The organism is Roseovarius sp. BRH_c41, assembly GCF_000961715.1.
Lineage (GTDB): Bacteria > Pseudomonadota > Alphaproteobacteria > Rhodobacterales > Rhodobacteraceae > Roseovarius.
In genome coordinates, this window is record NZ_LADY01000036.1 from 1 (window position 1) to 108,178 (window position 108,178).

The window sequence follows — 108,178 nt, forward strand, 5'->3', positions numbered from 1 at the left end:
GGCCCAAGCGAATTGTCCGCCTCGATCAAGGTCAGATAGCTGCGGTGGGTATGGGCCAGAAAGATCATCTGGCGGGTCACATAGGTGCCCGGATCATGGGTGTCAGAAGTGTTGCCATCATGCACACCCCAACGGAACGTGCCGCCCGGCGTCGGGTTCGCAGCAGCGGACGTGCCCCATAGACCAGTGGCAGCCGAGGCCGTTATACCTGCAGCTGCGGCGAAATGCATGAAGGAGCGACGCGAGATATCGCCGGTGCGCGCTGCCTGTGCGAGCCGGTCCAAAAGGACCTGATCGGTTTTCTTTTTCATTTGGTTTCCCTGTCTTGTTTTGAATCTGTCATTGGTGAGGCCGCAGCATCAGCCCACACTGAAAGCTTCCTTTTCAGTGGGGCTGCAAGGATGCTCAAATACGACATGTTTCTAACAGAACACGAAATGCCCCTTGTTTCCAGTGCTTAATCCAGCAAAGGAGAAGCTTTAAAAGGTCATAAATGCTGAGGTTTTCTGAGATTTCGCCGAGTTTTCTAACTGCGACGCATCCGTAGCTTGGCAAAGTAATCGAGACGTTTCTTGAGCTCACGCTCGAACCCTCTCTCGACCGGCTGATACAGAACCGGGCGTTTCATGGTCTCCGGAAAGTAGTTTTGTCCCGAGAATCCATCCTCTGCGTCATGGTCATAAGCGTAGCCTTCGCCGTAGCCCTGCTCCTTCATCAGACGGGTTGGAGCGTTGAGGATATGTTTGGGCGGAGGCTCGCTTCCGGTTTTCTTTGCCTCGCGCAGCGCCGCCTTGTAGGCCGTATATCCAGCGTTGGATTTCGGCGCGAGGGCCAGATAGGCCACAGCCTGAGCCAGCGCCAATTCGCCCTCGGGGCTGCCGATCCGCTCATAGGTTTCCCACGCATGCAGGCAGATCGATTGCGCCTGTGGATCAGCGAGGCCGATATCCTCGATCGCCATGCGCAGGATGCGTCGTGCGAGATATCGTGGGTCTTCACCACCCGTCAGCATCCGGGCCAGCCAATAGAGCGCGGCATCAGGATCTGAGCCGCGCACGGATTTATGCAATGCCGAGATGAGGTTGTAATGCTCGTCACCCGACTTGTCGTATTTTGCCGCGCGTTTCATCAGGCGGGTGGCAAGGGCGCTGCTATCCAGTTTTCCCTCGACCTTCCACGCCGCCACCTGTTCGATCAAGTTCAAGAGCGCGCGGCCGTCGCCGTCAGCCATTTCAAGCAAGGCCTCGCGCGCCGGACCATCGAGCGGCAAGGCGCGGCTCAACTCTTGTTCGGCACGTTGCGCGAGGCGTTCGAGATCAGCGAGCACTAAGCGCGTCAGAACCAAGACCTGTGCCCGGCTGAGAAGGGCGGCGTTCAACTCGAAACTCGGGTTTTCCGTGGTCGCACCAACCAAGAGGATCGTGCCATCTTCCATATGCGGCAGAAACCCATCCTGCTGTGCCTTGTTGAACCTGTGGATTTCGTCAACGAAAAGCAGGGTGCCGCGGCCCTGAGTGCGGCGGTGCTTGGCCTCTTCGAACACTTTGCGCAGTTCCGGCACGCCGGTAAAAATCGCACTGATCTGGATGAAATGCAGATCGGTTTCGTCAGCCAACAGTCGGGCAATGGTGGTCTTGCCCACGCCGGGCGGGCCCCAGAAGACCAGCGAGGAGAGGCTGCCGGAGGCAAGCATCACGCCGAGCGGGGCTTCGGGGCCAAGCACCTGATCCTGTCCGATGACATCAGTGAGACGACGCGGTCTGAGCCTGTCGGCCAAGGGGCGAGGGCCCGTGTCGGGACGCGGCGTGTCGCCTGTATCAAAGAGATCCGCCACCGCTCAGATCCGGAACCGCAGCGCCATGCGCCGGCCACCACGCTGCACCTCAAGGGCCAAGGTCGTCTCGGCGCGCTCCAACGCCTCGGCGGCACTTGCACTATCAGGTGTGGTGCGACCATTGACGGACCGCAAGATATCGCCGGCGCGTAACCCGGCACGCGCACCGTAGGGGCCGGGATCATCCACAATCACCCCCTCCGACAGAAGTGGAAGGCGGTAGTCCTCGATCACGGCGGGGTTGATTGTCGACAAGAACATTTGAGGGATTGCAGCACGCGGGCTGGTCTCCAATTGGTTGCGCGGTGGGGTGTCGGGGGCGGCGATCATGTCCACCTCGATCTCTTGCTCAACGCCATCGCGCAGGCGGGTGATTGTGGTCTTGGACCCGATTCCGGCCAGAGACATGCGATAGATCATCTCTGCGGGGCTGTTGACGGGCTGACCGCCGACCATCGTGATCACGTCGCCGGGGCGGATGTCGCGGACAAAGCTGCTGAGGGGATGCACCTCGGAAATCACGATGCCGTCGGGGCGGGCGATGCCAAGCCCCTCGGCCATATCCGGGGTTACAGGCTGACCACCCAAACCCGCCCAAGGGCGTTCAAATGTCGTTTTTCCATCCCGTGCCTGTGCCACGAACTGTGCCACCAAGGCCGAGGGAATGGCAAAGCCGATACCGTTCGATCCGCCCGAACGCGACAGGATTGCTGTATTGATTCCAATAAGATGGCCGTTCACATCGACCAAAGCACCGCCCGAATTTCCGGGGTTGATCGGTGCGTCGGTCTGGATGAAATAGCCACGTGCGTTGCCGGTGGCCGTGCCAGAGCGGGCGAGGCCGGAGACGATTCCGCTGCTGACGGTTTGGCCCACGCCAAAGGGGTTGCCGATGGCCAGCACCAATTCGCCGACCTGCACGGTGTCGCTGTCGCGCAGGGTGAGGGCGGGCAGGACCGGTGCATCCTCGATCTGGAGGACGGCCAAATCCGCCTCTTCATCGCCCAAGAGGACGCGGGCGGCGTATTCGCGGCGGTCATTGAGGACCACGCGGATATCTGTAGCCTCACCCACGACATGATAATTCGACACGACGATACCATCCTCCGAGAGGACCACGCCGGACCCAAGAGAGTTTTGAACGCGCGGGCGCGTTGCGCCGAAGTCATTGAAAAATCTCTCGAAAAACGGGTCTCCCCGGAATGGGCTGGCGCGGGTGGCGACGACGCGGCTGGCGTAGATATTCACCACTGCCGGAGCGGCCTGTTGGACGACCGGGGCAAAGCCCAACTGAATTTCGGCCGGCGTGACCGGCACGCGGGTTTCGGCGTGCGGCAGGCCGGGAAGGGCCAATAAAACAAGGCAGAGAAGGCGGACCATGACAGGCTCCCCAAGGGTGATCTTGGCCTTTGAGATATGCTGGGAGTGGCGCGGCAATGCAAGGCTTTGCGGCCTCTTGCGGTGGCATATCCCCGAGGGCCAACATGCAAAACCCCCGCCGGTGAGGGCGGGGGCGTATCTGTAACCACTTGAAATGGTTATAATCTTATTCGTCGTCAGACATTTCAAACGCTGCGACGCGGGCCTTGTCGGCGGCGCCTTTGGCGTCGACGTCACGGTCCACGAACTCGATGATGGCCATGGGTGCCATGTCACCATAGCGGAACCCGGCCTTGAGAACGCGGACGTAACCGCCCTGACGCTCTGCATAGCGCGGTCCGAGAATGTCGAACAGTTTGGCCACATAGGCATCCTGCTTGAGCTGGCTCGCAGCCTGACGGCGCGCATGCAAATCCCCACGTTTTCCGAGGGTTATCAGCTTTTCGATGATCGGACGCAGTTCTTTTGCCTTGGGCAATGTGGTCTTGATCTGCTCATGTTCGATGAGCGAGCCGGCCATGTTCGCCCACAGCGCCTTGCGGTGCTCGTGGGTGCGGTTGAGGCGGCGGTATCCTCTTGCGTGACGCATTTTCTATCTCCTAAGCGTTTTTGCTTTGTCCGGCGGTCTGATGCGTGTCAGCCGCTCTCCTTGGGGCGGGATTGCCCGGGTCGTGATGCGTACATGGCGTACCATGTGTACGCGGGTTTTGTACACTGGGTTGAACGGTGCGCGGAGGCTGCGCACCGCCCAAAATCTTAGAACGCGTCTTCGAACTTTTTGGCGAGGTCTTCGATGTTGTCTGGCGGCCAATCCTCGACATCCATGCCAAGGTGCAGACCCATGCCCGAGAGAACCTCTTTGATCTCGTTGAGCGACTTGCGGCCAAAGTTCGGGGTGCGGAGCATCTCGGCTTCGGTCTTTTGGATGAGATCGCCGATATAGACGATGTTGTCGTTCTTGAGGCAGTTCGCGGAGCGGACCGACAATTCCAACTCGTCCACTTTCTTGAGCAGGAGCGGGTTGAATTCGAGACCGTCGTCGTCGTCCTGACGGCTGGCCGATTCGGGTTCGTCGAAGTTCACGAAGATCGACAGTTGATCCTGAAGGATACGCGCGGCGTAGGCCACGGCGTCATCCGGGGTGATCGAGCCGTCGGTTTCGATCTTCATGGTCAGTTTGTCGTAATCGAGAACCTGACCTTCGCGGGTCGGCTGGACCTCGTAGCTGACCTTGGAGATCGGCGAGTAGATGGCGTCAATCGGAATGAGACCGATGGGTGCGTCCTCGGGCTTGTTCTTGTCAGCCGAGACATAGCCCTTGCCCTGATTCACGGTCAGTTCCATGAACAGGTCAGCACCTTCGTCGAGGTGACAGATCACATGGTCCTTGTTGAGGATCTCGATGCCTGCGCTGTCGGAGATGTCACCGGCGGTGACGACGCCCGGACCCTTGGCATTGACCGAAAGACGCTTGGGCCCTTCGACTTCCATGCGGATGGCCACGCCCTTGAGGTTGAGAACGATGTCGGTCACGTCTTCGCGGACACCGGCCACCGAGGAGAACTCGTGCAACACGTTGTCGATCTGCACGGCGGTGATGGCCGCCCCTTGCAGCGAGGACAGAAGAACGCGGCGCAGCGCGTTGCCCAGCGTGAGACCAAAGCCGCGCTCGAGCGGCTCGGCGATCAGAACCGCCTGACGCAGCGGGTCATTGCCCGGTTTCACGTCAAGCTGTGTCGGCTTGATCAGTTCAGCCCAATTCTTGTGGATCATGCGTCCCTCCATTCTTGCTCTGTTCCCATGTCCAAAGGTCCAGAACGCCCGAGGATGTAAAATGACGAAAAGGGGACCGCGCCATAGCGCGGCCCCACCTGGATAGATGTTGTATCAGACCCGGCGGCGTTTCGGCGGGCGGCAGCCATTGTGAGCCATCGGGGTCACATCACGGATCGAGGTGATGTTGAAGCCAACGGCGGCCAGCGCGCGCAGCGCCGACTCACGACCCGAACCCGGACCCTGAACTTCGACGTCGAGCGACCGCATGCCATGTTCCTGCGCCTTTTTGCCTGCATCTTCGGCAGCCATCTGAGCGGCGTAGGGCGTGGATTTACGCGAGCCTTTGAAACCCATGGTCCCGGCAGAGGACCATGCGATTGCATTGCCCTGCACATCCGAGATCAGGATCTTGGTGTTGTTGAAAGACGAGTTCACATGAGCAACGCCGGTGGCGATGTTCTTGGAGACCTTTTTCTTGGTGCGTTTGGTATCGCGTGCCATATTGAATGCCCTCCCTTATTTCTTCTTGCCGGCAATGGCTTTTGCCGGGCCCTTGCGGGTGCGAGCATTGGTGTGGGTCCGCTGACCACGCACCGGCAGATTGCGACGGTGACGCAGGCCACGGTAGCAGCCCAGATCCATCAGGCGCTTGATGTTCATCTGGGTTTCACGGCGCAGGTCACCTTCGACGGTGAAATTCGCGTCGATGTGTTCGCGCAGGGCCAGAGCCTCGGCATCCGACAGCTCGTTCACGCGACGCGAGGTGTCGATGTTGAGGGCTTCGCAGATGGATTTAGCCGAGGAATGGCCGATTCCGGTGATATAGGTGAGGGCGATTGGAACCCGTTTGTTGGTCGGGATATTGACGCCGGCGATACGTGCCAAGTGCAGTTTCCTTTTTCGTTGCGGTTCCGTAGCACCAGAACCTTTTTTCACAACGTAAGCCCGAGGCGATCACGCACCGGGCCGCGGCTGATTTCAGATGAGCGATTCGCAATTCGGGGGCGACCCGGAAATAGAATCAATCTCGCGTTCGAGATAGGGCTGGTTAGGGGGAAATGAACGGAGCGTCAAGGCCCCGCCCCCCGGCATTGCCCTATTTGTCAAGTGCTTTGGCAATCTCGGCCTGAACGACATTGATTTCCGCGAGACCGTCGACCGAGGTCAGTTGGCCATGAGCGTAGTAATAGCCGATGAGCGGGGAGGTTTTCTTGTAATATTCCATCAGGCGGTTGCGCAGCGCGTCTTCGTTGTCGTCGGCGCGGCGCCTGACATCTGTCGAGCCGCATTTGGCGCATTTGCCATCGGTGGGCCAGGGTTTGGTGATGTCGTTATAGACCTCGCCGCAGTTGCCGCAGGTCGAACGGGCCGTGATGCGCTGAACGAGTGCTTCGTCATCGACACGCAATTCGATCACGGCCTCCAACGTCTCGCCCATCTCTTCGAGCAGGTCGGCGAGGGCATCGGCCTGTGCCAGCGTGCGGGGGAAGCCATCAAAAATGAAGCCGCCCTTTCGCTCCGCCTGCAATTGTTCACGGATGAGGCCGATCACGATCTCATCGGTCACAAGATCGCCGCGCGCCATGACATCGGCGACGATCCGCCCCATGTCCGAGCCGCTGTCCTTGGCGGCGCGCAGCATGTCGCCGGTGGAGAGCTGGATCATGTCGCGGCTCTCGACCAGGTAATGCGCCTGTGTGCCCTTGCCCGCGCCCGGCGGTCCGAGAAGGATGATATTCATCTGCGCGCCGGTGCTTTTCTGCGGGAGCGTTTCTTGCCCTTGCCGCTGAGCTGGGATTTCTCGATCAGCCCTTCGTATTGATGGGCGAGGAGGTGCGATTGCACCTGCTGGATCGTGTCCATGGTGACAGAGACCACGATCAGCACGGATGTGCCGCCGAAGTAGAAGGGGATCGCGAATTGATTGCGCAGCACCTCGGGCAGAAGGCAGACCGCCGCGAGATAGGCAGAGCCCAGAACCAGCACGCGGGCAACGACATAGTCGAGATATTCCGCTGTCCGCTTGCCCGGACGGATGCCGGGAATGAAGCCGTTCTGGTTCTTGAGGTTGTCGGCCACTTCATCGGTCTTGAACGCGACGTTGAAGGTGTAGAAATAGGCGAAGAACACGATCATGATCGTGAAGAACAGCAGATAGAGCGGCTGGCCGGGGCCGAAATAGGCCATCACGGTCGAGAGGACCGGATTGGTCGTACTGCCCGAGAAGGTGGTGATCGTCGCAGGCAGCAGGAGCAGCGAGGAGGCAAAGATTGCCGGGATCACGCCTGCCGGGTTGACCTTGACCGGCAGGTGCGAGGAGCCGCCGTCATAGATCTTCATGCCCACCTGACGGCGGGGATATTGAATGTGGATCTTGCGCAGGGACCGCTCCATGAAGACCACGAAGGCGATCACGGCGACGACCATCACCATCACGCCGACGATCACGGCGGGGCTGACAGCGCCCGAGCGGCCAGAGGCGAAGAACTGCGCCAGAGCGGCGGGAACCTCGGCGATGATGCCGACAAAGATGATCAGCGAGATGCCGTTGCCAACGCCGCGCGCGGTGATCTGTTCGCCCAGCCACATCAGGAACATGGTGCCGCCGACCAGCGTGATCATGCAGGAGACGATAAAGAACATGCCCGGATTCGTGACCATTTCGCCGGATTGCAGGCTGACGGCCAGACCGTAGGATTGCAGCGTGGCGAGGACGACCGTGCCGTAGCGGGTGTATTGGTTGATCTTCTTGCGACCCTGCTCGCCCTCTTTCTTGAGTTGCTCAAGAGCGGGCACCATGGCGGTCATCAACTGAACGATGATCGACGCCGAGATATAGGGCATGATCCCCAGAGCAAAGATGCCCATGCGCCCGAGTGCGCCGCCGGTGAACATCGACAGCATGCCGCCAATGGACGCCTGCGCGCCTTCCATGAATTCACGCAGCGCGATCCCATCAATCCCCGGCACGGGGATGAAGGTGCCCAGCCGGTAGACAATCAGCAGGCCGAGGGTGAACAGGATGCGTTTGCGCAGTTCGGTGGCCTTGCCAAGCGCGGACCAGCTAGTGTTGGCCGCCATTTGCTCTGCTGCAGATACCATTCGCGGGTCTCTTTCATGTGACAACGCCGCCTTGGGCTGTTTTCCAGCTCAGGCGGCGTCAAAGGAAAACTTGGGCCATATGTAAGCGGCACGGGTGCCGCTCACAACCTCTTATTCAGCCGCTTGCGCGGTTGTGACCGAGAGGGAGCCGCCGGCCTTTTCGACCGCTTCGATCGCAGAGCGCGAGGCGCCTGTAACCTGAATGGTCAGCTTGAGGGTCACGTCACCCTTGTTCAGGACGCGGATGCCATCGAGTTTGCGGCGCACCAGACCGGAGGCGACGAGCGCATCCTCGGTGATCGGGGCGGTTGCGTCGATCTTGCCGGCTTCGACGAATTTCTGGATCAGACCCAGATTGATGACGGCAAAGGATTTGCGGTTCGGCTTGGTAAAGCCGCGCTTGGGCAGACGCTGATAGAGCGGCATCTGGCCACCCTCGTAGCCACCGATCGAAACACCCGAACGGGATTTCTGACCTTTGATACCCCGGCCACCGGTTTTGCCCATGCCGGAACCCGGACCACGACCAATGCGCTTGCGCTTTTTGGTGGCACCGGGATTGTCGTGCAGTTCATGCAGTTTCATTGTCGCTATCTCCTTGCCGGATGCGGCCCCCAGCGACGGGAGCGGCCGAACGCGGCGTGTGTGGGTTGAGTCGGACCCCAAGACGGGGCCACCGGGGGCGTATAGACGCAGGGCGCGTCGGGATCAAGGGCTGAGAATGCGTTGGGTGTCGTGGTTTGCGCGCGCAGACCTCAGGGGATCTTGGCGACACTGGCCGGTGACCGGTGACGAAGGAATCTGCCACAACTTTTCAAGCACTGCGCCAGTCGGTAAGTCTAGGGACAGTTCACAACCAGATTTGACGTCTGATGGTTAAAGGTTCCTAGATGATGCGGTTTTTCAGCAAGTCCCCTCGGCCCGGTCCGGTTTCGGAACAGAAGCAAGAGGTGCGGTTTACCGCAGCGGATGCGGCCTTGGCGCTGGAGCAGAGAGGACCGCGCCTCTTGGAGTTTGTGGCGAATTGCGTCGAGCCTCAGGCTCTGGGGGTGGAGATTGGCCCCTTTGACCGCCCACTTTTGACCCGCCCGGAGTGGAATGTGCGCTATGCGGACGTCAATACGACGGACGACCTCAAATATCTCGCGGGTCGCAGCCCGCTGCGGCATGTCGAGAAGGTTGTCGAGGTGGATTACGTGCTGAAGTCCGTGTCCCTGCCGCGCGCGATTTCCGGGCATGGGGTCAAATTCGTCTTTGGATCGCATGTTTACGAGCATATTCCGAACCTTTTGGGATTTCTGCGCGACATCGCGACGGAACTGGGCCGCGGGGGCACAGTCATCGGTGCCTTTCCGGATCGGCGTTACACCTATGATATCGACCGCCCAAGAACGACATTGGGCCAGTTTCTGGACCGCGATGCGCGGGATATTTCCCAGCCGGACCCGCAGACCGTGTTCGATCATTTCTATCACAACAGAGAGGTCAAAGCGGGTCAGATCTGGACCAAGGGTGCGGATCACGGTGCGCCTCGGAGATTTTCCCTCGGCCATGCGCAAGAGATGATGCAGCAGGCCCAGACGCGCTATGTCGATGTGCATTGCAACGTGCTCACGGATCAGGAGTTTGTCGACCTGACGGAGGTCTTTCCAGAGCTTGGGATCAACCTGGGTCTGCATGCTTTGGTCAAGACCTATCGCCCGCTGCACGAATTCCACTTTTGCCTGAAGGTGTTGTGACGACGCGCCGCAAGGGGGCATGACCCCTCAACGCATGCGTCCTCTCTGGACATGTGGCGGGATCGCGATAGGCTGGGAGAACTGCCGTGACCGGAGGCCCGCGATGCGCGCTCTGACGCTCTGCCTTGCCCTGACGATCCTGCCGGGACCTGCGTCCATGGCGGCGACGGGATGCGCCACCGATGCGATGCTGGTGTTCGACGGGTCGGGGTCCATGGCGGAGGTGGGACATGATCCGACCGCCCCGACCCGGATTATCGAGGCGCGCGTGGCTCTGCGGCGGGTGATGCCCGAGATTGCGCCCTATCGGCGGATTGGCCTGTTGAGCTATGGCGCGGGGGGCAGTCATCCCTGTTCCGGGATCACACGCCACTTTGGCCCGATGCCGGATGCCGGGGCTGCGGTGGTGGCGGGGATCGAGGCGTTGACGCCCGGTGGCCTGACCCCGATTGCCGCCTCAGTCGCGGCGGCGGCGGAGGTCTTGGGCTATCGCACGCAGACGGGCATCGTGGTCTTGGTCACGGATGGCAATGAGACCTGCGGCGGCACGCCCTGTGCGCTCGGGACGGCGCTCGCGGCGGAGGCGCGCGACCTCACGGTGCATGTGATCGGATTTCGCGTGGTGCATGACCCGTTTTCGTGGAACAGCCCCGAGGCGAAGGGCTATGACGGGCAGACGGTTGCGAAATGTCTGGCGGATGCGACGGGAGGATTGTTCGTCTCGACCGAAACGGTGGACGAGTTGGCGGCAGCCCTGCGCGAGACGCTGGGCTGTCCGCTGATCGGCAGGCTGTGGGTGGAAGCCCCGCCGCGTCGGCGGGGCTGAGCGTTCAGGCCGTGAGGCCCTCGGGCTCTGTCAGACCATTTGCGCGGCAGCAGGCGGTGAGGGTATTGGCCAAGAGGCAGGCGATGGTCATCGGACCGACGCCACCCGGCACCGGGGTGATCGCCCCGGCAACAGCGGCAACCGAGGCGTAATCGACGTCGCCGACGAGGACGGTCTTGCCGTCCCGCTCGATCCGGTTGATGCCCACGTCGATCACAGTGGCCCCCGGCTTGATCCAGTCGCCCGGCACCATTTCGGGGCGACCGACGGCGGCCACAACGATATCGGCGCGGCGGCAGACATCGGCGATGTCCTTGGTCCGGCTATGGGCAATCGTGACGGTGCAGCTATCGCCCAAGAGAAGCTGTGCCATGGGTTTCCCGACGATGTTCGAGCGGCCAAGCACCACGGCATCCATGCCCGCAAGCGAGCCGTGATGGTCGCGCAGCATCATCAGGCAGCCCAAGGGCGTGCACGGCACCATGGATTTCTGGCCGGTGCCCAAGAGGCCCACGTTGGAAATGTGAAAGCCGTCGACATCCTTGGCCGGATCAATCGAATTGATCACCAGATCGGAATCGAGATGTTTCGGGAGCGGCAATTGCACGAGGATGCCATGCACGGTGGCGTCCTTGTTGAGCTGGTCGATCAGCGCCAGAAGATCGGCCTCGGACGTGTCTACGTCAAGTTTGTGTTCATAGGAGTTCATGCCCACCTCGACGGTCTGCTTGCCCTTGGAGCGGACATAGACCTGGCTGGCCGGATCTTCGCCCACAAGCACCACCGCGAGACCCGGCGTGATGCCGTTTTCCTCTTTCAGGCGCGTCACATGCGACGCCACCTTGGCGCGCACCTCTGCGGCAAAGGCCTTGCCGTCGATCACTTTAGCCGTCATTCGCAGCCCTTTCCTCATTCTTGAACTATTCACGCCCAACGCGTAGCGCCGCCCGAGGCACTATACCCCGGGCGGCGCTGTTCGGTTTGGCTTAAAAGAGACCTTCGATCTGACCACCCGCATTGAGACGGATCGTCTCGGCGGCAGGTTTGCTGGGCAGGCCCGGCATGGTCATGATCTCGCCGCAGACCACCACGACAAAGCCAGCACCGGCCGAGAGCCGCACTTCGCGGACCGGCACGGAGTGGCCGGTGGGCGCGCCGCGGCGGTTCGGGTCGGTGGTAAAGCTGTACTGCGTCTTGGCCATGCAGACCGGCAGGTTGCCATAGCCCTGCGATTCCCATTCCTTGAGCTGATTGCGGATTTTCTGATCCGCGAGCACCTCGTCGGCACGGTAGATGCGCTTGGCGATGGTCTCGATCTTGTGGAAGAGCGACATATCATCGGGGTAGAGCGGTGCAAAGTTGGCTTTGCCGGACTCGGCCAGTTCGACCACCTTGCGTGCCAGCGGCTCCGAGCCTTCGGAACCGAGTTCCCAGTGACGTGACAGCACCGCCTCGGCGCCGTGGCCCGCGACATACTCTTTCACGGCTGCAACCTCGGCGTCGGTGTCGGTGACGAAATGGTTGATCGCAACCACAACCGGCACACCAAAGGATTTGACGTTCTCGATGTGACGCCCAAGGTTGGGGCAACCGGACTTGACCGCGTCGACATTCTCTGCACCCAGATCGGCCTTGGCCACGCCGCCGTTCATCTTCATCGCGCGGACCGTGGCCACGATCACCACGCAATCGGGGGCAAGACCCGCCTTGCGGCATTTGATGTTCATGAACTTTTCAGCGCCAAGGTCGGCACCAAAGCCCGCTTCGGTCACAACGTAATCGCTGATCTTGAGGGCGGTGGTGGTGGCGATGACCGAGTTGCAGCCATGCGCGATATTGGCGAAGGGGCCGCCATGCACGAAGGCGGGGTTGTTTTCCAACGTCTGCACCAGGTTCGGCTGCATCGCGTCCTTGAGGAGCACGGTCATTGCGCCCTCGGCCTTGATGTCACGGCAGAAGACGGGTGTCTTGTCGCGGCGGTAGGCCACGATCATCGAGCCGAGACGGTCTTCGAGATCCTTGAGGTTCTTGGCGAGGCAGAGGATCGCCATGACTTCGGAGGCCACGGTGATGTCAAACCCGTCTTCACGGGCAAAGCCGTTGGACACACCGCCCAGCGAGGATGTGATCTGGCGCAGGGAGCGGTCATTCATGTCCACCACGCGACGCCAGACGACGCGGCGGGTGTCGATGTCAAGCTCGTTGCCCCAATAGATGTGGTTGTCGATCATCGCGCTGAGCAGCGAATGCGCCGAGGTGATGGCATGGAAATCGCCGGTGAAATGGAGGTTCATGTCTTCCATCGGCACGACCTGCGCATAGCCACCGCCAGCGGCCCCACCCTTCATGCCGAAGTTCGGCCCGAGGGAGGCCTCGCGGATGCAGACAGTCGCCTTTTTGCCGATCCGGTTCAGGCCATCGCCGAGACCGACGGTGGTCGTGGTCTTGCCTTCGCCAGCCGGCGTCGGGTTGATGGCGGTCACGAGGATGAGTCGACCGTTCTTGTTGCCCTGCACCGAATCGATGAACTTCTGGCTCACCTTGGCCTTGTCATGTCCGTAGGGCAGCAGATCTTCGTTGGAGATGCCGCGCTTTTCGCCGATCTCTTGGATCGGACGCTTCTTTGCCTCGCGTGCAATCTCGATATCGCTCTTGTAACCCATAGTCGTTTCCTTCCCTTGTCTGTTGAGCCTGGTCTGACCACGGTCATAGCCAATCCCCGGCATCCCACAGCATGCGAATCCGACACATGGACCCGTGGTTGCGGCGGGCTGTCGCAGTCTGTGTCGGATCGGAAACGATTTTGGGGACTTTCAGAGCAGGCTGCCACGGGCACGCGACAGCTCGGACCAGATCGGTTGATCGGGAATATGCAGGCGCAGGGTATCGCCGCGGCTGAGCCGTCCCTCACGCTCGACCCAAGCGGTGACGCCGCGCCGCCCCGAGGCCGCGCGCTTGAACCGCGCCCCAAAGCCCGGCGCGTATCCCTCGATCACCTTGGCGGGCAATTGGCAGGGGCGGTTTTCCATATCCACCACCAAAGTCACCCCATCCGGCCCTTGCAGGCGCGACGAAGGCGGCAGGTGGCTGAGATCGGGAATACCCTCGATCACCAACGACGCCCCGAGCCATGCCGGGTCGAGCCGCGCGATGCCCATGGTCGCGGCGATGGCTGTGAGCTCTTCGACCGAGAGCACCGAGAATTGCCGCACATTGCGGATCTCGGTGTTGCGGGGATGTTGTGACAGCACGCGACTACAGGAGGGACGCGTCAAGCCCGCGTGGTCCTCGCCTGCGATGCCGGCGAAGGTCACGTCCACGGCGTCGAGCGGTTCCGCTTCGAGCGTGGTGTCGCGCTGGGCAACCCGGCCCAACCATGTGAGTCGAGCCTCATACTCGGTTGGGATCAATGCAGGCATTGGTGCGCGCCCCGTTTTTTCTTGGTGACAAATACTCGCCCCGCAGGGTCGCTCGCCCTGCGGCTCAGACTGTGAGCGTAAAGAACAGGCGGCGGAAGGGAAAGAGCACGGTGCCATCGGCGCGGACCGGATAGGCGGTGTGCATCACCTCTTCGTAGCGGCGGATGAGATCGGCCTTTTCCTCCGGCTCGAGGGCGGCCAGCACTGGGCGGGCATAGGTGCTCTCGGTGTAGCGGCGCACCGGATGGCTGCCGGGTTCTGCGGTGAGGCGTTGGTAATAGTCGGTTTCCCAGAGGCGGAATTGACCGAGGGGGGCCAACAGTTCCTCGTATCTGATTGGGGTCATCACGCCGGGAGTGCCCATTTTCTCGACTCGGCCGTCAAACAGTTCTTCGGCGAGCGAGAGCCAGACGCGGTGGGACGGTGCCTTGTTCTGATGCGGCATCTGCACGGCGAGCGTGCCCCCCTTGCCCAGCATGCGCACCAGCCGGGGCATCAGCGCCTCGTGATTGCCAACCCAATGCAGGGCCGCATTGGAATAGATCAGACCCGGCGCGCGGCGCGGGTGCCAATCGGCGATGTCGCCCTGTTGCAGCGCGTCATAGCCCCCGGCCGCGCGGGCCTTTTCGAGCATCGCCGGGCTGGCATCGACACCGACCACCGTTCGATTGCCCGCACGGGCGCGCAGCGCCTCGGCCATCACGCCATTGCCACAGCCGAGATCGACCACATCGCCCGCACCCATTTGCCCGACCGCGTTCAAGAGATCGAGGGCGGGGCGCAGACGTTGATCCCGGAACCTTGCATAGGCTCCGGGATTCCAGTCTTGTTTCGCGGGAGTCGTGCTCACGTCGAGGGCTCTGGCTCCAGCCCGCCGTCACCGGTGCCAGGCGTGGATTTGGGCTTGGTCTTGGGGATGGCGGTGACAGAGGGTTTGGTGGCCTCTGCCGTGCCATCATCGTCATCATCCGCCGCGGGCGGCTCGCCGCGCATGACGCGCTTGATTTCCTCGCCGGTCAGGGTTTCGTATTCCAAAAGGCCCTGTGCCAGACGCTCCCAATCCTCTTGACGGTCGGTTAGGATCTTCTTGGCGCGGATATAGGCCTCGTCGATCAGGCGTTTGACCTCTTCCTCGATCAGCTCTTTGGTATGAGCGGAAATCGAGAAGCCACCCGCGCCGTTGCCCATGTAGCCTTCGTGCGCCTGTTCATAGTCGATATTGCCGACCTTGTCGGACATGCCCCAGCGCATCACCATGGCGCGCGCCAGGCCGCTGGCCTGCTGAATGTCGCCTGCGGGACCGTTGGACACGTTATCCTCGCCGTATTTGAGGATTTCGGCAGCCTTGCCCGCCATGGTCATGGCGAGTTTCTCTTCGCATTCCGAGCGGTGCCAGTTGAGGCGGTCGATCTCGGGCAGGCTGACCACCATGCCGAGGGCGCCACCGCGCGGGATGATCGTGGCCTTATACACAGGATCGCATTTCGGCAGGGCGAGGCCCACGACGGCATGCCCGGCCTCGTGATAGGCGGTTTTTTCCTTTTGGTCGTCGGTCAGGACCATCGAGCGGCGCTCGGCCCCCATCATCACCTTGTCCTTGGCGTTCTCGAAATCGACCATGGTGACAAAGCGGCGGCCCACACGCGCGGCAGTCAGCGCCGCCTCGTTGACGAGATTGGCAAGGTCCGCCCCCGAGAAGCCCGGCGTGCCGCGTGCAATCAGGCGCAGGTCCACATCGGGGCCAAGCGGCGTCTTGCGGGCATGCACGTTGAGGATTTTCTCGCGGCCCTTGATGTCGGGGTTGGGCACGGTGACCTGACGGTCAAAGCGACCGGGACGCAGGAGCGCGGGATCAAGCACGTCCTTGCGGTTGGTGGCCGCGATGATGATCACGCCTTCGTTGGCCTCGAACCCGTCCATCTCGACAAGGAGCTGGTTCAGCGTCTGTTCCCGCTCATCGTTGCCGCCGCCATAACCCGCACCGCGGTGGCGACCGACGGCGTCAATCTCGTCGATAAAGACGATACAGGGCGCGTTCTTCTTGGCCTGCTCGAACATGTCGCGCACACGGGATGCCCCGACGCCGACGAACATTTCCACAAAGTCAGAGCCTGAGATGGTGAAGAACGGCACGCCCGCCTCGCCTGCAATCGCGCGTGCCAGCAGGGTTTTACCGGTGCCCGGCGGGCCAACAAGCAGCGCGCCCTTGGGGATCTTGCCGCCGAGGCGCGAGAATTTCTGCGGGTTGCGCAGGAATTCAACGATTTCCTCAAGCTCTTCCTTGGCCTCGTCAATGCCGGCCACATCGTCAAAGGTCACGCGGCCATGCTTTTCGGTCAGCATCTTGGCCTTGGATTTGCCAAAGCCCATCGCGCCGCCCTTGCCGCCGCCCTGCATGCGGTTCATGAAATAGATCCAGACGCCGATCAACAGGAGGAAAGGCAGGAGCGAGACCAGGAAGGTCTGAAAGCCGGATTGCTGCTGGCTCTCGGCCTTGACCGGGATACCTGCGTCGATCAGGCGTTGGGTGATTTCTGCATCCTCGGGCTTGATCGTGGCGTAGTCCTGACCATCCGCGCCGCGATAGCGGACGGTTTCGCCATCCAGTGTCACCTGGCTCACGGCACCGCTGTCAACTGCCTCGACAAAATCGGAATATGGCACCGCGCGGCTCTGGAGTGTGTTGCCCGAGCCACTGAACAGGTTGAACAGCGCGAGGATCAACAGGAACAGCACCAGCCAGAAGGCGATATTTCTTGCGTTACCCAAGGGTTCTCTCCCAAAATTCGTATTCCCGTGCGTCTAGCACAGGGTGCGTGGATCATAAATAGAGATCACGGGCCTATCTTCAATGAGATAATAGCGCCATCAGCAGATTGTCCCGGTCGCGGCGCAGGGTTAAGGCCCAGCCGTTCGGCCAGCCCATGAGGGGTGCGGCAATCAGGGAATCGCCCTGCCAGAGACCGGGTGTTGCCAAGGCAGACGCATGCGGCAGGCCGCTGAGACGCCAATCGGGGCAGGCGCTCAGGCCCGCAGGACCGAGGGCCGCAATCTCGATATCGGCAGGATCTGACGGGCCGATTGCCTGCCAGCGAGTGTCCCACAGGGCGGTTGCGGGCGTGCGCAGATCCTTGACCGCGTCATATTCGCGCGTGAGGCGCAGGTGACCGGATTTGGCAGGCAAAAGCAGGCCGCCCTGCAGGGTCATGGTCTGGCCTGCGCGCGCCGCTGCGAGCAGGGCGGACAGGGCCGCGCCACGCGGCGGATACTCCGCCCCGGTCAGCCACTGGAGCGCGCCATGCAGCAGGCGGCGGGCGATCTCATCGGGCAGATTGGCAAAGCCCGCGTGATCAATGAGCAGGTCGCCTGCCTCACCACGGGTGAGCGTGCGGGCAGCGGCGTGGGTGGTGTGAGAGAGCGCAGTGCGCGCGTCCGACAGATTGTACGCCACTTCGGCAAGGGTTGCGGCATCCAGGCCCAGAGGGGCCAGAGCCGCGAGGATTTCGCGCGCGCGCGGGCGAAGATAAGACGTGTCCACATTTGTAGGGTCGTCAATCCACGTCTGCCTCAGCCCGCGAAGATGGTCGCGCAGGGCTTCGCGGGCAAGACCCAGGAGCGGGCGATGAAAGGTCACGCCCTCTTGGGTCCAGCGCGGGCGCATGGCGGCGAGACCGTCCACCCCCGCGCCGCGCGCCAGCCGCATCAGGAAGGTTTCGGCAAGATCGTCCTGAGTATGGCCGATGGCGATGTCGGTCAGGCCCTGCGCTGCGGCCCAGTCCGACATGAGCGTGTAGCGGGCGCGGCGCGCGCGGTCGGGCAGATTGCCGGACCCGCCGCAGCCCTGCCAATGCAGAGTGTGGTGCGGCACATTGAGGCGGGCGCAGATATGCGCCACCTCTGCGGCCTCGGCCCCCGCCTCGGGGCGCAGGCCGTGATCGACGGTGACAGCGGCAAGGGCCGGGCCGCCTGCGCGCTGCCAGTCATGGAGGAGATGGAGGAGCGCCAGCGAATCGCTTCCGCCGGAGACCGCCACCCCGAGCCGGGGCGGCGGATGCCCTGCAAAACAGGCCGCGACACGGTCGCGGAGCCGCGCATCGGGCGGTGTCACGAACAGCCCAGGCGGCTCATCTCGGTTTGCGCGGAGGCAACGGCCGCCGCCGTGGGATAGCGCGCCGCCACTTGGGCGAGGGTCACGCAGGCCTCTTGGGTCTGGCCCAGACGGCCAAGCGCGCGGCCCAGACGAAAGAGGGATTCCGGGGCCTCTGCGCCGTCGGGGGCAGCGCTGAAGCTGTCGAGATAGGCGCGCGCGGCCTCGCTTTGTTGGCCCGATGCCTCAAGCGCCTCGCCGCGCAGAAGACCGGCCCGGCCCGACAGCGGGCTGCCCGGATAGGTGGAGAGGAAGGTGGCAAACCCTGCCGCCGCCTCATCGTGGTTGCCGGCCTGCAAGGCGGCCTCGGCGCGCTCGAAATCGTCCTTTTCGCCGATTGCAAGTTGGGGGGCATTGTCAGTGGGCGTGGGGGTCGACGGTGATGGCAGAGCGGCGGTGCCGCCGCCCGCTGTCACCGGATCAACCCCGCCCAGAGTGCTGCCCGGCTCCAGCGTGGCGATGTCGCAGGCCGGTTCCAGTTCGCAGAGGCGGAATTCCAGATCGCCCACGCGATTGGTGCCGTCAGACACCACGCGGTCGATGCGGAATTCCAGCTCTTCGGTCTTGGAGGTGAGGCGCTGTACCTCGCTTTCGATGGCATTCACGCGGTCCACGAGCGAGCCACCGCCGCCGAGTTGCCCCGCGCCGCCGGTGGTGCTGAGTTCGCGCTTGAGATGCTGCAAGGTCACGTAAAGGACCGACAGTTCCTGTCGGATATCGGCCAAGGTCTGATCCGATTGCGCGACAGCCCCATAGGGCGCGACAAAGAGGCCAGCGGCCAGAAGAAACGCGAAACGGCGCATGGTTCTGCCCTCTCTCAGTTCGTTCAGCTGCCCAGACCCGCGGCGAGCACGGTGACCGCGCGGCGGTTCTTGGTGTAGCAGGCCTCGTTGCTGCAAATCTCGATCGGGCGTTCCTTGCCAAAGCTGACGACGCGCAGACGGTTGGAGGCGACGCCCTGGCTGATGAGATATTCCTGCACGGCGTTGGCGCGGCGCGCACCCAGCGCGAGGTTGTATTCGCGGGTGCCCTGCTCGTCGGCGTGGCCTTCGATCACGGCGGTGAAATCGCGATTGGTCATCAGCCAGTTGGCCTGACCGGCAAGCGTGGATTGTGCCGTTGCATTGAGGGTGGATTGGTCCACCTCAAACAGCACGCGGTCGCCAACGGCCTGCTGGAAATAGGCGGCCGAAGTCGGGTCCTGCGCCGACCCTGCAAGGCCAGCCCCGGCGCCGGCGCCGTTATTGAGATCGACGGAATTGCCGTTGTCGAAGCGATCGGGATTGGTACAGGCGGCCAGTGCCAGCCCTGCACAGAAGATCAGTGTCTTGCTCAGATAGGTCATTTTAGCCCCATTCGGTTTCTGCCTTGGCCGTTAATATCACAGCCCGCGCCCCAAGGAAACGCAGGCCTTGTCTGTTCAATTCTGGAGCGGCGACCACGACGGGTCGCTCGCCCCGGTGTTGGTGGGCACGGCCTTGAGGTTGCGCCCGGTGATGTCCACCGAATAGAGGCTGGCCTGACCCTGCGCGCCTTGGGTCTCGCGGGTGAACATGATCACGCGGCCATTGGGCGCCCATGTCGGGCCTTCGTCGAGGAAAGAGGCGGTGAGCAGGCGTTCTTCGCTGCCATCGGTGCGCATGACGCCGATGTGGAACCGGCCCTTGGATTGCTTGGTGAAGGCCACGAGATCGCCTCGCGGCGACCAGACGGGCGTGCCGTAGCGCCCCTCGCCAAAGCTGATGCGCCGGGCCTCGCCGCCGCCTGCGGCCATGACATAGAGCTGCGGTGTGCCGGAGCGGTCGCTCTCGAACACGATCTGGCTGCCGTCCGGGTTATAGCTGGGCGCGGTTTCGATCGAGGGGGCGGTGGTCAGCCGGGTGCTGGCCCCGCTTCCGATGTCCATGGTGTAGAGATCGGTGTTGCCGCCCTGGGTCAAGGAATAGACCACGGTGCGCCCATTGGGGGCAAAGCGGGGGGCGAAGCTCATCGTGCCATCGAGGGTGGGCAATTCACGGCGGCCAACATTGGCGACGTCAAGGACATAGATCCGCGGAAAGCCGGTCTCGTAGCTGGTATAGAGCACCCGGTCGCCAGTGGGTGAAAAGCGGGGTGCCAGAACGATGCTGGCACTATCCGTCAGATATTGCGTGTTGGCCCCGTCATAATCCATGATCGCCAGTCGCTTGGCGCGCTGGTCCTTGGGGCCGCTTTCGGCGACAAACACAACGCGGCTGTCGAAATAGCCGCCCTCGCCGGTGATCCGGCTGTAGACCTGATCGGCAACCTTGTGGGCGATGCGCCGCCAACCGTCCTGTGTGCCGACCAATTGCTGTCCGGAGCCCAGTTCCTGACCGGAATAGACATCATAGATGCGGAATTTCGCCACGATGCGCCCGGCCCCATCGGTGCTGACAGCGCCCGTGATCAGCGCCTGCGCGTTGACCGCGCGCCAGTCGGCATATTGCACCGGGCTTTCGAAGCTGGTGATCCGGCTGATATGCGCCTCGGAGGGGATCTGGCGAAAGAGGCCGGTGCCCGAAAGGTCGGCGGCGATCACGCTGGCGATGTTACGGCCGAGTTCCTGACCAGCCGCGCTGTCCGACACGAAATCGGGCACGGCAAAGGGCATCGGTTCGATCACACCTTCTGTGATCTCGATCCGAAGTGGGCCGTTGCCCTGCGCCAGTGCGGGCATGGCCCAAAGCGTGAGGGCTGCAAGGAGGGTCATCATAAAGCGCATCATTTGATCCTCATACTCTCCGGATTGAATGTCATTTCGATGTCACGCCACTGATCGTATTTGTCAGCAGGTAGGTTAAATCCATTGGCACCGCAACGAATGATGGCGCGGCGGGCGGCCTCGAAGGCCTGACGGGCCGCAGCGTCAGCGCCACCCGAGAAACTGTCCATGCGGATCGAGCCATTGTCTGGCCTGCCATCCTCGCCCATTCGGACCGAAACCACAACCGTTGTGCCCAGCGCCTCGGTGCTGAGAGAGCCCACGTTCCAGCATTGCTGCACGGCGACGCGGAGGGCGTCCTTTTCGCCCGATGTCAGAGGCGGGCCGCTGGGGGCGGTGTCGGTCTGCTGGCTGGCGCCAAGGGCGGCGGCAAGCGCGTCATTGACGGCGCTCTGATCGGTGGCGGGCGCGGTGGGGGTGGGTTTCGGTGTCTCTGTCGCGGTGGGTTCCGGGGTCTCGGCGGGGGCCGGGGTTTCGGCCTGCTCGACGGGGCGCGCGGGGCGTGGTTTGGGGCGCAGCGAGGAGGTGGGCGCGGATTGCTCCGGCTCTTCGGCCTCGGTCACGATCTCGGTTGCGGCCTCTTCGGGGGCGGTGGCCTCGGACGGTTCTTCCTGAACTTCGGCCCCTTCGTCGGGGGTGACGTCGGGTTGCGCCACATCGTCGATGCGCACATCCGGCTCTGGCGGTGCCACGGCCTCGGGGGCGACGCGGGGGACGGGGCGCGGCTTGGGGCGGGGCGAGACCTCGGGCACCACGACGGCCACGTCCTCTTGCGGCACGTCCATCACAGGAGCAGTGTCTTCAACCTCGGCGGGCGCGGGTGGGGTGATCTCGGACACATCCGGCGCGGGATCGGGCGGCGCGCTTTCCTGAACCTCGGGCGGCGTGCTCTCGGGAGCGGCATCCGGCGTAGAGGCAAGCGGCGGGGCGGCATCGCCCGGCGCGGGGGGCTCTGGGGTGTCGACATTGGCGACGGCCTCGGGCGAGGTCGAGCGCTCGACGAGGGCGGCAAAGTCTTCGGTGGAAATGGTCGTGGCTTCGACCACCTCGAAGGGTGGTGGATCAGAGCGGAACACGCCCCCGAACAGGGCCCAGCTGATCAATGCCAGATGGCCCACGCCCGATATGATCTGTCCGGTGTTCACCAGATGCGCCCCTAGCCGCCCTGCCCGTCAAGCGCCGGGCCGCCAGCATCTGTGACCAGCCCGATATTGCCAAAGCCGCCGCGATTGAGCGCGCCCATGACCTGCATCACTTCGAGGTAGGGCACAGCCCCGTCTGCGCGCAGGAAAACCCGCGTGCTGTCGCGCTCGGTGGCGATGGCGCGCAGGCGGGCGATCAACTCGTCACGCGGCACCTCTGTGGTCTGGATCATCACGACACCGTCGGCGGTGACGGTGACGGTCAACGGCTCTTCTTCCTCGCTTGGGAGGGAATTCGCGGCGGTCTTGGGCAATTCCACGGGCACGCCCACCACCATGAGCGGCGCGGCGACCATGAAGATGATCAAAAGCACCAACATCACGTCCACAAAGGGCGTGACGTTGATTTCTGCCATCGGACGCGAGCGGCCGCGCCCGCGCCTGCGACGCCCTTGATCGCCCGATTTCTGAACGACACCCGCGCCCATGCTCTAGCTGTCCAACTGTCGGCTGAGGATGGTGGCGAATTCGTCGGCAAAGGCCTCGTATCCCGCAACGATGCGGTCGGCATCGGCACTCAGCTTGTTGTAGAAGATCACCGCCGGAATGGCCGCAATGAGGCCAAGGCCGGTGGCCAAGAGCGCCTCTGCGATGCCCGGTGCGACGACGGCAAGGTTGGTATTCTGCTGCTCGGCAATCTCGATGAAGGCGTGCATGATGCCCCAGACCGTGCCGAACAGGCCGATGAAGGGTGCGGTGGAGCCGACTGTCGCCAGCACCTGAAGCCCGCTCTGGAGCCCTTCGGATTCCTTGGCGATGGCCACATCCATGCTGCGGTCGATCCGCGCCGTGGCCCCGGCGATCAGATTGCCGTCATTGCGGTGACTACGCCGCCATTCCATCATCCCGGCGGCGAAAATCCTCTCGGATTGTCCGGCGGGATCGGGGCCGATTTCGTCGAAGAGGCCATCGAGCGGCTCTCCGGACCAGAAGCGGCGGTCGAAGATTTCGGCTTCGAGCCGGGCCTTGCGGTAGACGATGATCTTTTGAATGATGATCGACCACGACCAGAATGAGGCCACGATCAACATGAACATCACAAGTTTGACGATGAAGGTGGCGCGCGCAAAAAGCGCCCACATGGAGAAATCCATCTCCTGTGCCAATGCCAGGGTTTCTGCTTCCATTTGCCTGCTCTTTATGTGTCTGGCCGTTTTCCGGCCTTATTGCGAGGCAAACTATCCTATTTGTATGGGGAAAGCCAACACCATCCGATGGTTCACGCGGGTTTGAGGCGAATTTCGCGCAAGGATCAGGCGGATAATTGCCGGATCATGCCGCGCGGCTCAGGCTTTGCCTTCCGATTGTGCTTCGAGCAGCATGTAGCCGCGACCGTGCACCGTCTTGATGCGGCGGTTGCCCTCATCACTATCAAAGAGTTTGCGGCGAAGGCGGCTGATAATCCCGTCCACCGACCGGTGGCTGATCGACCAGTCGCTGCCATGCACGGAGTTGATGATCTTGTCGCGGGACAAGATGGCATTCGTATGGGACGCGAGCACCATCAGGACGTCGAACTCGAGCGTGGTCAGGTCGACAAGACGGCCTGAAACATTGACACTGCGGACCACACCGCAGATTTCCATGTCGTCGACACGGCGTAAATAGCGATCAGGCAGGGGCCGCGCGCCGCCCTCTTGCAGCGGTGTGATCACGGTCCGACGCAACACCGAGCGGACCCGCGCGCAGAGTTCTCTGGGGCGAATCGGTTTGGCGAGGTAATCGTCGGCCCCCATTTCAAGCGCCATGACCGTGTCGATCTCGTCATTGGAGTTGCCCATCACGATCACGCCCGCTGCGGATCTGTGACGCAGGTCGCGCGCTATTTCATAACCATCAAGTCCACGGTAACGGGTCGCCACCAGACAGATGTGAACCTGATGCAGCTCGACGGTTGCCAGAACGCTGTCATCCGGGCCGCATGAAACGGTCTCGAAGCCCTCATCCGCAAGCCGGTCTGTCACGAGCGAATGAGTCGTGCGGTCCTCATCCAGAACCAGAGCCCTGAGTGGCATTCTTGTCTCGCTTTGAGTCTGCCCGCACCTCTCCGGCGCGCGTGCCGATGGCGAAATGGGGGGGGGTAAAACGGAAAGCCGGAGGACAAAAGAACATGCCGCGGCGCTCTGGGATCAGACCGGTTGGTCCCGATACTCACAAAATCGTGAAGAGGCATATAGAAGTAATCTTTGGAGCACAACCCACACTAGAAAACATTTGGTAATCCTAGGAAACATAACCTTAAACGGCTTCGCCCGATTGTGGACACAATCGAACATGATCCTCTCTGTGTTGCAGATCGCAACGGGATACAATCATAAGACTATGGGGGTGCATGTTATGACTATTCAGTTCTTTACCCCGCGCGGACCGGGGAACGAGGTTCTCAGACTGCCGAGTTCTTTGCGGCGCTCCGTTAAATGGTTGCCGCAGATTGGTGACACATTTCCTGATTTCACTGTGGATACGACCCAGGGTCCGTTGCGGTTTTGGGACTGGGCCGAGGGGAGTTGGGTCCATCTGTTCAGCCATCCCGGCGCCTATACGTCGGTTTGTACGACCGAGCTTGCCGCCCTTGCCGATTGTTCGTCGGAGTGTCAGGCGATCAATCTCAAGAATCTGGCGCTGACCGGGGCCACGGTCGAAGACCAACGCGCTTGGCACGAGGATATCCACAAGCTATTTGGCTGTGTCGTCGATTTTCCCGGCGCGAGCGATCTAAACCTGAAACTTTCCCAGCTGTTCGGGATGGTTCATGACAAGCAGGAGGTGTCACGACCAATCCGCAAGAGCTTTCTCATTGATCCGGCCTTGCAGGTGCGGCTGATCTTTGAGTATCCGACCTATATCGGGCGCAACATTGATGAGGTTTTGCGCGTGACCAAGGCGATACAGCTACACGATAGAACCGGCGCGTACACGCCCGCTGACTGGGATCATGGGGATCTCGTGATCGTCCCTGACACGCTCCCGGACTCCGAGGTCAGACGGCATTTCGCCTCTGACTCGGTAAGACTCACACCCTATTTGCGGGTGGTCGAACCGAAAAGCCACCTCAGGCTGGTGTCAGGGACGCAGAAGCAAGGGTAAGCGCACAGGCTGACCAGAAGGCCCCACGCACACCACCGTCACCACGGCCTGCAAGAGCCGCTCTGTCCCGCGCGTCACGGTCTGTTCCATCACCAGACGTGCGGCGGTGACAGTGATGGTGCGGGTCTCGACCTCGAGCACATCGTCGAAGCGCGCGGGGGCGAGAAAATCCATCTCGACCCGGCGGACCACAAAAATCGTGCCCGCCGCGCGCATGGCGTTCTGATCAATGCCAAGGTCGCGCACCCATGCGCTGCGGGCGCGTTCGATGAACTTCAGGTAATTGGCGTGATAGACGATCCCGCCCATGTCGGTATCCTCGTAATAGACGCGGATTGGAAAGACATGTGGCGGGCGGGTCACGGGCTCTGTCCTGTTTGGGATGCAGGTGCAGCAAAGCACCCTCCGGGGCTGCGCGCAAGAGCCGCGGTTTCACGACGTGGAAAATCGTCACAAGCTGGGTTGTGGCGCGCGGAGGTGGCCGTATATTACGCGAGATCAACTGAAACGGCGCAAAAATTGCACCCGCCACGTGGTGCTGTAGCCGAGGCAGATAACAGGGACAGGGGGGCAGGACACGCATGGAGAACGCCGGAGGCTTTTTGCCGATCATCGCGGCGCTGCCCTTTTTGGGTGCGCTTTTTCCGGGGTTGATGATTCAGGCAGGGCGAAACACCTGCGCTGCCTTTACCGCCGCTCCGACGATCCTTGCGCTCATCTTGCTGTTGCTTTCAGCCCCGGCGGTGATGCGTGGCGAAGTGCTGACGTTTGGCATCGACTGGCTGCCGTCCTTGGGTCTGAACGTGAATTTCATGCTGGACGGGCTTGGGCTGCTGTTTGCCGGCATGATCCTTGGCATCGGCCTGCTCATCATCCTCTATGCCCGGTTCTATCTGTCGCGCGAAGATCCGATGGGGCAGTTTTACACCTATCTGCTGCTGTTTCAGGGCGCGATGGTGGGGATTGTCCTGAGCGACAATATCCTGTTGCTGCTGGTGTTCTGGGAACTGACCTCGCTGTCGTCGTTTTTGCTGATCGGCTATTGGAAACATCTGCCCGAGGGGCGGCAGGGCGCGCGGATGGCGCTGACGGTGACGGGTCTGGGCGGTCTTGCGATGATCGCGGGCATGCTGATCCTGGGGGATATCGCCGGAAGCTATGACCTGAGCGTGATCCTGACGCAGAAGGACGCGATACAGGCAAGCCCGATGTATCTGCCGGCGCTGATCCTGATCCTTTTGGGCTGTTTCACCAAATCGGCGCAGTTTCCGTTCCATTTCTGGCTGCCGCATGCGATGGCCGCACCGACGCCGGTCTCGGCCTATCTGCATTCGGCGACGATGGTGAAGGCGGGCCTGTTCCTGATGGCGCGGATGTGGCCGGTGCTGGCGGGAACGCCGGAATGGTTCTGGATCGTCGCCTCGACCGGTCTCATCACTATGGTAATGGCGGCCAAGATTGCCCTCTTCAAGGATGACCTGAAGGCGCTCTTGGCCTTTTCGACGGTCAGTCATCTGGGCCTGATCACCATGCTCTTGGGGCTTGGAACCAAGGCGGCGGCGGTGGTCGCGATGTTTCACATCATCAACCATGCGACGTTCAAGGCGGCGCTCTTTATGACCGCAGGCATCGTGGATCACGAGGCGCATACCCGCGATATCAAGCGCCTTGGCGGTCTGCGGCATCTGATGCCGATCACCTTTACCATTGCCACGATTGCGGCACTGTCGATGGCGGGTATTCCGCCGCTCAACGGGTTCCTCTCCAAGGAAATGATGCTGGCCGAGGTGGCCGAGACGCAGTGGATCGGGCCTTATTGGCTGATCGGGGCTGTGGCAACGCTGGGCGCGCTGTTCTCGGTTGCCTATTCGTTTCGCTATATCGCGCATGTGTTTCTGGGCCCCAAGCGCGACGATTATCCGGCCAAGCCACATGATCCCGGATTTGGCATGTGGGCCGCACCCGCATTCCTGACGGTGCTGGTGATCCTCATTGGCCTGATGCCCATGACCTTTGCCGGGGATCTGGTGCGGGTTGCGGCGCATGCGGTCACGCAAGAAGATCCGCATGTGAAGATTTATCATTTGCATGGCTTGGTGCCCGCCTTCTGGATGTCGGTGATCGCGGTGATCGGCGGCGCGGTCCTGCTTGCGTTGCATCGCCCGCTGGCGCGGCTGTGGGAGGCCACGCCACGCCCCGAGGCCAAGGTGATGTTTGACGCGGTAACGCGTGCGGCCACCGCGCTCAGCACGGTGCTGACGGATGGCATCCACAATGGCGCGTTGACGCGCAACGGGGCGATTTTCGCGGTGACGGTGATCGGCGCGGGCCTGTTGGCCTTTACCGGCGGCAGCATGGCCGAGGCGACGCGGGACCCCCTGCCGATTACGATGCTGCCTGCGATTGGCTGGCTCTTGCTGGTGCTGGCGACGATCTGTCTGGTGGCGTTCCATCGCAACCGGTTCCTGGCGCTGGTGCTGATGGGGATTGTGGGCCTGATCGTGTCGATGGGCTTTGTCTATCTCTCGGCCCCGGACCTTGCGCTGACGCAAATCTCGGTCGAAGTGGTGACGATCATCCTTCTGCTCTTGGCGCTGAATTTCCTGCCGCGCGAGACTCCGATCGAAAGCAGCGTCGCACGGCGGATGCGCGATGCGGCGATTGCCGTGGTGGGTGGCGTTGCCGTTACCGGCCTGACCTACGCCATTCTGCTGCGCGATTTCGCAGCCGAGAGCATTTCGGTCTTTCATCTGGCCAATTCCTACAAGGGCGGCGGCGGCACCAATGTGGTCAATGTGATTCTCGTCGATTTCCGTGGCTTTGATACCTATGGCGAGATCATCGTTCTGGGGATCGCAGCGCTAGTGATTTTTGCGCTGACCGAGACCGTGCTCAAGGGCCCCGGTGGGCGCTGGCTGTCGACGTGGAAGGCACAGCGCTATGCCGAGGCGGGTGACCGTCACCCGCTGATGATGGTGGTCGCCACCCGCGTGATGATGCCCATCGCACTGATGGTGGGCGCCTATATATTCCTGCGCGGCCATAATGAGCCGGGCGGCGGGTTTATCGCCGGTCTGATCGTGGCGATTGCGTTTCTGATGCAATACATGGCCTCGGGCTTTGCCTGGGCGGAGTCGCGGCAGCGTGTGACCTATCATGCGACCATCGGTGTAGGGGTTCTGATCGCCTCTGTTACCGGGATTGGCGCCTGGCTGGCCGGGCGTCCGTTCCTGACGTCGGATTACGGCTATCTGCATTTCCCCCCCATCGAGGAATTCGAATGGGCCACGGCCATGGCGTTTGACACCGGCGTGTTCCTGACTGTGGTCGGGGCTGTGATGCTGGCGCTCAACAGCCTGTCGAGCATGGCGCGGCGCACGGGTGAAACGGTCAACGTCTTTCCGATGGACATCAACCCGGCCCGCAATGACGCGCCGTCCGAGGGGGAGGCCTGATATGGAACTTTTGTTTGCAAGCGCAATCGGCCTCTTGACCGCCGGAGGGCTCTATCTGGTGCTGCGGCTCCGCAGTTTTCCGGTGATCATCGGCATTTCCCTGCTCAGCTATGCGGTCAACCTGTTCCTGTTTGGCACCGGGCGGCTGGTGGTCGATATGCCCCCCGTTTTGCAAAAGGGGGTTGAGACCTATACCGATCCGCTGCCGCAAGCGCTGGTGCTGACGGCCATCGTGATTTCATTCGGCATGACGGCCGTCGTGGTGATGCTGGCGCTGGGATCGTTTCTCTCGTCGCGCGACGACAGTGTAAATATCGGCCCCGAGACGCCGCCCGAGCAGGAGAATGAGGCATGAGCCACTGGATTATTGCCCCGGTCGTGCTGCCTGCTGTGCTGGCCGCGATCCTCACGCTGGCAATGCGGCATCATCCACCCTTGCAGCGGGTGTTTTCCATCGCAGGCGTTGCGACCGTGCTGGTGGTGGCGATTGGCCTGACGATGCAGGCATCAAGCGGGGCAATCGAGGTCTATGAACTGGGCAACTGGCCCGCGCCCTTTGGCATCGTTCTGGTTCTCGACCGGTTGTCGGCGCTGATGGTGCTGGTGACGGCGGTGCTGGCGCTGGTGGTGCTGCTCTATGCCGTGGGCACCGGATGGGACCAACGCGGCAACAATTTTCACGCGCTCTATCAGTTTCAGTTGATGGGTATTTTCGGCGCGTTTCTGACCGGCGATGCGTTCAACCTCTTTGTGTTTTTTGAGGTGCTGCTGATTGCCTCTTATGGTCTGATGATCCACGGCGGCGGGCGGCGCAGGCTGAAGGCGGGCGTGCAATATGTGATCTACAATCTGCTTGGCTCGACCCTGTTTCTCTTTGCGCTTGGCACGCTCTATGCGGTGACGGGCACGCTCAACATGGCCGATCTCGCGGTGCGGGCGGCGGAAATTCCGGTTGAGGATGGGGCGCTGTTGCGCGTCGGTGCCGTGCTCCTGCTCTTGGTCTTTGCGATCAAGGCCGCGCTTTTGCCGCTGCATTTCTGGCTGCCTGAGACCTATGCCGAGGCCCCTGCCCCGGTGGCCGCCCTCTTTGCCATCATGACCAAGGTGGGGGCCTATTCGATCCTGCGGATGTATACGCTGGTGTTTGGCCCCGATCTGGGGGCGACAGCCGATCTGATTGATCAGTTGTTGATCTATGCGGCGTTGATCACGCTGGTGGTTGGGATGGTCGGTATTCTCGGGGCGAAACGCCTTGGGCGACTGGCCGCGTTCGCTGCTATCGGGTCGATGGGCACGATGCTGATTGCGCTGTCCGGGTTCCGGCCCGAGACGACGGCGGCGGCGCTCTATTACATGATCCATTCGACACTGACGGGTGCGCTCTTGTTCCTTGTGGTCGATCTGGTGCGCGAGCGGCGTGGGCCGATGGGCGGCGCGATGCAGCCCGGACCACGCATGGCGCAGCACGGGATGATCGCGGCGCTCTTCTTTGGCGCGGCGATTGCTATGGCAGGGATGCCGCCGCTGTCGGGATTCGTCGGCAAGCTGCTCATTCTCGATGCCGTGCGCGGGATGGATGAGGTCTGGTTGATCTGGGCCGTGATCCTTGGCACCTCGCTGGTGGCGATCGTGGGCTTTGGTCAGGCCGGCAGTGCGATTTTCTGGAAGGTGGCGCCCGAGACCGGCGAAGAACCGGCCCCTGCCCCACAACCTGCGTTGCCGTTGGTCGCGTGTTTTGTGATGCTGGGCGGGATCGTGGCGCTGTCGGTGCTGGCCGGTCCGGTGATGGGGTATATCGAGGCGACGGCGGTGCAGTTGCACACGCCCGAGGGCTATATCGCCGCCGTGTTGAACGGTGGTTGAGAGAGGAAAGACGATGCTGCGCAAGATCCTGCCCCATCCGTTCCTGACACTGGCCCTGATCGTGGTCTGGCAGATGCTGGTGAACAAGCTGACCTTTGGCAATCTGGTGCTGGGAACAATCCTCGGGTTGATCATCCCGGTGATCACCTCGCCCTACTGGCCCAACCGACCGCGCCTGTCGAGCCTGCCGCGAATCGTGGAATATGTGCTGATCGTGCTCTGGGATATCTGCGTCGCCAATGTGCAGGTGGCGATGATCATCCTGTTCAAGACCAATGCCAACACCAAGCCAGCCTGGATTTCGATTCCGCTCGAGCTTCGGACACCGGAGGCGATCACGGTGCTGGCGGGCACGATCACCATGACGCCGGGCACGGTGTCGAGCGATCTGTCGGCGGATGGTCGCAGCCTGCTTGTGCATTGTCTGGATGCGCCTGACCCGGATGCGGTGCGCGATGACATCAAGGCGCGCTATGAACGTAGGCTCAAGGAGATTTTCGAATGATCGAATACGCGCTCTTTTTCGCCTTTGGCTGTTTCGGGCTGGGATTGCTGCTCAACATATTCCGGGTGATCAGCTCGCCCACCGTGGGTGACCGGATTCTGGCGCTGGATACGATGGTGGTGAACATGATCGCATTGCTGGCGCTGTTCGGCATTCTCAAGGGCACGACGATGTATTTCGAGGCCTCGATGATCATTGCCATGACCGGCTTTATCTCGACTGTTTCATACACGCGCTTTTTGCTGCGCGGCGATATCATCGAATAGGGGGCGGATCATGGTAGTGGATATTCTCATTTCGGCCTGCCTCGTGATCAGCGGCGTGTTTGGCCTGGTCGGGTCATTTGGGTTGATCAAGCTGCCGGATCCGATGATGCGGCTGCATGCGCCAACCAAGGCGACGACCCTGGGTGTGGGCGGGGCGTTGGTTGCCTCGATGTTGTTTTTCTATTTCAAGGTCGGGCAGCTTTCGTTTCACGAATTCATGATCGTGTTGTTCCTGCTCCTGACCGCGCCGATCACCGGGCATTTCATTGCCAAGACGCATCTGCATCTGTTGCATAAACCCGGCGATTTGCCGCCAACTGGCACGGATCGACCTTGGGCCAGTTATGAGAGCGATGCCGAACGGGCGCGGATCGAGGCCGCGGCAGCGGAGGCAGACGAGGTGACGCGCTAGGTTAGAGGCCGTTGGCGTGAGGGCGACATTGGCGCCAAGCGTTGAGCCGCGCGGTGCCCGTCCGCCGGGTGGGCGCTGCTACCTCGTCGGATCGCACTTTATACCTGCAAAATACTTCTGCATGATCAGTGTGTCGTGACGTTGCAAAAGCGCCCGCCCGAGGGGGCGGACGGGCGCTGCGCGGCGGCGCGTACCGCGCCTTGATTCCACGCTTTGGAGATTGGGGCCAATGTCGCCTTCACGCCAAACTCACCCCAGCCGCGCGCCTGTCGCCGTGTCAAACAGATGCATATTGGCAGGCGAAATCGAGAGTCGCAGGGTCTCGCCACCATGCGAGAGCGCATGCACCCCCGGCAAGCTGGCGGTAAAGCCTTGGCCCGTGGCCAGTTTGCCGTGCAGCAGCGTGTTGGCACCCAAGGGTTCGGCGAGCAAGACCTGCATCACAATCGCGCCCTCTGGGTCGGGCGTCAGATGCTCGGGTCTGAGCCCGAGCATGACGGGACCGATATGGCCCGTGGGATTGGGCAGACGCATGTCGCCGAGCCAGAGCGCGCCGTCGCGCCCCTCGACCTCGAGCACATTCATCGACGGGCTGCCGATGAACTGCGCGGCAAAGAGCGTGGCGGGGCGTTCATAAACGTCCAAAGGCGTGCCGATCTGTTCGGCGCGGCCTGCATTCATCACGATCATGCGGTCGGCCATGGTCATCGCCTCGACCTGATCATGGGTGACATAGAGCGATGTAATGCCCAGCTTGGCCTGTAATTCGCGGATTTCGAGCCGCATCTGCACGCGCAGCTTGGCATCAAGATTTGAGAGCGGTTCGTCGAACAGGAACACCGAGGGCGCGCGCACGATGGCGCGCCCCATGGCGACGCGCTGGCGCTGACCGCCCGAAAGCTGCCGGGGTTTGCGATCAAGGAGTTCGGTCAGTTGCAGGAGTTTGGCCGCGTCAGCCACCTTGGTCGCGATCTCGGCTTTGGGCAGGCCCGCAATCTTGAGGCCATAGCCCATGTTCTGCGCCACGCTCATATGCGGATAGAGCGCGTAATTCTGGAACACCATGGCGATGTCGCGGTCCATCGGTTCGAGATCATTGGCGCGGCGGTCGCCGATGCGCAATTCCCCCTCGGTGATCGTCTCGAGCCCCGCGACCATGCGCAGGAGGGTAGATTTGCCACAGCCAGAGGGTCCGACGATGACGATGAATTCTCCATCGGCCACGTCGAGGCTGACACCCTGAATGACCTCGGTCGGACCAAAGCGTTTCTTGATAGTGTCGAGGGATACGGTTGCCATATCGTCTATTTCTCGCTGTCCACAAGGCCGCGGATAAAGAGTTTCTGCATCGAGATGACCACCACCACCGGCGGGATCATTGCAAGGATCGAGGTGGCCATGATCACCGGCCAATCGGCCACGTCATCGCCCGACGGGAACATCTGGCGGATGCCCATGACGATGGTGTTCATTGAGGGGTCCGTGGTGATCAGAAGCGGCCAGAGATATTGATTCCAGCCATAGATGAAGAGGATCACAAAGAGCGCCGCGATATTGGTGCGGCTCATCGGCAGGAGGATATCCCAGAAGAACTGCATCGGGCTGGCGCCGTCGACGCGCGCCGCTTCGGCCAATTCATCGGGGATGGTGAGAAAGAACTGGCGAAAGAGAAAGGTCGCGGTGGCAGAGGCGATGAGCGGAAAGATCAGACCCTGATAGCTGTTGAGCATGCCAAAGCCTGCGATCACCTCATAGGTGGGCACGATGCGCACCTCGACGGGCAGCATCAAGGTGAGAAAGATCAGCCAGAAGAACATGTTGCGCCCCGGAAAGCGGAAATAGACGATGGCAAAGGCCGAGGTGAGCGAGATGATGATCTTGCCCACGGCAATGCCCACCGCCATGATCAGCGAGTTGCCCAGCATGGTCAGCACCGGCACGTTGACGCCCGCAAAGAGGGCTGCGGTGTAGTTCTCGATCAGTTGATCGCCGGGCCAGAGCGGCATCGGCGGGCGCACGATTTCGGGCTGCGTGACGGTCGAGGCCACGAACGCCAGCCAGATCGGGAAGAAGATCACCAATACGCCCGCAATCATCACCAGATGCGTGAGCCAGAGGCCAAAGCCGCGCCGCTCGACCATGCCTGTGATCTCGCGGGCCATCAGTAATGCACCCGTTTTTCGATATACTTGAATTGCAGCACGGTGAGCAGGCCGACGACCAATAGGAGGATCACGGATTGCGCCGCGCTGGAGCCGAGATCCTGACTGACGAACCCGTCGGAAAACACCTTGTAGACGAGGATGGTGGTTGATTGCTGCGGTCCGCCGGCGGTGATGGTGTGGATCACGCCGAAGGTCTCGAAGAAGGCATAGACGATGTTGACCACCAGCAGAAAGAAGGTGGTGGGTGACAGGAGCGGCAGCACGATGGTAAAGAACCGCCGCCAGAAGCGCGCGCCGTCGATGGCGGCGGCCTCGATGATCGAGCGGGGCACGGCCTGAAGGGCGGCAAAGAAAAACAGGAAATTATAGCTGATCCGCCCCCATGCAGAGGCGGCGACGACCAATCCCATCGCCTCGGTCCCGTTCAGCACATGGTTCCAGTCATAGCCCAACTGCCCCAGATACCACGACACCACGCCAACGCGGGTGTTGAACATGAACATCCAGAGCACCCCGGCGATGGCCGGGGCCACGGCGTAGGGCCAGATCAGCAGCGTGCGATAGGTGCCCGCCGATTTCACCAGCCGGTCGGCCATGACCGCCAGAAACAGCGCCGGGATCATCGACGCCAGAGTGACCAGCGTGGAAAAGACCGCCGTGGTCAGGAAAGACGCGCGGTAATAGGGGTCCCCGAGCAGGTATTCGAAATTTCCAAGCCCCACGAATTGCGACGAGAGGCCGAAGGGATCGGGAATGAAGAGCGACTGCCAGACCGCCTGCCCTGCCGGATAGAAGAAGAACACCGCAGAGATAAACACCTGCGGGGCAATGAGGCAGAGCGGCAAGAGCCAGCCTTTGAACGTGACACGTTTTTCCATGCGCGGTCAGGGGCCGGTTGCCCGGCCCCAACGTGACTCAGCGGTTGGCTTGTTCGAACCGGCGCAGCAGTTGGTTGCCGCGTTCCACGGCCGTATCCAGCGCCGCCTGCGCGTCCTTGTCACCGGACCAGACGGCCTCTAGCTCTTCATCGATGATGGCGCGGATCTGGTCGAAAGAGCCAAGGCGCAGACCCTTGGAATTCTCGGTCGGTTCCTTGCTGGTCATTTGGGTTACGGCAATGTCTGTGCCGGGGTTGGCCTCATAGAACCCTGCGGCGCGCGTCACCTCGGCTGCGGCGGAGGTGATGGGCAGGTAGCCGGTGTTCTGGTGCCATTGCGCCTGCACCTCGGGCGAGGAGAGGTAGTTGAGGAAGGCGGCGGTGGCTTTGTATTCCTCGGCCTCGTGCCCCTGCATCACCCAGAGCGAGGCCCCGCCGATGATGGTGTTCTGCGGCGCGCCCTCGACCCCGTCCCAATAGGGCAGCGGGCGGATCTGGAAATCGAACTGAGCCTCGGCTTTGACGCCGGCGTAGCCTGCCGAGCTCTCGGTAAAGAGCGCGCAATCGCCGCCACGGAAATTGGCACCTGCCTCATTGCGGCGACCGGCGTAGATGAATTTGTCGTCCTTGGCCCATTCCCCCAGCTTGGCGATATGCTGCACCTGAAGCGGGCCGTTGAACACCAGTTCGGTATCCAAGCCGTCAAAGCCATTGGCCTTCGTGGCGAAGGGGACATTGTGATAGGCCGAGAAACTCTCGAGATGCACCCAGCTCTGCCAGGAGGTGGTATAGGGGCAGGCATGGCCCGCCTCTTTGAGTTGGCCCAGAACCGTATCGACGTTCTGCCAAGTGCTGAGATCGGTATCAGGGTCGATGCCTGCGCCCGACAGCGCGTCGCGGTTCACATAGAGAACCTGTGTGGAAGAGTTGTAGGGCAGCGAGAGCATCTGACCTTCGGCGGTGGTGTAATAGCCGGTCACGGCGGACAGATACGCCTCCGGGTCGAAGGGCAAGCCCGACTCGGCCATCACCTCATACACCGGCTTGATTGCGCCCTTGGCGGCCATCATGCTGGCGGTGCCAACCTCGAACACCTGGAGGATATGCGGCTGTTCGCCCGCGCGAAAGGCGGCGATGCCGGCATTGAGCGCCTCGGAATAGTTGCCCTTGGGCGATGCGGTGACCTTGTAATCGCTCTGACCGGCGTTAAAGCCTGCGACTTGTTCATCGAGCAATTCGGCCAACCGCCCGGTGAACGCGTGCCAGAACTGGATTTCGGTCTGTGCGGCGGCGGCGAGCGGCGCGAGGGCCGTGGTGGCGGCAAGAATGGCGCCAAAAGCGAATTTAGACATCTGATCCTCCCTGTGGAACGCGTGCCCGGATCAACCCGTCCCGCCGCGTCTTGCGCGGTCAAGCTACACGTAAAAAGAGAACAGGCAACCGTGGTAACGGCTGCCTGTGCAAATTTCACCAAACTGTTATGAAGCAATTTCAGAAAAAGCTCATGGACTTTTTCGGTTCGAAATTGCGTCGAAACAAACAGTTAACGCGGATCAGCCCAAGGTGATGGGTGTCACCAGCCCCTGTTCGCGCGCCAGTTTGGCCGCGACAGAGGCCACGGCGAGATCCTGAAGCCCCACGCCGGTGCCGTCAAAGAGGGTGATTTCCTCGGCATTGCTGCGCCCGGTATGGGTGCCGTTGATCACGGCCCCGATGGGGGTAATGTCAGCCTCGGCAATCAGACCCTTGCCGACCGCATGCTGTGCCTCGCCAATGCTGATCGACTGCGCGATCTCATCGGCAAAAACGGTGGCACGGGTAAAGAGCGCCGGGTCGACCTCTTGCTTGCCCTTAGTATCGGTGCCCATGCAGGCGATATGGGTGCCGGGTTTGACCCAATCGGCCATCATCAGCGGCTCAAACGCGGAGGTGATCGTGATGATCACATCGGCCTGCGCGCCCAGCTCTTCTTGGGTGACGGCCTCAAACTCCAGCCCCAGCTCCTCGGCCACAGCGCCAAGGCGCGGCAGCATGTCGGGATGCGGGTTCCAGGCCACGACCTTTTCAAAGGCGCGCTGTTCAACGGCGGCGCGCAATTGGAAGGTGGATTGGTGGCCTGCGCCGACCATGCCCAGAACCTTGGAGTCGTTACGCGCCAGATGCGCGATGGAAACCGAAGACGAGGCCGCCGTGCGCAGCGCAGTCAGATAGTTGCCGCCCACCAGCGCAGAGAGCCGCCCGGTATCGGGATCGAACAGGAACACGGTAGATTGATGGTTGGTCAGCCCCTTGTCCATGTTGCCCGGCCAATAACCCCCGGCCTTGAGGCCCAGCGACAAGCCAGAGCGGTCAAACCCGCCCTTGAAGCCATAGAGCGCGTCGGCATGCCCAATCGCCTCGCGGACGACCGGAAAGTTATAGGCATCGCCGCTTGCCATGGCGGCAAACACCGCCTCGACCGCGCCAAAGGCATCCGCGCGGCTGATGATTTTCTGGCAGATTTCCTCGCCGACGATCACGAAACCGTCGGCGGACACTTCGTTCTGGGTATTCATCATGCCAGCCCTTAGTAGGCCCGACCGCGTGCCGAGACCGGCCACACGGTTTCGACCTTGCCGTTCCGCACGCCGACATACCAGTCATGCACGTTGCAGGTCGGATCGCAGTGACCGGGAACGAGGCGCAGCTTGTCGTTTACCTTGAGCACGCCATCGGGATCGGCAACGACGCCATGTTCGTCCGAACATTTGACGTATTGCACATCGGTGCGGCCAAAGACGACCGGCAGGCCCGAGTCGACCGACTGCGCCTTGAGACCCGCGTCAACGATGGCCTTGTCGGCCTTGGCATGGCTCATGACGGAGGTCAGAATGAACAGCGCATTTTCCCATTCGCCCTGGTCGATACGCTTGCCATCCTTGTCGAGGATGCGGCCATAATCGGCGTCCATAAAGGCGTAAGAGCCACACTGAAGCTCGTTATAAACGCCCGAGTTACCCTCGAAATAGTAGCTGCCGGTGCCGCCACCGCCGACGATGTCGCACTCCAGCCCTTCGGCCTTGAGCGTGTCGACCGCATCCTTGACCTGTGCCACGGCGAGGTCGATCTTGGCCTTGCGGTCCTCGTATTTGTCCATGTGCTGCATCGCGCCCTGATAGGCCTGAATGCCCGCGAACTTGAGGCCCGGTGCGGCGTCGATGGCCTTGGCGATTTCCACCACGGCGGGGGTAGTGGTCACACCGCAGCGGCCTGCGCCACAGTCGATTTCCACCAGACATTCGATCTGGGTGCCATGCTTTTGCGCGGCCGCCGAAAGATCCGCCACATTGGTCAGATCATCGACGCAGCAGATGGTGCGCGCGCCCAGTTTCGGCATGCGGGCCAAACGGTCGATCTTGGCGGGGTCACGGACCTGGTTCGACACCAGAACGTCCTTGATGCCGCCACGGGCAAACACTTCGGCTTCGCTGACCTTTTGACAGCAGACGCCACACGAGCCACCGAGGCTCTCTTGCAAGAGGGCGACATCGACGGATTTGTGCATCTTGCCATGCACCCGGTGGCGCATGCCGTGCTCGCGGGCCCAGTCGCCCATCTTCTTGATGTTGCGTTCCAGCGCATCAAGATCGAGAACGAGGCAGGGCGTCTGGATTTCGGATTCATCCATGCCCGGCAGGGCGGGAATGTCATAACCCACTTCGAATTCGTCGAGATTGATCGTGTCTTTCATCGGATATCCTCCCAGATTACGGGTTGTTCAGTTGCGGCGCGCGAGGATCGCGCACCGAAGGAAATTGGTCATTTGATCCACGGCAGCGTGTCGAGATCGACATTGCCGCCGGTGATGATCACACCCACGCGCTTGCCCGCGAAAACCTCGCGGTTTTTGAGGATGGTGGCAAGAGGCACGGCGCAGCTAGCCTCGATCACGATCTTCATCCGCTTCCAGGTGAGTTTCATCGCGTCGATGATTTCCTCTTCGCTGGCGGTCAGAATGTCGGTGACATTGTGGCTGACGAAATGCCAGGTGTTTTCCTTGAGCGGCACCTTGAGGCCATCGGCCACGGTCTCAGGCGCGTCATCCGCGATGATATGCCCCGACTTGAAGCTGCGATAGGCGTCGTCGGCCTGTTCCGGCTCTGCGGCATAGATTTTGACATGCGGTGCCAGATTCGAGAGCGTGAGGCAGGTGCCCGACACCATGCCGCCGCCGCCAATCGGGGCGATCACGGCATCCAGCCCATCCACCTGTTCCAGCAGTTCGGCAGAGCAGGTGGCCTGACCGGCAATGACGCGCAGGTCGTTGTAGGGGTGGACGAATTCCGCGCCGGTTTCGGCCTGAACCTTGGCAAATACCTCTTCGCGGCTGGTGGTTGATGGCTCGCATTCCGTAATGATGCCACCATAGCCACGCACCGCGTCCTTTTTCGCCTGCGGGGCGGTGCGGGGCATGACCACGTAACAGGGGATGCCCCGCCGCCCAGCGGCATAGCTGAGCGACAGCGCATGATTGCCAGAGCTGTGGGTTGCCACACCCATCTTGGCCATCTCGTCGGTAAGGCCAAACACCGCGTTGGAGGCACCGCGCACCTTGAAGGCACCGGCCTTTTGGAAGTTCTCACATTTGAAGAACAGCTCGGCTCCGGTCAGGTCGTTGAGAAAGGACGAGGTCAGCACAGGCGTGCGGTGGATGTAGGGTTTGATGCGCTCATGTGCGGCGCGCATGTCGTCAATGGTCAGATCGCTTGCGATGCGTTGATCCAGCATGTCTCTTCCTTTCACGCGGCTTTTTCGGCCAGAACGGGTTTGGCGGTCGAGCGGTAGTATTCCTGCGCCGCGATCACACCAGACCCCAGTTTAACCGGGTAATTCAAATCCACCATCGCCATTTCAAGCGTCGCCAGACCCGAGAGCATCATCGACTCGGTCAGGCTCCCGAGATGGCCGATGCGGAAGGCGCGGCCGTTCATCTCGCCCAGACCCACGCCAAAACTCATGCCGTAGGTTCCAAAGACACGCTCTGTCAGGCGGTTGCTGTCAAAGCCCTCGGGCACCAAGACCGCACTGACGGTGTCCGAATAGAGATCTGGCGTCTGCGCCACCAGTTTCAAGCCCCAGGCATCAACCGCGCGGCGCACGCCCTCTGCGATCCGGGCGTGACGGGCATAGACATTCTCAAGCCCTTCTTCGAACAGCATGTTGAGGCTCTCGGCCATGCCGTAGATCAATTGCAAGGGCGGGGTATACGGGAACCCGCCTTTGGCATTGGCACCCATCATATCACGGAAATCAAAGAAGGTGCGCGGCAATTTGGCGGTTTCCATCATAGCCAGCGCCTTGGGGCTGACGGCGAGAATCGCCATGCCTGTGTTGAGCATGAAGCCCTTTTGCGAGCCGGAGACCGCGATGTCGACGCCCCAGTCATCCATCTCGAAGGGCATAGAGCCCAAGGAGCTGACGCAATCGACCATCAACAGCGCCGGATGCTTTGCAGAGTTCATCGCCCCCCGAACAGCGGCGATGTCCGAGCGGACGCCGGTTGCGGTCTCGTTATGCGTGACAAGAACGGCCTTGATGCTGTGGCCCTTGTCGGCGGTCAGCGCCTCTTGGAAACGGTCAGCGGGCGCGCCGCTGCCCCAAGGGCATTCGATGATCTGCACGTCGAGGCCATGACGCTGGCACATGTCGATCCAGCGGTGGCTGAACATGCCGTACCGCGCCACAAGAACCTTGTCGCCGGGGCTGAGCGTGTTGGTGATCGCCGCCTCCCAGCCGCCGGTGCCGGAGGCGGGAAAGGTTATGATTTGGCCCTTGGTGGTGCTGAAGACGGTCTTGCAGCCCTTGAGCACCGGGTTGAGCGTGTTGACGAAAGCGGGCGAGCGGTGGTCCTGCGTCTGCACCTGCATGGCGCGACGCAACCGGTCGGGAATGTTCGTGGGGCCGGGAATGAAAACCGGGTTCTGATCTGACATTGCGCCATCCTCCTCTGAGATGAGCATACTATGACGCAGGAAGTCCGCCTTTGCAATTTTCTTGAAAGGTATTTTCATTATATCAATAAAATAATCAAACATATGATATTGTTTGATTTTTATTTTTTCATAACGAGTTAAAAGAATAACATGAAAATATTTTTTATTCTGCATACAATCGCCCACCACGACAGCCAGCAAGGGAATCACCGCCATGACCCAGACCAAGCGCGCGCGCGGCCGCCCGAAATCGCAATTCGCCGATAGCAGCGCCGGGACAATGCAAGCGCTGGATCGGGCGCTCTCGGTGCTGACCGCCGTGGCGCGACAAGAGGGGGTGAACCTGACGGATCTGTCGCTGAGCCTTGGGATTCCCACCGCCACGACGCACCGCATTCTGACCACCTTGCAGAAACGCGATTTCGTGCGGTTCGACGAAGAGCGGCAGGATTGGACCATCGGGATCGAGGCCTATCGCACCGGGGTGGCCTATCTCAAGCGGACCAATCTGGCCGATGCGGGCCGCCCGGTGATGCGGCGGTTGATGGAGCAGACCGGCGAGACCGCCAATCTGGCGGTGCCGGACGGGGCCGAGGTGGTGTTTATCGGTCAGGTCGAGACGCAGAATCCGATCCGCGCCTTCTTTCCACCCGGATCTCGCACCCCGATGCATGCCTCTGGCACCGGCAAGGCGATTCTGGCATCGCTGCCTGAGGATCGGCTGATGACATTGCTCAAGGGGGCGGGCCTCAAGGGGTTTACCGAAGAGACATTGATCACGCCGCGCGCCCTCTTTGATGATCTGGCCGAAACCCGCCGCCGTGGTTGGTCGTTTGACCGCAATGAGCGTTATGACGGGATGTCCTGCATCGGTGCCGCGATTTTCAACGATCGCGGAGAGCCCTGCGCCGGCGTGTCGATCTCTGGTCCCAGCAGTCGGTTTGGCGATGCCCAGATTGCAGAGTTCGGCGCGGCGGTGGCGCAGGCGGCGACGCAGATCACCCACCTGATCGCGGGAAAGGGTGTGGTTATTTCTGAAACAAACGGGTCGCGTTGAACAAGGCGTCAAGCTGTTCGTAGCGCTCGCGGGTGGCGGGCCAGCGTTCTTCTTGTACGGCGGCGATGAGCGCCTCTAGCAGCATCATAGTCGAGATGTTGGAATCCCAAGCCGAGGGGATTTCGACCCAGCAGTTGAATGTATGGGTGGCCAGATCCGAGATGGGGCTCATCCACTGATCGGTGATCAGCACGACGCGGACGCCGCGCGCCGTGGCAATCTCGGCCAGACGCATCAGGCTGGTTTCATAACGCCGGATGTCGAACATCAGAAGCGTGTCGCCCTCGACCATATCCAGCACGTAATGCGGCCAAGTGGCGGAGGACGAGGTCATATGCGTGACCCGCCCGCGCACCGCCTGAAAATGGGTGAAGGCATAGTCGGCCAGTGCGCGGGTGATGCGCCCGCCCACCAGATAGAGACGCCCGTCGGTATCGGCCAAGAGGCGCGCGGCCTCGTCAAAGCGGGCGCTGTCGATATTGGCGAAGGTCTGTTCGATATTCTGTGTCACCGCCTGCGCAAAGCGGTTGAGGGAATGGGTGGCGGGGGCCTCTGAGGCCCAGTTGGCGCGGCGTTGGGTCGGGCCGGAGACCTTGGCCTCCAACTCTTTCAACAGCGCCTGATGGAATTGCGGATAGCCCTTGAAGCCCAGCTTCTGCACCATGCGGGCAATGGTCGGGGTGGACACGCCGGCATTCGCCGCGACGATGGTGATCGAGGCCAGACCCGCCGCCGGGTAGCTGTCGAGCAGCGCCTGCGCGAACTTGCGTTCGGATTGGGTGAGGGCGCTGTAATGCGCGCGGATCAAGTCGCGCACGGTTGGCGGGGGCTTGGTCACATCGCTGATCCTAAACTGGTGCCGTCGAAACAGGCAGGCCGGATCGCAATCCGGTGATACCCGCTGGAAATATATTGACACAAATTTCTTCATGTGGAAACATTTTTACAAACACCGCAGGGGGGCGCATGACGAGCGATCTGCAAGAGGATGATTCTGACGTGGTCGAGGTGATCGGCGGGCAGGCCACTGGCCCGGCGTTGATCCTGTGCGAACATGCGTCGAATGTCATCCCGGCGCAGTATCACGGCCTTGGACTGAGCGCCGAGGCGCGGCAGAGCCATGCGGCATGGGATCCCGGTGCGCGGGCTGTGGCGCTGGCCTTGGCCAAGGCGCTGAATGCGCCGATGGTGGCCGCCAAGGTGTCGCGCCTTGTCTATGACTGCAACCGCCCGCCCGAGGCAGAGAGCGCCATGCCCGACCGCTCCGAGGTGATCGAGGTGCCGGGCAATCGCAACCTTGATGCAGCGGCCCGCGCCCAACGGGTGGCGCAGGTCTATGCGCCGTTTTGCAACGCTGTCAGCCAGGTGATTGCCGCACGCAAGGCGGCGGGGCTGGTGACGGCGCTGATCACCATCCACAGCTTTACCCCGGTCTGGTTCGGCACCCCGCGCGGCTGCGAAATCGGTATTCTGCATGACAGTGACACAGGGCTGGCGGATGCGATGCTGGCCGAGGCGCACCGCCTGCCCCATCGGGTAATCCGCCGCAATGATCCCTACGGCCCCGAGGATGGTGTGACCCATTCGCTCAAACTGCATGGGCTGGCGCATAACCTGCCCAATGTGATGATCGAGATCCGCAATGATCTCTTGCGCGATGCGGCGGCAGAGGCGCGGATGACCGATGAGCTGCTGACCCTGCTGCGTCCGGCGCTGAACGTTCTTGGCGAGACCGTCAAAGGGGGGGCGCATGCCTAGAGCCGTGCTGACCTATATCCGTGCCATCGACGCGATGAACCGCTTTATCGGGCGGGTCGCGATGTATCTGATTTTCGTGCTGATCGGGGTGCTCTTGTGGTCGTCCGTGTCCAAGACATTCTTTGATCCCTCGCTCTGGACGCTGGAGACGGCGCAATTCGTGATGGTGGCCTATTACGTGCTGGGCGGGCCCTATTCGATCCAACTGGGCAGCAATGTGCGGATGGACCTGTTTTACGGCGCCTGGACGGATCGCACCAAAGCATGGGTTGATGCGTTTACCGTGTTCTTCCTGCTGTTTTATCTCGGTGTGCTGCTCTATGGCGCGGTGGGCTCTACCGCCTATTCGCTGGGGTATTTCGGGACAGAGCCGTTTTCGTGGTTCTGGCAGGTGGTCAAGACCCTGGTGACCCAAGGGCCAACGGCGGCGGGCGAGATGTTTGGTTTTATGGAGCGCTCCTCGACCGCGTGGCGACCATTTATCTGGCCGATCAAGGCCGTGCTCTGTCTGGGCGTTTTCTTGATGCTATTGCAGGCACTGGCAGAACTTTGCCGTGACATCCTTCGGATCAAAGGCGAGGCGCTCTGATGCCCTATGAAATGATCGCCATCCTGATGTTTTCCTCGATGATGCTGATGCTCCTGACCGGGCAGAGGGTATTCGGGGCTATCGGATTTGTCGGCGCGGCGGCGGCGATGCTGCTCTGGGGTGTGGGCGGGGTGGATGTGCCCTTTGCCAGCGCCATGAAGCTGATGAAATGGTATCCGCTGCTGACGCTGCCGATGTTTATTTTCATGGGCTATGTGCTGTCGGAATCCAAGATCGCCGATGATCTCTACAAGATGTTCCATGTCTGGATGGGGCCGGTGCGGGGCGGATTGGCGATTGGCACGATTGGTCTCATGGTGCTGATTTCCGCGATGAACGGCCTGTCGGTGGCGGGCATGGCGATTGGGGCCACCATCGCGCTGCCGGAACTGTTGCGGCGCGGCTATGACAAGATCATGGTGACGGGGGTCATTCAGGCGGGCTCGTCCCTCGGCATCCTTGTGCCGCCTTCTGTGGTGCTGGTGCTCTATGCGATGATCGCGCGGCAACCCGTGGGGCAATTGTGGCTGGCGGGCGTGCTGCCGGGGCTGATGATGGCCACGATGTTCATCATCTACATCTATGTGCGCTGTCGGATTCAGCCCGAGCTTGGCCCGGTACTGCCCGAGGACGAGCGCAACGTGCCACTGGCGGAAAAGCTGCGCCTCTTGCGCGCGGGGCTGCTGCCGCTGGTGATCTTTGCCGCGATGATGTTTCCCTTTGTCAAAGGCTGGACGAGCCTTGTGGAAAGCTCGGCGATTGGTGCAATGGCAGCCTTTGTGGCGGCGGTGCTCAAGCGGCGGATGACACGGGAGGTGTTCGAGACCTCGGTGCGCAACACGCTGGCGATTTCGTGCATGTTCATGTGGATCATTCTGGCCGCCTTGGGTTTTGGCGCGGTGTTCGACGGGTTGGGTGCGGTCAAGGCGATTGAATATCTCTTTACCGAGCAACTGAATCTCAGCCCCTGGATGATCCTGATCCTGATGCAACTCTCGTTCATCCTGATGGGCACATTTCTGGATGACACGGCGATGCTCGTCATTGTGGCGCCGCTTTATGTGCCGCTGGTGGGCGCGCTTGGGTTCGATCTGATCTGGTATGGCGTGCTTTATACGATCACCACGCAAATTGCCTATATGACGCCGCCCTTTGGCTATAACCTCTTTCTCATGCGGGCCATGGCCCCACCGGAAATCAGCCTGCGCGACATCTATCGCTCGATTGTGCCCTTTGTCGGTGTGATGGTGCTGGCGCTGGTTCTGGTGATGGCGTTCCCGCAAATCGCCCTCTGGCTGCCAGAGTATGTTTACGGAAAATAACCCCGAGAAGAGCCCCGGACAGGGGCCGGATTTCACAACAAGGAGAGAAGACGATGACCTCTAGACGCAAGTTTCTGACCTCTGCCGGGGCAGGCGCGCTGGCCGCGCCGCTGGCCACCCCCGCATTGGCGCAATCGACCATCACCTGGCGGATGCAGACCTATGCCGGGGCCGCGCTGGCCGAGCATGTGGTGAAACCCGCCATCGACATGTTCAACAAGATCGCTGGCGACCGCATGCAGATCGAGCTGTTCTTTGCCGATCAGCTGGTGCCAACGGGCGAGTTGTTCCGCGCCATGCAGCGCGGCACGATTGATGCGGTGCAGTCGGATGATGACAGCATGGCAAGCCCCACCGAAGTGACCGTCTTTGGCGGTTATTTCCCCTTTGCCAGCCGCTACAGCCTCGATGTGCCGGTGCTCTTTAACCAATACGGCCTGAACGAGATCTGGGACGAGGAATATTCCAAGGTCGGCGTCAAGCATATCAGCGCGGGCGCATGGGATCCCTGCCATTTCGCCACCAAGGAGCCGATCAACAGCCTCAAGGATCTGGAGGGCAAGCGGGTCTTTACCTTCCCGACGGCGGGCCGGTTCCTGACGCAGTTCGGTGTCGTGCCTGTCACCCTGCCGTGGGAGGATATCGAGGTCGCGGTGCAGACCGGCGAACTTGATGGCATCGCATGGTCGGGCATCACCGAGGATTATACGGTGGGCTGGGCCGATGTGACCGATTATTTCCTGACCAACAACATCTCGGGCGCTTGGGCCGGGTCGTTCTTTGCCAATATGGACCGCTGGAACGAGTTGCCCGAGGATCTGCAAACCCTGTTCCGGGTGTGCTGTGATCAGTCGCATTACTATCGCCAGTGGTGGTATTGGGGCGGCGAGGCCTCGCTGCGGGTCGATGGCACCAAGATGAAGCTGACGACAATTCCCGATGCCGAATGGCAGCAGGTCGAGGATGCCGCTCTGGTGTTCTGGGACGAAATCGCCGCCGAAAGCCCGACCAAGGCCAAGGTTGTCGAGATCTTCAAGAAGTACAACGCCGACATGGCCAAGGCCGGACGGCCCTATCGCTACACCTGATTCCAACTGCCCCCTGGTGTCGCGCCGGGGGGCGCTTTACCCACAACCCGAAACCTTTAAAGACGTTCAGATACGGAAAGACGGAGCACATCATGGGGCTGACATTCGAAACCCTCAAGGCAGAGGTCGCGGCGGGCAAGGTGGATACCGTGCTCGTGTGCCTTGTGGACATGCAGGGCCGCCTGATGGGCAAACGCTTTCACGCAGGCCATTTCGTCAACAGCGCCTGGGAAGAGACGCATTGCTGCAACTACCTGCTGGCCACCGATCTGGAAATGACCACGCCCGAGGGCTTTGCCGCCACAAGCTGGGAGCGTGGCTATGGCGACTATGTGATTAAGCCGGACCTGAGCACGCTGCGCCCGATGCCCTGGCTCGAGGGCACGGTGATGGTGCTCTGCGATGTGTTGGATCACCACACCCATGCGCCGGTGCCGCACAGCCCGCGCGCCATGCTCAAGGGGCAATTGGCGCGGCTGGATGCCATGGGTTTTGACGCGATGATGGCGACGGAACTGGAATTTTTCCTGTTCGAGAAAAGCTTTGATGAAATCCGCAAATCCGGCTATCGCGCGCTGACGCCGCTCTCGGGCTATAACGAGGATTACAATATCTTCCAGACCACCAAGGAAGAGCATGTGATGCGGCCCATCCGCAATCACCTCTATGCCGCCGGTCTGCCGATCGAGAACACCAAGGGCGAGGCGGAGGCGGGGCAAGAAGAGCTCAACATCAAATATGCCCCGGCGCTCGATACCGCCGATTACCACACCATTGCCAAGCACGCGATCAAGGAGATTGCGTGGCAACAGGGCCATGCCGCGAGCTTTCTGCCGAAATGGGATCATCGGCGCGTCGGCTCATCGAGCCATGTGCATCAATCGCTGTGGCAGGATGGCAAACCGGCATTCTTTGACCCTGCGGACAAGCTGGGCATGTCCCAGATGATGAAGCATTACATGGCCGGATTGCTGAAATACGCGCCTGATTACACCTATTTCCTCGCCCCCTATATCAACAGCTACAAGCGGTTCCAGAAGGGCACGTTTGCCCCCACCCGTATCCTGTGGTCGGTCGACAATCGCACCGCAGGCTTTCGCCTCTGCGGTGCGGGGTCCAAGGCGGTGCGCGTGGAATGCCGCGTCGGGGGATCGGACCTCAACCCCTATCTCGCCATGGCCGCGATGCTGGCGGCGGGGATCAAGGGGATCGAAGACAAGCTGGAATTGGCCCCGCCCGCTACGGGCGATGCCTATAGCGGCGAGACAGGGCGCATCCCGGAAACGCTGCGCGATGCCTATCTCACGCTCAAGCAGTCTCAATTCCTGCGCGACACATTCGGCGATGCGGTCATAGACCATTACGCCCGCGCCGCCGAGGTCGAGATCGAGGATTTCGACCGCGTGGTCACGGATTACGAGGTGGCGCGCGGATTCGAGCGGGCCTGAGCGCCGCACGGTCGGATTTGAGTATTTGTGGAACGATGAAAGGACGGGCGTCATGCCCGTGATCAAGGATGCGATCATGCAGACAGTGAAATGTATCTCTCCCATCGACGGGTCGGTCTATGCCGAGCGTCCGGTGCTGACGCTGGAAGCTGCGCAAGCGGCAGCGGGCCGGGCGCGTGCGGCACAGGCGGCTTGGGCGGCGCGGCCTTTGCAGGAGCGGATAGAGTTGGTGATGGCCGGTGTCGCCGCCGTGGGGGCGATGAATGACGAAATCGTGCCGGAACTGGCGCATATGATGGGCCGCCCGGTGCGTTATGGCGGCGAGTTCCGCGGTTTCAACGAGCGTGCAAGCCATATGGCGGCGATTGCCCAAGGCGCGCTGGCGGATATCGCGGTGGGCGAGGATGCCACGTTCCTGCGCTATATCCGACGGGTGCCGCATGGCGTGGTCTTTGTCGTGGCCCCGTGGAATTACCCCTATATGACCGCGATCAACACCGTGGCGCCCGCGCTCATCGCGGGCAATACCGTGGTGCTGAAACATGCGACGCAAACCCTTTTGGTGGGCGAGCGTATGGCACAGGCGTTTCATGCGGCGGGCGTGCCCGAGGATGTGTTTCAGAACATCTTTCTGGACCATGACACCACATCGGCGCTGATTGCGGGGGGAGCGTTCAATTTCATCAACTTTACCGGCTCTGTCGGCGGCGGGCGCGCGATGGAACGCGCGGCGGCGGGCACCTTTACCGGGCTCGGGCTGGAACTGGGGGGTAAAGACCCCGGTTATGTGATGGAGGATGCTGATCTGGATGCCGCCGTTGAGACGCTGATCGACGGGGCGATGTTCAACTCGGGGCAATGCTGCTGCGGGATCGAGCGGATTTATGTGCATCAGAGCATGTTCGATGCCTTTGTCGAGAAATCCGTGGCTCTGGTAAAGTCCCATAAACTCGGCAATCCGCTGGAGGCTGAGACCACCATCGGGCCGATGGCCAATGTGCGCTTTGCCGCAGAGGTGCGCGCGCAGGTGGCCGAGGCGCTGGAGATGGGGGCAAAGGCGCATATCGCCACGATGCCCGAGGATGACGGCGCGGCCTATCTCACGCCGCAGATCCTGACCAATGTGACGCACGAGATGCGCGTCATGCGCGACGAAAGCTTTGGTCCCGTCGTGGGCATCATGCCGGTCTCCTCCGACGAGGAGGCGATTGCCCTGATGAATGACAGCGAGTTTGGCCTGACCGCCAGCCTCTGGACGGCCGATGTTGCCCGCGCGCAGGCGGTGGGCGACCGCGTCGAAACCGGCACGGTGTTTCTCAACCGCGCCGATTATCTTGATCCCGGCCTCTGCTGGACCGGCTGCAAGAACACCGGGCGCGGCGGCGGCCTGTCGGTGATCGGCTATCACAACCTCACACGCCCCAAATCCTACCATCTCAAGAAGGTGACGCAATGACCCTGACTGCCAACTGGTCCTATCCGACCGCGATCAAATTCGGCGCTGGCCGAATTGCCGAACTGCCCGCTGCCTGTGCGCAGGCCGGGATCACGCGCCCGCTTCTGGTCACCGACAAGGGGCTGGCGGGGCTGCCTGTCACGGCGGGCGCGCTCGATATCCTAGAGGCCGCTGGCCTTGGCCGCGCGATGTTTTCCGAGGTCGATCCCAACCCGAATGAGATCAACCTTGCCGCCGGTGTTGCCGCCTATCAGGCGGGCGGGCATGACGGGGTGATCGCCTTTGGGGGTGGCTCTGGCCTCGATCTGGGCAAGATGGTGGCGTTTATGGCCGGGCAAACGCGGCCCATCTGGGACTATGAGGATATCGGCGATTGGTGGACACGCGCGAATGCCGATGCCATTGCGCCCATCATCGCCGTGCCCACCACCGCCGGGACCGGATCAGAAGTCGGGCGCGCCTCGGTGATCACCAATTCCGTGACCCATGCCAAGAAGATCATCTTTCACCCCAAGGTGCTGCCCACGGTGGTGATCTGCGATCCCGAACTGACCGTCGGCATGCCGAAATTCATCACCGCAGGCACCGGGCTTGACGCCTTTGCCCATTGCGTCGAGGCATTCTCCAGCCCGCATTACCACCCGATGTCCCAAGGCATCGCGCTGGAGGGCATGCGCCTTGTGATCGACTACCTGCCGCGCGCCTATGCCGATGGCACGGATATCGAGGCGCGCGCGCAGATGATGAGCGCCGCCGCCATGGGGGCCACCGCGTTTCAAAAGGGTCTGGGCGCGATCCATGCCATGAGCCATCCGGTCGGCGCCTATTTCAACACCCATCACGGCACCACAAATGCAGTCTGCATGCCTGCCGTGCTCGATCTCAACGCCGATGTGATCCGCGACCGGTTCGACCGGGCGACGGGATATCTGGGCCTCAAAGGCGGCTATGACGGGTTCCGCGCTTTTGTACAGGACTTCAACGACAGCCTCGGCATCCCGCGCGGCCTGCGCGATCTCGGCGTGACCGAGACCGCGATTCCCGACCTCGTCGCGGGTGCGTTGACCGATCCAAGCTGTGGCGGCAACCCGGTGCCACTGACCGAGACCAATCTGACGGCGCTCTTCAAGGCGGCATTCTGACGGTTTGGGGGACAGCGTCCCCCATCCCTCCTCCCCCGGTCAGAAGCGGGCGCGCAGAGCCATGATCCCGAGGCGGGGCAGGCGCAGCACCAGACGCGCCAGAATTTGCCCATACTCCACCTCTCCCGCCATCAGGCGCAGGTAATCGTGGCGCAGGGTGGAGGAGCGTTGAAAGGCACGGGCAAAGCCCGGCTCGAGCGCGGGCAGAAAGATCACCGGACGGATCAGCCGCGCCATGCGCAGGGCGCGGTGAACCGGGCGCAGCGCGCGGCGATAATGGCTGAGTGCCGTCTGGGGCCGCCCCGCGCCCAGCGCCGCAATCGCGGCCTTTGCCGCCAATTGCCCGCTCTGCATCGCATAGCCGATGCCTTCGCCGGTGATCGGATCGACCAGCCCCGCCGCATCGCCCACAAGCAGCACGGCACCCTGCCCCGGTATGGGACGAAAATCGCCAAACGGCAGGAACTGACCCTTGACGCTCGCCTCCTCCGACGCGAGCCCCAGCACCGCGCAATAGTCCGCCATGGCGCGTTTCATATCCGGGTTCTCTGACAAGAGGCCGCCCACCCCCACTGTGGTCGAGCAGCGCTTGGGAAAGACCCAGCCATAGCCCCACTGCGCCGCCGCCAGATCTATTCGGATCGGCGCGGCGGGGTCGCTTGGCGCGCCGCGCGCCTCAATCTCGAGCCCAAAGCCAATGCGCTGCCGATCGAAGGGCTGGCCAAAGAGGGCGCGTGCCACTTGGGAATTGACGCCATCCGCGCCGATCAGCACGCCGTAGTCCAGCACAGCCCCGCCTTTGAGCATCACGGTCCGGGCGTCGTGGTCGATCTCAGCCACCGCCTGCCCGGTGAAATCCTGCGCCCCTGCCCCGAGAGCCTGCCCGCAGAGCATCGCATCCATATCCCAACGCATCGTCGTGTAGAGGGCGGGGGCGTCTTTGATCAGGCCCATGGGCCGCCCGCGAAACCAGAAATCCACCGTGGTCTTGCAGTCCTGCGGTTCGAACGGCATCGCATGTCCAAAAATCTCGGCATAGTGCCTGCGCGCGCGCCCGGTGATCAACCCGCCGCAGAGTTTCTCGCGCGGGAATGACTTGCGGTCGATCAGCGCCACCCGCAGCCCCGCGCGCGTCGCAGCATAAGCGGCGGATGCGCCAGCAGGCCCGGCCCCGACCACGATCACGTCGAACCGCTGCACGGCTCAGACCTCGGGCAGCGCGTCGCGGCGGATCATGGTCCGCAGCGCAAAACTCGACCGCATGGAGCGGATGCCGGGGGTCTGCATCAACCCCTCCTCGAGAAAGCGGTCAAAGTCTGAGAGGTCGGCGGCCACCACCCGCAAGAGCACATCGCGGGTGCCGGTCATCAGGTAGCATTCCATCACCTCGTCAAACCGCCTGAGCCGCGTTTCAAACGCGGTGATCGCGTCACGGGTGTGATGCTCCAACTCGACAAAGATGAAGGCGTTGAGCGGCAGGCCGAGCTTCTCTTGATTGACCCGCGCGGCATAGCCGGTGATGACCCCATCGGATTCGAGCCGGGCGATACGCCGTGCCAGAGGCGTAGGCGAGAGGCACACCACCGCCGACAGATCGGCGAGCTTTTGGCGTCCGTCGCGTTGCAGGGCGGCGATGATCTGGCGGTCGATACGATCCATTTAACCTAATCTACTCCCTGTTCTTGGGGATATCACCCAAAATTTCAACGCATGTGACCCATGTTTGCCGTTTTATCGCGTCTGACCGCTCTTATCCTTGCGGTCAAGGAGGAGTCCATCATGCTCACACGTCTGGCCAGTCCCACCCATGAGGAAGTTTACCGCGTCGAGGATCGCGAGAGCGGCTTGCGCGGGTTTATCGCGCTGCATTCCACCCGGCTTGGCCCGGCTGCGGGCGGCCTGCGCATGCGCGTCTATGACGGTGACGATGCCGCGCTCGAGGATGTGCTGAACCTCTCGCGGGGCATGAGCTATAAGAACGCCGCCGCCGGCCTTCCGTTGGGCGGTGGCAAGGCGGTGATCATCGGTGATCCGATGCGCGACAAGACGCCCCAAATGCTGCGGGCCATGGGCCGTGCGATCAACATGCTGCGCGGTCGCTATTGGACCGCCGAGGATATGGGCATGTCGCCCGAGGATATGGCCGAGATCACCCGCGAAACGCGGTTTGTCGCCGGGCTGGACACGGGCGCGCATGCCAGCGGTGATCCCTCGCCCGTGACCGCGCGCGGCGTGTTGGGCGCGATGCGCGCAGGTGCGGCGCAGCTCTGGGGCACGGACGATCTCAGGGGGCGCCATGTGGCGGTGCAGGGATTGGGGCATGTCGGCTGGCATCTTTGTCTCTTGCTGCATGAGACCGGCGCGCGCCTGAGCGTGGCAGATATGAACCCGGCGCATGCCGCCAGCACGGTGCGCGAGTTTGGCGCAACCATGGTCGATCCACGCGTCATCCATGCCGTTGACGCCGATATCTTTGCGCCCTGTGCCATCGGCGGCGTGCTCAATGCGCGCAGTATCCCCGAAATCAAGGCCAAGATGGTCTGTGGCGCGGCCAACAACCAACTGGCCACGCCCGAGGATGCCGACCGCCTGCGCGCGCGCGCCATCCTCTACCTGCCCGATTACGTTGCCAATGGCGGTGGGATCATCAATGTCGCCGCCGAAATCCTGCAGATCGCGCCCCGCGCCCCGTGGGTTGAAGAGCGGCTAGGCGCGATGCAGGCGCGCATGGCGCATATCCTGACGCGCGCAGCGGGCGAAGGGATAAGCCCCGCAATCCTCGCCGACCGTCTGGTCGAAGAGCAGTTGCTGCAAGCGGCGGGCTGACGCCGCTCCGCCGAGGTCAATTGAGCTGGGGTGTTTGGCCTGCTACACTGCGCCAAACACCCCCGGAGGCTCTCATGCTGCGTTTGTCCCTGTCATTTGCTCTGATCCTTGGACTGGCCGGTGGCGCAGAGGCGCAAACCACGCTGAGCGAGCGGGTGAGCCTCGCACATGGCACCTTTAGCAGCGGTGGCGGCCTGACCATCGCCACCGAGCTGCGCCCGACAACGGACGGGCGCACCGCGCTCTGCGGCGTCTGGTCCGAGAGCGAGAGCCAGTCGAGCTATACCACAGGCGCCGCGCGCGAGATTGTGCGGCTGGCGACGGTCTATGTGGATGGTCAGCGCGTCGCGCAGAACCTCGGGGATTTACCGCAGATCGACCCGAGGCTCGATTATGCCGGCGCGCCCGCACGCTGCATCCTCACCACGCTGACATGGCAACCGGGCCGCGTGCCCGAGGTGTTCGTGCCGCGCAAGCAGATCAGCCGCAGGAACGGCGGCGGCAGCGATCCGCAGATCGACTTTCGCCAGACCGGCACCGGCGCGATGAGTGCCGCATTGGAAGTGCTCCCGTTCCTCAGTCGCAACAGCCGCACCGTGCCGCTCTCTGGTGCCGCTCAGGTGGTCGAGGGGCGCTACAGCAGCGGCGGGGGCCTGCGCCTTGCGGCGGAACTGCGGCCGATCAACGGGCGTGCGCATCTCTGCGGGGTCTGGTCCGATCTGCCAGGACAGGACACCCGCACCGAAGGTCTGGGGCGCGAGATGTTGCGCCGCAGCAGCGTGACGCAGGCGGGGCGCGAGATTGCCCGCGATCTTGGCAATCTGCGGTGGGTGTCGCTGCGCCGCGACTATACCGGCGCGCAGGCGAGCTGCCTTGATCTCGGCCAGCCGTGGCGGGCCGGGCTGGCAGAGGCACCGCTGACGCTACACCTGCCCGAGACGGTGGTATACCGCAGCACAAGCCCCAAGGGGCAGAGCCTGATCCGGTTTGGGTCTTGATCCGGGCGGGTCAGTCATAAAGCGCCGGTCAGGCCCGCAAGTTTTCGCTTGAAGCAGGCAGACCGACGGTGCTATCCAGAGCGCCGCGGCGGGTATGGTGAAAAGGTATCACGAAAGCTTCCCAAGCTTCAGTTACGGGTTCGATTCCCGTTACCCGCTCCAGATATTCTCAGCCACTCAGCCGCGCAATTCGGACAGAATCGCCTCAGCCGCCGCGCGCGGATCTTGGGCGGACCAGATGGGGCGTCCGACGACGATGTGATCGGCCCCGTCAGCAATTGCCTGTGCCGGGGTTGCCACCCGCTTTTGATCACCCAGCGCACTGCCCGCAGGCCGCACTCCCGGTGTAACGATAAGGCGGCCCGAAGCCTCAGGCAGGGCACGAATCATCGCCGCCTCTTGCGGGCTGGCAATCACGCCATCGGCCCCCGCCTCGAACGCGCGGCCCGCGCGCTCGGCCACCAGATCAGGCAGATCGCCCAGCTTGATCATCCCGGCGTCGAGATCGGCGCGGTCGAGCGAGGTCAGGATCGTCACCGCGAGGATCTTCATCGGTTTGCCCGAGGCCCCTTGCTTGGCGGCGCGCACGACATGCGGATCGCCATGCACGGTCAGGAAATCCAGATCAAACTGCGCCAGCCCCCGCACCGCCGCCTCGATCGTGGCGCCGATGTCAAAGAGCTTCATGTCGAGAAAAATCCGCTTGCCCAGTTCGGTCTTGAGCTCGTTGGCAAGGCCAAGACCCCCGCCTGTGAGCATCCCAAGACCGATCTTGTAGAACCCGACACTGTCACCCAATTGCTCTGCGAGCTTGAGCCCCTCCAGGGCGTTGGGCACATCCAGGGCTACGATCAGGCGATCATCGGTCACGACGGCGGTCATTGGTGGCGCTCCTCTTGCTGCAGGTGTCGCGCCCTTGTCGCGGCGGCGGTGGGCTGCGTCAAGCCTCTGTCACACCTCTGCGCACATCCCGTCCAAGGCGGACGCCGCCAAGGTAATCTGAGCCGCGTTGCGCCGAAACTCTGGCAGGCGTTGCAACTGTCGCAAGGCGTCCGACCAGAGACCGTGGTTGAGGGCTTCTGCCACGGGGGCGCTTACATTGAGGCTGACTTGTCCGTTTCCGGTTTCCAGCAAGAGAACTCCGCTGACACAGCCGGTCGGGACGTCCCGGCGCAGATCGCGCGCGCGCACTTTGGTAATATGCATTCCAGAAAACCCACTCACTCGTTACTCTACTAACGGCACGCTACGCCGATATTTTACCTGATTTATTCCAAACATACATGCACGCGGAATCGCGCCAAAAATATGACTGCGCCCTGTATGACTGCGCCCTGACTATCATACGCGCAACACGCGTTCAGGCCGCCAGGGCAGGCGGGGTCCGGCCCGGCGCGCGCCGCATCCTCAGGTCCGCGCGACCAGAGCGATGCAAGTGCTGGGCGCACTCGGTCAAGCCGCGCGCGATGCGGGCGAATTCTGCGGTCAGGGGGGCGCAGAAATGCACGGGATAGACCAGCCGCTCGGCCCCTTGGATCACCTCGGCCCGTGCGACAAACGCGGCCCATTCGGGATTATATCCGATGGCTTCCAGTCTCACGCGTGATTCTGTCATGGTTCTTGTCCTCCGGAATGGGCGAGAACGCCCTGTGGATAACTCTTGAACAGATTGGGTGGCCAACGGCTTCTGCCAAGACCCCGTCACGAAAACGTGGGGATTGCGCGATTCCCGTAAAATCCGTCTTGAACCGCACAGGCGCGTTACCCATTTATCATTTGAGGTTCCCGACCGACGCATGCCTAATGCTGGGTGCGCCACAGGGGTAACGCTTGTCACAAGGAGAAAGCCCATGGACTTCAACAAGTTCACGGAACGGTCGCGTGGTTTCATTCAGGCCGCCCAGACTATCGCCATGCGCGAAAGCCACCAGAAACTGGCCCCCGAACACATTCTGAAGGCGCTGCTCGATGACCCAGAGGGTCTGGCCAGCAATCTGATCAAACGTGCCGGTGGCGCGCCCGAGCGCGTGACACAGGCCAATGATATTGCCCTGTCCAAGATTCCGCAGGTGTCCGGCGATGCCGGGCAGACCTATATGGACCAACAGACCGGCAAGGTTCTGGCCGAGGCCGAGAAGCTGGCGCAAAAGGCGGGTGACAGCTTTGTCCCCGTCGAGCGAATCCTGACCGCATTGGCGCTGGTGAAATCCCCCGCCAAAGAGGCGCTGGAGGCTGGGGCAGTTTCCGCCCAAAAGATCAACGAGGCGATCAACGACATTCGCAAGGGGCGCACGGCGGATTCTGCCTCGGCAGAGGACACCTATGAGGCGCTGGAGAAATATGCCCGCGACCTGACCAAGGCGGCGCGTGAGGGCAAGATTGATCCCATCATTGGCCGTGACGATGAGATCCGCCGCGCGATGCAGGTGCTCAGCCGCCGGACCAAGAACAACCCGGTTCTGATCGGTGAGCCGGGGGTGGGTAAAACCGCCATCGCCGAGGGTCTGGCCCTGCGCATCGTCAATGGCGATGTGCCGGAATCCCTGCGTAACAAGCGTCTGTTGTCGCTCGACATGGGCGCGCTGATCGCGGGGGCCAAGTATCGCGGCGAATTCGAGGAGCGGCTCAAGGGCGTGCTCAACGAGGTAACGCAAGCGGCGGGCGAGATCATCCTGTTCATCGACGAGATGCACACGCTGGTAGGGGCCGGCAAGGCCGATGGCGCGATGGATGCCGCCAACCTGATCAAACCGGCGCTGGCGCGCGGCGAGTTGCACTGTATCGGCGCGACCACGCTCGATGAATACCGCAAGCATGTGGAAAAGGACGCGGCGCTTGCCCGCCGGTTCCAGCCGCTGATGGTTGAGGAGCCGACGGTCGAGGATACGATTTCGATCCTGCGGGGCATCAAGGAGAAATACGAGCTGCACCACGGCGTGCGCATCTCTGACTCGGCGCTGGTGGCGGCGGCGACGCTCTCGCATCGCTATATCACCGACCGGTTCCTTCCCGACAAGGCGATCGACCTGATGGACGAGGCCGCGAGCCGTCTGCGCATGGAAGTGGACAGCAAGCCCGAAGAGTTGGACGCGCTCGATCGTGAGATCCTGCAAAAGCAGATCGAGGCAGAGGCGCTCAAGAAAGAGGACGATGCCGCCTCGCGTGATCGGCTGGAAAAGCTGGAGCGGGAACTGGGCGACCTGCAGCAGCGCTCTGCCGAGATGACCGCCAAATGGCAGGCGGAGCGCGACAAGCTGGCCGGGGCGCGCGACATCAAGGAACAGCTTGACCGCGCCCGCGCAGAATTGGACATCGCCAAGCGCGAAGGCAATCTCGCGCGCGCCGGTGAGTTGAGCTATGGCGTCATTCCGGGGCTGGAGAAGCACCTGGCCGAGGCCGAAACCCAGGGTGACGATGGCGTCATGGTCGAAGAGGCCGTTCGCCCCGAGCAAATCGCGCAGGTGGTGGAACGCTGGACCGGCATCCCCACCGCCAAGATGCTGGAGGGCGAGCGCGACAAGCTGCTCGGCATGGAGGACAATCTCCACCGCCGCGTGATCGGTCAGAACACCGCCGTCAAGGCCGTGGCCAGTGCCGTGCGCCGGGCGCGGGCGGGTCTCAATGACGAGGGCCGCCCTCTTGGCTCTTTCCTCTTTCTCGGGCCGACCGGCGTGGGCAAGACCGAGCTGACCAAGGCGGTGGCAGAGTTCCTCTTTGACGATGATAGCGCCATGGTGCGGATCGACATGTCGGAATTCATGGAGAAACACAGCGTGTCACGCCTCATTGGCGCACCTCCGGGCTATGTCGGGTATGACGAGGGCGGTGTTCTGACTGAGGCCGTGCGCCGCAGGCCCTATCAGGTGGTCCTGTTCGACGAGGTCGAAAAGGCGCATCCCGAGGTGTTCAACGTGCTCTTGCAGGTGCTCGACGATGGCGTGCTGACCGATGGTCAGGGGCGCACCGTGGACTTCAAGCAGACGCTGATCATCTTGACGTCGAACCTTGGCTCTCAGGCGCTCAGTCAGTTGCCCGAAGGCTCGGATGCCGCCACCGCCAAGCGCGACGTGATGGACGCCGTGCGCGCGCATTTCCGGCCCGAGTTCCTCAACCGGCTGGATGAGATCGTGGTGTTCGACCGGCTCACAAGGCCGCAGATGGACGGTATCGTCGATATCCAGATGGCACGTCTGCTCAAGCGGCTGGCGGCGCGCAAGATCCGTCTGGAGCTGGATGACGCTGCCCACAAATGGCTGGCCGACGAGGGCTATGATCCCGTCTATGGCGCGCGCCCGCTGAAACGGGTGATCCAGCGTGCGTTGCAGGATCCTTTGGCCGAGGCGCTCTTGGCGGGGGATATCCTCGACGGTGCAGTGGTGCCGGTGACGGCGGGGCCTGAGGGGCTGATCATCGGCGACCGGGTGGGCAACACCACGCAGGAACCGCCACAGAACGCCGTGGTTCACTAAATCAAAACCGCCCCTCTGAATGGTCAGGGGGGCGGTTCTGGCCTTTTGCTGGCATTGGTCCCGTGCGATGAGCCGCGCGATCGCTGGGCCGGGGACTAGCGATGCAACGGCGGCAACTGCCAGTTGATGCAAGCAAAGTCCGTATGACTTCAAAGAGATGCACACCATCTCAAAATCGCTAGGCCGTCACGCCAAAGGCGTGCCGAGGCAAAGCGGCGCACCTTCGGTGCGACGGACGGCCCAGCGATCGCGCGGCGGCGCTTCGCGCCTTGTTCCGCGCGCGTGGCAAATTAAACGACCGCAACTGGCCCAAAACCCACTCTCTACCGACCGTGACTCCCATCATACCCGTTGCGCGCGGGGCTCTGCCATCCCTGCAGCGGGCCCTTCACAGGCGCGAACACCTCGACCAGCATCGGATAGCAGGCCGCCGTATCGCTGGTATGCTCGGACGAGCAATCGCCACCGGGACAGGCGCTGAGCGCGCCAAGCAGGTCTATCTCGGCGAAAAACTCCAGATAGTCGCCGGGGCGGACCGGGCTGGCCTTCATGAAATACTGCCCCGTATCGCGGGTGAATCCGGTACACATAAAGACGTTGAGCACGTCATGCACATGGCGCTCAGCCTCTGCCAAACTCACGCCCAACTCATCCGCCAAGGCGCGCGTCAGGTTGGAATGGCAGCAATGGTGATACTGCACGCCTGACAGCAGATTACCGGTATAGGGATCGCAGCGCGTGCCGATCACATCATGCACAGAGCCTCCGAATTCGTCGATCCCGTACCAAGCCAGCGTATCCTCGACAATCGTGGCCATCGGCCGCAGATGCGGGAAAGACGACCAGAGCCGCTCGCCGCGCGTCACATGCGTGCCATGCAGCGCCCGCGTCTTGCCGGAATAAAACCGCTCTGACAGGTCCGTCGCGTTCCACAGGTTGAGGTCGCCCACCTGCGGCCCCTCGACGCTGGTGATCCGGAAAAACTGACCCGCAGCGACGCGAAAACAGGCGGCCTCGCGCGGCGGCACAATCACTTCTGCCACCTTCTCTGCGCCCGACCGTGCGGCGGCATAGAGCGCCAGATCAGGCTGCGCCAGCGTGTCATTGGGATAGCAGATCACCGGGCGCAGCGCACGGCGGGCCTCGGCATCGGCGGGGGCTTGGGTCATCTCACACCTCTCAGGGATTGCGGGGGTTCACCACGCAATCCAAAGGCGGTTTGCCCGTGGATGTAAAGACCTCTGCCCCGCAGGCCATGCAGCGATAATAAAACTGCCCGTCGCGATCCTGTCGCCGGTCCGCCCGCCAGCGGCAGACGCGTGTGCGCCGGTTGGACAGGATCAGCACCAGCACAAAGGCTATGATCAGGCCGACCACGACAAGCATGCGACTATCCCTTGGCCATTGCCTCTATCATTTCACCGAACCGGCGATAGGTTGCCGCCTGATCCCCGGGCGTCGTTCCTGCCGCGGGATGGCCGTCTGGCGCCTCGGCATAGTCAAAATTCACGCCCGTCCCCTCGATGATCCGGTTCATCATGTTAAAGAGTGCGCAGACCTGCACCGCCTCATAGAGCGCCGCCTCGGACCAGCCCGCGTCATAGACCGCCTGCGCGTCGCGCTTGATCAGCTTGCTCGGCAGGGTGTTGAGCTTGGCCACATAAGCCAGCACCGGGCGTAGTCTTTCGTCCACCGGCGCTGTCTCGAAATCCTCGATCAATGCGTCGATGAGCGCGCCGTCGATCCCAAAGACCTCGGCATAGGCGCGATGCGCGCCGGTGCAAAAGGTACAGGCATTGAGGGCCGAAACATAGGTGGCGATCAACTCACGCTCGCCCAAGCTCAATTCCCCGTCGCCGCGCAAGAGACCGTCGGTATACTCCATGAGCGGGCGAACGTTATGGGGAAACCGCGCGTATAGATCCCTCAGATGCGCGGGATCAGGCAGGCTTGGCAATAGCGGCATCGGGTCATCTCCTCTGGTTGCAGGGGACAGTCCCGCAGCACGGGCCAAAAGAAAACCCCCGCCGTTTCCGGCAGGGGCCACATCTGCGTGAACGCTCAATCAGGCGTCGTAATACGCGTACACCTGCTCCAAGGCATCGACGCCCGGTGCTGTGGACTGGTTGGCGGGTGCCTCCGGACTGTAGTAAACCGCCACCCAATCAGGGGTTTCGGCTTTCGGGGACGGGACCGGGTTCACGGGTTTTTTGGCCGGGTAAGCCATGGCATTATCTCCATATTTCCTATGTTGGAAACATAAGACGCTGCACCGCAGCATAAACCCACATCCCTGCATGTTCGCCATGCAGGAACCGCATGGCAAACGTCGCGCAATGGTGGATTTACCTCAGCCCGCCCGCTCCATCGCCTCGACCGACAAGACCGTTGGCAGATGGCGCGCGATCTCGGTCCAGGTCTCGCCTTCATCCCGGCTCGCAAAGACAGAGCCGGTATTGGTGCCAAAATAGACGCCAACTGGGCTGGAGGTATCCGTGGCCATGGCCTGACGCAGCACGGTGAAATAGCAATTCTGTCCGGGCAACCCCTCACGCTTAGCTATCCAGCTGTTTCCGCCATCGGTGGATTTCCACACCGCCGCCGCAGCCTCCGGGGGATATCGCCCCTCGGTATCACCGTTGAGCGGCAAGACCCAAACCGTCAGAGCATCGTGCGGATGCACAGCGATGGGAAAACCAAAGGTCGAGGGCAATCCGACCGTGATGTCCTCCCATGTCCTTGCCCCGTCAGTGCTGCGAAACACGCCATGATGATTCTGCTGATAGATCACTTCATCCCCCGCCGCGCGCGCCATGTTATGCACGCAGTGTCCAATCTCGCCGTCACTCGGTGCCGCCGGGTGGTTATGTTCGGCGCTGGCCCCGGCGTTCGACAGACGATTGCGACGCGCCCATGTTTCGCCCCCATCTTCCGTGGCAAAAACGCCCGCCGCAGAAATCCCCAGCCAGAGCTTGTCCGGCTCCTGCGGATCGCTGAGGATCGTGTGCAGCACCAGCCCCGCAGCGCCGGGATTCCAGCTTTCCCGCGATGGATGATTGTTCAGGCCTTCAACCCGGTCCCAGCTTTGCCCACCATCCCGGCTGACAAAAAGCGTCGCTGGCTTTGCCCCCGCATAGAGCGTGTCATGCGCATGATGCAGCGACCAGATTGACGATACCTCGCCATCATAAGGGGCCTCGACTGGCTTCCAGCCAAACATCCCAGCCAATTTCGGATCATTTGCAGCCCATTCGTCCAACTGCCCGTTCGAGAGCTTGGACAGGGTCCAGCTTTCGCCGTCATCGTCTGACCGCCAGACACCTGCGCCGTGCCATTCACCGCCGCCCGCCGCCCAAAACCGCCCGGTCTCCGGATCACCCACCACATGATTGATCGGCCAGCCATCGCAGAACGGACCTTCGACGTCCCAGCGCCCATCATCGGAACGTAGCAGGAATGCACCCTTGGTGGTGCCCACCATGATTGTCATCGACATATCAAAGCTCCTCCCATTTCTGAGAGAATATCACAGTCGCAACACGACTCCCAAAGCCTATCCCGCAGATCGGCAGGCTGTTGCCCACCGCAAGAATGTCAGGACCTCAGACGTGCCGCTCGACCATCTGTTTCTTGATCTCGGCAATCGCCTTGGCCGGGTTCAAACCCTTGGGACAGGTCTTGGTGCAGTTCATGATCGTGTGGCACCGATAGAGCTTGAACGGATCTTCCAGATCATCCAGACGCTCGCCCGTCGCCTCATCGCGGCTGTCGATGATCCAGCGATAGGCATGCAAGAGCGCTGCCGGTCCAAGGTATTTGTCGCCATTCCACCAATAGGACGGGCACGAGGTCGAGCAACAGGCGCACATCACGCATTCATAAAGACCGTCCAGCTTTTCGCGGTCCTCGATCGACTGCTTCCATTCCTTGGCGGGGGCGTTGGTCTTGGTTTCCAGCCAGGGCATGATGCTGGCATGCTGGGCGTAGAAATGCGTGAGATCGGGGATCAGGTCCTTGACCACCGGCATATGCGGCAACGGATAGATCTTCACGTCGCCCTTGATCTCATCCATGCCATAAATGCAGGCCAGCGTATTGATCCCGTCGATATTCATCGCGCAAGATCCGCAGATCCCCTCACGGCAAGAGCGGCGGAAGGTGAGCGTGGGATCAATCTCGTTCTTGATCTTGATCAGCGCGTCCAGAACCATCGGGCCACAGGTGTCCATATCGACGAAATAGGTATCGACCTGCGGGTTTTTCCCATCATCCGGGTTCCAGCGGTAAATCTGGAACTTGCGCACAGTCTTGGCCCCTTCGGGCTTGGGCCATGTCTTGCCCGTCGTCATGCGCGAATTCTTGGGGAGTGTGAGTTGAACCATCTTGCTACTCCTTGTCAGCCGCCCAAGAGGGTCAGGCTATTTTGGGCAATACATTGCACGGCCTCGGGGCGCTGCGCGATTGCGATCACTTGTTGCGTGGTCTCCGGCGTCACGCCGGTGACACTCGCGCTTGCTATCTGAATGATTTCACCGGCAGAGGCGGCATCAATCACGCAATCGGTGATCGGGGCAGCGTTGAGACCCGGAAAGCGTTGGGCGACAACCGTGTTGACCACGCTCTTGGCCTGCGCACGCGCAAGGCCGTCCGCGACCTGATTGGTCGCCTCACAGGCGCTCAGGGCCGCAAGCGCGAGACAGGCCAAAGCAATCCGCATCAGAACGTCCGTTCCTTTGGCGCGATCTTCTTGAGGCTGATACCGCCCTCATCCTCGGTTGTCAGAGGATCGGTGATGATCGGGCGATAGCTGAGATCGACGGTATTGCCTTCGACCCGTGCAATCGTATGCACCCGCCATTTTTCATCGTCGCGGGTGCTGAAATCCTCATGCGCATGCGCGCCCCGGCTTTCTTGCCGTGCCTCGGCACCAAAGATCGTGGCGAGTGCGTTGGGCATCAGGTTGGTCAGTTCCAGCGTTTCCATCAGGTCGCTGTTCCACACGAGGCTCCGGTCCGTGACCTTGATATCGTCCATCTTGGCCGCCACGGCCTTCATCTTCTCGACGCCTTCGGCCAGCGTTTTCGAGGTGCGGAACACGGCGGCATCGGCCTGCATCGTGCGCTGCATCTCGAGCCGCAACTCGGCCGTCGGAATTTTGCCGGTCGCGTGACGCAGCGCGTCAAAGCGCGTTAATGCCTTGTCGACTTCGGCCTTGTTGGTGCCCGGAACGGCGGACTCGGCGTCCACCACCTTGCCTGCGCGAATGGCGGCGGCGCGGCCAAAGACCACGAGGTCAATCAGCGAGTTGGAGCCAAGCCGGTTCGCGCCATGCACGCTTGCACAGCCCGCCTCACCCACAGCCATCAGACCGGGGACGACGTTATGGGGATTGTCCTTGGTGGGATTGACCACCTCGCCCCAATAATTCGTCGGCACACCGCCCATGTTGTAGTGGACGGTGGGCAGAACCGGGATCGGTTCCTTGGTGACGTCCACACCCGCAAAGATGCGCGCGCTTTCAGAAATGCCGGGCAGGCGCAGATGCAGCGCCTCGGGTGGCAGGTGGCTGAGGTTGAGGTGAATATGATCACCATCCGCACCCACGCCGCGCCCTTCGCGGATTTCCATGGTCATGCAGCGGCTGACATAGTCGCGGGGGGCGAGATCCTTGTAGTTGGGCGCATAACGCTCCATGAACCGTTCGCCCTCGGAATTGGTGAGGTATCCGCCCTCGCCGCGCGCGCCCTCGGTGATGAGGCAGCCCGCGCCGAAAATACCAGTCGGGTGGAATTGCACGAATTCCATGTCTTGCAGCGGCAGGCCGGCGCGCGCCACCATGCCACCACCATCGCCGGTGCAGGTATGGGCAGAGGTCGCCGAAAAATAGGCCCGGCCATAGCCGCCGGTGGCCAGCACGACCATCTTGGCGTTAAAGACATGGATGGTGCCATCGTCCAGCTTCCAGCAGACGACGCCGGTGCAGGTGCCATCGGTCATCACCAGATCAATGGCGAAATACTCGATGTAGAACTCGGCCTTCTGCTTGAGGCTCTGACCATAGAGCGTGTGCAAAATGGCATGGCCGGTGCGATCGGCGGCGGCGCAGGTGCGCTGCACCGGCGGGCCTTCGCCGAATTCCGTTGTATGGCCGCCGAACGGGCGCTGATAAATCTTGCCCTCTTCGGTGCGCGAGAACGGCACGCCGTAATGTTCCAACTCATAGACCGCCTTGGGGGCCTCGCGCGCCAGATATTCCATCGCGTCGGTATCGCCCAGCCAGTCCGAGCCCTTGATCGTGTCATACATATGCCACTGCCAGCTGTCGGGGCCCATGTTGCCAAGGCTTGCCGCAATGCCGCCCTGCGCCGCCACGGTATGTGAACGGGTCGGGAAAACCTTGGTCACACAAGCGGTGCGCAGCCCCTGTTCGGCCATGCCCAGCGTCGCGCGCAAGCCCGCCCCGCCCGCGCCCACAACAACGACGTCATAATCATGCGTCTCGTATTCATAAGCAGCCATTTAATACTTCCTCACAGCGCGATCTTGGCGAGGGCAAAAAGCCCGGTGGCGATCAGCCCATAACTTAGGACAGTCACCGCGATAATCAGGCCCCGGCGCATGCTGCCGTGGCTGTAATCCTCAATCATCGTCTGCGCGCCGCTGGCATAGTGCCGCAGCCCGAAAAAGATCACGAGACCCGTGAGGATTGCCATGCCGGGGTGGGCAAAGGCGGCCATCACCTCGGTGCGGTCGCCGCCCAAAGCGCGGCCAAAGGCCACCAGAAACACCGGGATGATCAGCGCAAGACCCACACCGGACAGTTTCATATACCAGAAATGTTCGGTCCCGGTGCCGGCGGCACCCTTGCCCTCGGCGCGTTTACGTGCGGTCAGATAGCGCATGATACTCTCCTCAAACCAGCAAAAGCGTGATGACGCTCAGCACGACCGACCCGATGATACAGGCCCAGCCCAGCTTTTCCGCCGTGGGAATATCCATCCCCTTGCCCGCATCGAAATAGAGATGCCGCAGCCCGGCCAGATAGTGATACCACACCGCCCAGAGAGAGAGCGTCAGCACCAGATCGCCAAACCAAGAGGTCAGCACCGCATCGGCCATTGCGAAATAATCGTCAGAGGTCGAAGCCGCCAGCAGCCACCACACAATCAGCGCTGCCGCCACCACCAGCGCATTGCCGGTGATCCGTGTCAGAATGGAGGTGATCGAGGTCAGTTGCGGACGGTAAATTTGCAAGTGCGGCGAAAGCGGGCGTTCAACCTGTTTGGTTTCAGCCATGGAGCAACTCCTTTGCAGATGGCGGGCGGCGCGATAGCCGTCTTTTGCTGCGCCTTTTGTTATACTTTTTCTCGGCTCTGTCACCTGTCCAGCATGACAAATCCCCCAATTAGGGTCAAATGGCCGCAAAAATTTTGCTTTTGTGATCACGAAAATAATCGTGTGATCACAAAGCTCAAGCAAAGGAATCAAGGTTTCCGTCGCATTTGCCCCGAGTCTCTGGCCGACAGGGCACCGGCCACCCTGATGAAATCTTGAACAGACACGAATTTGTGATCACAAATCTCAATCTGACATGAAAAAGCCCGAGTCGTTTCCAACCCGGGCCAATTACACCTCTGTCAGCCGTTCAATGCAGCTTGGCATCCACATCGGCAATGGCCGCGTCGATCAGCGCGTTGCCGTCTGCGGCGGTCATCTGCTTGGCGATCACATCGCGCGCGGCAGCGACAGCCACGACCACGGCCTGATCCCGCACATCGCGGATGGCGCGGGCCTCGGCGCTTGCGATCTGCTCCTCGGCGGCCTGCATCCGGCGTGCAATCGACGCCTTGATCTCATCCTTGGCCTCTTCGGCGGCGGCATTGGCTTCGTCCTTGGCGTGCGCCACAATCCGGTCAGCCTGCGCCTGCACTTCCTTCTGCTTGCGCTCATAGCTGGCCAGCAGGGTCTGTGCCTCCTCACGCAGCGCGCGCGCCTCGTCGAGTTCCGCCTTGATGCTGACTGCCCGCTCATCGAGCTTCTTGCCTACAAGGCTTGGCACCTTCACATAGATCAGAAACCCGACAAAGAGCAGAAACGCGAGCAACACGACGAAATTCGTGTTGGCCAGCGAAAAGAACGGGCCACTCGCTGCCAGCGCAGGGCTGGCGATAAGAGCGGCAACCATGGTCAAGAGCATCTTTTGCATGGCGCTTATCCTTTCATCCGGGCGTTGACGGCTGCGCTGACCGTTTTCGCGTCTGCCTTGCCCCCCATGACGGCAACGATCTCGGCAGCGGCGTCCTTGGCCACTTCCTTGACGCTGTCCATGGCATTGGCCCGGATTTCCTCAATCTTCTGCTCGCCTTCTGCGGCGCGTGCCGCAATCTCGGCGTCCGCCTTGGCGGTGGCGGCATCAAGCTCCGCCTTGATCTCTGCCTTGGCCTTGGCGACGATCGTCTGCGCCTCGGCGCGGGCATCGGCCAGCGCCTTGAGATAGGCCAGCTCGGCCTGCTCGGCCTTGACCTTCAGATCCTCCGCCGCAGCGAGGTCATTGGTAATGGCCCCCTGACGCTCTGCCATCACCGCCGCAATGCGCGGCAGCGCGATACGCGACAGGACAAAGTAAATCACGACCAGCGTGACGAGGAGCCAGAAAATCTGGTTGCCAAAGGTCGAAAAATCCAGCTGGGGCAGGCCCGGCGTGGATGCGGCTTGACCAGCGGCGTCATGCGTTTCGCTTGCCATGTCGTCCTCCTAGGGGAAAGTTCCGTGTCACCGAGGGCTGGCGATGCGCCACCCCTCGGCCGTAAGGATCAGCTACCCGAGGGACTTAGACAGCAAACATCAGCAGAAGCGCGATGAGGAACGAGAAGATCCCCAGAGCTTCGGCGAATGCGATGCCGATGAACAGCGTCGCGGTCTGACCGGCGGCAGCAGACGGATTGCGCAGCGCGCCTGCGAGGAAGTTGCCGGCCACGTGGCCCACACCGATCGCGGCAGCACCCGAACCGATGCCTGCGAGGCCTGCACCGATGAATTGACCCAATTGTGCGATATCGCCTTCCATGAGATGTCTCCTTACGTTGGAATTGGCATTGCTAGGTTGGTCGTGAGGCGGGCGGACCCGCCGTAGTCTGGTTGTTCGTAGGGTGGGTAAAACCCCTCCGTCACCCTCAATGGTGCGGATGCAGCGCATCCTTGAGATACACGCAGGTGAGGATGGTAAAGACATAGGCCTGGATGAAGGACACCAGCACTTCGAGCCCATACATAGCCGAGACCGCAAGGATCGACAGCGGGGCGATCATCGCCACCTGACTGAAGCCAGCGAACACCTTGATCACGGCGTGACCGGCCATCATGTTGCCGGCAAGACGAATGGAATGGCTGACAGGGCGCACGAAGTAGGAAATCAGCTCGATCACGGCCAGAATGGGCCGCAGCGCCAGCGGCGCGGAACTGACCCAGAACAGGCTCAGAAAGGCCGGGCCGTTCTTGACAAAACCGAGGATCGTCACCGTCAAAAACACCATCACAGCCATCACCGCCGTCACCGCGATATGGCTCGTGGTGGTAAAGGCCATCGGCAGGAGGCCAAGAAAGTTGGCGAAGAGGATGAAGAGAAACAGCGTCATGATATAGGGGAAGAACACCAGCGCATCCTTGCCTGCCACATCCTCGACCATCTTGCGGACGAATTCATACAGAAGCTCGGCAACAGACTGCATTCGGGTCGGGATTGTCGCCCGTCCAGAGGTGCCCATAACCAGAAGCGCGATTATCGCGAGAACCGTCAGCGCCATCCACAGCGTGACGTTGGTCAGCGTGAACACACCCACCGCGCCCTCGCCAAACAGCGGCTTGACTATGAACTGATCCATCGGGTGGAAAACCAGACCACCCTCATCGGCACCGTGCGCTTCAGTCGCCATTCTTTGCCCTCTCATCCCCGCCTTGTGCGGGATCGTTTATGCCCTGCTGGATCTCGGCGGCGCTGCGCATCATCGTCTTGACGCCCGCGGCCATCCCCAGCAACGTAAATATGACAAGGAAAATGGGCATCGTTCCCAAGAGGGAATCCAGCCCGTACCCCATGCCAAAACCGATCATCAGACCGGCCACCAACTCAATCACCATCCGCCATGCCATCTGAGCCTGCGAATAATGCTCGTCCTGATGGGGCTTTGGCGCGTCCTTGGCCTTGAGCTTGGCGATCCTTGCTTCCAGCTCTGCCAGTCGCTCGCTCTGCTCGGGATCGGTCACGCGGTTCCCCCTCAGGATGTTGCGCACTTGCTAGGCCCAAGGCGCGCATGAGTCAAGCATCCGAACCGTATCAGAACGTTACGGTCAAGCCATTGCTAATGAACGAATTTTTTACCAAGAGGCCTGAGGCGGCCATTCTGCCGCAACCGCCCCTATCCGCCCAAAGGGCCATTTGCCATATTCAACCGAACGGTTGAGTTTCAGCGCACGACAAAGACCGACACCTTGGCATGCTGGGCAATATAGCCGCCATGCGAGGCAAAGATATGCTCAAGAAAGCCCGGCACATGGCTGGCCACCACGACCAGATCGGCGCCAGTCCGCTCGATCGCCTGCATGAGCGCCGACGTTGTCTCGACCTCGGGATCGTGGCTGATGATCGGCTCGGCCTCGACCGTGACGGCGTATTTGGTTCGCAGGTCATCGGCAAAGCGCGTGAGCGTCTGCGAGAATTCGGCAGCGTTGTGACCTAGCTCATTGGGCAGTTCCCCGCCCACGCTGACCACCTTGATCCGCGCCCCATGCCGTTTGGCGAGATCCCCCGCCACGTCGAGCGCCTTGGTCAATGTGTCCTTGTGGAGCAGATCAACCGGAACCAGGATTGTCGAGAACATGGTCTTTCCTTTCGTGTTTCCGTTTTGCGTCCAACCAGCCTAACGGCTCTGGCGCAGCCCGACATTGTCACAGATCAACACCGATTTCAGCCCGGTCGGCATGGATCTGCCGTTGACGCGGGCCGCGCGCTTGGGCTTATGAGAAGCATGCACAGCACGCCTGCCCTCGATATGATCTTTGCCGCCCTCGCCGATCCCACTCGGCGCGCGATCCTGTCGATGCTGCTCGAGGATGACATGGCGGTCACGGATGTGGCCGAACCGTTCGAGATGAGCCTTGCCGCGATTTCCAAACATCTGGGCATCCTCAGCCGCGCCGGTCTCATCAGTCAGGACCGGCGGGGCCGGGTGACCTGGTGCAAGCTGGAGCCGGACGCCCTGCGCGATGCCTCGATCTGGATGCAGAGCTTTGGCCAGTTCGAGGCGGTCAATCTCGATGCGTTCGAGCGGTTCCTGCAAAGCGAATTGCCGGATGATCCCTGACGCCCGCCATATGCCCGAGGCGCGGATCGACACCGTGCCGGGGGCCATCCTCATGCCATTGCGCGCCGAGACCGGCATGGCCTGTGGCGCGCTCATGCCGGACGGCATGGCCCTGCCTGCGGCACGCACCCTCTTATCGGCCGGGCGTTTTACAGCCGACCCCGCGCTGTCACCCGGCGCATGCGCGCAGCTTCCGGGACGCTGGCTTTTTGCCGGGGTGGGGCGGCACCATTTCGGTCATTTCCTGCTCGAAGCGGTACCACGTCTCTGGGCGCTCGATCATGTGATCGGGGCCGTGGACGGCATCGCGCTGCTGCCAATGGCGGGCCGTGACATCGCCGCCGTGCTGCGCCGCCGTCTTGGCCCGCTGCTGGATATGCTGGGGCAGGCCCTCCCCGTGCATCTGGTCGAGATCCCGACACAGGTCGACGAGCTGATCCTTCCGACACAGGGATTTGGCCATTTGCACTGGAGCGGCGGCACGCCCGAGGCCCGCACCTATATGCGCCGCCACCTCTGCGCCGGGGACGCGCCCGTTGGACCAGACAAGGTCTATGTCTCGCGCCGTCGCCTCAAGAATCCGGAACAACAGGTGCCGCATGAACAGCTCATCGAGCGTTGGATGTCCCGCGCGGGCTACGACATCTTTCACCCGGAGCGCCACAGCGTGACCGAGCAGATTGCGCGCTACCGCGCTGCACGCGTGATCGTTGGCCCGGATGGTTCGGCGTTCCACATGGCCGCCTTCGTGATGACCCCCGGAACCAACGTTGGCCTCATCCAGCGCCGCACCCGTCAGGACACATTCGACGCCATCGCCCGGCAGATCACCAGCTTCTCAGAGGTGGAGTTGACCACGACCGCCGCCCTTGCGAAGCTCGCGCCAAGCGCGGAGGACGATCCGACCCCGACCGAATTGCGCCAGCTGCGCGGCGATCTTCAGGCCGCAGGTTTCATCTGAGGCGCGCTCTCGTCCTTTAACAACAACACCAGCGCCACCACCGTCAGCCCCACCCCCATCAGGACCAAAAGCGGTGGCAAGGCATGCCCAAGCGCCGCCTGCCAGAGCGTCACCCATGTGGGCGTGAGATAGGTATAGGCCATCACCTTGGCACTGGGCAGGTTCAGGCTGGCATATTGCAACAGAACGAAGGTCATCGCGGTGGCGAAAACCGCCGTATAGACAATGGTGACCCAGACGATCGCGGGCAGGCCCGCCCAATCGGTCGCCCGGATCTCGCCCCAGCCCGCCGCCGTGATCAGCACCGCAGCCCCCAGCATGGTGCCAAAGGAAAACACCACCGGCCGTTCGCCGCGATTGAGCAGGCGTACCAGCGGCGTGTAAATTGCATGTGCGGCACAGCCAAAGAAATAGATCACTTCGCCGCGCCCGACCTCGAACGCCACCAAAGCCGAGAGGTCGGCGCGAAAGATCACCCAGAGCGCGCCCATCGCCCCCACACCCAGCGCCAGCGCCATGCGCAGCGTGGTGATCTGGCGCAAGAGCACATAGCCGGCGATCCCCGCCATGATCGGCGTGAGGGTAAACACCGCCGCTGCCGAAACCGGCGCCGCCGTCTTGAGCCCCTCGAACATCATCACGAAATAGAGCCCCATCGCGCCGCCGAGCAGCAGGTAGCGCCAGGGTGCCACCCAGGTGCTGCGCGGAATACCCGTGCTCAGCATGGCTCCCGTGCCCACGATCACCGCCGCCAAGAGGAAACGCGGCGCATTGAGTGCCGCAGGTGCCACATGCTGCGCCGCCATCGAGCCCAGCGCAAATGACCCGGCCACCAACCCCGAGAAACACAGCATCGCCAAATGCCCCTTGAGGGCAGGTGTCATCCCGCCTGCCACGCTGCCGCGCGTTCCTTGAGGTGACTCAGAAATGCCTGCACCTTGGTGGTGCGGTGGAGATCCATATGCGTGACAAGCCAGAGCGGCGCGGCCCATTCCGGTCTGGGGGGCATGACCTGTATCAGCCCCGGCATCTCTGCCGCCTGCAACACCGACGTGAATCCGATCCCCGCCCCGGCAAGAATCGCATTGCGCTGCGCATGCACATCGCCCGAGCGAAACACGATGGCCTCGCCGGGCACATTATCCTGCAACCAGCGCAGAAACGGCGCGCGCGTCTTGGGATCATCCGCGCCGATAAAGCGATGCTTGGCCAGATCCTCCGTGCCCTTGGGCAACCCGTAGCGCGCCGCGTATCCTTCGCTGGCATAGAGCGTGAATTGCTGCTGAAAGAACGGCTGCACCACATTGTCGGGTTGATCCGGCACGGACCCCGCCCGGATCGCCACATGCGCCTCGCCATATTCCAACCGGAACAGGCGGTCGCCCGTCAGATAGCGCACCACCAGACCGGGATAATCGTGCTGAAACGCCGCCAGCACCGGCACCAAAAGATGGCTCAAACCGCCGATCGAGGTCACGACCAACTCGCCCGAGACATCGTTGCCCTGGCCCTTGATGCGCCCGGCCAACTGATTGAACTGGTCATCTGTCGCCTGCGCCACACGCAGCAGGTCATCGCCCGCCTCAGTCGCGGTGTAGCCCCGCGCGTGCCGCTGAAAGAGCTTGACGCCCAGCCGCTCCTCCAGCGCGTCGATATGCCGGATGACCGTGGCATGATGCACGCCCAACACCTCCGCCGCCCCGCTCACAGTGCCGATCCGCGCCACATTATACGCGGTCCGCACTTCGTCCCAATTGTCCATCACCGCGATCACCCTGCCCGCTGTCCCGTTCGCCGCGCAACTATGCGGCGGCGGAGCGGCGGTTGCAATCACCTGCGATGCGCGTAGCATAGCGGCACCCAGCCGTAGAGCGCCCTCTGATGAACGTCACACACACCAGCCCGGATCTGCTGATCATCGAAGAGATACCGTGGTTCATCGCGATCATGCTCAGCCTCTTTACGATGCTCTTTGCCGGGGTGGGTCTTTTGGTGATGCCGCAGAGCCTCGTTGGCGGTCTGGTCTTTCTGCTGGTCGGCGGCGGCATGGGGCTTGCGGGTGTCGGCATCTTTGTCGAACGCCTGCAACTCATCCTAGACGCGGGGGCGGGCACCGCAACCCTGCGCTCACGCACCATCTTTCGCCACCGCGAGACGGTGTTTCCGCTTGACGACTTAGTCCGCGCCACGGGTGAGACCACCTTGTCAGGCTCTGCCACCGACATTGACCCCGCCCGCGTGCGCCGAAAACTGCACCGCCCCTCGCTCGTGCTGCGCGATGGCGCAAGCGGCGATGCGCTCCTGCACCCGATCACCGAGATCTACGACAGCAGCCGTTCCTCAGGCAAGGTGGTGCGCGCCATCAATGACTGGCTCGCCCAGCGCCGCGTCTTAGACCCCACGCTTGACTCCCCCCCACCCCCGCGCTAAACGCCCCCCAATTCCCGGAGGCCGATGCTTCCGGTCCCGGCCCCGTGTCGGGATCGCCCCCCGTCAGCGCGTTGCGCCCACGGGGGCGTTTATCGTTTGAACCGTTGCCCCTATATGGGGGGTGACATGGCAGCAACCGGCACAGGAGCCTGAGCGATGTTTGAAAATCTATCCGAACGCCTCTCCGGTGTCTTTGACCGGCTCACCAAACAGGGGTCGCTGTCCGAAGAGGATGTGAAAACCGCCCTGCGCGAGGTGCGCGTCGCCCTGCTTGAGGCCGACGTGTCCCTGCCCGTCGCCCGCGATTTCATCAAGACCGTCGAGAGCCGCGCCACCGGGCAGGCCGTAACCAAATCCGTGACCCCCGGCCAGCAGGTCGTCAAGATCGTGCATGACGCCTTGGTCGAGACATTGCGCGGCGCCGGTGATCCCGGCGCGCTCAAGATCGACAACCCGCCTGCCCCCATTCTGATGGTCGGCCTGCAAGGCTCGGGCAAAACCACCACCACCGCCAAGCTCGCCAAGCGGCTCAAGGATCGCGACGGCAAGCGCGTGCTCATGGCCTCGCTTGATACCAACCGCCCGGCGGCGATGGAACAGCTGGCAATCTTGGGCAAACAGATCGGCGTCGATACGCTGCCCATCGTCAAGGGCGAAGACCCGGTTCAAATCGCCAAACGCGCCAAGACCCAAGCGGCGCTTGGTGGCTATGACGTCTACATGCTCGACACCGCAGGGCGGCTGCACATTGACGCAGAGTTGATCGCGCAGGCGGCGGCAGTTCGCGACGTCGCCAATCCCCGCGAAACCCTGCTCGTGGTCGATGGTCTGACCGGACAGGATGCCGTCAACGTCGCCACCGAATTCGATGACAAGATCGGCGTCACCGGTGTGGTCCTCACCCGGATGGATGGCGACGGGCGCGGCGGTGCGGCGCTCTCGATGCGCGCCGTGACCGGCAAGCCGATCCGCTTTGTCGGCCTTGGCGAAAAGATGGACGCGCTCGAAACCTTCGAGCCGGAGCGTATCGCGGGCCGCATCCTTGGCATGGGCGACATCGTCGCCCTCGTGGAAAAGGCGCAGGAAACCATCGAGGCCGCCGAGGCCGAAAAGATGATGCGCCGCATGGCCAAGGGTCAGTTCAACATGAACGACCTCAAGGGCCAGCTTGAGCAGATGCAGAAAATGGGCGGCATGCAGGGGCTCATGGGCATGATGCCGGGCATGGGCAAGATGGCCAAGCAGGTCGAGGATGCCGGGTTTGACGACAAGATGCTGACCCGCCAGATCGCCATGATCCAGTCAATGACCAAGAAAGAGCGCGCCAATCCCGCCCTGCTTCAGGCCAGCCGCAAAAAGCGGATCGCCGCAGGGTCCGGCATGGAGGTGTCTGACCTCAACAAGCTGCTCAAGATGCACCGCCAGATGGCGGATATGATGAAGAAAATGGGCAAGATGGGCAAAGGCGGCATGCTGAAACAGGCCATGAAGGGCATGTTCGGCAAGGGCGGTATGCCCGACATGAACGACCCCAAGGCAATGGAAGAGGCGGCCAAGGCAATGGGCGGCAAACTCCCCGGCGGCTTGGGTGGCGGTCTGCCCGGCCTTGGTGGCGGCATGGGCCTGCCCCCCGGCCTCTCCGGCTTTGGCAAAAAGAAATAACGCCATGCTTTCACTGTTCCTAAAATACTCAAATCCCACTGCGCAGCCGGCACCTCGCCGGGGGATGGCACAGCGATGAACCTGACCCAGGCCCCCACGCTGGAAACCTCGCGCCTGATCCTGCGTGGACCAGAACCACAGGATATCGCCCCCACCATCGCCTTTCTGCTCGACCGGGAGCGGTCCGAGGGGTTTGGGTCTTCGCCCAACCGGGGCGAGGCATGGCGCTGGTTTGCCCTCAACGTCGGCCATTGGCATATTCATGGCTACGGCTATTTCACCATCGAGATGAAAGACAGCGGTGAAACCGCAGGCATCGCCGGCATCTGGAACCCCGAAGGCTGGCCCGAGCCGGAATTGGGCTGGGCGCTCTATGCCGGGTTCGAGGGGCGCGGCATCGCCTATGAGGCCGCGGCCCGCGCGCGCCGCTATGCCTATGAGGATCTTGGATTCTCGACACTCACCTCGAATATCGTGCCGGGCAACACCCGCTCGGTCGCCCTTGCCGAACGCTTGGGCGCATGGTTCGAGCGGGAATATGAGAATATCCACATGGGACATGATCTGCTCTACCGCCACCCCGCGCCGGGCGCAGACGATGGCCGCGACGACGACGGTTCGGTCGAGGCCTATGCATGACCACCCTCACCCTGCATATCCCCGAGGTCAAAAGCGGTGATCTTATCCTGCGCACCATCTGCGAGGATGATCTTGACCAGCTCGCTGCGTTCTACGCAGGCACCCGCAGCCAATTTGTCGGTGGCCCCCTGTCACGCGCGGACTGCTGGCGGCTCATCGCGGGCAACCTCGGCCATTGGGCGCTGCGCGGCTTTGGCATGTGGGTGATCGCTGATCGCGGCACTGGCAACCCGCTCGGGATCTGCGGTTTCATCTTTCGCGAAGGCTGGGACGAGCCGGAGCTTGGCTGGCAGGTTTGGGACGGGTACGAGGGGCGCGGCATCGCCTATCGCGCGGCCCACGCCGCGCGCACCCATGGGGCCGCGCATTTCGGCCTCGACGGCGTGATTTCCTATATTGACCCGGCCAATACCCGCTCTCAGGCTCTGGCCGAGCGTCTCGGTGCGCGCTTTGAGCGTGACGGCACCCTGCTCGGCACACCTTGTCAGGTTTGGCGACACCCGAAATCCGGCGAGGTGGCAGCATGACCTGTTTGACCAAACTCAATGCACCGCACACGGCCCCCTCCGAGGCCTCAAAGGCGCGCCACATGACCGACATCTCGACCCGTACGGGTGACATCACCCAAACCTTACGTTTCACGCCGCAAACCTCAGGGTTTGTACAGGCCGGAGGCTCGCATGACTGACGCAACCGCCCTTGCCGCCCAGCTTTTGAAAGAGCACCGCCAGAGCATCGACCGGCTTGACGCGATCCTCGTCTTCACGCTGGCTGAGCGGTTCAAACACACGCAGGCCGTGGGGAAACTCAAGGCTGAACACGACCTTCCCCCGTCCGATCAGGCGCGCGAAGCCGCGCAGATCGAACGGCTCGAAGAATTGGCGACAACGGCCGATCTGGACCCGGAATTCGCCAAGAAGTTCCTGAACTTCATCATCGCCGAGGTGATCCGACATCACCAACAACACCAATCGTAAGGTGGGATCAAACCCCATCACCCCCCGCCATTAAAGGAGAATATCAAATGGCTATGAAAATCCGTCTCGCCCGTGGTGGCAGCAAAAAGCGCCCCTTCTACCGTATCGTCGCCGCCGACAGCCGCATGCCGCGCGATGGTCGTTTCATTGAGAAACTGGGCACCTATAACCCGCTTCTGCCCAAGGACAGCGAAGACCGCGTGAAAATGGATGTCGAGCGTATCCAGCACTGGCTGGCGCAGGGCGCTCAGCCGACCGACCGCATCAGCCGCATGCTTGAGACCGCCGGCGTTGTCGCCAAGAAAGAGCGCGCCAACCTGAAGAAAGCCGTTCCGGGCAAGAAAGCTCAGGAACGCGCCGCAGAGAAGACAGCCAAGGCCGAAGCAGCCGAAGCAGCGGCAAACGCCCCCGCCGAAGAGGCCGTGGTCGAAGAGGCTGCAACCGAGGAATAAGACAGGTAAGGCGCTGGAATGTCACAGTTTTCCAAGGACTTCCAGACCGCCCTGCGCGATCTCATGCGGTGGCGGCGCGACGTGCGCCGCTTCCGCCGGGACGCGGTGGATGAGGCTGTCTTACAGGACTGCCTCGACACCTTCCTGCTCTCACCCTCTGTGGGTCTGAGCGAACCGTGGCGCGTGATCCGGGTGCAATCCCCCGAGGCCCGCGCCGCGGCACTGGCCAACTTTACAGCCGAAAATGACCGCGCCCTCAAGGGGTATCACGGTGAAAAGTCACGCATTTACAGCGGCTTGAAACTGTCCGGCATGCAAGAGGCGCCGGTGCAATTGGCGATCTATTGCGACGAGGCCACCGACAAGGGCGCGGGCCTTGGCGCGGGCACCATGCCCGAGATGCGGCGCTATTCCGTTGTCGGCGCGATCACCCATTTCTGGCTCGCGGCGCGTGCGCAGGGGCTTGGCGTCGGCTGGGTCTCGATCCTTGATCCAGAGCAACTCGCGCGCGACCTCGACGTGCCCGCCGACTGGGCGTTGGTCGCCTATCTCTGCGTCGGCTGGCCCGAAACCACCAGCGACACCCCAGAGCTGGAACAGGCTGGATGGGAAACCCGCCGCCCCACCCTGCCGACCGAGGTGCGTTGAGCATGCGTGTGGCCCCATTGCACATCCGCGGAATTCAGCGGATCATATCCCGATCTGTCAAACCGGAGACCACGCCATGAGCGACAGTGACCGCATTTGTGTGGGCGCCATCGGCGGCGCCTTTGGCGTGCGCGGCGAAGTGCGGCTCAAGAGCTTTACCGCCATGCCCGAGGATATAGCCAGCTATAGCCCTCTGACCTCTGAGGATGGCACGCGGCAGTTTGACATCAGCCTGACCGGCCAGACCACCAACGGCTTTACCGCACATCTGTCCGGCATCGCCACCAAAGAGGCCGCCGATGCCCTGCGTGGCACCCGGCTCTATGCCCTGCGCGCGCAACTGCCCAATCTGCCGGATGATGAATATTACCACGCCGATCTCATTGGGCTTGAGGTGTTCGACACGGGCGGCACCCTCTTGGGACGGGTCAAGGCGGTGCTCAATCACGGTGCGTCTGACCTGTTGGAAATCCACGGTCCCGGCCTCAGCGCCACGGTTCTGCTGCCCTTCACGCTTGAGGCGGTGCCAACCGTCGATCTGGCCTCTGGCCGCATCATCGCCGACCCGCCCGATGGTCTGATATGAGCGACACGCCCCGCTCGCACGGGCGCAAATCCATCCGCGCCACCCTGACCCCGCGCGAGTTGATCACGCCCACGCCGGACCTCGCAGGCGTCTGGACCGCGCGGGTGATCACCCTGCTTCCCCAAGCGTTTCCGGGCATTCTGGGCGAGAGCCTGACGGGACGCGCCTTGCAAAACGGCCTCTGGGCACTCAACGCGATCGACCTGCGCCCTTACGGCGAGGGCAAGCATCGCAACGTCGATGACACGCCCGCCGGGGGCGGCGCGGGCATGGTGATCCGCGCCGATGTCATGGGCCGCGCGATTGACGAGGCTATGGCGGCCACCCCGCCCGGCTGGCCGCTGATCTACCTCAGCCCGCGCGGGCGGCGGTTTGATCAGGCGATGGCGCAGGACCTCTCGCAGCGCCCCGGTGTCACCTTGATCTGTGGTCGGTTCGAGGGGCTGGATGAGCGCGTGATCGAGCATTATGGCATCCAAGAGGTCTCCTTGGGCGATTTCGTCATGACCGGCGGCGAGATTGCCGCGCAGGCGATGATCGACGCCACCGTGCGGCTCTTGCCCGGTGTGCTGGGCAATGCCGAAAGCACGGCCGAGGAAAGCCATTCCAACGGGTTGCTGGAGCATCCGCAGTATACCCGCCCTGCCGAATGGATGGGCCGGGTCATCCCAGAGGTTCTGACCTCTGGCGATCACGCGCGGGTCGAGAAATGGCGGCGCGAAATGTCCGAGCGCCTGACCGCCGAGCGGCGTCCGGATCTTTGGGACAATCACTGCAAAACCAATCCTGACAAGGCTTGATCCGCCTCACGGTTGCGCCTATACACCGCCTTGCTTGGAATCGCTTTGCGGCTCCGGGCCTGTGTGTTTTAGGCATGACGACCCACCAGACCTTCTTCGGTCGCCTGCGGTAGCCTTGGCAAACGGATCACAGACAAGGACGACCTGATCTCTGGCGGGCGCAACTGCGAACCCGGAAGAAGACCAAGAGCTCTGAGGGCGCGAGACATCTTTGCGGAAAAACCGCAAGTAAATCAGGAGAGAAGCGATGGATATTATCGCTCAGATTGAGGCGGAACAGATCGCCTCGCTCGGGAAAACCATTCCCGATTTCAAGGCCGGCGACACCATTCGCGTCGGCTACAAGGTGACCGAAGGCACACGTTCGCGCGTGCAAAACTTTGAAGGCGTCTGCATCAGCCGCAAAAACGGCAAGGGCATCGCAGGGTCGTTCACCGTCCGCAAGATTTCCTTTGGCGAAGGTGTGGAACGTATGTTCCCGCTCTATTCGACCAATATCGACAATATCGAGGTTGTGCGCCGTGGTCGCGTGCGTCGCGCCAAGCTCTACTACCTGCGCTCGCGTCGCGGCAAATCGGCCCGCATCGCCGAGGATTCCACCTACAAGGCCCAATCGGGCGCTTCCGCGTAAGGATTGGTACGATGAAAAAAGAGATTCACCCCGATTACCACGCCATCAACGTCAAGATGACCGATGGCACTGTTGTGCAAATGCGCTCGACCTATGGCAAAGAAGGCGACACGCTGTCGCTCGACATCGACCCGTCGGTGCACCCCGCCTGGACCGGCGGCAGCTCGCGTCTGATGGATGCCGGTGGCCGCGTGTCCAAGTTCAAGAACAAATACGCCGGTCTCGGGTTCTGAACCCTGTTTCTGGACGGATACGACAAACGCCGCCCCTCGGGGCGGCGTTTTGCATGGGGCGCAAGCGTGCCTTTACTTTTTGGTAAGAATTGGGCTATAAACAGGACATCCGAAAATCGGTTTTCAGTGACCTCACCGAAAACGTGACCCTGCGGAGCGTCTACTCCGCAGGGTCTTTTCTTTCAGGGGCTTAGAGCCCCATCAAGAGCCGGATGATCCCAACAAGCAGCGTCCCCGCTGCAAGTAGCACCATCCATTTCCGAAAGTCGGTTTCTCTCAGTTTCCTCACCTCCTTGCGCTGCAATGGGTTGCAGCAGGACTACAGCACCGCGTCGGCGTGAAGGAAAGGTTAAAATTGTCGATATTCTTGGTGATTTTTGGCAGAGCCCGCCCCTACACTTGCACCTGTGCCGCAACCGGATAAAACGGACTCAGACGAGCAAGAGGACGCGCAATGGCGACGGCACTGATCATACTGGCGGCAGGTCAGGGGACGCGGATGAATTCCGAGCTTCCCAAGGTGCTGCACCCAATTGGCAGCGCGCCGATGTTGGGGCATGCGATACAGGCGGGCGCGACCCTCGAGCCCGATCATGTGATCGTGGTGGCCGGACATGGGGCCGAGGCCGTACGCGCCGCGGCGCTGGAGTTTGACGAGACCGCGCAGATCGTGATCCAATCCGAGCAATTGGGCACTGCCCATGCGGTGGCCCAATCCGCGCCGCTCCTGGCGAACTACCCCGGTGACGCGCTTGTGCTCTATGGCGACACACCCTTTATCCAGCCCGAGACATTGGAGCGGATGCAGGCCGCGCGCAGCACCCATGACATCGTCGTGCTGGGCTTTGAGGCGGCCGATCCGGGCCGCTACGGGCGGTTGGTGACGGACGGCGATGATCTCCTGCGGATCGTCGAGTTCAAGGACGCAACCGAGGCCGAGCGCGCTCGGACCCTATGCAACAGCGGCGTGGTTCTGGCGCCCGCCGCTTTGCTTTTCGATCTCATCGCACAGGTGGGCAATGCCAATGCCTCGGGCGAATATTATCTGACCGACATCGTGGGTCTGGCGCGGGTGCGGGGGCTGTCGGCGACTGCCGTCACCTGCGAAGAGTCCGAGACGATGGGCATCAATTCCCGCGCCGAACTCGCACGCGCCGAGGCTGGATTTCAGACCCGCAAACGCGCCGAAGCGCTGGAAACCGGCGTAACCCTTGTCGCGCCGGAAACGGTGCAATTCGCCTATGACACATGGCTCGGCCGTGATTGCGTGATCGAACCCTATGTCGTCTTCGGCCCCGGCGTGACCATCGAAACCGGCGCACATATCCGCGCCTTCTCGCATCTCGAAGGCTGCCATGTAGCGCGCGGCGCGGTGGTCGGCCCCTATGCCCGGCTTCGCCCCGGGACAGAACTGTCCGAGCACGCCCGCATCGGCAATTTCGTCGAGCTCAAGAACGCGCTGATCGGCGAGGGGGCCAAGGTCAATCACCTGAGCTACATCGGCGATACGCGCGTGGGAGATGAGAGCAATATCGGCGCAGGCACCATCACCTGCAATTACGATGGTGTCTCCAAGCATGAGACTGTGATCGGCGCGCGGGTTTTTATCGGCTCCAACACCATGCTGGTGGCCCCTGTCACCGTTGGTGACGGGGCCATGACCGGGTCGGGATCGGTGATCACCCGCGATGTCGCACCGGATGCGCTGGCGATCGCCCGCGCGCGGCAGGTGGACAAACCCGGAATGGCCGCCAAACTGTTCGAAATGCTCCGCGCCAAGACCCGAAGCCGCGAAAAAGGATCAAACTGATGTGTGGAATTGTTGGAGTTCTTGGCAATCACGAGGCAGCGCCCCTCTTGGTCGAGGCCCTCAAGCGGCTGGAATATCGTGGCTATGACAGCGCCGGGATTGCCACCGTGCATGGCGGGCATCTTGACCGTCGTCGCGCGGTGGGCAAGCTGGTCAATCTCTCGGATCTCTTGGTGCATCAACCGCTGGCGGGCAAGGCCGGGATTGGCCACACCCGCTGGGCCACGCATGGTGCGCCGACCGAGGCCAATGCCCATCCGCACCGCTCTGGCCCGGTCTCCGTTGTGCATAACGGTATCATCGAGAATTTCCGCACCCTGCGCACCGAACTGGCCGCCGCCGGGATCGGCCATAAGACCGACACCGACACCGAAACCGTCGCCCTTCTGACGCATCACTACATAACACAGGGCATGGACCCCGCGACGGCGGCGCGCACAACCATCGCCCGGCTCGAGGGGGCCTACGCGCTCTGCTTTCTGTTTGAGGGCGAACCCGATCTTCTGGTGGCGGCACGACGCGGCAGCCCGCTGGCCATAGGCCATGGCACGGGCGAGATGTTCGTTGGCTCGGATGCCATTGCGCTGGCCCCGATGACCGACCGCATCACCTATCTCGAAGAGGGTGACATCGCGGTTCTCACGCGGACCAGCCTGACCATCACCGATCGCCATGGCCATCTGGCAAATCGCCCCATCAAGACCATCGAGATCGACAGCACCCGCGTCGACAAGGCTGGCCACCGGCATTTCATGGCCAAGGAAATCACTGAACAGCCCTCGGTGATCGGCGCGGCCTTGGGTCATTACCTCAGCAGCGATGGCAGCCGCATCACCCTGCCCGAGGGGCTGCCGGATTTCGCAGGCATCGAACGGCTGACCATGGTCGCCTGCGGCACTGCACATTATGCCTGCCTCACCGCCAAATACTGGTTCGAGCAATTTGCCCGCCTGCCGGTCGAGGTCGATATCGCCTCGGAATTCCGCTATCGCGAGCCCCCCGTGACCCCCGGAACCGTGGCGCTGTTTGTCAGCCAGTCGGGCGAGACCGCCGATACGCTCGCGGCTCTGCGCTATGCAACGGGACGCGCAGAACAGATCATCTCGGTGATCAACGTCTCCGAGAGCTCCATCGCCCGCGAGAGCGATTTGGCGCTGTCCATCCATGCCGGGGCCGAGATCGGCGTGGCCTCGACCAAGGCCTTTACCTGCCAACTGACCGTGCTCTTGTTGCTGGCGCTCAAGGCGGCGCAGGACCGGGGAGAGATCGATCCGGAACGTCTGGTTGATCTCTTGTCGGCCCTGCGCGCTCTGCCCGCCACCCTCAACACCGCAATGGGCTGCAACGCAGAGATCCAGACCGTCGCCCGCCAGCTTGCGACATCCCCCAGCGCGCTCTTTCTGGGGCGTGGCCTGATGTATCCGCTGGCGCTGGAAGGCGCGCTCAAGCTCAAGGAAATCAGCTATATCCATGCCGAGGCCTATGCCTCGGGAGAGCTCAAGCATGGCCCGATCGCCCTCATCGACGACACAATGCCGGTGATCGTCATGGCCCCCTGCGATGCGCTCTTCGACAAGACCGTGTCCAATATGCAAGAGGTCATGGCCCGTGGTGGCCGCATCCTGCTCGTGTCCGACGCGCGCGGTGTCGCCGAGGCCGGTGATGGCGTCTGGCAGGCCATTACAATGCCCGCCACTGACCCCATTCTCACCCCGATCCTCTACGCCCTGCCTGCCCAACTCCTCGCCTATCACACCGCCATTGCCAAAGGCACAGACGTCGACCAGCCCCGCAACCTTGCCAAATCCGTCACGGTCGAGTGAGACAGGGCATCGCGCGCGATGATGCCGACCGGGTGGGGCACCGCTTGCATTGCGCCCAACGCTCCGTTAGACGCCAGACGGTATTTCGATCACTCTGGACATGATGTCTCCTTGCATTTTCATCATAATGGCCGTGTTTCGGCCAGAGCCTGATTATCTGGAGGCACAGATCCGATCTATCGCGGATCAGACCCATGCATCCCGACGTCTGATTGCCGTGATTGCCGATACCAGTTCAGATACGCTGGTGTCCGACCTCGCCACAGCGGCGGGCCTTCCCTTTAGCCTTGTTCCCAGCGACGTCACGCTGGATTCCGTCCGCGCCTTCGAGGCCGGATTGAGCGAGACGCTGCGCCTGATAGCCGCCGAAGGGCTCGACGACGACGCGGTTCTCATCGCCCTGTGTGATCAAGATGACATCTGGCATCCGGATCGTCTGGAGAAAGGCGTGGCTGCCCTCGCAGCCAGCGGTGCCGACCTCGTGCATAGTGACGCGCGGCTGGTGGGGCCGGATGGCAAGACCGTCTTGCAGCGCTCCATGTTCGCCACCGAGCGGCGCAAACGCAATCCCGGTCTGCGCGGGCTGCTCTATCGCAACAACATCACCGGCATGACGACCCTCATGCGACCCCGGCTGGTGCGACTGGCCCTTCCCTTTCCCCCCCAGAGCGGGGTTCATTTCTATCACGATCTCTGGCTCGGACTGTTGGCGAGTGCGACCGGCGGCGTCCACGTGATCGACGAGTGCCTCGTTGATTACCGGCAGCATGACAGCAATGTGATGGGCGCAATCGACCGCCGCCAAGGCGGAGGCCTGCGCGTCAAACGCCCCGACGCGATGTGGCTGCGCAAAGAGGCCACGGCCTATGCGCTGGCCCGCTATCTCGGACAATCGACCTATAACCGGCTCACCGATGCCATCGCCGATGGCCGGCTCAGTCATGGCGAGGCCAAAGCCGCCCCGCTGCGTCCCTATCTGCGGCGGATGCGCGGAATGGGCACGCATCTGCGCGACGCGCTCGTCCTGACCCTACAGGGGCACACAGGTCTGGCGCGGATCGCGGCGGGCTTTGCCGTGGTCAGCACAGGGCGCATGGTCTGGACCCTGCGCGAGGCCTTTGGGCCCAGCCTGAAAACCACGATCGACGGGTTCGACACCCGGCTTTACTCGCTCTCTCCCGGCATGACGCCCCGGCCACCCTCGTCCTCGCACCGGCAGGACAGGCCCCCGGTCAAATACGAGAGCATCGTCGACCTGCGCAAAGAGCCACGCTTTGTCCCCGAGTTCACAGCGCCCCATCCTGCGCTGAACATCCTTGTGCCAACGCTGAACCCGACCGAGATCTTTGCCGGAATCGCCACAGCGCTCGACATCGGTCTCGGGCTTGCGGCGCGCGGCTACCACGTCCGGTTCATCGCCACCGACTTGCCCCTCTCGTCCCCCGGCACCTCCCGCAGCTTTGTGCTGGGCCGATTGCCCAGAGCGCATGACTTGCAAGGCGCGGCGGACCGCATCAGCCTGCTCTGCGGCGTTCAGAGCAAGACCCTGTCGCTCAATGCCCAGGACGTGTTCATGGCCACCGCATGGTGGAGCGCGCATGTCGCAGAAAAGCTGATCCGCCGCCACGCCATGACCCATTCGCGGTTTCTCTATCTCATTCAGGATTACGAACCGCATTTCTACGCGTGGGGCCCCGAATTCGCCGATGCCATGGCAAGCTATGATTTTGCATTTGATCCAGTGTTCAACACCACCCTGCTGCGCGACTGGTTTGCGGGTCAGAACTTTGGCTTTGCCACCGATGATGCCCTCGCCTTTCATCCCTCGATCGACATCGAGCGCTATAGCCGCGTGGCACGCGCCACGCCGGGCGGCGCACCGCGCCGTCTGGCGCTCTATGGGCGTCCGGACGTGCCGCGAAATATGTACGCCACCGCAATCGAGGCCTTGGCCCGCTTTGTCGCGCAAGAGCAGCTTGGCGCGGAGGATATCGAATTGGTGTCCATCGGCCAGCATCATGGCGATGTCACCCTGCCCGGCGGTCTCGTCCTCAAGAGCCTCGGAAAACTTGCTTGGGAGGATTATCCCGACTACCTTGGTAGCGTTGATCTGGGTCTCTCCTTGATGTATTCGCCTCATCCCAGCCACCCCCCTCTCGAAATGGCCGCCGCCGGTGTGCGGGTCGTCACCAACACGTTCGGCCCCAAGGATCTGAGCCGCCTCAGCCCGGCAATCCTCTCGGTGCCAGCGACCGCACCCGATCTGGCGGGGGCGCTCAGCGCGTCTTGGCACGCCGCCCCGGTGAGCCAATCCGACCGCGAGATCAATCTGCTTGATCTGGGAAGCCACCCCGAAGATATGATCGACAGTCTGGCCAATCGGCTTGTCACGCGCCTGCCACGGATCTAAAACACAGCCCCATGACACAAAAGATCATCCTGCATATCGGCTCGCCAAAATGTGGCTCGACCTATCTTCAGCGCGTCATGCTCCAGAATACAGACTGCCTGTCGCAGCACGGCATCTGCTATCCAGCACCGACCGGATCACATCCCGGCAATGCCGGTAAACTGGCCGAGATCACAGAGGATCAGGTCACAGCCATGTTCGCGGATGGCGCGGAAACCGTTGTTCTCAGCCATGAGGATCTCTACTCGCTCTCGAAACGCGGCATCGCACTGGCAGAGATCACCGCCAAGGCTGGAATCGCCGTACAGATTCTCGCTTTCTTGCGTCCCTTCAGCGATTTCGTTTTCGGCGATTACTCGCAGTTCATGAAGCAGCATTTCGATACCTTTCTGGCCGAGCGCAGACCCTATGGCGGGCGCGATTTCCCGACCTTTGCCAAACGCCGGATCGACACGATGAAACCGGCGGCCTATTTGGCCAACTGGGGCAAGCTGTTTCCGGACCTGCCGATCATTCTCGACAGCCACCGCAACATTCAGCAGGTTCTAGACGACGTGCTCGGACATCCCACCGGGATGAATTGGGACGTGCCGATCCACGACACCAATCCGTCACTGCGCATGCAGGATTGTGACATCATCGCCGCCGCGATGCTGGACCCGGAATGCGCCGACGAGGATATCCGACAGATGTTCCTCACAGCGTATCATCACACCCAGAACCCGGACATGGGCCGCAACCCGCAGCGCATTGCGTGGCTCGAAGAGCAATTCAAACCCCAGAATGACGCTCTATTGGCGCAGTTCGGCTTTGATAACCGGGTCATTATCCCAGAGGATACCGAGGTTTGATTCCCGGCATCGGCACGGCGGGGCGTTCGACGCCGGCCCTCCGCATCGCCTGAACGTCCTCCCTCAGGCAGATTTCGCCGTGTCGATTTTCATCAGGGCATGATGATGCGCAATCGCTTCATCGACATCGGAGTAAAAGCTGAACTGCCCATTCTCGAGCACGGCGGCATGGCTACAGAGGCGTTTGACCTGCCCAACCCCATGCGTCACCATGATGGCACCGCTGCTCTGAACCCGCTCGGCAAACAACTCTTCTGACTTTTCGCGGAATGCGGCATCGCCGACCGCCGTCACCTCGTCCACGAGGTAGGTGTCAAAATGAATGCCCATGGACACGCCAAACGCCAGCCGTGATTTCATGCCCGAAGAATAGGTGCGCACCGGCAGGTTGAAGTGTGGACCCAGCTCAGCAAAATCCGCGACGAAATCCGCAAGCTCCTCGGTATCGACCCCGTAAACCCGCGCAATGAATCGCACATTCTGCAGCCCGGTCATCTCGGGGTGAAAACTCCCGGCAAAGCCGACCGGCCAGGAAATCGTCCCGGTGCTGATCACCTCCCCACTGTCGGGGTCCATCGAGCCAGAGATCATCTTGAGCAAACTCGATTTTCCAGCGCCATTTCGGCCCAGAATGGCAACTGCTGTGCGGTCTGGAAACACCGCCGAGATGTCATCGGCAACCACCTTGTGCTGCCCGTTGAGCACAAAGGTCTTGCACAGGTTGCGTATCTCGATCATTGGCCCGGCCCGCTCAGCGCCTGTCACGCAAGGAATAATAGACCATCACCATAATCGACCAGGACATCAGCAGAAATCCCGAGATCATACCCAATAGCATCAGACGTCGCGGATATTCCGCCGTTTCGGCCAAAGTGGGTGAAATATGGGTGGCCAAGTACCGCGATTGCCGTTGCGCCTCGGCCAAGGCCACATCACGCGCCGCCAGAGCAGACAGATAGCTTTTCTCGGCAAACTGCCGTTCAAGTTCCAGCGCCTGATACTCTTCCAGCAATTCCGCATATTGCGTCACACCCGAGACCCCGCTCACGCCCCCGAAACTCGACCGTTCTTCGTCAATCAATTTCTGAATGGCCGCAATCTTGCGATTGGTCTGGGTCACGCGCGGGTCGCTCTCGGCAGACCCGTCGAGCAAAAGTTCCAATTCGATCTGGGCTTCTGCCATCTGCGCGTTGAGCGAATTCAACAGCCCCATCTGGCCTTGAATATCCGCCACCGGATCAACAATCTGGGTCCGGTTGCGAAAGCTGGTAAGCGACTGGTTGGACACCAAAAGCCTGTCTTCGGCACGCGCCAACTCTTCTTCGGCATAACGCATTGCATCCGCCCGCGCGATCGCAGACAGTTGGTTGATCATATCGCTGCTCTCGCGAAAGACCACTTCGGCGATGGACCGCGCATCCTGCGGATCAAAGGCCAGAACCCGAATTTCAACCAGACCGCTGCTGCGATCGTAGAAAATCTTGACCATGCGCTGCCAATAGCTCGACAGAGCCTCAATCCGCGTATCGTCCCCAAGGGTAAACACCGGATCGCCGGGCCGCTGATAGATCCGCGAGAGATCAAGCTGATCATTGACCGCGCGCACAATCTGCGGGCTCTGGATGAACTCATACAGAATATCCGTGTCCGAAGAGCTGGACCCCGACAGCTCGGTGATCCCGCCCAGCAACTCGATGGCTGATCCGATCTCTTCGGTGCGCACGGAGAATCCGACATGGCTGGCGTATTGGTCGCGGGCGATCCCATAGAGATACCAGATCGACAGGATCACCGGTAAAACCACCAAGGTCACAAAACTAAGCCCAATGATCACATGGCGCGTCTTGACGCGCGCGGGCTTTGCGGTGGGGCGTACATTAGTTCTATTCCCCGGAGCCTGAACCACATTCGGACCCGTCTTCGTTTCAGGCGCAGCCCCCTTGCCCGGGGTTGCAGCCAGTTTTTCCGCAGGAGAGTTGGTCTGAGTCAAATCTAGCTCTTCACTATGCTACCGCCCGACAGATGCGCCGGTTGGGGATTTTCTATCAAAGGACACGGTGATACACCATCCATCAAGATGACAAATATAGCCCTCCCCCCGGCCTTGCCGCGCAAGCGCACAGGCACTGTTCAGACCGTCATGGCGCTGATCCTGCGCGAGATGTCCTCGACCTATGGTCGTTCGGCCTTGGGCTATCTTTGGGCCATTCTAGAGCCGGTCGCAGGCATCATGCTGCTGACCTTCCTTTTCTCATTGGCCTTCAGAAGCCCGAGTCTTGGAACCAATTTTCCCTTGTTCTTCGCCTCGGGCGTCCTGCCCTTCATGGCGTATATGGACATCAGCGGTAAAATGTCACTGGCGTTGCGGTTCTCAAAGCAACTGCTGTTCTATCCCGGCGTCACCTATATCGACGCGCTCATTGCACGCTTCATCCTGAATGCGCTCACGCATATCCTGATTGCCGTCATGCTGTTTCCCCTCATCCTGTTTCTCTATGACGTGAATGTGATCATCGACATGAAGGCGTTGGCGATGGGCTATCTTCTGGCATTTGCGCTGGGAATAGGCGTCGGCACTCTGAATTGCTTCCTGCTCTCCGTTTTCCCGATATGGGAGCGCGCATGGGCGATTTTGAACCGTCCTTTGCTGCTGATCTCGGGCGTCATTTTCCTCTATGATACGGTGCCCATGCCCTATCGGGACTGGCTGTGGTGGAATCCCTTGGTGCATCCCATCGGTTTGGTGCGCAGAGGCATCTACAGCACCTATGACGCTGAATATGTGTCTTCGGTCTATGTTCTGACGGTTTCCGGGATCACGCTGATGCTCGGCTTGCTGCTCTTGCGGCGCTATCACCGCGACATCATCAATTTTTGACGCGCGGTCGCGACACGGTCCGCTTCAGTGCGCCTAGTCCCCGTCGCAGCCGGCTGCGAGAATGCAGCGCGGTTTGCCCCCGCACATGATAGGCCGCGAGAATGACCGCCGCCTCTGCGCCCAGCGGGGTCTCGCTGGCCTCATCATAGTCGGGCGTCATGTCAAAGGCAGCGTCGCCGTTCAGAAAATTCCGCGCCAGCGCAGCATTCGACATCTCGCATTGCTGCAACAGGCGTTGCCGGCGAAGAAACGTCATCAGAAACCGCCGTGACGGCACACGCACCACCGCCGGCGCCTTCGCAAAAAAGCGGTCCACCTCTTGTCCCACCAACAGCGGTGCAACCCCCTGATCCAGCATGGCCCGCTTGAGATAGCGCGCGGGTTCGATCAACCCGGTCGGTGGGCTGACATTATGCGACCGCGGGGACACCGCATCATCGGGCAACATATCCGATATGCCCAGCGCCTCCAGAAATCGGCGCACTGCATAGTCGGGTGCTTGCTCTGGTCTCAGGGGCACGGCGAGGATATTCTCGCGCGCAACGCTACGGACCCAGTTCATCAGCATCGCATTGTAGTTCAGCACCTGCTTTTCGACCCGCATCTCCATCAGCGCGGTAATGCCGCGACGCCAGTCGGCCCCACTTTTGACATGCTGCTTGTAGTCGGATTCGATCCACAGATCCTGTCGCCGGAAATAACAGATCACGCCGACTTCGAATCCGGCCTGTCGCATGCGCTCGACCACCTCAAGAGCAATCGAGCCGCGCGCGACACCGAACAGATACTCCGAACTCAGGATCACATCGCCATCGCGCCGCAGAAAGAAATCGAGCAGTGATTTCACTCGGGCCGTGTCCCCCTCGAGCATCGCATTGGCGAGATGCAAGGCATTGCCCTGCTCGGGAATGCGCTCTCCGGGTGCGAACTCATAGTGAATTCCGCGCGCCGCCAGTTCGTTGGCATGGTCTGCCAGATAGGCCTGAATTGACGTCGTCGCACATTTCGGCATGCCGACATGCAGGAAAAGGCGCTTCTTCATACTGATCAACTGCCTCACCAACCGGTCGGCAGCACCCTAGTGTTCCCCAAGAAATGACACAAGCCGCAAATACGCAAACCCCACGTTGCCAAGCATCCCTCGGGGCTTTAAGCCAAGGCTCAGAGAGAATAAAGGCATCGCAGGATCACATGGGCTGGCGCGGATATATTCACGATGACAGCAGGACAGTGTTCTTCTGGTCGCAAAAGGCGGCCTGCACCACCCTGTTCAACTTTCTCGCCGACAACATGCCCTCGCGCCCTGCCAAAAAGCAGTATTTTCACACCAATAGCGCACCCTTTCGCGGCTGCGCCGAGGCGCTTTTGACGCGCAACTTTCGCTCGGTGATCCTGGTCCGGCATCCGGCGACCCGCATCATCAGCGCCTATTTCAACAAGTTCTGCCTCTATCGCGGCCGACAATTGCTCAGCCGCGCGGATCTGGAACCCTTTGCACAGGATCTTCACGACCTCTATTGCGCGCGCACCGGTGCCGATGCCAACGACAACAGCATGTCCTTCGAGGCCTTTCTGGACACGATCGCGCATCTGCACGCCAGCCGTCCACGCCCCGACAACCTGATCAACGGGCATTGGGAAACGCAGGTGCCCGCCTTTTACAGAGAAGAGGGCATCCATTACGATTTCGTCGTCCATGTCGAGCGGCTGGATGTCGAACTCTCTCGGGTCGCCCGCAAGCTGGGGATGACCTATACACCGCGCGTGCTGAACCGCACCCGCCTGCCCGAAACCCCGCTCAGCGGGTATCTTGGCAATCTGTCGGCGCGCGATCTGGTGGATATGAGTTTCAACTATGACAACTTCATCACCCCAGACACACTCTCGACCATCCATCGCATCTACGACATTGATTTCAGAACCCTCGGCTATCCGGTCGATCCGCGCGACGGGTTTCATGGCACCGGATGGGCTGGCGCGTTGAACCGGACCTTTCCCGCTTTGGGGCGCCTCACAGGAAGATGAAATCCTCCACCGACAGGCTGCTTGTCGCCACATCCTCCAACAGAATCTCGTGATCCGCATAGCGCACAACCGCGCCATCGGCCGTGTCAAAGATATCCAGCGCCAGAAAGCGGCCCATCAGCCCCGGCCCCTCAACCCCGCTCAGCCGAATGTGATCCTCACCGATCTGGAAATCGGCGATCACGTCGCGCTCTCCGGCGACCAGATCATTGAACACGAAAACATCCGCCTCCGCTCCGCCCCGCAGCGTATCGTGACCAGCGCCGCCGTTGAGCGTATCGCGCCCCGTGCCACCATCCATCAGGTCGTTCCGCCCGCCCCCGGCCAGAAAATCGTCGCCGCTACCGCCCAACACGGTATCATTCCCCTCGCCCCCACCGAACTGATCCTTGCCTGCCCCCCCGTCCAATAGATCGCGCCCCGGCCCCCCTCCGATCACATCATCCCCGTCGCCGCCGCGCACTGTGTCTCGGTCAAAGCTCCCCGCCAGCCTGTCATCCCCGGCGCCACCTTCGAGCAGGTCATTGCCCGGTCCGCCGCTCATCACGTCCTGACCGTCACCCCCGCTGAGGACATCATCCCCGTCGCCGCCGCCCATCGTGTCATCGCCGCCCTGCCCCCCGAGCCTGTCCGCGCCAAGACCCCCTCCGACATTGTCCTGCCCAGCGCCACCTTCGATCAGGTCGTCGCCCGCTCCGCCCGCAAGCCGGTCATCGCCCGCATCGCCGCGCAGCGTGTCATTGCCGCCATGTCCGGCCAGACGGTCCGCGGCCACGCCCCCTTCAAGCAGGTCCGCGCCCTCACCCCCGACCAGAACCAGCGAGACAGGCGCAGGTGGCGAAGCAACGACCGGGCTCGGTGGCGGATCAACGCGCGATGGTGGGGCGATCCCCCCCATTTCCAAAGGCCCAATCACAATATCGAAATGTGACAGCAAGGGTGACACCATCGCGGGCAAGTCCGTCGCCGCAAAACCCACGCCAGCGGCGTTGCGCACCTCCAGCTCTTCGGCCCCGAACCGCAGCACGGCCCCTTGGCTCGTCGGCGCAAAACCAAGCTGCCCGAGATTGCGCAACATCGGCCAGAGCGACAGGTCAAGCCGGTCCTCCCCCAGCGTGAAATCCGCAATCACATCGCGCTGTCCATCCGCCATGAGGACAAAGACATCTGCCCCGGCACCGCCAATCAGCGTATCCTCGCCAGATCCGTCGCTCAGCACGTCCTCTCCCGCGTGGCCCTCCAGAACGCCATCGCCCCCACGGCGTGACAAAAGATCATTCCCGGCCCCGCCCTCGATCCGCGCCGCATCGCCACGCAGCACCACGCCAAGTGACCCCAGATCAACCCGAAACAGGCTCAGCCCCGCCTCTCCCGCCGCCGTCACGAGAATGTCGATACCCCCCGCCCGGATCTGTGCCGCCAACCCGGACACACCCTCCAATGCAAAGACCTGCTCATCAGCCAGCGTATCCAGATGCAAGAGCCGCCCTTCGGCGGTCAGCCGGAACAGGCTCAGCCCCGCGTCCCGCCCCGCCACCAGCACAAACACATGCCCGTCCTGTGCGATCACCTCCACATGCGACACCCCGGCGAACCGCGTCAACAGCCCGTCAATCACATGGTCCGCAATCCCCAACGTGCCCCCCGCCCCAACACTCAGCACCGTCAGGCTCGCACTGTCCGCCGATGCCACGATCAAGAACGACCGCCCCGCCACCTCAGCGGGCGCAAGCGCCGTGATTGTCTGCACCGGCAGGCTGTCTTCCGGTCCAAGGCTGGTGACAGGAACCAACTCTGCCATCTCTGTGAGACGCAGTCCTGTCAGACCCTGCTCACGCGCCGAGGCGGCATAAACGAAAACCTCCTCGGCAATTTCGACCAAAGCCAGATCGGAGATATTGCGCAAATAGAGATCCACCGCATCAGCCTGCGGGCGGACTGTCTGCACCGTCTGATCTGACCCAAGAGCAAAGACCGACAGGCCCTGACCGTCGGCCGCGGCTATAATCAGGTAATCCTGATCCTCGACCCGTGCCGCCAAAAGGCTTGCGGCCTGCGTCTGCACCCCACCTTGACCCAAGAACCCCAGAGTGCCACTGCGCCCCCCCGCATCCCAAGCCTCGAGCAGATCGCCCACCAGAGCCTGTGGCAGTGCCCCCGGCGTGCCGATCACATTGAACGCGACGCGCGCCGTTTCTTCGTGAAACCACTGCCCTTCCAGCACTGGCCCGCTCGTGCCAACCCGCACCACCCGGCTGAGGCCCGCACCGTAGTCCGCGACCACAAATCCCCCATCGGACAGGGCCGTAATCGCCACCGCTGCGCGCGCGACCTCAAAGTTCGCCGCATGACTCGTCCCGACATGCACCAGCCTGACCGGCATCCCCGTCCCACCCATTTCCCGCGTCCCCACGCAAGAAACAGAGTGCCGCTGCAAGACTGCCATGGCCTTAACGAAATATGGCTGCCTCGCGGCATTTACGAAAAGTTAAAGGAAAATCGGTTAGGTCTCTGGGCGGGAAACCCTCTTAGAGAAAGATGAAATCAGCCACCGTCAGGTCCGTCGCCGCAAAGTTTTCGAGCAAAATCTGATGCCCGTTCACAGCGAGCTGCGCACCCGCCGCCGTGTTCACAATCCCCAAAGCATCGACAAAACCCGCAAGCCCAGTGCCACCGTTGGTTAGGTTGATCGCTCCGGTATCCGGGTCCACGATGCGAATGAAGAGGCGGTCGATGCCATCCTCGAAATCGGTGATCACATCCGCGTCCCCCGGATTGAACGCGCTGAACACGAACTGATCCGCGCCCGAACCGCCAGTCATAAGATCGTTGCCAACACCGCCATTGATCGTGTCATTGCCCGCGCCGCCGTCAAGGATGTCATCGCGCCCGCCACCTGCGAGAAAGTCGTGGCCATCGCCACCTTGGATGCTGTCATCGCCCTCACCGCCGCCAACCCGGTCATTGCCTGCGCCTGCGTCGATGGTATCGCGTCCCGCCCCACCGCCAAGATCATCCGTGCCATCCCCGCCAAACATCAGGTCAATGCCAAAGCTGCCGGACATGCTGTCGTCGCCCGCGCCACCGTCGAGCGTGTCATCGCCCGCGCCGCCCGCGACCACGTCATTGCCACTGCCGCCCGACACCAGATCGACGCCGAGGCCCGCACCGATCACATCATTGCCATCGCCACCGTCTATGACGTCATCGCCCGGACCACCCCCGATCTGGTCATGGCCAAATCCACCGACAACAACATCATTGCCGTCAGAGGCCGAGATGGAATCGTTGCCGCTGCCACCGTCGAGACTGTCATTGCCAAGACCACCCGCCAGAATGTCGTCCCCACCAAGACCCATCAAGGTGTCGCTGTCATCGGTGCCATTCAGACGATCCGCCAGCCCGCCACCTGTCAGGTATTGGCCAAGAGGCCCGTTGATCTCTTCGATCAAAGCCGAAATGCCGACGACCTCATCTGCAAATGTGACCCATTCCATCTGGATTAACTCATCCGTCCCAAGCGCAGAGACGACCCGCAACCCGCCCGCAATCATGCTGACCGTGGCCGCCGCGCGTGTCACCCCGTCCAGATTGGCCCAATCCGTGCCGGATCCCCCGTTCAGATGATCATTTCCGGCACCGCCCTCTAGCGTGTCATCTCCACCCAACCCGTTGATTGTCTCATCCGCGCCGGTGCCGATGATCAGATTGCCCAACGCGTTGCCGTTGACGGTCAAAACCTCAGGATTATGCAGGATGGTCACAGACTCCAGATCCGCAGGCAGGGTATAGACCACCGGGGCGCTATCCTGCGCGCCATAGATCTGCCGGATACCTTGGATGTCATCCGCCAGAATATCGGGCTGGGTCAGGATCGGATTCATGATCGCATTGACCGTTTCGATATGCTCCAACCCAAGCGCATGACCGATCTCATGCACGGCCAATCCCCGAAACAGCGGAACATCGAAATTCAGGGAACTGTCCACATCCAGCAGAATATCCCCGGCAATTGCATCCTCCAGAAACGGGGGGAAAAAGGCAAACCCAAGGGTGTTGCCCGGAATCGGCGCAAAGAAAATCCGAATGTCAGGGGTTGAGATGTCGCCAGCGGCACCACCGGGGTCTCTGACCTGCAAGAACTCGATGTTTCCATATATCGACCACTCCGCAAAGGCCGCACGCAACTCGGCTTCGAGATCGAATGTATAAACCGACTCTGGGTCGACCGAGAGCTGGCTGCCATCCGGCTCGCTCTCAAACCAGGATATGTCCTGCCCGCTGGCGACAATGCTCCATGTCAAGACACCGCCGGGCGTGCCCACGCCTTGGGAACCCCACTTGGCGCCGTTCAGGTTAGGCATGGCAGCGCGCTCCATAAGTGCGTTGAGCGGATAGGATACAACGCGGGCATGACCCAACACCAGATATCCTTACGAGGTCTATCCTTATGGGTAAGGTGATGATTTGAGAAGGAAACAAAATGTCTCACCTCTAAGGATGAGCAACCGGCCTCGCATGATCTCGACATCGCAAAGGCGGATGGAATGACCCGACCCAATAGGCCGGGCCCTTCCACACCAGCCTCACAGGAACTGGAAATCGTCCACAGTCAGATCCGCCGCCGTGATCCCCTCAACGAGGATCGTGTTGCCGTTGACGGTCATCTGTGCGCCCGCTGCGGTGTCGACGATATTCATCGCCGCCACGAATCCGGCCAGACCGTTGCCACCGTTGGTGATATTCTCAACGCCGGTATCGGGGTCCACCCGGCGAATGAAGAAGCTGTCGATACCATCCTCGAAATCGGTGACCACATCCGCCTCGCCCTCAAAGAAGGATGCGAACACGAACTGATCCGCGCCGGTGCCGCCGGTGATCACATCGTTGCCAGCACCCGCGTTGATCGTATCATTGCCAGCCCCGCCGTCGATGATGTCGTCCCGCCCGCCGCCAGCCAAGAAATCACTGCCATCGCCGCCAAGGATGCTGTCATCGCCTTCGCCGCCGCCAACGCTGTCATCGCCCGCGCCCGCGTCAATCGTATCGCGCCCGGTACCGCCGCCGATGTCATCCGCGCCGCCGTTGCCAAAGATCAGGTCATTGCCAAAGCTGCCGGACATGCTGTCGTTGCCCTCGCCACCTTCCAGCGTATCGTCGTTTGCGCCGCCTGCAACCACGTCATTGCCGTTGCCGCCGGACGCAAAGTCATTGCCAACGCCCGCGCCGAGCACGTCATTGCCGTCATTGCCAAAGATCGTGTCATCGCCAAAGCCGCCGCCGATGCTGTCATCGCCCGGCCCGCCAAAGAGCGTGTCATTGCCATCCGAGCCGGAGACGTTGTTGTTGCCGCCGCCGCCCGAGTCGATGTTGTCATTCCCGGCGCCCCCGGCAAGTGTATCGTCGTTGACCGTGCCAATCAGCGAGTCGTCACCATCGGTGCCCACGATCTCTTCGCCGGGAATGCCCGCCCCATTGATGAGATCGGCCGCGCTGACCAGCGCATCGTCGAACTGAAACAGCTCGACCGAGGTAAAGAAATCCGTGCCCGCGCTCGAGATGATGCGAATGCCGCCGTTGATGGCAGAGACCTGCGTGTCGGCGCGGTTCACGGCGAGCACGGCGGTATCGGTGCCCCCCTCGCCGTCGATGGAGTCATTCCCGAGACCGCCCACAAGCCGGTCATCGCCTGCCCGTCCCTGAAGCCGGTTGGCGGCATCGTCCCCGATGAGGATGTCATTGCCAGTGCTGCCGCGCAGCGCTTCGATGTTGGAGAACGTATCGGTAAAGGCCAGACCATTGGCGGTGCCCGTCACGATGCCGGTGGCGAGGTTGGCGTTGACCGTTGTCACCCCGAAATCGTCATAGCGCAGCCGGTCAAATCCGGCGCCGCCATCGATCGTGTCATTGCCGCCGCCTACGCGAAAGGATTCATCCGCTGCGCTGCCAAGGAGCGAGTCGGATTCGTTGCCGGTGCGGATCTCGAACACGGTCCCGTTGACGGTGCTGATATTACCGCCCTGCGTCACGGTGCCCGCCACGAAATCAGCCGTGACCGCCGTACCCCGGAAATCAAGCTGCACCAGGCCCGCGCCGGTCAGGTTGAACGTATCGCTGCCGCCATTGCCACGGACGCTGATCCACTGGTTTGAGGCCGTGTTGAAACTGAAGATGTCATCGCCAGCGGTGCCCCGGATACGCAGCCCGCCGTTCAGGAACCCCGAAAACATCGGGTTCTCGACATCGACGAATGTATCGGTGCCCTGCGCGCCCTTGGTGACGGTGCCGGTATTGGTCACGCCATCGACGGTTGCGATGATCGGTGTCGCCAGACCTCCATAGCTGACCTCGACAAAGCCATCGACGAGACCGCCGAAATCGACCGTATCATTGCCGCTGCCGCCAATCACGACATCGCCAAAATCGGGATTGTTCTCGCCCGTCCGGATCAGGTCATTGCCTGCGCCGCCGGTCAGTTGGTCATTGCCAGCACCGCCATCCAGCGTGTCATTGCCGCCCGCCCCGTCGAGCAGGTCATCGCCATCCAGCCCGTTCAGCATGTCATTGCCAATTCCGCCAAGAAGGTCGTCGTTCCCAGGCGTTCCCGTGAAGAGCTCCCCATCCGGCAGCACGGACACCGCCGTATTGTCAAACCCGCTCAGCGGGATGTTCTGGTTCGGGGCAAATTCGCCAGAGGTAACGGCCCCGCCGCCAGTAATCGAGTCTTCCAGCGCATTGAACCCGGCCAGGGTCGAGGGCAATGTCCCGCCGGCATCGCCGCCAATCTGGAAAATATAGTCCGTATCGGAGGTCTCATCAAAAAGCCCCAGAATGATCAGCGTCCCCGCCGAGGTCGAGACAAACCCAAGGGTTAACTCGAATGGCTCTCCAGCCGGTCCGGTCAGGTCCAGGCCATCAAGGCGCGCGACTGTCAGATTGGCGTCATTGTTCAATGAGATTTCCGGCAAAAGCGAGTCCGGCTCAGGGAATCCCAAGACACTGTAGTTGAGCACATCACCTGTGATCGCAAGCTCGAATTCCGCAGGGGTTACTTCGGTCGGATTGCCCTCGGGCGTATCGTCGTAACGCACGCGAATCCCCGAAACTGTAAACAGGTTCATGGCAATGTCCTTTCTCAATCTATCTGTATTTTTCTAGTCGGACCTTGGCATCACGACATCCTGTGATCAAGGTTTTTTGTAATGTTTTCAATAAACACGCAAAGGTTGTGCGTAACAGAAAGGGGCGCTTGATGGCGCCCCTTTCGTTGCTTTTGGTCCGGCTTAGAGGAACTGGAAGTCGTCCACCGTCAGATCCGCTGCGGCGACGCCCTCGACCAGAACCTGATGGCCGTTGACGTTAAACTGCGCGCCTCCCGCTGTGTCCACAATCCCCAAAGCCGCCACGAAACCCGCAATCCCGTTGCCACCGTTGTTGATATTCTCCGCACCCGTATCCGGGTTGATGATGCGGATGAAGAAACTGTCGATGCCATCCTCGAAATCGCCGATCACATCGCTCTCACCGGCGACAAAGGCCGAGAACACGAACTGATCCGCGCCAGTGCCCCCCGTCATCTGATCGTTGCCAGCCCCGCCGTTGATCGTGTCATCGCCAGAGCCGCCGTCGATGATGTCATTGCGCCCGCCGCCGGCAAGGAAATCATTGCCGTCGTCGCCAGAGATAACGTCATCGCCTTCGCCGCCTCCGACCTGGTCATTGCCAGCCCCGGCGTTGATCGTGTCCTGCCCGGCGCCGCCGCCGATGTCATCGGCCCCACCCCCGGCGTTGATCAGATCATTGCCAAAGCTGCCGGACATGCTGTCATCGCCAGACCCGCCCGAAAGCGTGTCATTGCCAGCGCCACCCGCAACCACGTCATTGCCCGCAGCCCCCACGACACTGTCATCGCCAAAGCCCGCGCCCATGATGTCATCGCCGTCACCGCCGTTGATCGTATCATTGCCAAAACCGCCGCCGATATTGTCATTGCCAGCCCCGCCGTTGACCACATCATCGCCGTCCGATGCCGGAATGGAATCGTTTCCACCCCCGCCAGTTATGCTGTCATCGCCCAGCGTGCCGGGCAGAAACTCTGACGCGGCGGTTCCGTTCACGATGTTGATATTCGGTAGCGCCCCAGCGCTGGTGATCTGGGTATTGCCTCCGGATGTCTCGACATTAAAGGTCGCATTGGTGAAATTGCCTTCCAACGTGACCGTGCTGTCGGCAATGCCATCGCCATCGGTATCGACATCCAGAATAGCGGACCCAAGGGTAACAACGATGTCTTCAAGACCGAACACCGCATCCAGGAACTCTAGCAGATCGTCATCGCCCCAGTCGTCGATGATATCCCCGTCGAGTTGTTCCGCCGTTCCGGACACCGTGTCCGCGCCCGCGCCGAGGGTGATCAATTCCGGCGCACCCGTCGCATTGATCTGATCCGCGCCCGACGTGCCGCTAACATTCACAAAGCTCCCGCTCGAATTGAAGTTGGAGGCCTGCATATTGCCGATGAAGAGACCAGAATCGAAAATGAAGTCGCCCGTATCGGCGATCCCGATCTTGACCTCGTTCACCCCGGCCTGAATTGGCGCAATCACCGTGATAACACGCGAGAATCCGTCATATTCCGTATCGAATGCCCCGGTAAAGGCGTTGGCCGGATCATTGATGCCGTTATTGGAAAAGAAGTTGCCCGGCGTGTTGATGCTCTCGCCCACGATGGACAACGGCTGACCGGGATCATTGTTGAAGAGCGCAAAATTCTGCCCGTTTACAAAAACAGCGGCAATGTCGACAAAGCTGCTGTCAACGAATTCCGGGAATTCATCCGACCCGAAGAACAGATCGAAGGACACCGAAGGAGCGCTCCCCAGATCGGTCGCGTCAAAGGTAAAGGTAATGACCGACGCGTCATTGGTTTCCCCCGCCCCGGAAAACGCATCACGTGCGGCCCGGTCCAGATCCGGATCGCCCGGCTCTCCCAGAGAAACGGAAAAACTCGATTGCGTGTTGCTCGTACCGGGACCACCGCCCGTGGTCAGAAAGACGCCACGGTCAAGGGTCACCACAGGGGTCACGCTATCGACGATGCCATCTTCATTGGTATCCACCAGCCGGTTGATCGTGAACCCCTCAGGCAAGAGCGCGACACCCTCGATCCCCCCTGTGAACACCACATCGTTGAGAACCAGATTGGGGTCAGAAACGAGCACGTCCTGAATCTCGTTAAACCCTGACGCGCCGGAAATCGGCACGCCGATCCCGGCTGTTGGTGTCTCGTCCAATCTCAGGACGGTCGCGCCATTCACAATAGACTGCACCAGCGTCGCACCGGATTCACTGGTCTGTACCGCAAAGCTCGACTCTGTCAATCCATTGCCATCCGCATCAATCGAGACGGACAGACCATCCCCGCCAATAATGACATTTGACGACGGCGTCAGCCCGGTGATCCGAATCTCATCGCCATGTCCAATCACAAGCGTATCGCCATTCAGCTCCGCAGATGTCCCCTGCAGGATGTCCAGCCCAAGACCACCATCGACCGAATCTGCCCCGGCCCCGCCAATCAGCAGGTCGCTGCCATCATTGCCGAACACGCTATCATCGCCGGCGCCGCCCACAAGGGTATCTGCGCCACCCAAACCACTGATCTGATCATCGCCGCCCAGCCCGTCGATGGCATCATTCGACCCAAATCCGGTCAGCGTGTCATTGCCTTCGGTCGGGGAAAACAGGTCGACCTCCGCTGTCGTGACGCCCGGAACCGATGTGAGCGAAAAGGGCACGCCCGGCGAGAACGGCCCGCCGGCCGGGATGTCGCTCAGCGACGCGCTGCCCAAGATAGCGGTCAGTTCGGCTTCGGTCGGAACCGGTCCCGCAAAAATCGGCACATTGTCCAGTTGAAACAAGAATGTCTCGTTGGTGAACGGGTTGGTAAATCCAACAAACTGCGCCATCTGCCCGTCAAATTCGACCTCGGCCATAATGCCTTCGAACACGTTGTCAAAGACAAGCGGGTCAACGCCGTCCAATCGCACTTCAAACAAATCACCCGACGTTGCATCAAGCTCACCCTGCGGATCAGTCGGATCGACGGTTGTTGACGTATAGGTAAACTCCAGATCATCACTGCCCAGAACCTCGAGCGTTGCTGGTCCAAGACCAGAAATACTCACCCCGGACGCGATAAACTGGAACCCTGTGAGCGTGAAAAGTGTTGCCATTTCTGATCTCCCAAGCCGCATAAATTTCAGAATTTAAAAGCGGGTCTCTTCAAGGTCACGGTGAATTGACTTGATTCCGCTCGGCACATGGTAACCACAAAACGCAACAGATCAACAATTGACGTCTCAGACAGAGTCTGCGTCACGGCAAGACCCTGCTATTCATAGATATTTATCGCAAGCCTGACAAAGAGATCGCCCCATCGGGGCGCTCAGAACACAACCATAGCACGACCACCTCCGGGACAGGACGACCGGTGAGGTCAAAACCGTGCCGCAAGGCCGACAACACCGTCGGGAACCTTTGGCCAGACCGCATCATCGCCGCTCTCAATCGAGCGCCGACATTCGACCTGCATCGACGTCACCCATGCTTTCCAATCGCGGGCCAGTCCCAGATCCCCTTCACGCAGCCCGGACGCCTTCAACGCGACCTCACGCGATGCGCCGTCCAGCACCGCCGCCGTAAACACAATTCCGGCCTGTGCGATATTCATCTGCGTGGTCTCAGAGCCGATTGCCAGAATGCGCGCCCGGCATTCGGCCTTGATGTCAGCGGCCCGTACCGACGCGGCGATGACCGCCTTGGCCTCGGCGGTGATCATTTGACTGAAATCAATCTGCATCGGGGATCTCCTGATCATAGGGCGGCAGGGTCACAGGCCCGTCGTCGGTCACAATGACGGGCTCGGCCATGAGGGTCTCAAGCGGCGGATTTGGTCCATGGGGCAGGATCAGGCTGAGGTGCAACACACCGCCCTCCCGCTCAACCGGTCCGGCGAACCACTCAGAGTCCATGGCCTCCCGCGGCAAGGTAGCCCCCTCTGGAAGCGGTGAAAAATCGAACGCCTCGCCGTTGATCGTCAGAGTGTCCCCCGACCGGACCAGCGCCAGCCTTAGATCCCGGCGCATTGGTGAGAATTTGATCTGCATGGTCATCTCCTTAAATCCACCGGCCAATTGCAAGGAGATAGGCAAAGCCGCTCACCCGTGTGCCAGACGTGTTGAACGCCCCGATCTGAATGCTCAGGTTGGAATTGCTGAGGGTGCGCGCAAAGGCGGCCTGACTGCCCGTCAAGACCGCCGCAACGCGGGGCGCGGTGAAGAACTGCGCCGGATAAGTCCAGGTCGTTTCGCCAGAGGTCGAGAGCGCCACTGTCGTTCCGCAAATCTGCGTGCCATTGGCAAACCGCGTATATTCCCCGTTCCCGCCCACAAACTGATGCTCGATGATCGCCCCGGTCGGCACTCCGTCCGATAGGGACACCGGGCCCATCACGCGCCCGCTGTGATACAGTTCAAGCCAGGGTGACCACCCGCCCGTGCCCCAGGATCTGACGAATTTCCGCAGCGCCGAAGCCGCTGAGGTGCCCCCATAGGACGTGAACTCCTGCACAACATTCGTGGCAGAGCGCGCAATCACCAAAAGCGCCCCAGCAGACGAAATCGGATAGGAGTTGCCCGATGTATTTCCAGCCGAGGGATTATAATAGAGGCCGGACAAGACCAGGGTATCGAGCCCGTCAGAGGCGGTCAGGCTGATCGCAGTGCCAAGCCCGAACGCCCCGACTTTGAGCAATCGCTCTGCGGCATTGTCGGTCGGTGCGGACTGAACCGCCGCACCGCTGATCCGCGCAGTCTGCGCATCGACCCGCAGAGCCTCGGTCCATGTCGTGCCATCCGCACTCACCTTGATGGAGAAATCGTCATCGCCCGCCAGACCCATCTCGGCATGGCCCGCAAACCCTGACTGAAACACCAAACTCGCGGTGTCATCGCTCTGCGCCTTGTTTATCTTGAGCTGATGTCCCGCCCCGGCATGGCTCAGCAGGGTGGCCGCCGCCGCAACGCTCAAACGGTTGACTGCATCGGCCTGCGTCGCGATCCCCAGGGCATCGGTCCGGTCCGGGAACCCGCGCCACCCCCCATCGCGGTAAATGCGCACCGCGGTGCCGCCGCGCTCCGCCGCAATCCAGCCCTCTTGCGGCGTCACAAACATCCAGGCCTCGCCCAGAAACGCGGCGATCTTGCCATCCTGCCCCGCCCAGACGCCCGTCGCCCCCGTCCCCAGCGCAAATCGCGCGCCGGTCTCAGGCGCGGCAGGGGGCTCCGTCGCCTCGAACCCGTCCAGCGCCATTTGAACCAACAGATCCAACCGCTGCACAGCCTCATTATGCGTCACATGCTTTTGCGCCTGTGACGGGGCGATAAACGGCAGGTCAAGGCGGGCTGATAAATCCGACATCGGTCTCTCCAGAACGGTTGCGCAGGCGACAAACTCGGTCAAACACCCTTGCCAGTTCGTTAAGACTGCGGACGCAAGCCGGATAAACATATGTTTAGAATACATAATCACTGACACCTCCGATCCCCGCAGCCCTGCGATGAAACATCAAACACCCTCTCGTGTAATTGCGCGAAAAGGGATGCGGCCCACGCCGGACATGGTATCGTGTGCCGGGAAACGGGACGCAGCCCACCATTACTCACAGCCACCATTTCAGCATGACGTTTCCCGATCTGACCGTTTGACACGCATGGGGGCCGCAGGCCCTCTCTTTGACCAAGGAGTTTGTTATGAAATCCACCTGCTGCGCGCTCGCGCTCTGCGCCTTTGCCCTCCCCGTGACTGCGGCGGATCTGGGCAAGTCGGATGAGCCAATCAAGCTCGCGCTCACCCAACAGACCGAGGCTCAGATCACCGCGCATGTCGCGGGCGAACTGCTCAAGGCGGCAGGCTATACAGTCGAATTCGTCCCGGTTGATGACATGGCCGTTTTCCGCCAGATGGGGCGGGGCAATATCGACGCCAACCTCGAAATCTGGCCCGCCAATGCCGCACCGTCCTATCGCGATATGATGATGGAGCGGAGCCTTGTCGATCTCGGAGACCTGGGCCTTTCCATGACAGAGGGGCTGGCCTATCCCGCCCATATGGAGACCGCCTGCCCCGGCCTGCCCGCGCTCGCGGCGTTGCGTAACTGCGCCGCAGCCTTTGCCACCGATGGTGGTACGCCTGTGCTGATCGACTATCCCACCGATTGGGAATCACCGGGGGCCGATCTGATGACCGCCCTCGATTTGCCCTTCACCGCCTCTCCCGCCGCGTCCGAACAGGCGCTGGTCGATGCCCTCGTCAGCGCAAGCACCAACGGCACCCCGGCACTCGCGATGTTCTGGCAACCGCATTGGGCCGGCGCCGTCCATGACCTGCGTTTTGTCGATCTGCCCGAGGCTGAGGCCGCCTGCTACGAAGACGCAAGCTGGGGACCGAACCCCAAGGCCGTGGGCGATTGCGGAGTCCCGAGCCTGAGCGCCGTCAAATCTGTGATCAAAGGGTTCAAGACCCGCTGGCCCGCCGCCTATTTTCTTCTTGAGGATTTCCAGATCACCAATGAAACACAGGCCGCGCTGATGGTCGCAGTCGCGCGTGATGGTCGCCCCGTGGCCGACGTCGCTGCCGAGTGGGCTGCCGCAAATGAAGACAGCTGGCGGCCAATGGTCAACGGGGCCATCAACTGATCGCCACTCAGAGCGGGGCAGGGTTAGCCAATCCTGCCCCGATCGGATCACCCGAGCCCTGCGTGTCGGTTCCCGGCCTGCGCCTCAGAACCGTTCCAGCAACCGCCGCAGATAGTCGAGCTCCACATCCGGGCGCTCGCCCTCGCCGGACCGTTTACGGATCTCGTCCAGCAATTCGCGCGCCCGCCGATAGACATCCTCGCCCTGCAAGAGACTGTCCTGCGTGCCCGCCTGCCGCCCCTGTCCGGCCTCGCGCCCGAGGGGATCGGCCTGCGCCTGCCCCGGCTGACCTTCGGCATCGCCTTGGCCACCGGGATTTTGCTGCTCGGCCATCGCCTCACCCATGTTGCGCATGCCCTCGCGCAGCGCTTCCATCGCGTCGGCCTGATTGTCGATCGCCCCGGCCAGATCATCACTGCGCAGCGCCTCTTCCGCACCTTCCATCGCCCGTTCCGCCCGCTCCAGCGCCTCGCGCGCGGCCTCTCCAGCCTCGCCGCCGAGTTGCGGCAGACCCTGCCGTTGCCGCTCCAATTCCTGCCGCAACGCGTCCTGCCGCTCGGCCAGCGACCCCTCGCCGGTCTGACCGTCCTCGGCCTGTTCGCGGCCCTCGCCGCCTTGGCCCTGCTGCTCGCCGCCCTGTCCGCCCTGACCCTGCTGACCATCATGGCTCTCGCCGCGCCCTTCGCCACCGCTGCGACCCTCATTATTCTGCGACTGGCCCGACTGCGCACCGGGGTTGAACTGTTCCTGCAAGTCGCGGAACGCCTGATCCGACAGACCCTGTTGCTCCCGCAATGTCTCGGCCAATCCCTCCATCGCCTGCTCGCCCGGCGATTGACCCTGCTGGCCCTGGCCTTGGGTGACCTGCATGTTCTCCATCATCTGCTGGAACTCTTCGAGCGCCTGCTGCGCCTCGGCATAGCGGCCCTGTTCCATCAACTCTTGAATGCGGTCCATCATGTCCTGCAGATCCTGTTGGTTCATCTGCATCATGTTTTCAGCGCTGCGCTGATCGCTCTCCTCGGGGTTCTCGCGCTCGGCTTGCTGCATCTTCTGGCGCAGGTAATCCTGTGTCGCATCCCGCAGATCCTGCATCAGCCGCGCAATCTCTTCCTCGCTGGCGCCGTTCTTCATCGCCTCGCTCAATCGCTCTTGGGCCGCGCGCATCCGCTCCAGCGCGTCGCCCATGTCACCATCTTCCAGCAACACACCCAGATCCCAGAGCGCCTGCGCGATCTCATCGCGCTCGGTCTCGTCCAGCCCCTCGCTCTGCGTCATCGCCGCCAACTGCCGCACAATCACCCGCAACCGCAAATAGGCTTTCTCAGACCGAAAGAGCCGCCCCTCCGGCTTGTAGGACACCGCCCGCAACACCTGCACCACGCGCCCGGCGTTCTGCCGCGACCACAACAGATCGCGCCGCTGCTCGATCACCGCCGCCGCCATCGGATCAAAGAACCGCCGCGCGGGCAGGACCATCTCGAACGGTTCGGACTGCCCCTCTTGCCTCGCCGCATCCGCAACCTGCAACCGCAGCGTCACAGGCAAATGTGCCCAAGGATGCTCCGAGAGGTTCTCGACCAGGGTCTCGGTAAACTCGGTCCGATCCCCGGCCAAGGGCATCGGCAGATCCAGCCGGATCACCTCGCGCGGCTCCGGCTCCACCGCCAGACCATACCGCCGATCCACCCGCGCCAGATCCAGTGCAAAGACCGCCCCGCCGCTCACCACGCCGTAATCGTCGCGCGCGGCAAAGGGCTGGCTCATCTGCCCATCAAAGGCGGTGCGCGCATCGCGCTCGTCCACCTCGACCTCCGGGGCTGCGTCTGCCAGCGCCGCAACGGCCCAGCTACGCCCCCCCGGACCGTCAATCCGCATTTCGCCGGCGCGCGCGACCTCAAACTGCTGCTCAGGATCGGTGCTTGCGGCCTCTGCGCCTTCACCCGATACGGTTTCTGTCAGGCTCAGCGCCCCCACCTCACCATAGAATCGCAGGGTAATCCGGCTGCCTTCCGGCACCTCGATCACCTCACCCTGATCGGCAAGATAGAGGCTCGGAAGTCCTGTGTAGCTGGGTGGCTCGATCCAGCCTTCCCATGTCGGGCCAGCGGCCAGCGCCGCGCCACGCGCGCCCCCCGGCACCATCTCCGCCACCGACCCGGCCCGCCAGATCGAGCCAAAGAGCAACGCCACCACCAAACCCAAGAGGGCGATGTAGCGCAGCCCGAAAGGGTCCTGCCGCGACAGCCGCAAATCCGGCTCGACTGCGCGTGCGCCCGCTGCCCGTGCCGCCATCCGCGCCTGATGCGCCCGCCAGAGCGC

General features: G+C 61.9%; 107 protein-coding genes, 1 tRNA gene and 1 pseudogene. 42 read left to right on the top strand and 67 right to left on the bottom strand.

The window, feature by feature from the left end:
* From VR71_RS10770 to rplO, 10 genes and pseudogenes are all read right to left on the bottom strand, one after another.
* Positions 1 to 311, bottom strand: a pseudogene (locus tag VR71_RS10770) (peptide ABC transporter substrate-binding protein); the annotation flags it as partial.
* 215 nt (positions 312 to 526) lie between these two features.
* Positions 527 to 1,834 carry a replication-associated recombination protein A gene (locus VR71_RS10775; protein WP_045683780.1) on the bottom strand — a complete coding sequence of 436 codons (1,308 nt, stop codon included), beginning with the start codon at positions 1,832 to 1,834 and terminating at the stop codon, positions 527 to 529.
* 3 nt (positions 1,835 to 1,837) lie between these two features.
* Complete coding sequence (locus VR71_RS10780; protein WP_045683782.1) at positions 1,838 to 3,214, bottom strand: trypsin-like peptidase domain-containing protein; 1,377 nt, start codon at positions 3,212 to 3,214, stop codon at positions 1,838 to 1,840.
* A gap of 166 nt (positions 3,215 to 3,380) precedes the next feature.
* Positions 3,381 to 3,803: a 50S ribosomal protein L17 gene (rplQ, locus tag VR71_RS10785; protein WP_009816461.1), complete on the bottom strand. Its 423-nt coding sequence runs from the start codon at positions 3,801 to 3,803 to the stop codon at positions 3,381 to 3,383.
* A gap of 167 nt (positions 3,804 to 3,970) precedes the next feature.
* Positions 3,971 to 4,987 carry a DNA-directed RNA polymerase subunit alpha gene (locus tag VR71_RS10790; protein WP_009816462.1) on the bottom strand — a complete coding sequence of 339 codons (1,017 nt, stop codon included), beginning with the start codon at positions 4,985 to 4,987 and terminating at the stop codon, positions 3,971 to 3,973.
* A 114-nt stretch (positions 4,988 to 5,101) separates the two neighbouring features.
* Positions 5,102 to 5,491, bottom strand: a complete 390-nt coding sequence (gene rpsK / locus VR71_RS10795; protein WP_009816463.1) for a 30S ribosomal protein S11 — start codon at positions 5,489 to 5,491, stop codon at positions 5,102 to 5,104.
* Positions 5,492 to 5,506: 15 nt separating this feature from the next.
* Positions 5,507 to 5,875: a 30S ribosomal protein S13 gene (gene rpsM / locus VR71_RS10800; protein WP_045683785.1), complete on the bottom strand. Its 369-nt coding sequence runs from the start codon at positions 5,873 to 5,875 to the stop codon at positions 5,507 to 5,509.
* Positions 5,876 to 6,086: 211 nt separating this feature from the next.
* Positions 6,087 to 6,731, bottom strand: a complete 645-nt coding sequence (locus VR71_RS10805; protein WP_045683788.1) for an adenylate kinase — start codon at positions 6,729 to 6,731, stop codon at positions 6,087 to 6,089.
* The gene (gene secY / locus VR71_RS10810; RefSeq protein ID WP_040650356.1) at positions 6,728 to 8,092 is read right to left on the bottom strand and encodes a preprotein translocase subunit SecY; all 1,365 of its coding nucleotides are present in this window, start codon (positions 8,090 to 8,092) and stop codon (positions 6,728 to 6,730) included. The genes VR71_RS10805 and secY overlap by 4 nt, the downstream gene beginning before the upstream one ends.
* Positions 8,093 to 8,203: 111 nt before the next feature.
* Complete coding sequence (gene rplO, locus VR71_RS10815; RefSeq protein WP_009816467.1) at positions 8,204 to 8,677, bottom strand: 50S ribosomal protein L15; 474 nt, start codon at positions 8,675 to 8,677, stop codon at positions 8,204 to 8,206.
* Between the two features lie 305 nt (positions 8,678 to 8,982).
* Between rplO and VR71_RS10820 the strand changes: the two genes are divergently transcribed.
* Together VR71_RS10820 and VR71_RS10825 are read left to right on the top strand one after the other, a co-directional pair.
* Positions 8,983 to 9,831 carry a hypothetical protein gene (locus VR71_RS10820; protein WP_045683791.1) on the top strand — a complete coding sequence of 283 codons (849 nt, stop codon included), beginning with the start codon at positions 8,983 to 8,985 and terminating at the stop codon, positions 9,829 to 9,831.
* Between the two features lie 103 nt (positions 9,832 to 9,934).
* Positions 9,935 to 10,657 (top strand): VWA domain-containing protein, encoded by a 723-nt coding sequence (locus VR71_RS10825; protein WP_045683792.1) that lies wholly within the window; start codon positions 9,935 to 9,937, stop codon positions 10,655 to 10,657.
* Between the two features lie 4 nt (positions 10,658 to 10,661).
* Here VR71_RS10825 and folD read toward each other — a convergent pair whose 3' ends face one another.
* The 13 genes from folD to VR71_RS10890 form a co-directional block, all read right to left on the bottom strand.
* A complete protein-coding gene (gene folD / locus VR71_RS10830; protein WP_045683795.1) occupies positions 10,662 to 11,552 on the bottom strand; it encodes a bifunctional methylenetetrahydrofolate dehydrogenase/methenyltetrahydrofolate cyclohydrolase FolD in 891 nt (296 codons plus the stop codon).
* A 91-nt stretch (positions 11,553 to 11,643) separates the two neighbouring features.
* Positions 11,644 to 13,320, bottom strand: a complete 1,677-nt coding sequence (locus VR71_RS10835) for a formate--tetrahydrofolate ligase (RefSeq protein WP_045683798.1) — start codon at positions 13,318 to 13,320, stop codon at positions 11,644 to 11,646.
* Between the two features lie 150 nt (positions 13,321 to 13,470).
* Positions 13,471 to 14,076 (bottom strand): MOSC domain-containing protein, encoded by a 606-nt coding sequence (locus tag VR71_RS10840; RefSeq protein ID WP_009816472.1) that lies wholly within the window; start codon positions 14,074 to 14,076, stop codon positions 13,471 to 13,473.
* A 64-nt stretch (positions 14,077 to 14,140) separates the two neighbouring features.
* Positions 14,141 to 14,926, bottom strand: coding sequence for a methyltransferase domain-containing protein (locus tag VR71_RS10845; RefSeq protein ID WP_296430209.1), 786 nt, complete (start codon positions 14,924 to 14,926; stop codon positions 14,141 to 14,143).
* Positions 14,923 to 16,845 (bottom strand): ATP-dependent zinc metalloprotease FtsH, encoded by a 1,923-nt coding sequence (ftsH, locus tag VR71_RS10850; RefSeq protein ID WP_045683802.1) that lies wholly within the window; start codon positions 16,843 to 16,845, stop codon positions 14,923 to 14,925. The genes VR71_RS10845 and ftsH overlap by 4 nt, the downstream gene beginning before the upstream one ends.
* Before the next feature lie 79 nt (positions 16,846 to 16,924).
* A complete protein-coding gene (gene tilS, locus VR71_RS10855) occupies positions 16,925 to 18,184 on the bottom strand; it encodes a tRNA lysidine(34) synthetase TilS (protein ID WP_045683803.1) in 1,260 nt (419 codons plus the stop codon).
* Complete coding sequence (ybgF, locus tag VR71_RS10860; RefSeq protein WP_009816476.1) at positions 18,181 to 19,026, bottom strand: tol-pal system protein YbgF; 846 nt, start codon at positions 19,024 to 19,026, stop codon at positions 18,181 to 18,183. Before ybgF ends, tilS begins: the two co-directional genes overlap by 4 nt.
* 23 nt (positions 19,027 to 19,049) lie before the next feature.
* Complete coding sequence (gene pal / locus VR71_RS10865) at positions 19,050 to 19,568, bottom strand: peptidoglycan-associated lipoprotein Pal (RefSeq protein WP_045683804.1); 519 nt, start codon at positions 19,566 to 19,568, stop codon at positions 19,050 to 19,052.
* Between the two features lie 75 nt (positions 19,569 to 19,643).
* A complete protein-coding gene (gene tolB / locus VR71_RS10870; RefSeq protein ID WP_045683806.1) occupies positions 19,644 to 20,969 on the bottom strand; it encodes a Tol-Pal system beta propeller repeat protein TolB in 1,326 nt (441 codons plus the stop codon).
* Positions 20,966 to 22,111 carry an energy transducer TonB gene (locus tag VR71_RS10875; protein WP_045683809.1) on the bottom strand — a complete coding sequence of 382 codons (1,146 nt, stop codon included), beginning with the start codon at positions 22,109 to 22,111 and terminating at the stop codon, positions 20,966 to 20,968. Before VR71_RS10875 ends, tolB begins: the two co-directional genes overlap by 4 nt.
* An 11-nt stretch (positions 22,112 to 22,122) precedes the next feature.
* Positions 22,123 to 22,596, bottom strand: coding sequence for a protein TolR (gene tolR / locus VR71_RS10880; RefSeq protein ID WP_009816480.1), 474 nt, complete (start codon positions 22,594 to 22,596; stop codon positions 22,123 to 22,125).
* A 3-nt stretch (positions 22,597 to 22,599) separates the two neighbouring features.
* Positions 22,600 to 23,295: a protein TolQ gene (gene tolQ / locus VR71_RS10885; protein ID WP_009816481.1), complete on the bottom strand. Its 696-nt coding sequence runs from the start codon at positions 23,293 to 23,295 to the stop codon at positions 22,600 to 22,602.
* 159 nt (positions 23,296 to 23,454) lie between these two features.
* Entirely contained in the window at positions 23,455 to 24,183 is a 729-nt protein-coding gene (locus tag VR71_RS10890; protein ID WP_045683811.1) for a response regulator transcription factor, read from the bottom strand.
* Positions 24,184 to 24,505: 322 nt separating this feature from the next.
* On the opposite strand from VR71_RS10890, the gene VR71_RS10895 reads away from it, so the two are divergent.
* Positions 24,506 to 25,255, top strand: a complete 750-nt coding sequence (locus VR71_RS10895; RefSeq protein ID WP_296430211.1) for a redoxin domain-containing protein — start codon at positions 24,506 to 24,508, stop codon at positions 25,253 to 25,255.
* Here VR71_RS10895 and ybgC read toward each other — a convergent pair.
* Positions 25,232 to 25,618, bottom strand: coding sequence for a tol-pal system-associated acyl-CoA thioesterase (gene ybgC, locus VR71_RS10900; protein ID WP_296430213.1), 387 nt, complete (start codon positions 25,616 to 25,618; stop codon positions 25,232 to 25,234). The genes VR71_RS10895 and ybgC overlap by 24 nt on opposite strands.
* Positions 25,619 to 25,836: 218 nt before the next feature.
* Between ybgC and VR71_RS10905 the strand changes: the two genes are divergently transcribed.
* The 6 genes from VR71_RS10905 to VR71_RS10930 are packed head-to-tail and all read left to right on the top strand — an operon-like array spanning position 25,837 to position 31,756.
* A complete protein-coding gene (locus VR71_RS10905) occupies positions 25,837 to 28,710 on the top strand; it encodes a monovalent cation/H+ antiporter subunit A (protein ID WP_045683813.1) in 2,874 nt (957 codons plus the stop codon).
* A 1-nt stretch (position 28,711) separates the two neighbouring features.
* On the top strand, positions 28,712 to 29,065 hold the full coding sequence (locus VR71_RS10910) for a Na+/H+ antiporter subunit C (RefSeq protein ID WP_009816486.1): 354 nt from the start codon (positions 28,712 to 28,714) through the stop codon (positions 29,063 to 29,065).
* Positions 29,062 to 30,573, top strand: a complete 1,512-nt coding sequence (locus VR71_RS10915) for a monovalent cation/H+ antiporter subunit D (protein ID WP_045683815.1) — start codon at positions 29,062 to 29,064, stop codon at positions 30,571 to 30,573. Before VR71_RS10910 ends, VR71_RS10915 begins: the two co-directional genes overlap by 4 nt.
* Positions 30,574 to 30,586: 13 nt before the next feature.
* Positions 30,587 to 31,078, top strand: a complete 492-nt coding sequence (locus VR71_RS10920) for a Na+/H+ antiporter subunit E (protein ID WP_045683817.1) — start codon at positions 30,587 to 30,589, stop codon at positions 31,076 to 31,078.
* Positions 31,075 to 31,344, top strand: coding sequence for a K+/H+ antiporter subunit F (locus VR71_RS10925; protein WP_045683819.1), 270 nt, complete (start codon positions 31,075 to 31,077; stop codon positions 31,342 to 31,344). Before VR71_RS10920 ends, VR71_RS10925 begins: the two co-directional genes overlap by 4 nt.
* Before the next feature lie 10 nt (positions 31,345 to 31,354).
* Positions 31,355 to 31,756 (top strand): Na+/H+ antiporter subunit G, encoded by a 402-nt coding sequence (locus VR71_RS10930; protein ID WP_045683822.1) that lies wholly within the window; start codon positions 31,355 to 31,357, stop codon positions 31,754 to 31,756.
* Between the two features lie 249 nt (positions 31,757 to 32,005).
* Here VR71_RS10930 and ugpC read toward each other — a convergent pair whose 3' ends face one another.
* The 8 genes from ugpC to bhcA form a co-directional block, all read right to left on the bottom strand.
* Positions 32,006 to 33,055, bottom strand: a complete 1,050-nt coding sequence (gene ugpC / locus VR71_RS10935; RefSeq protein WP_045683824.1) for a sn-glycerol-3-phosphate ABC transporter ATP-binding protein UgpC — start codon at positions 33,053 to 33,055, stop codon at positions 32,006 to 32,008.
* A 5-nt stretch (positions 33,056 to 33,060) separates the two neighbouring features.
* The gene (gene ugpE / locus VR71_RS10940; RefSeq protein ID WP_045683912.1) at positions 33,061 to 33,897 is read right to left on the bottom strand and encodes a sn-glycerol-3-phosphate ABC transporter permease UgpE; all 837 of its coding nucleotides are present in this window, start codon (positions 33,895 to 33,897) and stop codon (positions 33,061 to 33,063) included.
* Positions 33,898 to 33,917: 20 nt separating this feature from the next.
* Positions 33,918 to 34,799, bottom strand: a complete 882-nt coding sequence (ugpA, locus tag VR71_RS10945) for a sn-glycerol-3-phosphate ABC transporter permease UgpA (RefSeq protein ID WP_009816493.1) — start codon at positions 34,797 to 34,799, stop codon at positions 33,918 to 33,920.
* A gap of 37 nt (positions 34,800 to 34,836) precedes the next feature.
* Positions 34,837 to 36,150, bottom strand: a complete 1,314-nt coding sequence (gene ugpB, locus VR71_RS10950) for a sn-glycerol-3-phosphate ABC transporter substrate-binding protein UgpB (protein WP_045683827.1) — start codon at positions 36,148 to 36,150, stop codon at positions 34,837 to 34,839.
* Between the two features lie 201 nt (positions 36,151 to 36,351).
* Positions 36,352 to 37,356: an iminosuccinate reductase BhcD gene (gene bhcD, locus VR71_RS10955; RefSeq protein ID WP_296430215.1), complete on the bottom strand. Its 1,005-nt coding sequence runs from the start codon at positions 37,354 to 37,356 to the stop codon at positions 36,352 to 36,354.
* An 8-nt stretch (positions 37,357 to 37,364) separates the two neighbouring features.
* Positions 37,365 to 38,528, bottom strand: coding sequence for a 3-hydroxy-D-aspartate aldolase BhcC (gene bhcC / locus VR71_RS10960; protein WP_045683829.1), 1,164 nt, complete (start codon positions 38,526 to 38,528; stop codon positions 37,365 to 37,367).
* 68 nt (positions 38,529 to 38,596) lie between these two features.
* Positions 38,597 to 39,565 (bottom strand): beta-hydroxyaspartate dehydratase BhcB, encoded by a 969-nt coding sequence (bhcB, locus tag VR71_RS10965; protein ID WP_045683830.1) that lies wholly within the window; start codon positions 39,563 to 39,565, stop codon positions 38,597 to 38,599.
* A gap of 11 nt (positions 39,566 to 39,576) precedes the next feature.
* Positions 39,577 to 40,770, bottom strand: a complete 1,194-nt coding sequence (gene bhcA / locus VR71_RS10970) for an L-aspartate--glyoxylate aminotransferase BhcA (RefSeq protein ID WP_045683916.1) — start codon at positions 40,768 to 40,770, stop codon at positions 39,577 to 39,579.
* A 214-nt stretch (positions 40,771 to 40,984) separates the two neighbouring features.
* On the opposite strand from bhcA, the gene bhcR reads away from it, so the two are divergent.
* A complete protein-coding gene (gene bhcR / locus VR71_RS10975; protein WP_045683832.1) occupies positions 40,985 to 41,827 on the top strand; it encodes an HTH-type transcriptional regulator BhcR in 843 nt (280 codons plus the stop codon).
* Here the strand turns inward: bhcR and VR71_RS10980 are convergent.
* Positions 41,799 to 42,665, bottom strand: coding sequence for a MurR/RpiR family transcriptional regulator (locus VR71_RS10980; protein WP_040651095.1), 867 nt, complete (start codon positions 42,663 to 42,665; stop codon positions 41,799 to 41,801). The two genes, bhcR and VR71_RS10980, sit on opposite strands and share 29 nt — an antisense overlap.
* A gap of 128 nt (positions 42,666 to 42,793) precedes the next feature.
* On the opposite strand from VR71_RS10980, the gene VR71_RS10985 reads away from it, so the two are divergent.
* The 7 genes from VR71_RS10985 to VR71_RS11015 all read left to right on the top strand — a co-directional run bounded on the left by VR71_RS10985 (position 42,794) and on the right by VR71_RS11015 (position 50,630).
* Positions 42,794 to 43,585, top strand: a complete 792-nt coding sequence (locus VR71_RS10985) for an N-formylglutamate amidohydrolase (protein WP_045683834.1) — start codon at positions 42,794 to 42,796, stop codon at positions 43,583 to 43,585.
* Positions 43,578 to 44,174 carry a TRAP transporter small permease subunit gene (locus VR71_RS10990; RefSeq protein ID WP_045683836.1) on the top strand — a complete coding sequence of 199 codons (597 nt, stop codon included), beginning with the start codon at positions 43,578 to 43,580 and terminating at the stop codon, positions 44,172 to 44,174. Before VR71_RS10985 ends, VR71_RS10990 begins: the two co-directional genes overlap by 8 nt.
* A complete protein-coding gene (locus VR71_RS10995; RefSeq protein WP_045683838.1) occupies positions 44,174 to 45,496 on the top strand; it encodes a TRAP transporter large permease subunit in 1,323 nt (440 codons plus the stop codon). The genes VR71_RS10990 and VR71_RS10995 overlap by 1 nt, the downstream gene beginning before the upstream one ends.
* 53 nt (positions 45,497 to 45,549) lie before the next feature.
* Positions 45,550 to 46,584, top strand: coding sequence for a TRAP transporter substrate-binding protein (locus tag VR71_RS11000; RefSeq protein WP_009816504.1), 1,035 nt, complete (start codon positions 45,550 to 45,552; stop codon positions 46,582 to 46,584).
* Positions 46,585 to 46,676: 92 nt separating this feature from the next.
* Entirely contained in the window at positions 46,677 to 48,032 is a 1,356-nt protein-coding gene (locus tag VR71_RS11005) for a glutamine synthetase family protein (protein ID WP_045683840.1), read from the top strand.
* Between the two features lie 73 nt (positions 48,033 to 48,105).
* Complete coding sequence (locus VR71_RS11010) at positions 48,106 to 49,488, top strand: aldehyde dehydrogenase family protein (protein WP_045683917.1); 1,383 nt, start codon at positions 48,106 to 48,108, stop codon at positions 49,486 to 49,488.
* The gene (locus VR71_RS11015) at positions 49,485 to 50,630 is read left to right on the top strand and encodes an iron-containing alcohol dehydrogenase (protein ID WP_045683842.1); all 1,146 of its coding nucleotides are present in this window, start codon (positions 49,485 to 49,487) and stop codon (positions 50,628 to 50,630) included. The genes VR71_RS11010 and VR71_RS11015 overlap by 4 nt, the downstream gene beginning before the upstream one ends.
* 39 nt (positions 50,631 to 50,669) lie before the next feature.
* On the opposite strand, the gene VR71_RS11020 is transcribed toward VR71_RS11015, so the two are convergent.
* On the bottom strand, positions 50,670 to 51,830 hold the full coding sequence (locus VR71_RS11020) for a geranylgeranyl reductase family protein (protein ID WP_045683844.1): 1,161 nt from the start codon (positions 51,828 to 51,830) through the stop codon (positions 50,670 to 50,672).
* Positions 51,831 to 51,833: 3 nt separating this feature from the next.
* Positions 51,834 to 52,289 carry an Lrp/AsnC family transcriptional regulator gene (locus VR71_RS11025; protein WP_009816509.1) on the bottom strand — a complete coding sequence of 152 codons (456 nt, stop codon included), beginning with the start codon at positions 52,287 to 52,289 and terminating at the stop codon, positions 51,834 to 51,836.
* 120 nt (positions 52,290 to 52,409) lie between these two features.
* Here VR71_RS11025 and VR71_RS11030 point away from each other — a divergent pair, with 120 nt between their 5' ends.
* From VR71_RS11030 to VR71_RS11040, 3 genes are all read left to right on the top strand, one after another.
* Complete coding sequence (locus tag VR71_RS11030) at positions 52,410 to 53,456, top strand: Glu/Leu/Phe/Val dehydrogenase dimerization domain-containing protein (RefSeq protein WP_045683920.1); 1,047 nt, start codon at positions 52,410 to 52,412, stop codon at positions 53,454 to 53,456.
* A gap of 74 nt (positions 53,457 to 53,530) precedes the next feature.
* On the top strand, positions 53,531 to 54,454 hold the full coding sequence (locus VR71_RS11035) for a hypothetical protein (protein ID WP_045683847.1): 924 nt from the start codon (positions 53,531 to 53,533) through the stop codon (positions 54,452 to 54,454).
* A gap of 88 nt (positions 54,455 to 54,542) precedes the next feature.
* Positions 54,543 to 54,616, top strand: a tRNA-Gly gene (locus tag VR71_RS11040).
* A gap of 15 nt (positions 54,617 to 54,631) precedes the next feature.
* Here the strand turns inward: VR71_RS11040 and pyrF are convergent.
* The 3 genes from pyrF to VR71_RS11055 form a co-directional block, all read right to left on the bottom strand.
* Positions 54,632 to 55,336: an orotidine-5'-phosphate decarboxylase gene (gene pyrF, locus VR71_RS11045; protein WP_296430217.1), complete on the bottom strand. Its 705-nt coding sequence runs from the start codon at positions 55,334 to 55,336 to the stop codon at positions 54,632 to 54,634.
* A 69-nt stretch (positions 55,337 to 55,405) separates the two neighbouring features.
* Positions 55,406 to 55,660, bottom strand: coding sequence for a hypothetical protein (locus VR71_RS11050; RefSeq protein ID WP_045683851.1), 255 nt, complete (start codon positions 55,658 to 55,660; stop codon positions 55,406 to 55,408).
* Positions 55,661 to 55,814: 154 nt separating this feature from the next.
* A complete protein-coding gene (locus tag VR71_RS11055) occupies positions 55,815 to 56,069 on the bottom strand; it encodes a hypothetical protein (RefSeq protein ID WP_045683853.1) in 255 nt (84 codons plus the stop codon).
* A gap of 235 nt (positions 56,070 to 56,304) precedes the next feature.
* Between VR71_RS11055 and clpB the strand changes: the two genes are divergently transcribed.
* Positions 56,305 to 58,923 carry an ATP-dependent chaperone ClpB gene (gene clpB, locus VR71_RS11060; protein WP_045683856.1) on the top strand — a complete coding sequence of 873 codons (2,619 nt, stop codon included), beginning with the start codon at positions 56,305 to 56,307 and terminating at the stop codon, positions 58,921 to 58,923.
* 323 nt (positions 58,924 to 59,246) lie between these two features.
* On the opposite strand, the gene VR71_RS11065 is transcribed toward clpB, so the two are convergent.
* The 16 genes from VR71_RS11065 to VR71_RS11135 form a co-directional block, all read right to left on the bottom strand.
* Entirely contained in the window at positions 59,247 to 60,092 is an 846-nt protein-coding gene (locus VR71_RS11065; RefSeq protein ID WP_045683858.1) for a DUF1989 domain-containing protein, read from the bottom strand.
* 10 nt (positions 60,093 to 60,102) lie between these two features.
* A complete protein-coding gene (locus VR71_RS11070) occupies positions 60,103 to 60,309 on the bottom strand; it encodes a hypothetical protein (RefSeq protein ID WP_009816517.1) in 207 nt (68 codons plus the stop codon).
* Positions 60,310 to 60,313: 4 nt separating this feature from the next.
* Positions 60,314 to 60,889 carry a carboxymuconolactone decarboxylase family protein gene (locus VR71_RS11075; RefSeq protein WP_296430219.1) on the bottom strand — a complete coding sequence of 192 codons (576 nt, stop codon included), beginning with the start codon at positions 60,887 to 60,889 and terminating at the stop codon, positions 60,314 to 60,316.
* A gap of 99 nt (positions 60,890 to 60,988) precedes the next feature.
* Positions 60,989 to 61,150 (bottom strand): hypothetical protein, encoded by a 162-nt coding sequence (locus tag VR71_RS24880; protein WP_296430221.1) that lies wholly within the window; start codon positions 61,148 to 61,150, stop codon positions 60,989 to 60,991.
* 123 nt (positions 61,151 to 61,273) lie between these two features.
* A complete protein-coding gene (locus VR71_RS11080; RefSeq protein WP_045683860.1) occupies positions 61,274 to 62,419 on the bottom strand; it encodes a sialidase family protein in 1,146 nt (381 codons plus the stop codon).
* A 106-nt stretch (positions 62,420 to 62,525) separates the two neighbouring features.
* Positions 62,526 to 63,305 carry a succinate dehydrogenase iron-sulfur subunit gene (locus VR71_RS11085; protein ID WP_009816521.1) on the bottom strand — a complete coding sequence of 260 codons (780 nt, stop codon included), beginning with the start codon at positions 63,303 to 63,305 and terminating at the stop codon, positions 62,526 to 62,528.
* A 14-nt stretch (positions 63,306 to 63,319) separates the two neighbouring features.
* Complete coding sequence (locus tag VR71_RS11090) at positions 63,320 to 63,640, bottom strand: hypothetical protein (RefSeq protein ID WP_009816522.1); 321 nt, start codon at positions 63,638 to 63,640, stop codon at positions 63,320 to 63,322.
* On the bottom strand, positions 63,640 to 65,442 hold the full coding sequence (sdhA, locus tag VR71_RS11095) for a succinate dehydrogenase flavoprotein subunit (RefSeq protein ID WP_009816523.1): 1,803 nt from the start codon (positions 65,440 to 65,442) through the stop codon (positions 63,640 to 63,642). The genes VR71_RS11090 and sdhA overlap by 1 nt, the downstream gene beginning before the upstream one ends.
* A gap of 11 nt (positions 65,443 to 65,453) precedes the next feature.
* Positions 65,454 to 65,825, bottom strand: coding sequence for a succinate dehydrogenase, hydrophobic membrane anchor protein (gene sdhD / locus VR71_RS11100; protein WP_009816524.1), 372 nt, complete (start codon positions 65,823 to 65,825; stop codon positions 65,454 to 65,456).
* Between the two features lie 10 nt (positions 65,826 to 65,835).
* Positions 65,836 to 66,219, bottom strand: a complete 384-nt coding sequence (sdhC, locus tag VR71_RS11105; protein ID WP_045683862.1) for a succinate dehydrogenase, cytochrome b556 subunit — start codon at positions 66,217 to 66,219, stop codon at positions 65,836 to 65,838.
* A gap of 349 nt (positions 66,220 to 66,568) precedes the next feature.
* On the bottom strand, positions 66,569 to 67,129 hold the full coding sequence (locus tag VR71_RS11110; RefSeq protein ID WP_009816526.1) for a F0F1 ATP synthase subunit B: 561 nt from the start codon (positions 67,127 to 67,129) through the stop codon (positions 66,569 to 66,571).
* A 5-nt stretch (positions 67,130 to 67,134) separates the two neighbouring features.
* Complete coding sequence (locus VR71_RS11115; protein ID WP_009816527.1) at positions 67,135 to 67,668, bottom strand: F0F1 ATP synthase subunit B'; 534 nt, start codon at positions 67,666 to 67,668, stop codon at positions 67,135 to 67,137.
* Positions 67,669 to 67,753: 85 nt separating this feature from the next.
* Positions 67,754 to 67,990, bottom strand: a complete 237-nt coding sequence (locus VR71_RS11120; protein WP_009816528.1) for a F0F1 ATP synthase subunit C — start codon at positions 67,988 to 67,990, stop codon at positions 67,754 to 67,756.
* 106 nt (positions 67,991 to 68,096) lie between these two features.
* On the bottom strand, positions 68,097 to 68,855 hold the full coding sequence (locus tag VR71_RS11125; protein WP_045683866.1) for a F0F1 ATP synthase subunit A: 759 nt from the start codon (positions 68,853 to 68,855) through the stop codon (positions 68,097 to 68,099).
* Complete coding sequence (locus tag VR71_RS11130) at positions 68,845 to 69,186, bottom strand: AtpZ/AtpI family protein (RefSeq protein ID WP_040651104.1); 342 nt, start codon at positions 69,184 to 69,186, stop codon at positions 68,845 to 68,847. Before VR71_RS11130 ends, VR71_RS11125 begins: the two co-directional genes overlap by 11 nt.
* Before the next feature lie 200 nt (positions 69,187 to 69,386).
* On the bottom strand, positions 69,387 to 69,800 hold the full coding sequence (locus VR71_RS11135) for a universal stress protein (protein WP_045683869.1): 414 nt from the start codon (positions 69,798 to 69,800) through the stop codon (positions 69,387 to 69,389).
* Between the two features lie 147 nt (positions 69,801 to 69,947).
* On the opposite strand from VR71_RS11135, the gene VR71_RS11140 reads away from it, so the two are divergent.
* Positions 69,948 to 70,283 carry a metalloregulator ArsR/SmtB family transcription factor gene (locus tag VR71_RS11140; RefSeq protein ID WP_009816532.1) on the top strand — a complete coding sequence of 112 codons (336 nt, stop codon included), beginning with the start codon at positions 69,948 to 69,950 and terminating at the stop codon, positions 70,281 to 70,283.
* Entirely contained in the window at positions 70,273 to 71,244 is a 972-nt protein-coding gene (locus VR71_RS24885) for a glycosyltransferase 61 family protein (RefSeq protein ID WP_296430223.1), read from the top strand. The genes VR71_RS11140 and VR71_RS24885 overlap by 11 nt, the downstream gene beginning before the upstream one ends.
* Here VR71_RS24885 and VR71_RS11150 read toward each other — a convergent pair.
* Both VR71_RS11150 and VR71_RS11155 read right to left on the bottom strand, forming a co-directional pair.
* On the bottom strand, positions 71,223 to 72,128 hold the full coding sequence (locus VR71_RS11150) for a DMT family transporter (protein ID WP_045683871.1): 906 nt from the start codon (positions 72,126 to 72,128) through the stop codon (positions 71,223 to 71,225). The two genes, VR71_RS24885 and VR71_RS11150, sit on opposite strands and share 22 nt — an antisense overlap.
* A complete protein-coding gene (locus VR71_RS11155) occupies positions 72,125 to 73,006 on the bottom strand; it encodes a LysR family transcriptional regulator (protein ID WP_045683927.1) in 882 nt (293 codons plus the stop codon). The genes VR71_RS11150 and VR71_RS11155 overlap by 4 nt, the downstream gene beginning before the upstream one ends.
* A 119-nt stretch (positions 73,007 to 73,125) precedes the next feature.
* On the opposite strand from VR71_RS11155, the gene VR71_RS11160 reads away from it, so the two are divergent.
* The 16 genes from VR71_RS11160 (at position 73,126) to VR71_RS11230 (ending at position 87,196) form a co-directional block, all read left to right on the top strand.
* Positions 73,126 to 73,674, top strand: coding sequence for a hypothetical protein (locus VR71_RS11160; RefSeq protein WP_045683874.1), 549 nt, complete (start codon positions 73,126 to 73,128; stop codon positions 73,672 to 73,674).
* Positions 73,675 to 73,830: 156 nt separating this feature from the next.
* Positions 73,831 to 75,336 (top strand): signal recognition particle protein, encoded by a 1,506-nt coding sequence (ffh, locus tag VR71_RS11165; protein ID WP_045683876.1) that lies wholly within the window; start codon positions 73,831 to 73,833, stop codon positions 75,334 to 75,336.
* 75 nt (positions 75,337 to 75,411) lie between these two features.
* Positions 75,412 to 75,975, top strand: a complete 564-nt coding sequence (locus VR71_RS11170) for a GNAT family N-acetyltransferase (protein ID WP_009816539.1) — start codon at positions 75,412 to 75,414, stop codon at positions 75,973 to 75,975.
* Positions 75,972 to 76,502 carry a GNAT family N-acetyltransferase gene (locus tag VR71_RS11175; RefSeq protein ID WP_045683878.1) on the top strand — a complete coding sequence of 177 codons (531 nt, stop codon included), beginning with the start codon at positions 75,972 to 75,974 and terminating at the stop codon, positions 76,500 to 76,502. Before VR71_RS11170 ends, VR71_RS11175 begins: the two co-directional genes overlap by 4 nt.
* Positions 76,499 to 76,663, top strand: a complete 165-nt coding sequence (locus VR71_RS24890) for a hypothetical protein (protein ID WP_296430225.1) — start codon at positions 76,499 to 76,501, stop codon at positions 76,661 to 76,663. The genes VR71_RS11175 and VR71_RS24890 overlap by 4 nt, the downstream gene beginning before the upstream one ends.
* Positions 76,656 to 76,952 carry a chorismate mutase gene (locus tag VR71_RS11180; protein WP_045683880.1) on the top strand — a complete coding sequence of 99 codons (297 nt, stop codon included), beginning with the start codon at positions 76,656 to 76,658 and terminating at the stop codon, positions 76,950 to 76,952. The genes VR71_RS24890 and VR71_RS11180 overlap by 8 nt, the downstream gene beginning before the upstream one ends.
* A 47-nt stretch (positions 76,953 to 76,999) precedes the next feature.
* Complete coding sequence (gene rpsP, locus VR71_RS11185; protein WP_040650361.1) at positions 77,000 to 77,404, top strand: 30S ribosomal protein S16; 405 nt, start codon at positions 77,000 to 77,002, stop codon at positions 77,402 to 77,404.
* Between the two features lie 18 nt (positions 77,405 to 77,422).
* Complete coding sequence (gene bluB, locus VR71_RS11190; RefSeq protein ID WP_009816544.1) at positions 77,423 to 78,052, top strand: 5,6-dimethylbenzimidazole synthase; 630 nt, start codon at positions 77,423 to 77,425, stop codon at positions 78,050 to 78,052.
* A 76-nt stretch (positions 78,053 to 78,128) separates the two neighbouring features.
* The gene (gene rimM, locus VR71_RS11195) at positions 78,129 to 78,638 is read left to right on the top strand and encodes a ribosome maturation factor RimM (RefSeq protein WP_009816545.1); all 510 of its coding nucleotides are present in this window, start codon (positions 78,129 to 78,131) and stop codon (positions 78,636 to 78,638) included.
* Positions 78,635 to 79,438 (top strand): tRNA (guanosine(37)-N1)-methyltransferase TrmD, encoded by an 804-nt coding sequence (gene trmD / locus VR71_RS11200; protein WP_045683883.1) that lies wholly within the window; start codon positions 78,635 to 78,637, stop codon positions 79,436 to 79,438. Before rimM ends, trmD begins: the two co-directional genes overlap by 4 nt.
* A gap of 247 nt (positions 79,439 to 79,685) precedes the next feature.
* Entirely contained in the window at positions 79,686 to 80,069 is a 384-nt protein-coding gene (gene rplS / locus VR71_RS11205; protein WP_009816549.1) for a 50S ribosomal protein L19, read from the top strand.
* An 11-nt stretch (positions 80,070 to 80,080) separates the two neighbouring features.
* On the top strand, positions 80,081 to 80,302 hold the full coding sequence (gene rpmE, locus VR71_RS11210; protein WP_009816550.1) for a 50S ribosomal protein L31: 222 nt from the start codon (positions 80,081 to 80,083) through the stop codon (positions 80,300 to 80,302).
* Positions 80,303 to 80,756: 454 nt separating this feature from the next.
* Positions 80,757 to 82,112, top strand: a complete 1,356-nt coding sequence (gene glmU / locus VR71_RS11215) for a bifunctional UDP-N-acetylglucosamine diphosphorylase/glucosamine-1-phosphate N-acetyltransferase GlmU (protein ID WP_045683885.1) — start codon at positions 80,757 to 80,759, stop codon at positions 82,110 to 82,112.
* Positions 82,112 to 83,935: a glutamine--fructose-6-phosphate transaminase (isomerizing) gene (gene glmS, locus VR71_RS11220; protein ID WP_045683888.1), complete on the top strand. Its 1,824-nt coding sequence runs from the start codon at positions 82,112 to 82,114 to the stop codon at positions 83,933 to 83,935. The genes glmU and glmS overlap by 1 nt, the downstream gene beginning before the upstream one ends.
* 127 nt (positions 83,936 to 84,062) lie before the next feature.
* Positions 84,063 to 86,345, top strand: coding sequence for a glycosyltransferase (locus VR71_RS11225; RefSeq protein ID WP_045683891.1), 2,283 nt, complete (start codon positions 84,063 to 84,065; stop codon positions 86,343 to 86,345).
* A gap of 11 nt (positions 86,346 to 86,356) precedes the next feature.
* A complete protein-coding gene (locus VR71_RS11230; RefSeq protein WP_009816554.1) occupies positions 86,357 to 87,196 on the top strand; it encodes a hypothetical protein in 840 nt (279 codons plus the stop codon).
* Positions 87,197 to 87,259: 63 nt separating this feature from the next.
* On the opposite strand, the gene VR71_RS11235 is transcribed toward VR71_RS11230, so the two are convergent.
* Together VR71_RS11235 and VR71_RS11240 are read right to left on the bottom strand one after the other, a co-directional pair.
* Entirely contained in the window at positions 87,260 to 87,934 is a 675-nt protein-coding gene (locus VR71_RS11235) for an ABC transporter ATP-binding protein (protein WP_009816555.1), read from the bottom strand.
* Between the two features lie 13 nt (positions 87,935 to 87,947).
* Positions 87,948 to 89,030 carry a sugar transporter gene (locus tag VR71_RS11240; RefSeq protein WP_296430228.1) on the bottom strand — a complete coding sequence of 361 codons (1,083 nt, stop codon included), beginning with the start codon at positions 89,028 to 89,030 and terminating at the stop codon, positions 87,948 to 87,950.
* A 243-nt stretch (positions 89,031 to 89,273) separates the two neighbouring features.
* Between VR71_RS11240 and VR71_RS11245 the strand changes: the two genes are divergently transcribed.
* Positions 89,274 to 90,074: an ABC transporter permease gene (locus VR71_RS11245; protein WP_045683894.1), complete on the top strand. Its 801-nt coding sequence runs from the start codon at positions 89,274 to 89,276 to the stop codon at positions 90,072 to 90,074.
* Here VR71_RS11245 and VR71_RS11250 read toward each other — a convergent pair.
* Positions 90,064 to 91,116 carry a hypothetical protein gene (locus VR71_RS11250; RefSeq protein WP_045683896.1) on the bottom strand — a complete coding sequence of 351 codons (1,053 nt, stop codon included), beginning with the start codon at positions 91,114 to 91,116 and terminating at the stop codon, positions 90,064 to 90,066. The genes VR71_RS11245 and VR71_RS11250 overlap by 11 nt on opposite strands.
* Before the next feature lie 149 nt (positions 91,117 to 91,265).
* On the opposite strand from VR71_RS11250, the gene VR71_RS11255 reads away from it, so the two are divergent.
* A complete protein-coding gene (locus VR71_RS11255) occupies positions 91,266 to 92,099 on the top strand; it encodes a sulfotransferase family 2 domain-containing protein (RefSeq protein ID WP_296430230.1) in 834 nt (277 codons plus the stop codon).
* Here VR71_RS11255 and VR71_RS24895 read toward each other — a convergent pair.
* From VR71_RS24895 to VR71_RS11290, 7 genes are all read right to left on the bottom strand, one after another.
* Entirely contained in the window at positions 92,086 to 94,497 is a 2,412-nt protein-coding gene (locus VR71_RS24895; RefSeq protein ID WP_296430231.1) for a calcium-binding protein, read from the bottom strand. The two genes, VR71_RS11255 and VR71_RS24895, sit on opposite strands and share 14 nt — an antisense overlap.
* A 130-nt stretch (positions 94,498 to 94,627) precedes the next feature.
* Positions 94,628 to 96,463, bottom strand: a complete 1,836-nt coding sequence (locus VR71_RS11265) for a matrixin family metalloprotease (RefSeq protein WP_045683935.1) — start codon at positions 96,461 to 96,463, stop codon at positions 94,628 to 94,630.
* 222 nt (positions 96,464 to 96,685) lie between these two features.
* A complete protein-coding gene (locus tag VR71_RS11270; protein ID WP_045683898.1) occupies positions 96,686 to 99,220 on the bottom strand; it encodes a calcium-binding protein in 2,535 nt (844 codons plus the stop codon).
* A 162-nt stretch (positions 99,221 to 99,382) separates the two neighbouring features.
* A complete protein-coding gene (locus VR71_RS11275) occupies positions 99,383 to 102,334 on the bottom strand; it encodes a choice-of-anchor L domain-containing protein (protein ID WP_045683900.1) in 2,952 nt (983 codons plus the stop codon).
* Positions 102,335 to 102,597: 263 nt separating this feature from the next.
* Positions 102,598 to 102,960, bottom strand: coding sequence for a hypothetical protein (locus VR71_RS11280; protein WP_009816566.1), 363 nt, complete (start codon positions 102,958 to 102,960; stop codon positions 102,598 to 102,600).
* A complete protein-coding gene (locus VR71_RS11285; RefSeq protein WP_040651108.1) occupies positions 102,950 to 103,267 on the bottom strand; it encodes a hypothetical protein in 318 nt (105 codons plus the stop codon). Before VR71_RS11285 ends, VR71_RS11280 begins: the two co-directional genes overlap by 11 nt.
* A 10-nt stretch (positions 103,268 to 103,277) precedes the next feature.
* Positions 103,278 to 104,579 (bottom strand): DUF2793 domain-containing protein, encoded by a 1,302-nt coding sequence (locus tag VR71_RS11290; protein WP_045683903.1) that lies wholly within the window; start codon positions 104,577 to 104,579, stop codon positions 103,278 to 103,280.
* Between the two features lie 332 nt (positions 104,580 to 104,911).
* Here VR71_RS11290 and VR71_RS11295 point away from each other — a divergent pair, with 332 nt between their 5' ends.
* The gene (locus VR71_RS11295; protein ID WP_045683905.1) at positions 104,912 to 105,856 is read left to right on the top strand and encodes an ABC transporter substrate-binding protein; all 945 of its coding nucleotides are present in this window, start codon (positions 104,912 to 104,914) and stop codon (positions 105,854 to 105,856) included.
* A gap of 84 nt (positions 105,857 to 105,940) precedes the next feature.
* Here the strand turns inward: VR71_RS11295 and VR71_RS11300 are convergent.
* On the bottom strand, positions 105,941 to 108,178 hold a 2,238-nt coding region (locus VR71_RS11300; RefSeq protein WP_045683937.1), incomplete at its 5' end, for a DUF4175 family protein.

Excerpts from the sequence above, each read along its gene's own strand:
- VR71_RS10780 (WP_045683782.1), bottom strand. The coding sequence starts at position 3,214 with ATGGTCCGCCTTCTCTGCCTTGTTTTATTGGCCCTTCCCGGCCTGCCG.
- rplQ (WP_009816461.1), bottom strand. The coding sequence starts at position 3,803 with ATGCGTCACGCAAGAGGATACCGCCGCCTCAACCGCACCCACGAGCAC.
- VR71_RS10790 (WP_009816462.1), bottom strand. The coding sequence starts at position 4,987 with ATGATCCACAAGAATTGGGCTGAACTGATCAAGCCGACACAGCTTGAC.
- rpsK (WP_009816463.1), bottom strand. The coding sequence starts at position 5,491 with ATGGCACGCGATACCAAACGCACCAAGAAAAAGGTCTCCAAGAACATC.
- VR71_RS10805 (WP_045683788.1), bottom strand. The coding sequence starts at position 6,731 with ATGAATATCATCCTTCTCGGACCGCCGGGCGCGGGCAAGGGCACACAG.
- secY (WP_040650356.1), bottom strand. The coding sequence starts at position 8,092 with ATGGTATCTGCAGCAGAGCAAATGGCGGCCAACACTAGCTGGTCCGCG.
- rplO (WP_009816467.1), bottom strand. The coding sequence starts at position 8,677 with ATGAAACTGCATGAACTGCACGACAATCCCGGTGCCACCAAAAAGCGC.
- VR71_RS10820 (WP_045683791.1), top strand. The coding sequence starts at position 8,983 with ATGATGCGGTTTTTCAGCAAGTCCCCTCGGCCCGGTCCGGTTTCGGAA.
- VR71_RS10825 (WP_045683792.1), top strand. The coding sequence starts at position 9,935 with ATGCGCGCTCTGACGCTCTGCCTTGCCCTGACGATCCTGCCGGGACCT.
- folD (WP_045683795.1), bottom strand. The coding sequence starts at position 11,552 with ATGACGGCTAAAGTGATCGACGGCAAGGCCTTTGCCGCAGAGGTGCGC.
- VR71_RS10835 (WP_045683798.1), bottom strand. The coding sequence starts at position 13,320 with ATGGGTTACAAGAGCGATATCGAGATTGCACGCGAGGCAAAGAAGCGT.
- VR71_RS10840 (WP_009816472.1), bottom strand. The coding sequence starts at position 14,076 with ATGCCTGCATTGATCCCAACCGAGTATGAGGCTCGACTCACATGGTTG.
- ybgF (WP_009816476.1), bottom strand. The coding sequence starts at position 19,026 with ATGCGCCGTTTCGCGTTTCTTCTGGCCGCTGGCCTCTTTGTCGCGCCC.
- pal (WP_045683804.1), bottom strand. The coding sequence starts at position 19,568 with ATGACCTATCTGAGCAAGACACTGATCTTCTGTGCAGGGCTGGCACTG.
- tolB (WP_045683806.1), bottom strand. The coding sequence starts at position 20,969 with ATGATGCGCTTTATGATGACCCTCCTTGCAGCCCTCACGCTTTGGGCC.
- tolR (WP_009816480.1), bottom strand. The coding sequence starts at position 22,596 with ATGGGCGCGGGTGTCGTTCAGAAATCGGGCGATCAAGGGCGTCGCAGG.
- tolQ (WP_009816481.1), bottom strand. The coding sequence starts at position 23,295 with ATGGAAGCAGAAACCCTGGCATTGGCACAGGAGATGGATTTCTCCATG.
- VR71_RS10890 (WP_045683811.1), bottom strand. The coding sequence starts at position 24,183 with ATGCCACTCAGGGCTCTGGTTCTGGATGAGGACCGCACGACTCATTCG.
- VR71_RS10895 (WP_296430211.1), top strand. The coding sequence starts at position 24,506 with ATGACTATTCAGTTCTTTACCCCGCGCGGACCGGGGAACGAGGTTCTC.
- VR71_RS10905 (WP_045683813.1), top strand. The coding sequence starts at position 25,837 with ATGGAGAACGCCGGAGGCTTTTTGCCGATCATCGCGGCGCTGCCCTTT.
- VR71_RS10910 (WP_009816486.1), top strand. The coding sequence starts at position 28,712 with ATGGAACTTTTGTTTGCAAGCGCAATCGGCCTCTTGACCGCCGGAGGG.
- VR71_RS10915 (WP_045683815.1), top strand. The coding sequence starts at position 29,062 with ATGAGCCACTGGATTATTGCCCCGGTCGTGCTGCCTGCTGTGCTGGCC.
- VR71_RS10920 (WP_045683817.1), top strand. The coding sequence starts at position 30,587 with ATGCTGCGCAAGATCCTGCCCCATCCGTTCCTGACACTGGCCCTGATC.
- VR71_RS10925 (WP_045683819.1), top strand. The coding sequence starts at position 31,075 with ATGATCGAATACGCGCTCTTTTTCGCCTTTGGCTGTTTCGGGCTGGGA.
- VR71_RS10930 (WP_045683822.1), top strand. The coding sequence starts at position 31,355 with ATGGTAGTGGATATTCTCATTTCGGCCTGCCTCGTGATCAGCGGCGTG.
- ugpC (WP_045683824.1), bottom strand. The coding sequence starts at position 33,055 with ATGGCAACCGTATCCCTCGACACTATCAAGAAACGCTTTGGTCCGACC.
- ugpE (WP_045683912.1), bottom strand. The coding sequence starts at position 33,897 with ATGGTCGAGCGGCGCGGCTTTGGCCTCTGGCTCACGCATCTGGTGATG.
- ugpA (WP_009816493.1), bottom strand. The coding sequence starts at position 34,799 with ATGGAAAAACGTGTCACGTTCAAAGGCTGGCTCTTGCCGCTCTGCCTC.
- ugpB (WP_045683827.1), bottom strand. The coding sequence starts at position 36,150 with ATGTCTAAATTCGCTTTTGGCGCCATTCTTGCCGCCACCACGGCCCTC.
- bhcD (WP_296430215.1), bottom strand. The coding sequence starts at position 37,356 with ATGATGAATACCCAGAACGAAGTGTCCGCCGACGGTTTCGTGATCGTC.
- bhcC (WP_045683829.1), bottom strand. The coding sequence starts at position 38,528 with ATGAAAGACACGATCAATCTCGACGAATTCGAAGTGGGTTATGACATT.
- bhcB (WP_045683830.1), bottom strand. The coding sequence starts at position 39,565 with ATGCTGGATCAACGCATCGCAAGCGATCTGACCATTGACGACATGCGC.
- bhcA (WP_045683916.1), bottom strand. The coding sequence starts at position 40,770 with ATGTCAGATCAGAACCCGGTTTTCATTCCCGGCCCCACGAACATTCCC.
- bhcR (WP_045683832.1), top strand. The coding sequence starts at position 40,985 with ATGACCCAGACCAAGCGCGCGCGCGGCCGCCCGAAATCGCAATTCGCC.
- VR71_RS10985 (WP_045683834.1), top strand. The coding sequence starts at position 42,794 with ATGACGAGCGATCTGCAAGAGGATGATTCTGACGTGGTCGAGGTGATC.
- VR71_RS10990 (WP_045683836.1), top strand. The coding sequence starts at position 43,578 with ATGCCTAGAGCCGTGCTGACCTATATCCGTGCCATCGACGCGATGAAC.
- VR71_RS10995 (WP_045683838.1), top strand. The coding sequence starts at position 44,174 with ATGCCCTATGAAATGATCGCCATCCTGATGTTTTCCTCGATGATGCTG.
- VR71_RS11000 (WP_009816504.1), top strand. The coding sequence starts at position 45,550 with ATGACCTCTAGACGCAAGTTTCTGACCTCTGCCGGGGCAGGCGCGCTG.
- VR71_RS11005 (WP_045683840.1), top strand. The coding sequence starts at position 46,677 with ATGGGGCTGACATTCGAAACCCTCAAGGCAGAGGTCGCGGCGGGCAAG.
- VR71_RS11015 (WP_045683842.1), top strand. The coding sequence starts at position 49,485 with ATGACCCTGACTGCCAACTGGTCCTATCCGACCGCGATCAAATTCGGC.
- VR71_RS11025 (WP_009816509.1), bottom strand. The coding sequence starts at position 52,289 with ATGGATCGTATCGACCGCCAGATCATCGCCGCCCTGCAACGCGACGGA.
- VR71_RS11030 (WP_045683920.1), top strand. The coding sequence starts at position 52,410 with ATGCTCACACGTCTGGCCAGTCCCACCCATGAGGAAGTTTACCGCGTC.
- VR71_RS11035 (WP_045683847.1), top strand. The coding sequence starts at position 53,531 with ATGCTGCGTTTGTCCCTGTCATTTGCTCTGATCCTTGGACTGGCCGGT.
- pyrF (WP_296430217.1), bottom strand. The coding sequence starts at position 55,336 with ATGACCGCCGTCGTGACCGATGATCGCCTGATCGTAGCCCTGGATGTG.
- VR71_RS11050 (WP_045683851.1), bottom strand. The coding sequence starts at position 55,660 with ATGCATATTACCAAAGTGCGCGCGCGCGATCTGCGCCGGGACGTCCCG.
- VR71_RS11055 (WP_045683853.1), bottom strand. The coding sequence starts at position 56,069 with ATGACAGAATCACGCGTGAGACTGGAAGCCATCGGATATAATCCCGAA.
- clpB (WP_045683856.1), top strand. The coding sequence starts at position 56,305 with ATGGACTTCAACAAGTTCACGGAACGGTCGCGTGGTTTCATTCAGGCC.
- VR71_RS11065 (WP_045683858.1), bottom strand. The coding sequence starts at position 60,092 with ATGACCCAAGCCCCCGCCGATGCCGAGGCCCGCCGTGCGCTGCGCCCG.
- VR71_RS11070 (WP_009816517.1), bottom strand. The coding sequence starts at position 60,309 with ATGCTTGTCGTGGTCGGCCTGATCATAGCCTTTGTGCTGGTGCTGATC.
- VR71_RS11075 (WP_296430219.1), bottom strand. The coding sequence starts at position 60,889 with ATGCCGCTATTGCCAAGCCTGCCTGATCCCGCGCATCTGAGGGATCTA.
- VR71_RS24880 (WP_296430221.1), bottom strand. The coding sequence starts at position 61,150 with ATGGCTTACCCGGCCAAAAAACCCGTGAACCCGGTCCCGTCCCCGAAA.
- VR71_RS11080 (WP_045683860.1), bottom strand. The coding sequence starts at position 62,419 with ATGTCGATGACAATCATGGTGGGCACCACCAAGGGTGCATTCCTGCTA.
- VR71_RS11085 (WP_009816521.1), bottom strand. The coding sequence starts at position 63,305 with ATGGTTCAACTCACACTCCCCAAGAATTCGCGCATGACGACGGGCAAG.
- VR71_RS11090 (WP_009816522.1), bottom strand. The coding sequence starts at position 63,640 with ATGCGGATTGCTTTGGCCTGTCTCGCGCTTGCGGCCCTGAGCGCCTGT.
- sdhA (WP_009816523.1), bottom strand. The coding sequence starts at position 65,442 with ATGGCTGCTTATGAATACGAGACGCATGATTATGACGTCGTTGTTGTG.
- sdhD (WP_009816524.1), bottom strand. The coding sequence starts at position 65,825 with ATGCGCTATCTGACCGCACGTAAACGCGCCGAGGGCAAGGGTGCCGCC.
- sdhC (WP_045683862.1), bottom strand. The coding sequence starts at position 66,219 with ATGGCTGAAACCAAACAGGTTGAACGCCCGCTTTCGCCGCACTTGCAA.
- VR71_RS11110 (WP_009816526.1), bottom strand. The coding sequence starts at position 67,129 with ATGCAAAAGATGCTCTTGACCATGGTTGCCGCTCTTATCGCCAGCCCT.
- VR71_RS11115 (WP_009816527.1), bottom strand. The coding sequence starts at position 67,668 with ATGGCAAGCGAAACGCATGACGCCGCTGGTCAAGCCGCATCCACGCCG.
- VR71_RS11120 (WP_009816528.1), bottom strand. The coding sequence starts at position 67,990 with ATGGAAGGCGATATCGCACAATTGGGTCAATTCATCGGTGCAGGCCTC.
- VR71_RS11125 (WP_045683866.1), bottom strand. The coding sequence starts at position 68,855 with ATGGCGACTGAAGCGCACGGTGCCGATGAGGGTGGTCTGGTTTTCCAC.
- VR71_RS11135 (WP_045683869.1), bottom strand. The coding sequence starts at position 69,800 with ATGTTCTCGACAATCCTGGTTCCGGTTGATCTGCTCCACAAGGACACA.
- VR71_RS11140 (WP_009816532.1), top strand. The coding sequence starts at position 69,948 with ATGCACAGCACGCCTGCCCTCGATATGATCTTTGCCGCCCTCGCCGAT.
- VR71_RS24885 (WP_296430223.1), top strand. The coding sequence starts at position 70,273 with ATGATCCCTGACGCCCGCCATATGCCCGAGGCGCGGATCGACACCGTG.
- VR71_RS11150 (WP_045683871.1), bottom strand. The coding sequence starts at position 72,128 with ATGACACCTGCCCTCAAGGGGCATTTGGCGATGCTGTGTTTCTCGGGG.
- VR71_RS11155 (WP_045683927.1), bottom strand. The coding sequence starts at position 73,006 with ATGGACAATTGGGACGAAGTGCGGACCGCGTATAATGTGGCGCGGATC.
- VR71_RS11160 (WP_045683874.1), top strand. The coding sequence starts at position 73,126 with ATGAACGTCACACACACCAGCCCGGATCTGCTGATCATCGAAGAGATA.
- ffh (WP_045683876.1), top strand. The coding sequence starts at position 73,831 with ATGTTTGAAAATCTATCCGAACGCCTCTCCGGTGTCTTTGACCGGCTC.
- VR71_RS11170 (WP_009816539.1), top strand. The coding sequence starts at position 75,412 with ATGAACCTGACCCAGGCCCCCACGCTGGAAACCTCGCGCCTGATCCTG.
- VR71_RS11175 (WP_045683878.1), top strand. The coding sequence starts at position 75,972 with ATGACCACCCTCACCCTGCATATCCCCGAGGTCAAAAGCGGTGATCTT.
- VR71_RS24890 (WP_296430225.1), top strand. The coding sequence starts at position 76,499 with ATGACCTGTTTGACCAAACTCAATGCACCGCACACGGCCCCCTCCGAG.
- VR71_RS11180 (WP_045683880.1), top strand. The coding sequence starts at position 76,656 with ATGACTGACGCAACCGCCCTTGCCGCCCAGCTTTTGAAAGAGCACCGC.
- rpsP (WP_040650361.1), top strand. The coding sequence starts at position 77,000 with ATGGCTATGAAAATCCGTCTCGCCCGTGGTGGCAGCAAAAAGCGCCCC.
- bluB (WP_009816544.1), top strand. The coding sequence starts at position 77,423 with ATGTCACAGTTTTCCAAGGACTTCCAGACCGCCCTGCGCGATCTCATG.
- rimM (WP_009816545.1), top strand. The coding sequence starts at position 78,129 with ATGAGCGACAGTGACCGCATTTGTGTGGGCGCCATCGGCGGCGCCTTT.
- trmD (WP_045683883.1), top strand. The coding sequence starts at position 78,635 with ATGAGCGACACGCCCCGCTCGCACGGGCGCAAATCCATCCGCGCCACC.
- rplS (WP_009816549.1), top strand. The coding sequence starts at position 79,686 with ATGGATATTATCGCTCAGATTGAGGCGGAACAGATCGCCTCGCTCGGG.
- rpmE (WP_009816550.1), top strand. The coding sequence starts at position 80,081 with ATGAAAAAAGAGATTCACCCCGATTACCACGCCATCAACGTCAAGATG.
- glmU (WP_045683885.1), top strand. The coding sequence starts at position 80,757 with ATGGCGACGGCACTGATCATACTGGCGGCAGGTCAGGGGACGCGGATG.
- glmS (WP_045683888.1), top strand. The coding sequence starts at position 82,112 with ATGTGTGGAATTGTTGGAGTTCTTGGCAATCACGAGGCAGCGCCCCTC.
- VR71_RS11225 (WP_045683891.1), top strand. The coding sequence starts at position 84,063 with ATGGCCGTGTTTCGGCCAGAGCCTGATTATCTGGAGGCACAGATCCGA.
- VR71_RS11230 (WP_009816554.1), top strand. The coding sequence starts at position 86,357 with ATGACACAAAAGATCATCCTGCATATCGGCTCGCCAAAATGTGGCTCG.
- VR71_RS11235 (WP_009816555.1), bottom strand. The coding sequence starts at position 87,934 with ATGATCGAGATACGCAACCTGTGCAAGACCTTTGTGCTCAACGGGCAG.
- VR71_RS11245 (WP_045683894.1), top strand. The coding sequence starts at position 89,274 with ATGACAAATATAGCCCTCCCCCCGGCCTTGCCGCGCAAGCGCACAGGC.
- VR71_RS11250 (WP_045683896.1), bottom strand. The coding sequence starts at position 91,116 with ATGAAGAAGCGCCTTTTCCTGCATGTCGGCATGCCGAAATGTGCGACG.
- VR71_RS11255 (WP_296430230.1), top strand. The coding sequence starts at position 91,266 with ATGGGCTGGCGCGGATATATTCACGATGACAGCAGGACAGTGTTCTTC.
- VR71_RS24895 (WP_296430231.1), bottom strand. The coding sequence starts at position 94,497 with ATGGGTGGGACGGGGATGCCGGTCAGGCTGGTGCATGTCGGGACGAGT.
- VR71_RS11265 (WP_045683935.1), bottom strand. The coding sequence starts at position 96,463 with ATGCCTAACCTGAACGGCGCCAAGTGGGGTTCCCAAGGCGTGGGCACG.
- VR71_RS11270 (WP_045683898.1), bottom strand. The coding sequence starts at position 99,220 with ATGAACCTGTTTACAGTTTCGGGGATTCGCGTGCGTTACGACGATACG.
- VR71_RS11275 (WP_045683900.1), bottom strand. The coding sequence starts at position 102,334 with ATGGCAACACTTTTCACGCTCACAGGGTTCCAGTTTATCGCGTCCGGG.
- VR71_RS11280 (WP_009816566.1), bottom strand. The coding sequence starts at position 102,960 with ATGCAGATTGATTTCAGTCAAATGATCACCGCCGAGGCCAAGGCGGTC.
- VR71_RS11285 (WP_040651108.1), bottom strand. The coding sequence starts at position 103,267 with ATGCAGATCAAATTCTCACCAATGCGCCGGGATCTAAGGCTGGCGCTG.
- VR71_RS11290 (WP_045683903.1), bottom strand. The coding sequence starts at position 104,579 with ATGTCGGATTTATCAGCCCGCCTTGACCTGCCGTTTATCGCCCCGTCA.
- VR71_RS11295 (WP_045683905.1), top strand. The coding sequence starts at position 104,912 with ATGAAATCCACCTGCTGCGCGCTCGCGCTCTGCGCCTTTGCCCTCCCC.